The sequence below is a fragment of the Sphingobium sp. WTD-1 genome, assembly GCF_030128825.1.
Classification (GTDB): Bacteria; Pseudomonadota; Alphaproteobacteria; order Sphingomonadales; family Sphingomonadaceae; genus Sphingobium.
Window position 1 is genome coordinate 2,504,337 of record NZ_CP119127.1, and the last position, 112,725, is coordinate 2,617,061.

The 112,725-nt window shown below is 65.0% G+C and carries 101 protein-coding genes, 2 tRNA genes, 1 other RNA gene and 2 pseudogenes (1 of these 106 cut by a window edge); 61 read left to right on the forward strand and 45 right to left on the reverse strand.

Annotated elements, in window-relative coordinates; translation table 11 throughout:
* Nucleotides 1-416, reverse strand: partial view of a beta-ketoacyl-[acyl-carrier-protein] synthase family protein gene (locus tag N6H05_RS12495; RefSeq protein WP_284114107.1) — the 5' portion only. It extends 781 nt beyond the left edge of the window; the window shows 416 of its 1,197 coding nt (coding positions 1-416); its start codon is at nt 414-416; its stop codon lies off the left edge, out of view.
* On the reverse strand, nt 416-721 hold the full coding sequence (locus N6H05_RS12500; RefSeq protein ID WP_284114108.1) for an acyl carrier protein: 306 nt from the start codon (nt 719-721) through the stop codon (nt 416-418). Before N6H05_RS12500 ends, N6H05_RS12495 begins: the two co-directional genes overlap by 1 nt.
* A gap of 118 nt (nt 722-839) precedes the next feature.
* Here N6H05_RS12500 and N6H05_RS12505 point away from each other — a divergent pair.
* Together N6H05_RS12505 and N6H05_RS12510 are read left to right on the forward strand one after the other, a co-directional pair.
* A pseudogene (locus N6H05_RS12505) lies at nt 840-1,299 on the forward strand (IS3 family transposase); the annotation flags it as partial.
* A 194-nt stretch (nt 1,300-1,493) separates the two neighbouring features.
* A complete protein-coding gene (locus N6H05_RS12510; RefSeq protein ID WP_349666221.1) occupies nt 1,494-2,090 on the forward strand; it encodes a 3'-5' exonuclease in 597 nt (198 codons plus the stop codon).
* A 111-nt stretch (nt 2,091-2,201) separates the two neighbouring features.
* On the opposite strand, the gene N6H05_RS12515 is transcribed toward N6H05_RS12510, so the two are convergent.
* The 7 genes from N6H05_RS12515 to N6H05_RS12545 form a co-directional block, all read right to left on the reverse strand.
* On the reverse strand, nt 2,202-3,026 hold the full coding sequence (locus N6H05_RS12515) for an ImmA/IrrE family metallo-endopeptidase (protein ID WP_284114109.1): 825 nt from the start codon (nt 3,024-3,026) through the stop codon (nt 2,202-2,204).
* A 68-nt stretch (nt 3,027-3,094) separates the two neighbouring features.
* A complete protein-coding gene (locus N6H05_RS12520; protein WP_284114110.1) occupies nt 3,095-3,220 on the reverse strand; it encodes a hypothetical protein in 126 nt (41 codons plus the stop codon).
* Nucleotides 3,221-3,237: 17 nt separating this feature from the next.
* A complete protein-coding gene (locus N6H05_RS12525) occupies nt 3,238-3,588 on the reverse strand; it encodes a hypothetical protein (RefSeq protein WP_284114111.1) in 351 nt (116 codons plus the stop codon).
* 445 nt (nt 3,589-4,033) lie between these two features.
* A complete protein-coding gene (locus tag N6H05_RS12530) occupies nt 4,034-5,371 on the reverse strand; it encodes an aminotransferase-like domain-containing protein (protein ID WP_284114112.1) in 1,338 nt (445 codons plus the stop codon).
* Nucleotides 5,372-5,471: 100 nt separating this feature from the next.
* Complete coding sequence (locus N6H05_RS12535) at nt 5,472-5,810, reverse strand: hypothetical protein (protein ID WP_284114114.1); 339 nt, start codon at nt 5,808-5,810, stop codon at nt 5,472-5,474.
* Entirely contained in the window at nt 5,807-6,238 is a 432-nt protein-coding gene (locus tag N6H05_RS12540; RefSeq protein WP_284114226.1) for a DUF983 domain-containing protein, read from the reverse strand. Before N6H05_RS12540 ends, N6H05_RS12535 begins: the two co-directional genes overlap by 4 nt.
* A gap of 138 nt (nt 6,239-6,376) precedes the next feature.
* Nucleotides 6,377-7,312: a LysR substrate-binding domain-containing protein gene (locus N6H05_RS12545; RefSeq protein ID WP_284114115.1), complete on the reverse strand. Its 936-nt coding sequence runs from the start codon at nt 7,310-7,312 to the stop codon at nt 6,377-6,379.
* An 88-nt stretch (nt 7,313-7,400) separates the two neighbouring features.
* On the opposite strand from N6H05_RS12545, the gene N6H05_RS12550 reads away from it, so the two are divergent.
* The 5 genes from N6H05_RS12550 (at nt 7,401) to N6H05_RS12570 (ending at nt 13,046) form a co-directional block, all read left to right on the forward strand.
* Nucleotides 7,401-8,435: an aldo/keto reductase gene (locus N6H05_RS12550; RefSeq protein WP_284114227.1), complete on the forward strand. Its 1,035-nt coding sequence runs from the start codon at nt 7,401-7,403 to the stop codon at nt 8,433-8,435.
* Between the two features lie 13 nt (nt 8,436-8,448).
* Nucleotides 8,449-9,630 (forward strand): MFS transporter, encoded by a 1,182-nt coding sequence (locus tag N6H05_RS12555; RefSeq protein ID WP_284114116.1) that lies wholly within the window; start codon nt 8,449-8,451, stop codon nt 9,628-9,630.
* Nucleotides 9,631-9,942: 312 nt separating this feature from the next.
* Nucleotides 9,943-10,917 carry an ABC transporter substrate-binding protein gene (locus tag N6H05_RS12560; RefSeq protein WP_284114117.1) on the forward strand — a complete coding sequence of 325 codons (975 nt, stop codon included), beginning with the start codon at nt 9,943-9,945 and terminating at the stop codon, nt 10,915-10,917.
* 4 nt (nt 10,918-10,921) lie between these two features.
* Nucleotides 10,922-12,097 (forward strand): acyl-CoA dehydrogenase family protein, encoded by a 1,176-nt coding sequence (locus N6H05_RS12565; protein ID WP_284114118.1) that lies wholly within the window; start codon nt 10,922-10,924, stop codon nt 12,095-12,097.
* A gap of 4 nt (nt 12,098-12,101) precedes the next feature.
* Nucleotides 12,102-13,046, forward strand: a complete 945-nt coding sequence (locus N6H05_RS12570) for an NAD(P)-dependent oxidoreductase (RefSeq protein ID WP_284114119.1) — start codon at nt 12,102-12,104, stop codon at nt 13,044-13,046.
* Nucleotides 13,047-13,187: 141 nt separating this feature from the next.
* On the opposite strand, the gene N6H05_RS12575 is transcribed toward N6H05_RS12570, so the two are convergent.
* Complete coding sequence (locus N6H05_RS12575; RefSeq protein WP_284114120.1) at nt 13,188-14,024, reverse strand: LysR substrate-binding domain-containing protein; 837 nt, start codon at nt 14,022-14,024, stop codon at nt 13,188-13,190.
* Between the two features lie 267 nt (nt 14,025-14,291).
* Between N6H05_RS12575 and N6H05_RS12580 the strand changes: the two genes are divergently transcribed.
* The 8 genes from N6H05_RS12580 to N6H05_RS12615 all read left to right on the forward strand — a co-directional run bounded on the left by N6H05_RS12580 (nt 14,292) and on the right by N6H05_RS12615 (nt 21,396).
* Entirely contained in the window at nt 14,292-15,110 is an 819-nt protein-coding gene (locus tag N6H05_RS12580; protein WP_284114122.1) for an ABC transporter permease, read from the forward strand.
* 2 nt (nt 15,111-15,112) lie between these two features.
* Nucleotides 15,113-15,904 carry an ABC transporter ATP-binding protein gene (locus N6H05_RS12585; protein WP_284114123.1) on the forward strand — a complete coding sequence of 264 codons (792 nt, stop codon included), beginning with the start codon at nt 15,113-15,115 and terminating at the stop codon, nt 15,902-15,904.
* Entirely contained in the window at nt 15,901-16,515 is a 615-nt protein-coding gene (locus N6H05_RS12590; protein WP_284114124.1) for a cysteine dioxygenase family protein, read from the forward strand. The genes N6H05_RS12585 and N6H05_RS12590 overlap by 4 nt, the downstream gene beginning before the upstream one ends.
* The gene (locus N6H05_RS12595) at nt 16,512-17,774 is read left to right on the forward strand and encodes a rhodanese-like domain-containing protein (protein ID WP_284114125.1); all 1,263 of its coding nucleotides are present in this window, start codon (nt 16,512-16,514) and stop codon (nt 17,772-17,774) included. The genes N6H05_RS12590 and N6H05_RS12595 overlap by 4 nt, the downstream gene beginning before the upstream one ends.
* A 21-nt stretch (nt 17,775-17,795) precedes the next feature.
* Nucleotides 17,796-18,884 carry an LLM class flavin-dependent oxidoreductase gene (locus tag N6H05_RS12600; protein WP_284114126.1) on the forward strand — a complete coding sequence of 363 codons (1,089 nt, stop codon included), beginning with the start codon at nt 17,796-17,798 and terminating at the stop codon, nt 18,882-18,884.
* 3 nt (nt 18,885-18,887) lie between these two features.
* Nucleotides 18,888-19,841, forward strand: coding sequence for an ABC transporter substrate-binding protein (locus N6H05_RS12605; protein ID WP_284114127.1), 954 nt, complete (start codon nt 18,888-18,890; stop codon nt 19,839-19,841).
* A gap of 17 nt (nt 19,842-19,858) precedes the next feature.
* Nucleotides 19,859-20,650, forward strand: a complete 792-nt coding sequence (locus N6H05_RS12610) for a class II aldolase/adducin family protein (RefSeq protein ID WP_284114128.1) — start codon at nt 19,859-19,861, stop codon at nt 20,648-20,650.
* A 95-nt stretch (nt 20,651-20,745) separates the two neighbouring features.
* Entirely contained in the window at nt 20,746-21,396 is a 651-nt protein-coding gene (locus tag N6H05_RS12615; protein ID WP_284114129.1) for a peroxiredoxin-like family protein, read from the forward strand.
* 67 nt (nt 21,397-21,463) lie between these two features.
* On the opposite strand, the gene N6H05_RS12620 is transcribed toward N6H05_RS12615, so the two are convergent.
* Nucleotides 21,464-22,801: an LLM class flavin-dependent oxidoreductase gene (locus N6H05_RS12620; protein ID WP_284114130.1), complete on the reverse strand. Its 1,338-nt coding sequence runs from the start codon at nt 22,799-22,801 to the stop codon at nt 21,464-21,466.
* Nucleotides 22,802-22,915: 114 nt separating this feature from the next.
* The gene (locus N6H05_RS12625) at nt 22,916-25,063 is read right to left on the reverse strand and encodes a TonB-dependent receptor (RefSeq protein WP_284114131.1); all 2,148 of its coding nucleotides are present in this window, start codon (nt 25,061-25,063) and stop codon (nt 22,916-22,918) included.
* A gap of 262 nt (nt 25,064-25,325) precedes the next feature.
* On the opposite strand from N6H05_RS12625, the gene N6H05_RS12630 reads away from it, so the two are divergent.
* From N6H05_RS12630 to cobA, 10 genes are all read left to right on the forward strand, one after another.
* Nucleotides 25,326-27,695, forward strand: a complete 2,370-nt coding sequence (locus N6H05_RS12630; protein ID WP_284114132.1) for a TonB-dependent receptor plug domain-containing protein — start codon at nt 25,326-25,328, stop codon at nt 27,693-27,695.
* A gap of 17 nt (nt 27,696-27,712) precedes the next feature.
* Nucleotides 27,713-28,975, forward strand: a complete 1,263-nt coding sequence (locus N6H05_RS12635) for an aminotransferase class V-fold PLP-dependent enzyme (RefSeq protein ID WP_284114133.1) — start codon at nt 27,713-27,715, stop codon at nt 28,973-28,975.
* A gap of 122 nt (nt 28,976-29,097) precedes the next feature.
* On the forward strand, nt 29,098-29,679 hold the full coding sequence (locus N6H05_RS12640; protein ID WP_284114134.1) for an ANTAR domain-containing response regulator: 582 nt from the start codon (nt 29,098-29,100) through the stop codon (nt 29,677-29,679).
* Entirely contained in the window at nt 29,676-30,890 is a 1,215-nt protein-coding gene (locus N6H05_RS12645) for a CmpA/NrtA family ABC transporter substrate-binding protein (protein WP_284114136.1), read from the forward strand. The genes N6H05_RS12640 and N6H05_RS12645 overlap by 4 nt, the downstream gene beginning before the upstream one ends.
* Before the next feature lie 220 nt (nt 30,891-31,110).
* Nucleotides 31,111-32,355, forward strand: a complete 1,245-nt coding sequence (locus N6H05_RS12650) for a nitrate/nitrite transporter (RefSeq protein WP_284114137.1) — start codon at nt 31,111-31,113, stop codon at nt 32,353-32,355.
* Nucleotides 32,356-32,436: 81 nt separating this feature from the next.
* Nucleotides 32,437-33,642: a hypothetical protein gene (locus N6H05_RS12655; protein WP_284114138.1), complete on the forward strand. Its 1,206-nt coding sequence runs from the start codon at nt 32,437-32,439 to the stop codon at nt 33,640-33,642.
* A gap of 211 nt (nt 33,643-33,853) precedes the next feature.
* Nucleotides 33,854-36,367 (forward strand): nitrite reductase large subunit NirB, encoded by a 2,514-nt coding sequence (nirB, locus tag N6H05_RS12660; protein ID WP_284114139.1) that lies wholly within the window; start codon nt 33,854-33,856, stop codon nt 36,365-36,367.
* Nucleotides 36,364-36,732 (forward strand): nitrite reductase small subunit NirD, encoded by a 369-nt coding sequence (nirD, locus tag N6H05_RS12665; protein WP_136187204.1) that lies wholly within the window; start codon nt 36,364-36,366, stop codon nt 36,730-36,732. The genes nirB and nirD overlap by 4 nt, the downstream gene beginning before the upstream one ends.
* A complete protein-coding gene (locus tag N6H05_RS12670; RefSeq protein ID WP_284109854.1) occupies nt 36,732-39,341 on the forward strand; it encodes a nitrate reductase in 2,610 nt (869 codons plus the stop codon). Before nirD ends, N6H05_RS12670 begins: the two co-directional genes overlap by 1 nt.
* Nucleotides 39,328-40,131 carry a uroporphyrinogen-III C-methyltransferase gene (gene cobA, locus N6H05_RS12675; protein WP_284109855.1) on the forward strand — a complete coding sequence of 268 codons (804 nt, stop codon included), beginning with the start codon at nt 39,328-39,330 and terminating at the stop codon, nt 40,129-40,131. The genes N6H05_RS12670 and cobA overlap by 14 nt, the downstream gene beginning before the upstream one ends.
* Here the strand turns inward: cobA and N6H05_RS12680 are convergent.
* The 8 genes from N6H05_RS12680 to cyoA form a co-directional block, all read right to left on the reverse strand.
* Nucleotides 40,120-40,193, reverse strand: a tRNA-Gly gene (locus N6H05_RS12680). The two genes, cobA and N6H05_RS12680, sit on opposite strands and share 12 nt — an antisense overlap.
* A 64-nt stretch (nt 40,194-40,257) precedes the next feature.
* Nucleotides 40,258-40,791 (reverse strand): response regulator transcription factor, encoded by a 534-nt coding sequence (locus tag N6H05_RS12685; protein WP_017499774.1) that lies wholly within the window; start codon nt 40,789-40,791, stop codon nt 40,258-40,260.
* The gene (locus N6H05_RS12690) at nt 40,781-42,115 is read right to left on the reverse strand and encodes an ATP-binding protein (RefSeq protein WP_004207845.1); all 1,335 of its coding nucleotides are present in this window, start codon (nt 42,113-42,115) and stop codon (nt 40,781-40,783) included. The genes N6H05_RS12685 and N6H05_RS12690 overlap by 11 nt, the downstream gene beginning before the upstream one ends.
* A complete protein-coding gene (locus tag N6H05_RS12695; RefSeq protein ID WP_284109856.1) occupies nt 42,112-42,837 on the reverse strand; it encodes an SURF1 family protein in 726 nt (241 codons plus the stop codon). Before N6H05_RS12695 ends, N6H05_RS12690 begins: the two co-directional genes overlap by 4 nt.
* A complete protein-coding gene (cyoD, locus tag N6H05_RS12700) occupies nt 42,834-43,259 on the reverse strand; it encodes a cytochrome o ubiquinol oxidase subunit IV (protein WP_284109857.1) in 426 nt (141 codons plus the stop codon). The genes N6H05_RS12695 and cyoD overlap by 4 nt, the downstream gene beginning before the upstream one ends.
* Nucleotides 43,256-43,879, reverse strand: a complete 624-nt coding sequence (gene cyoC / locus N6H05_RS12705; RefSeq protein WP_188080732.1) for a cytochrome o ubiquinol oxidase subunit III — start codon at nt 43,877-43,879, stop codon at nt 43,256-43,258. Before cyoC ends, cyoD begins: the two co-directional genes overlap by 4 nt.
* Nucleotides 43,880-43,884: 5 nt before the next feature.
* Nucleotides 43,885-45,885 (reverse strand): cytochrome o ubiquinol oxidase subunit I, encoded by a 2,001-nt coding sequence (gene cyoB, locus N6H05_RS12710; RefSeq protein WP_188080733.1) that lies wholly within the window; start codon nt 45,883-45,885, stop codon nt 43,885-43,887.
* Between the two features lie 5 nt (nt 45,886-45,890).
* Nucleotides 45,891-47,012, reverse strand: a complete 1,122-nt coding sequence (cyoA, locus tag N6H05_RS12715; protein WP_188080734.1) for a ubiquinol oxidase subunit II — start codon at nt 47,010-47,012, stop codon at nt 45,891-45,893.
* 187 nt (nt 47,013-47,199) lie between these two features.
* On the opposite strand from cyoA, the gene N6H05_RS12720 reads away from it, so the two are divergent.
* Entirely contained in the window at nt 47,200-48,531 is a 1,332-nt protein-coding gene (locus N6H05_RS12720) for an MFS transporter (protein ID WP_284109858.1), read from the forward strand.
* A 49-nt stretch (nt 48,532-48,580) separates the two neighbouring features.
* Here N6H05_RS12720 and N6H05_RS12725 read toward each other — a convergent pair whose 3' ends face one another.
* The 4 genes from N6H05_RS12725 to N6H05_RS12740 all read right to left on the reverse strand — a co-directional run bounded on the left by N6H05_RS12725 (nt 48,581) and on the right by N6H05_RS12740 (nt 52,285).
* Nucleotides 48,581-49,444 (reverse strand): glycosyltransferase family 2 protein, encoded by an 864-nt coding sequence (locus N6H05_RS12725; protein ID WP_284109859.1) that lies wholly within the window; start codon nt 49,442-49,444, stop codon nt 48,581-48,583.
* A 7-nt stretch (nt 49,445-49,451) separates the two neighbouring features.
* Nucleotides 49,452-50,723, reverse strand: a complete 1,272-nt coding sequence (locus N6H05_RS12730; protein ID WP_284109860.1) for an ammonium transporter — start codon at nt 50,721-50,723, stop codon at nt 49,452-49,454.
* A 105-nt stretch (nt 50,724-50,828) separates the two neighbouring features.
* On the reverse strand, nt 50,829-51,560 hold the full coding sequence (locus tag N6H05_RS12735; RefSeq protein WP_284109861.1) for a GIN domain-containing protein: 732 nt from the start codon (nt 51,558-51,560) through the stop codon (nt 50,829-50,831).
* Nucleotides 51,512-52,285, reverse strand: a complete 774-nt coding sequence (locus N6H05_RS12740; RefSeq protein ID WP_502958935.1) for a head GIN domain-containing protein — start codon at nt 52,283-52,285, stop codon at nt 51,512-51,514. The genes N6H05_RS12735 and N6H05_RS12740 overlap by 49 nt, the downstream gene beginning before the upstream one ends.
* Nucleotides 52,286-52,402: 117 nt before the next feature.
* On the opposite strand from N6H05_RS12740, the gene N6H05_RS12745 reads away from it, so the two are divergent.
* Both N6H05_RS12745 and N6H05_RS12750 read left to right on the forward strand, forming a co-directional pair.
* Nucleotides 52,403-54,001 (forward strand): M28 family metallopeptidase, encoded by a 1,599-nt coding sequence (locus tag N6H05_RS12745; protein WP_284109863.1) that lies wholly within the window; start codon nt 52,403-52,405, stop codon nt 53,999-54,001.
* Between the two features lie 43 nt (nt 54,002-54,044).
* On the forward strand, nt 54,045-54,356 hold the full coding sequence (locus tag N6H05_RS12750) for a hypothetical protein (RefSeq protein ID WP_284109864.1): 312 nt from the start codon (nt 54,045-54,047) through the stop codon (nt 54,354-54,356).
* Between the two features lie 70 nt (nt 54,357-54,426).
* Here the strand turns inward: N6H05_RS12750 and N6H05_RS12755 are convergent, their stop codons facing one another.
* From N6H05_RS12755 to N6H05_RS12765, 3 genes and pseudogenes are all read right to left on the reverse strand, one after another.
* Nucleotides 54,427-54,996 carry a hypothetical protein gene (locus N6H05_RS12755; RefSeq protein WP_284109865.1) on the reverse strand — a complete coding sequence of 190 codons (570 nt, stop codon included), beginning with the start codon at nt 54,994-54,996 and terminating at the stop codon, nt 54,427-54,429.
* A pseudogene (locus tag N6H05_RS12760) lies at nt 54,993-55,184 on the reverse strand (IS30 family transposase); the annotation flags it as partial. The gene N6H05_RS12755 and the pseudogene N6H05_RS12760, both read right to left, overlap by 4 nt.
* A 730-nt stretch (nt 55,185-55,914) precedes the next feature.
* Nucleotides 55,915-57,588, reverse strand: coding sequence for a M28 family peptidase (locus N6H05_RS12765; protein ID WP_284109866.1), 1,674 nt, complete (start codon nt 57,586-57,588; stop codon nt 55,915-55,917).
* A gap of 133 nt (nt 57,589-57,721) precedes the next feature.
* On the opposite strand from N6H05_RS12765, the gene N6H05_RS12770 reads away from it, so the two are divergent.
* Nucleotides 57,722-59,701 carry an alpha/beta hydrolase family protein gene (locus N6H05_RS12770; protein ID WP_284109867.1) on the forward strand — a complete coding sequence of 660 codons (1,980 nt, stop codon included), beginning with the start codon at nt 57,722-57,724 and terminating at the stop codon, nt 59,699-59,701.
* Nucleotides 59,702-59,819: 118 nt separating this feature from the next.
* Here the strand turns inward: N6H05_RS12770 and rpsD are convergent, their stop codons facing one another.
* Nucleotides 59,820-60,434, reverse strand: coding sequence for a 30S ribosomal protein S4 (gene rpsD, locus N6H05_RS12775; RefSeq protein ID WP_004211980.1), 615 nt, complete (start codon nt 60,432-60,434; stop codon nt 59,820-59,822).
* A gap of 244 nt (nt 60,435-60,678) precedes the next feature.
* On the opposite strand from rpsD, the gene N6H05_RS12780 reads away from it, so the two are divergent.
* Nucleotides 60,679-60,975, forward strand: a complete 297-nt coding sequence (locus N6H05_RS12780) for a chorismate mutase (RefSeq protein ID WP_284109869.1) — start codon at nt 60,679-60,681, stop codon at nt 60,973-60,975.
* On the opposite strand, the gene N6H05_RS12785 is transcribed toward N6H05_RS12780, so the two are convergent.
* The 4 genes from N6H05_RS12785 to rpiB form a co-directional block, all read right to left on the reverse strand.
* Entirely contained in the window at nt 60,972-62,057 is a 1,086-nt protein-coding gene (locus N6H05_RS12785; RefSeq protein WP_284109870.1) for a TrmJ/YjtD family RNA methyltransferase, read from the reverse strand. The two genes, N6H05_RS12780 and N6H05_RS12785, sit on opposite strands and share 4 nt — an antisense overlap.
* 81 nt (nt 62,058-62,138) lie before the next feature.
* Complete coding sequence (gene nrdR / locus N6H05_RS12790) at nt 62,139-62,600, reverse strand: transcriptional regulator NrdR (RefSeq protein WP_010337343.1); 462 nt, start codon at nt 62,598-62,600, stop codon at nt 62,139-62,141.
* 6 nt (nt 62,601-62,606) lie between these two features.
* Nucleotides 62,607-63,926, reverse strand: a complete 1,320-nt coding sequence (gene glyA / locus N6H05_RS12795) for a serine hydroxymethyltransferase (protein ID WP_284109871.1) — start codon at nt 63,924-63,926, stop codon at nt 62,607-62,609.
* A gap of 11 nt (nt 63,927-63,937) precedes the next feature.
* Nucleotides 63,938-64,375 (reverse strand): ribose 5-phosphate isomerase B, encoded by a 438-nt coding sequence (rpiB, locus tag N6H05_RS12800; protein WP_284109872.1) that lies wholly within the window; start codon nt 64,373-64,375, stop codon nt 63,938-63,940.
* A gap of 102 nt (nt 64,376-64,477) precedes the next feature.
* Here rpiB and N6H05_RS12805 point away from each other — a divergent pair, with 102 nt between their 5' ends.
* Complete coding sequence (locus tag N6H05_RS12805; protein ID WP_026109318.1) at nt 64,478-64,663, forward strand: hypothetical protein; 186 nt, start codon at nt 64,478-64,480, stop codon at nt 64,661-64,663.
* A 64-nt stretch (nt 64,664-64,727) separates the two neighbouring features.
* On the opposite strand, the gene N6H05_RS12810 is transcribed toward N6H05_RS12805, so the two are convergent.
* Entirely contained in the window at nt 64,728-65,195 is a 468-nt protein-coding gene (locus N6H05_RS12810) for an Hsp20 family protein (RefSeq protein ID WP_284109873.1), read from the reverse strand.
* A gap of 618 nt (nt 65,196-65,813) precedes the next feature.
* Between N6H05_RS12810 and N6H05_RS12815 the strand changes: the two genes are divergently transcribed.
* Together N6H05_RS12815 and N6H05_RS12820 are read left to right on the forward strand one after the other, a co-directional pair.
* The gene (locus tag N6H05_RS12815; protein ID WP_072893277.1) at nt 65,814-67,064 is read left to right on the forward strand and encodes a lipoprotein-releasing ABC transporter permease subunit; all 1,251 of its coding nucleotides are present in this window, start codon (nt 65,814-65,816) and stop codon (nt 67,062-67,064) included.
* Complete coding sequence (locus N6H05_RS12820; RefSeq protein ID WP_004211993.1) at nt 67,057-67,743, forward strand: ABC transporter ATP-binding protein; 687 nt, start codon at nt 67,057-67,059, stop codon at nt 67,741-67,743. The genes N6H05_RS12815 and N6H05_RS12820 overlap by 8 nt, the downstream gene beginning before the upstream one ends.
* Here N6H05_RS12820 and N6H05_RS12825 read toward each other — a convergent pair.
* Entirely contained in the window at nt 67,732-69,537 is a 1,806-nt protein-coding gene (locus N6H05_RS12825) for a diguanylate cyclase (RefSeq protein WP_284109874.1), read from the reverse strand. The two genes, N6H05_RS12820 and N6H05_RS12825, sit on opposite strands and share 12 nt — an antisense overlap.
* Nucleotides 69,538-69,601: 64 nt before the next feature.
* Nucleotides 69,602-70,774 (reverse strand): Yip1 family protein, encoded by a 1,173-nt coding sequence (locus N6H05_RS12830; RefSeq protein ID WP_284109875.1) that lies wholly within the window; start codon nt 70,772-70,774, stop codon nt 69,602-69,604.
* Nucleotides 70,775-70,933: 159 nt separating this feature from the next.
* Here N6H05_RS12830 and dnaE point away from each other — a divergent pair, with 159 nt between their 5' ends.
* The 5 genes from dnaE (at nt 70,934) to N6H05_RS12855 (ending at nt 76,830) form a co-directional block, all read left to right on the forward strand.
* The gene (dnaE, locus tag N6H05_RS12835; RefSeq protein WP_284109876.1) at nt 70,934-74,476 is read left to right on the forward strand and encodes a DNA polymerase III subunit alpha; all 3,543 of its coding nucleotides are present in this window, start codon (nt 70,934-70,936) and stop codon (nt 74,474-74,476) included.
* Nucleotides 74,477-74,508: 32 nt separating this feature from the next.
* The gene (locus N6H05_RS12840; RefSeq protein ID WP_284109877.1) at nt 74,509-74,919 is read left to right on the forward strand and encodes a ketosteroid isomerase-related protein; all 411 of its coding nucleotides are present in this window, start codon (nt 74,509-74,511) and stop codon (nt 74,917-74,919) included.
* Between the two features lie 41 nt (nt 74,920-74,960).
* Nucleotides 74,961-75,935 carry a carbon-nitrogen hydrolase family protein gene (locus N6H05_RS12845; RefSeq protein WP_284109878.1) on the forward strand — a complete coding sequence of 325 codons (975 nt, stop codon included), beginning with the start codon at nt 74,961-74,963 and terminating at the stop codon, nt 75,933-75,935.
* Complete coding sequence (locus N6H05_RS12850; protein ID WP_284109879.1) at nt 75,932-76,522, forward strand: GNAT family N-acetyltransferase; 591 nt, start codon at nt 75,932-75,934, stop codon at nt 76,520-76,522. Before N6H05_RS12845 ends, N6H05_RS12850 begins: the two co-directional genes overlap by 4 nt.
* Nucleotides 76,523-76,677: 155 nt before the next feature.
* Nucleotides 76,678-76,830, forward strand: a complete 153-nt coding sequence (locus N6H05_RS12855; protein WP_284109880.1) for a hypothetical protein — start codon at nt 76,678-76,680, stop codon at nt 76,828-76,830.
* Nucleotides 76,831-77,030: 200 nt separating this feature from the next.
* Here the strand turns inward: N6H05_RS12855 and N6H05_RS12860 are convergent, their stop codons facing one another.
* A complete protein-coding gene (locus N6H05_RS12860; RefSeq protein WP_004207708.1) occupies nt 77,031-77,687 on the reverse strand; it encodes an alpha/beta hydrolase in 657 nt (218 codons plus the stop codon).
* Between the two features lie 152 nt (nt 77,688-77,839).
* Here N6H05_RS12860 and N6H05_RS12865 point away from each other — a divergent pair, with 152 nt between their 5' ends.
* The 11 genes from N6H05_RS12865 (at nt 77,840) to N6H05_RS12915 (ending at nt 87,439) form a co-directional block, all read left to right on the forward strand.
* Nucleotides 77,840-78,874, forward strand: coding sequence for a cysteine desulfurase family protein (locus N6H05_RS12865; protein ID WP_284109881.1), 1,035 nt, complete (start codon nt 77,840-77,842; stop codon nt 78,872-78,874).
* A complete protein-coding gene (locus N6H05_RS12870) occupies nt 78,841-79,959 on the forward strand; it encodes a cysteine desulfurase family protein (RefSeq protein WP_284109882.1) in 1,119 nt (372 codons plus the stop codon). Before N6H05_RS12865 ends, N6H05_RS12870 begins: the two co-directional genes overlap by 34 nt.
* Nucleotides 79,960-79,978: 19 nt before the next feature.
* Nucleotides 79,979-80,314, forward strand: coding sequence for a 2Fe-2S iron-sulfur cluster-binding protein (locus tag N6H05_RS12875; protein WP_284109883.1), 336 nt, complete (start codon nt 79,979-79,981; stop codon nt 80,312-80,314).
* 3 nt (nt 80,315-80,317) lie between these two features.
* Nucleotides 80,318-81,298 (forward strand): SGM family class A beta-lactamase, encoded by a 981-nt coding sequence (gene blaSGM, locus N6H05_RS12880; protein ID WP_284109884.1) that lies wholly within the window; start codon nt 80,318-80,320, stop codon nt 81,296-81,298.
* Nucleotides 81,299-81,361: 63 nt separating this feature from the next.
* An RNA gene (gene ffs, locus N6H05_RS12885) (signal recognition particle sRNA small type) lies at nt 81,362-81,459 on the forward strand.
* 73 nt (nt 81,460-81,532) lie between these two features.
* On the forward strand, nt 81,533-83,158 hold the full coding sequence (locus N6H05_RS12890; protein WP_284109885.1) for a DNA polymerase III subunit gamma/tau: 1,626 nt from the start codon (nt 81,533-81,535) through the stop codon (nt 83,156-83,158).
* On the forward strand, nt 83,155-83,478 hold the full coding sequence (locus tag N6H05_RS12895) for a YbaB/EbfC family nucleoid-associated protein (protein ID WP_004207701.1): 324 nt from the start codon (nt 83,155-83,157) through the stop codon (nt 83,476-83,478). The genes N6H05_RS12890 and N6H05_RS12895 overlap by 4 nt, the downstream gene beginning before the upstream one ends.
* Nucleotides 83,479-83,633: 155 nt before the next feature.
* Nucleotides 83,634-86,033, forward strand: a complete 2,400-nt coding sequence (lon, locus tag N6H05_RS12900; protein WP_284109886.1) for an endopeptidase La — start codon at nt 83,634-83,636, stop codon at nt 86,031-86,033.
* 161 nt (nt 86,034-86,194) lie between these two features.
* Nucleotides 86,195-86,467 (forward strand): HU family DNA-binding protein, encoded by a 273-nt coding sequence (locus tag N6H05_RS12905; protein WP_004207699.1) that lies wholly within the window; start codon nt 86,195-86,197, stop codon nt 86,465-86,467.
* A 240-nt stretch (nt 86,468-86,707) separates the two neighbouring features.
* On the forward strand, nt 86,708-87,280 hold the full coding sequence (locus tag N6H05_RS12910) for a septal ring lytic transglycosylase RlpA family protein (protein ID WP_284109887.1): 573 nt from the start codon (nt 86,708-86,710) through the stop codon (nt 87,278-87,280).
* 82 nt (nt 87,281-87,362) lie between these two features.
* Nucleotides 87,363-87,439 (forward strand) — tRNA-His (locus N6H05_RS12915).
* A gap of 254 nt (nt 87,440-87,693) precedes the next feature.
* Here N6H05_RS12915 and N6H05_RS12920 read toward each other — a convergent pair.
* Nucleotides 87,694-89,970, reverse strand: coding sequence for a TonB-dependent receptor (locus N6H05_RS12920; protein ID WP_284109888.1), 2,277 nt, complete (start codon nt 89,968-89,970; stop codon nt 87,694-87,696).
* 240 nt (nt 89,971-90,210) lie between these two features.
* Here N6H05_RS12920 and hisI point away from each other — a divergent pair, with 240 nt between their 5' ends.
* Both hisI and N6H05_RS12930 read left to right on the forward strand, forming a co-directional pair.
* Nucleotides 90,211-90,597 (forward strand): phosphoribosyl-AMP cyclohydrolase, encoded by a 387-nt coding sequence (gene hisI, locus N6H05_RS12925; RefSeq protein ID WP_284109889.1) that lies wholly within the window; start codon nt 90,211-90,213, stop codon nt 90,595-90,597.
* Nucleotides 90,584-91,117, forward strand: coding sequence for a hypothetical protein (locus N6H05_RS12930; protein ID WP_284109890.1), 534 nt, complete (start codon nt 90,584-90,586; stop codon nt 91,115-91,117). Before hisI ends, N6H05_RS12930 begins: the two co-directional genes overlap by 14 nt.
* 50 nt (nt 91,118-91,167) lie before the next feature.
* On the opposite strand, the gene N6H05_RS12935 is transcribed toward N6H05_RS12930, so the two are convergent.
* The 4 genes from N6H05_RS12935 to N6H05_RS12950 form a co-directional block, all read right to left on the reverse strand.
* Nucleotides 91,168-92,472, reverse strand: a complete 1,305-nt coding sequence (locus N6H05_RS12935; RefSeq protein ID WP_284109891.1) for a M20/M25/M40 family metallo-hydrolase — start codon at nt 92,470-92,472, stop codon at nt 91,168-91,170.
* A gap of 72 nt (nt 92,473-92,544) precedes the next feature.
* Nucleotides 92,545-93,204 carry a YitT family protein gene (locus N6H05_RS12940; RefSeq protein ID WP_279729653.1) on the reverse strand — a complete coding sequence of 220 codons (660 nt, stop codon included), beginning with the start codon at nt 93,202-93,204 and terminating at the stop codon, nt 92,545-92,547.
* Between the two features lie 95 nt (nt 93,205-93,299).
* Nucleotides 93,300-94,436, reverse strand: coding sequence for an aspartyl/asparaginyl beta-hydroxylase domain-containing protein (locus tag N6H05_RS12945; RefSeq protein WP_284109892.1), 1,137 nt, complete (start codon nt 94,434-94,436; stop codon nt 93,300-93,302).
* Nucleotides 94,437-94,476: 40 nt separating this feature from the next.
* Complete coding sequence (locus tag N6H05_RS12950; protein ID WP_284109893.1) at nt 94,477-95,673, reverse strand: MFS transporter; 1,197 nt, start codon at nt 95,671-95,673, stop codon at nt 94,477-94,479.
* A 184-nt stretch (nt 95,674-95,857) separates the two neighbouring features.
* On the opposite strand from N6H05_RS12950, the gene N6H05_RS12955 reads away from it, so the two are divergent.
* Complete coding sequence (locus N6H05_RS12955) at nt 95,858-96,730, forward strand: EamA family transporter (RefSeq protein WP_284109894.1); 873 nt, start codon at nt 95,858-95,860, stop codon at nt 96,728-96,730.
* Between the two features lie 133 nt (nt 96,731-96,863).
* Here N6H05_RS12955 and N6H05_RS12960 read toward each other — a convergent pair whose 3' ends face one another.
* From N6H05_RS12960 to N6H05_RS12970, 3 genes are read right to left on the reverse strand one after another with little or no spacing between them, the layout of a single operon-like run.
* Complete coding sequence (locus tag N6H05_RS12960) at nt 96,864-97,544, reverse strand: L,D-transpeptidase family protein (RefSeq protein ID WP_284109895.1); 681 nt, start codon at nt 97,542-97,544, stop codon at nt 96,864-96,866.
* A gap of 60 nt (nt 97,545-97,604) precedes the next feature.
* A complete protein-coding gene (locus N6H05_RS12965; protein ID WP_284109896.1) occupies nt 97,605-99,872 on the reverse strand; it encodes an NADP-dependent malic enzyme in 2,268 nt (755 codons plus the stop codon).
* 27 nt (nt 99,873-99,899) lie between these two features.
* Nucleotides 99,900-100,817: a LysR family transcriptional regulator gene (locus N6H05_RS12970; protein WP_284109897.1), complete on the reverse strand. Its 918-nt coding sequence runs from the start codon at nt 100,815-100,817 to the stop codon at nt 99,900-99,902.
* Between the two features lie 96 nt (nt 100,818-100,913).
* Between N6H05_RS12970 and N6H05_RS12975 the strand changes: the two genes are divergently transcribed.
* From N6H05_RS12975 to N6H05_RS13015, 9 genes are all read left to right on the forward strand, one after another.
* Nucleotides 100,914-103,028 carry a malate synthase G gene (locus N6H05_RS12975; protein WP_284109898.1) on the forward strand — a complete coding sequence of 705 codons (2,115 nt, stop codon included), beginning with the start codon at nt 100,914-100,916 and terminating at the stop codon, nt 103,026-103,028.
* A 65-nt stretch (nt 103,029-103,093) separates the two neighbouring features.
* Nucleotides 103,094-103,720: a glutathione S-transferase family protein gene (locus tag N6H05_RS12980; RefSeq protein ID WP_284109899.1), complete on the forward strand. Its 627-nt coding sequence runs from the start codon at nt 103,094-103,096 to the stop codon at nt 103,718-103,720.
* Complete coding sequence (locus tag N6H05_RS12985) at nt 103,707-104,966, forward strand: M24 family metallopeptidase (RefSeq protein WP_284109900.1); 1,260 nt, start codon at nt 103,707-103,709, stop codon at nt 104,964-104,966. The genes N6H05_RS12980 and N6H05_RS12985 overlap by 14 nt, the downstream gene beginning before the upstream one ends.
* Nucleotides 104,967-104,976: 10 nt before the next feature.
* Complete coding sequence (locus N6H05_RS12990; protein ID WP_284109901.1) at nt 104,977-105,261, forward strand: barstar family protein; 285 nt, start codon at nt 104,977-104,979, stop codon at nt 105,259-105,261.
* 68 nt (nt 105,262-105,329) lie between these two features.
* Complete coding sequence (gene alaS, locus N6H05_RS12995; RefSeq protein WP_284109902.1) at nt 105,330-107,984, forward strand: alanine--tRNA ligase; 2,655 nt, start codon at nt 105,330-105,332, stop codon at nt 107,982-107,984.
* A 40-nt stretch (nt 107,985-108,024) separates the two neighbouring features.
* Nucleotides 108,025-108,582 (forward strand): nucleoside 2-deoxyribosyltransferase domain-containing protein, encoded by a 558-nt coding sequence (locus tag N6H05_RS13000; RefSeq protein ID WP_284109903.1) that lies wholly within the window; start codon nt 108,025-108,027, stop codon nt 108,580-108,582.
* A 127-nt stretch (nt 108,583-108,709) separates the two neighbouring features.
* The gene (locus N6H05_RS13005) at nt 108,710-109,117 is read left to right on the forward strand and encodes a hypothetical protein (protein WP_284109904.1); all 408 of its coding nucleotides are present in this window, start codon (nt 108,710-108,712) and stop codon (nt 109,115-109,117) included.
* Nucleotides 109,118-109,159: 42 nt separating this feature from the next.
* Nucleotides 109,160-109,666 (forward strand): DUF2306 domain-containing protein, encoded by a 507-nt coding sequence (locus tag N6H05_RS13010; protein ID WP_284109905.1) that lies wholly within the window; start codon nt 109,160-109,162, stop codon nt 109,664-109,666.
* A gap of 153 nt (nt 109,667-109,819) precedes the next feature.
* Nucleotides 109,820-110,761, forward strand: a complete 942-nt coding sequence (locus N6H05_RS13015; protein WP_284109906.1) for a glutaminase — start codon at nt 109,820-109,822, stop codon at nt 110,759-110,761.
* A 17-nt stretch (nt 110,762-110,778) separates the two neighbouring features.
* Here N6H05_RS13015 and N6H05_RS13020 read toward each other — a convergent pair whose 3' ends face one another.
* Nucleotides 110,779-112,563: a cation:proton antiporter domain-containing protein gene (locus N6H05_RS13020; RefSeq protein WP_284109907.1), complete on the reverse strand. Its 1,785-nt coding sequence runs from the start codon at nt 112,561-112,563 to the stop codon at nt 110,779-110,781.
* Nucleotides 112,564-112,725: the final 162 nt, after the last annotated feature.

Sequence of the window (112,725 nt, forward strand, 5' to 3'; positions counted from 1 at the left end):
GACGCTGGGGCGGAGATCATCGAGGATGGGATGGTCTGGGGATGAACCTTTGACTGATGGGCATAGAGGCGCTCATATGCCTCGTCGATCGTCGCGTTGCCGCCGCTGCCACAGCCCAGCAGGATGGCCGTTCGGTCCTCCAGCACGGAATGGCCTTCAAGGCCTGCCTGTGCCACGGCTTCCGTTGCGGCAACCAATGCAAATAGAGACAGTGGATCGAGCCGTCCGAAACGGCGCCAGACTGCTGGATCTGGTTTGTCCTGTGTCGCAATCCAAGCAGCTACGCCGGTAATTCCATTCCGTTCGATCGGTCGGATCGCGCTCTCTCCGGCGAGCGTTCGCGACCAGTTTCTCGCCACTCCGACACCCAGGCCGCTGATACAGCCCATGCCGGTGAGGACGACAGCTTCTCCCATCAGGCCGAACGCAGAAGCTGGATCTGCTCGATCAGCGCGCCGACGGTCATGTCGGGCTTGAGATCGTCCGTTCTTATCTCGACCCCCAATTTATCTTCGACTTCGAAGGCAATGCTGACAAGGTCGAGCGAGGCAATGTCGAGTTCTGCCAAGGTCGCTTCAGGGCGGAGTTTGTCGCGAGGGAGGCCGGTCTCGGTCTCGAAGATGTCGAGGATGGCATCTGGGCTGATCGACATTGTGTTGCTCTCCGCCGGATCGACACCCCCGCCGCATTGCAACTTGCGGATGGAAAGTCGGAACGTCAAGCGTCTCTCATGCTTTGACGAGGTCGCTTCCAGGCACCTTGAATAGCCCCTAATTTTCTAGACGCCTTGAGCCATCAAAGCCTGCTGTCGCTTGACCGAGTGACCATCATTGGCTCCCTATATCCGCACGATCGAAGGCTTTGCCTATCTGGCGGTCGTGCTCAACCTGTATTCCCGCCACGTGGTGGGATGGTCGATGCAAAGCCGTCACACAACCGATGTGGTTTTGCCGGCCTGCACATGGCAGTTTGGCGGCGCAAGCCCAAAAACCGTGTGCTCATCCATCCGGACCAGGGCTCGCGGTTCACCAGTATCGACTGGGTGGCCTTCACCAGGGCTCACAATCTGGAACACTCCATGAGCCGCCGGGAAAACTGCCACGATAATGCTGCTGCGGAGAGCTTCTTCAATCTGCTCAAGCGAGAGCGCATCCGGTAGCGCACTTACAAATCACGCGACGAGGCCTGGCTGGGCGTGTCGATTTTATCGAGATGTTCCACAATCCGGTCCGTAAGCATGTCAGGAACGGGATGCTGTCGCCCATCGAGTTCATCGTCACGCTGAAAGCGGTTACGTAATCGGATGGCAAATCGCAGATTGCATGGTAAGATTAGGTGGCCAGCATATCACTGGAACAGCGCAGGGTTTTGCGGCTATGCTCCTACCGGGCGATACTGGTCCTTGCCCTTGATCTCTCCATCTTTCGCAAGACGGTTTGAATCATAAATGGCTGCTATTTCTCAGTAACTTCAGGGTTCTGCTTTCAAGGATAATGCTTATCACGCCGTCGATCGTTTCTTCTCCGATGTTCGTCTTCTTGGACTTCGAGGCATCGTCGCTCGCCAAGCTCAGCTATCCGATCGAGGTCGCCTGGGTTTTCGAGGACGGCAGGAGCGAGGCATATCTGATCCGTCCCGCGTCGCAGTGGACGGACTGGGATGTGGAGGCTGAGGCGATCCACGGTATTTCCCGCGAGATGCTGGAGCGCGACGGCTCGCCGCACGATGTCGTGGCACGGCGCATGGTCGACCAACTTTCGGGCCATAGCCTCTTCGCCAGCTCGCCATCCTGGGACGGGAAGTGGCTGAGCGCGCTGCTGCGTGCGGCCAAGCTTCCGCGTCACGCCTTGCGCCTCCGTGATACGGAAGAGGCTCGTGTGGAAGCCGCCAGGAGACACCTCGCTCCGGTCGTTCCGTCCGAGCGCCTGCACATCGAGATTGACGACCTGCTGACCCTGGTCGACGTCAGGCGGGAAGAGGGGGAACCGGTACATCGTGCGCTTGCAGATGCGCAGGACGAGCATCGTCATTGGCTGGATGTCGTGTCCCAGGCTGAAGCCATCGCTCGAAAAGCGGGGCGTGACGGATAAGCGCCAGCGGTGCGAGACGGGTGGCTGGCAAGCGCCGGTCTCAGCAAAAGCTTTGGTCGTGATTGCGATGGGGGCAGGACGAAGTCGCCCATCTGTCCCCTATCACTTTATCTAACGACGATCCGCCCCGCGCCCGAAGCTGGGCCGTTCAGTCGCATATTTCTCATCTTCCTCGTCCGCCCGCCTTTCTGCTGCTGCATTGATGGAGAGCATGACGAGGTGCAGGCCATTTTTCTTTGCGATCAGCTGCATTGAAACTTTGGGGCTTCGAACATCCCGCGAAAGGATCAGCCAGTCACGCGCCTCGACGGCGATCCAGGCTGTGGGCTGGTCGATCTTGTCGCTCAGCACCGAAGGCGGGGCGGGGTCACCCCGATGAATCGCCATCGCCGGGAAGGCCCGCGAGGCGCGGGCATAATGGACGACGCTATTCTTGATGAACAGGATCGCACATGCTGAGGGTGTGACGTCGACGTAGCGACTGGCTGCCGCCTCGATCGTGACGCCATAATGGGCGGCGAGCTGGGCCACATGGGCAATGGCGGGCTTGCCGAGGCTGTCGAGTGACGCGGCCATCAGCGGCTTTGGCATCAACAGTCCGGCGGCAAAGCGATTGGCTTGCGCTTCCTGCTTGCGATGGGGCGTGTCGCGCCGGTTCTCGCTGAGGTCACGGGCAGTACAAGGCCCGTCGTCGCGCTCGGTTTTAAGCAGAAAATGTCCCAGTTGATGCGCGATGGCAAAGCGTCGACGCGGGGCGGACAGCGCCGCTGAGCAAGAGATGATACCTGTGGCATTCGCGCCATCGACCAGGAGGCCACTGATGGCGCCTTCCTCCGTCATGTCGCGAATGTCCGTGATGCCGACGCGCCGCGCGATGTCCTCGACAAGGACGGGGGTATCGATATCCGGAAGATGCTTCAGAATTGCCGCAAGCAATGACTCTGCGGAGCCGCAGCTTGCCAGTTCCGTTAGAAGTAGGTCTCTTGCCATGGCGGCGTCCTAGCTCAGGGAACTGGGATAAGCGAGGTTTCACTGTCATCCGCCAATTCGGGGAACAATGCTTCGACCGCCGCCTTGAGATCGTTGGTTTCGGGCAGCAGTTCGAAATGCGCAAGCATCCGCTTGATCAACTGTACGCGATAGGGACCTATGGCAGGCAATGTCTCCAAACCGGGGAGATCCGGGTCTGCCAATCGCCGTTCAATATCTCCAACGTATGAAAGCCGACGGCATTCAAGCGTTTTCGCAGGTCAGGAGGCAAGATGGACTGGCCAACGGGCAGGTCGCGCACCGTCGCATCCGGGATATTCCTGAGCAGCCTGGTTTGCGCCGCTTTCGACCGTTTGAGGGTGCGTCGGATCAGGGCGATCTGGCTGATGGTGAGGCCAAGCTTTTGCCGGATCTGGACATAGGAATGACCGGTCATGCGGAGGTGGCGCGCCTCTTCGAGATTGAGTGTTGCCTGTTCGGGCCTGCTCAACATGGAACGGACAGTCATGATCCAACGATCGTTAAGGATCGGGATGGACTGCCGCAAGCGTAATGCCTGATCGTGCTTCGTCAGCGCGACGCGATCGGCGAATAAGGGCTACTGGTTGGCAACGGGATATCGGTCGTTTAATTCGAGTCATCAGCAGGTTGCTCGGTGGGCGCTTCCGTCCTGCTGGCTTCGTTTTTCTTCTGTTGGGCTCGGTCGTGGTGCGACTTTATGGCGAAGAACATGCATGAGCCGAACACGACCAGCTTGAACGTAACAAAAACTATCGGAACCCAATCCATCACTCTTACCTAACATTGACTATCATGAGGTAGGGCACCTCAAGGCGTTGCTTCAGATTGAAATATGCAAGCTGGCGGACTTGGACCCACGCCTGTTTCTGCAATGGCCTTGCTCCGATCGTTACCCGCGCAGCATCGCGCCATCCATGTTGGCTGATGATGGACTAGATCAGGCTCTGCTTCCGGGATGCCTGCGGGCTGTTGAGCGCGGCAAGCAGGGTAAGGCCGCGTTGCAGCCGTTCCCTAGAGAGCGATCCGCCGATCGAGACACGCATCGCGCCGGTCGGCGCGATGCGATCCGCCGAGAAGGCGTCGCTGGATATCACCGACATGCCATGGGCGCGCAAGGCGTCGGCGATAGCCGCGACGCTCGCCCCCACCCCGAGCGCAACCCAGAGATGATAGCCGTCCTCATGGGACTGGAACGTCCCCGCAGGGAGGCATTCGCGGGCTATCTGCTGTCGCGCGCGCGCCTCTTCCCGCACCTCACGCACTAGCGGAGCAAACATGCCGCTCCGAACCCAATCTCCCACCACCGCAGCATTCAGCGGCGGCGCCATGACCGCCGTTTCGTGCATATCGGCAGCCAGTCGCCAGGCTTTGCCGACGTCTGGCGCGCGTAGCCATGCCATTCTGAGCCCGGGCGTTAGGACTTTGGAGACGCTCGCAATATACCATGATTGCTCGGGCACCATGGTCGCGATCGGCGGCAAGGGCTCTTCAGGCAGGAAGCCGTAGGCATCATCCTCGATCAGCATGAGCCCATGCCGTTCAATCACAACAGATATCGACCTGCGGCGCTCGATATCCATCGTGACCGTTGTTGGATTGTCGTTGGTGGGCACCAGATAGACCCCCCGGATGGGCGCGAGCGCGCAGGCCGCGTCGAGAGCATCAGGAGACATGCCATTATGGTCGGACTCTATGACACGCAGTTCGACACCATATCGGCGCGCCAGTGACAAGAGTCCGGGATATATAAATTGGCATACTGCAAGGATGTCACCGGTCTGCAATTCTGCGCTGAAAATGGCATGGAGGGCGTGCTGGCCACCGGCCGCAATCAAAACCGTGTCTTCCTCGCAGGCGATACCGCGCGCGTTGAGCAATTCGGCGCCGACCTGCCGGACGGCGGGACTGCCGCCGCTCCGTTGATACTGAAACGGCGCGGGGGTGAAGGAAGACGTAAGCAGCGCCTCTGTAGAACGGCAAAAGGCCGCCGCAAGACTGCCGCCAAATGCGTCTGGCGGGGCGTTCATGCCCAGATCGCCCGGATCGCTGGTGGCGATGCTTGGCGCCTTGTTCTCCTGAGGAAGGACGAAGCTGCCGCGACGGCCATTTCCTTCGATTAATCCAAGCCTCTGAGCTTCGCTATAAGCACGGGTAACCGTCGTGAGATCCAGGCCAAGCGCGTCGGCGAGCGCGCGTTGTGGCGGCAGCCGATCACCGGCAACAAGTAGCCCCGAAGCCACGTCGCGCGCGAGTGCATTGGCGATCGCCAAATATTTTGGCCCTTGTGTCGCACGGATATTCGGAACCCAACTTTGCATGGCAACCTTTGAAAGCAGAACGGATACAAAAAGTCGTCGGAGGGGACGATCATCAGTCGCGATGAAAGAAGGCGGTCCGGCCGGCAAGCACGTTGCGGGCCATAATGCCCTGATCATGGGCGGCAAGGGCACCACCGGGCAGGCTGTCGTCCCAAAAACCAGGATCGGCGTATTGCGACAGCGCATCTTCATAGCGTTCGATGCGCGCGTCATATCCGCACAGGGCCATGGCCGCCACCTTCAACTCCGGAAAGTCTTCGGCGTGGCCGTTGCGGATCATGTCGGACAGATCGGGACGGTTCATGGCTTCGTAAAGGTCCGAGACCAGACGCACGGCCAGGTCGACGCCTGTCGATTTCCTGCGGCTCGGCGATAAACGCAAGATCGTCATTGCTGGCGCCTCTCTTCTGCAGCGCGGGCATGCAGTTCCGCCCAAAGCTTCCCTGTTCCAGCTTCCTGGGCCTTGTTGACATATTGAGATGCGACCAGCCAGCCCTTGATCCACTGTAGCGGAAGGACGCAACCAATGACCAGGACGGGGAAGGATGTCAGCAGATGCACCCAGATGGGCGGCGAAAATGTCACCTGCAACCAGACAACGAAAAAGGTTAGTGGGAACGCGACGATGCACAGGGAAAAGAAGGCTGGGCCGTCATCCGGCGCAGCGAAATTATAGTTCAGTCCGCAATCCGGGCAGCTATCCTGCAATTTGAGCCATTTCCTGAACATCGCGCCAGTACCGCATCGCGGGCAGAGTCCCTTCAGTCCACAATGAAAGATCCATTGCGCCCTACCGGTTGCCGTCGCTTCGTCGTGCATTTCTGGACCTGCAGATTGTTCGAGTCTGCGGCTGGTATACATGGATTAATGTATCCATACAATATGCAGGCAAATTGGATAGCGGCCTCTGTCGAGATCGCCATGCCGCATGCGCCATGGCGATCGGGATTGCTGCAATTACAGCGTGTCGCGCGCCGTCAGCCCGACATTGGCCAGCTTCTCTGCCAGAAAATCCACGAACACGCGCACTCGCGCGGGCACGTTCACGCCGCCCAGGAACACGGCGTGGATCGTCTCTATGTCGCCCGGATTATAATCCTCCAGCAGCGCCACCAACTGGCCCGACGCCAGTTCGGGCTGCACGCTGAAGCGGCCCACGCGGGTGATGCCGACACCATCGGCTGCTAACTGTCCCAGCGTCTCGCCATTATTCGCCTCGATCGTACCGCGCACGCTCAGCGCATAGTCGCGGCCGTCCTTGCGGAACGGCCATACCGGTTCGGCCCGGCGGAAATTGAAGTTCAGGCAGATATGATCGTGCAGATCCTCCGGCACGACCGGTGTGCCATGCCGGGCGAGATAGGCGGGGGAGGCGACGATGACGCGGCCATTCTCGCCCATCTTGCGGGCGGTCAGTGGGCTGTCGGCCAGCGGGCCGAAGCGGATCGCGACATCGGCCTGGCCGCCGGCAATGTCGACCAGCCGGTCGCTCAGGCTGATGTCGACCAATATGTGCGGATAGAGCTGCGCAAATTCGCCGAGCAGCGGCACGATGCACAGCCGGCCATGGGAATGGGCGGCGCTGACCCGCAGCCGCCCGCGCGGCGCGCCGCGATCGGCGATCGCCTGTTCGGCCTCGTCCAGATCGGCCAGAATGCGGCGCGCGCTGCTCAGATAAGCCTGGCCCTCCGCCGTCAGCGTCAGCGCGCGGGTGGAGCGCAGCAGCAGCCGGACGCCGAGCCGATCCTCGATCCGGTCGACCGCGCGGCTGACGGCGGAGGGGGTGAGGCCCAGCAATCGCCCGGCGGCCGAAAAACTGCCTTCGGCCACCACCGTCGCAAAGGTTTCCAGCGCCCGCGCCCTATCGGCATGAAAGGGTATCTTTTCATCCATTGCAAAGATCCTTCGCCTTGCGGCCCTCTAAACGCGGGGAGTCCTGCCTTCCATTTATGCGTCCATCACGGAATGGAAAGGGATGATGATGGAATATCGGCAATTGGGGGCGTCAGGCCTGCGCGTGCCGGCGCTCAGTTTCGGCACCGGCACCTTCGGCGGCTCCGGCCCCTTGTTCGGTGCATGGGGCCATAGCGACGCGCAGGAGGCCCGCCGTCTGCTCGACATCTGCCTCGACGCCGGCATCACCCTGTTCGACACCGCCGACGTCTATTCGAACGGCGCGTCCGAAGAGGTGCTGGGCGCGGCGATCAAGGGGCGGCGCGATCAGCTGTTGATCTCGACCAAGCTTGGCCTGCCGACCGGCGATGGTCCCAATGACTGGGGCGTGTCGCGCGACCGGCTGATCGGCGGCGTGGAAGCCGCTCTCCGGCGCCTTGGCACCGATCATATCGACCTGCTGCAACTTCACGCCTTCGACGCCTCGACCCCGGTCGAGGAATTGCTGGCGACGCTCGACCATCTGGTCCGCGCCGGCAAGCTGCGCCATGTCGGCGTGTCCAACTATCCCGGCTGGCAGCTGATGAAGGCGCTGGACGCGGCGGATCGCCATGGCTGGCCGCGCTTCGTCGCGCACCAGGTCTATTATTCGCTGATCGGCCGCGCCTATGAGGCCGACCTGATGCCGCTCGCCGCCGACCAGGGCGTGGGCGCGCTGGTGTGGAGTCCGCTCGGCTGGGGCCGCCTGACCGGCAAGATAAGGCGCAGCAGCCCGATCCCCGACGGCAGCCGCCTGCACCAGACCGCCGCCTTCGCGCCGCCTGCGGAGGAGGAGCATCTCTATCGCGTGGTCGATGCGTTGGACGAGATTGCGGCGGAAACCGGCAAGACGGTGCCGCAGGTCGCGCTCAACTGGCTGTTGCAGCGGCCGACCGTGTCGTCGGTCATCATTGGCGCCCGCAACGAGGAACAGTTGCGCCAGAATCTGGGTGCGGTCGGCTGGTCGCTGACCGCCGATCAGGTCGCCCGGCTCGACCGGGCCAGCTACCAGATGCCGGCCTATCCCCACGCCCCCTATCACCAACAGGCCGGTTTCGCCCGGCTGAACCCGCCGCTTGTCTGACGGGAGGAGCATCATGAAGATCAATCCACCGCTGCTCGCGCTGGCGGCCGGTGCCTTCGGCATCGGCGTCACCGAATTTGCGCCGATGGGCCTGTTGCCCGTCATCGCCACCGACCTTGGCGTCTCCATCCCTGCCGCCGGCCTGCTCATCAGCGCCTATGCGATCGGCGTGATGCTGGGCGCGCCGTTGATGACGCTGACCACCGGGCGCTTGCCGCGCCGCACCCTGCTGATCGGCCTCGCTGCCATTTTCACGGTCGGCAATCTGATCGCGGCGCTCTCCGGCAGCTATGCGATGCTGTTGTTCGCGCGCATCATCACCTCGCTCAACCATGGCGCCTTCTTCGGCGTCGGGTCGATCGTCGCCGCCAGCCTGGTCCCGCCCCAGCGGCAGGCGGGCGCGGTCGCCGCCATGTTCATGGGGCTGACCATCGCCAATGTCGTCGGCGTGCCGCTGGCGACCTGGGCGGGTGAAGTCATGGGCTGGCGTGCGGCCTTCTGGGGCATTGCGGCGCTGGGCGTGCTCACCATCGCCGCATTGCGCCTGACCCTGCCCGACATGCCGGCACCGACCGAGGGCGATGCACGCTCCGAACTGCGCGTGCTGATGCGCGGACCGGTGCTCGCCGCGCTCGGCCTTACCGTGGTCGGCGCCAGCGCGATGTTCGCCGTCTTCACCTATATCACGCCGATCCTGCGCGATCAGACCCATGGCTCGATCACCTTCGTGACCGCGATGCTGGTCCTCTATGGCATGGGCCTCACCATCGGCAACTGGCTGGGCGGGCGCTTTGCCGACCGGTCGGTGGACAGGACGCTGATCGTGACGCTCGCTGCGCTGACGGCGATCCTGATCGCCTTCGCCTTTGCCATGCCCTTTGCCGGGCCGACGGCGGTGCTGATCTTCCTGTGGGGCATTGCCAGCTTCGCGCTGGTGCCGCCGCTGCAGGTGCGGGTGATGAGCGCTGCGGCCGATGCGCCCAATCTGGCGTCCTCGATGAACATCGGCGCCTTCAACCTCGGCAATGCGATCGGCGCGGCGCTGGGCGGCGCCGTGATTGCCGCCGGCCTCAGCCTGCCGTTCGTCGCGATCGCCGGGGCGGTCGCCTCCAGCCTCGGGCTGATCGCCATTTGGATCAGCCGACAAAAGGGGACGCCTGCGATTGCGGGCGCGCCATGCCCGGACGGGGCCTGAAGCCCCCGCCTGTAGCATATTCTCGAAGGGCATCCGGCATGGTCGGTCCGCGCGACCGACCATGCCGGATCAAGCATTTCTTATGATTCCCCCAGCATTGCTTGACAGACATATCTCTACTTTGTTTATAGATAAACAGCCTCCTACTCTTGGAGGTTGCAGAACATATGGCATGGACGCAGCGGTGGACGGATCGATTGGCGCGCCTGCGTCGTGCAGTCCAGCGGGAATTGCTGCGCGATTCCACGGTGATTCTGTTCGAACGCGACGATAACGGGTCGCGCGGACGGGAAGTGGCCGGCGGTCGCTGACATGTTTTCCAGACGCAATTTGATCGGCGCGGCGGCGGCTAGTCTGCTGCTCTCCGCCTGCGGCACTGCCGGCAAGGGCCGTCCCAAGCTGCGGGTGTCGATCACTGGCAAAGGCGATGGTGACACGCGGCTGCTGTTCAAGGCGGCGGGCATCCAGCCCAAGGGCTTCGACCTTGTCTACAGCGAGTTTCAGTCCGGCCATCTGGTGGTCGAGGCGCTCAATGGCGGGTCGCTCGATTATGGCGGGATGAGCGAGATCCCGCCGATCTTCGCTGCCGCTTCGACCATCCAGAGCTTCCGCCAGATCGCGGTCGCCCATGGCGACGTCAATAATCAGGTGGTGCTGGTTCCGAAGGGATCGAAGGCGCGCTCCATCGCCGACCTCAAGGGCAAGCGCGTCGGCTATGTCCGCGCTACTACCGCCCAATATTTCCTGATCCGGATGCTGGAGGAAGTCGGCCTGACCTGGGATGACATCATCCCGGTCGCGATGGGCGTGTCCGATGGTGCGGCGGCCTTCTCGCAAGGGGCGCTTGATGCCTGGGCGATCTATGGCTTTCCGATCCAGCGCGCGATCGCGACCGAGGGCGCGCGGATATTGCGCACGGCCGATGGCATCCTCTCGGGCAATTATCTCGTCTCCGTCCATGTCGATGCGTTGGCTGATCCCGACAAGGCGGCGATCATCCGCGAATATCTGGCGCTGGTGCAGCAGGGCTTCGGCTGGGCGGCGGCACATCAGGACGAGTGGGCCGGCATTGTCGCCCAGGATATCGGCGTGCCGCGCGACTATGTGCTCGACCAGTTCCGCCGCAAGAGCGCGACCTATGAGCTGCGCCCGGTCACGCCCGAGGCGATCGGATCGCAACAGCAGGTCGCCAATGTCTTCTTCAAGGCCGGGCTGGTGCCCAAGCGGGTGGACGTCCGCCCGCTATGGGACGACCGCTTCAACGACGCCATTCCCAAGAGAGGCTGATATCATGGCGACCCAGGCAATTTCCGTGCAGTCGCAGGCGCCCGAAGGGCCGGTGCCCGCCGACCAGCTCGACCGACTGACCCGGTTGCTGGCCGCCAATGCGGAACAATATGACCGCAGCGCCGAATTTCCCCGCGCCAATTTCGACATATTGGCGCAACAGGGCCTGATCGCGCTGACCGTGCCGCGCGCGCATGGCGGGCGGGGCGCGTCGGTTTCCGAAGCGCTGCGGGTGCTGGCGGCGGTGGCGAAGGGCGATCCCTCGACCGCGCTGATCCTGTTCATGACCTATCATTATCATGCCACGCCCAACCGGGCGCGCGGCTGGCCGGCGGACATCTATGAGCAATTGGCGCGCGATGCGGTGGCGGGCCGGGGGCTGATCGGCGGGCTGCGGGTCGAACCGGAACTGGGCACGCCGGTACGCGGCGGCCTGCCTGCCACGATCGCGCGGCGCACGGCCCATGGCTGGGCGATCAGCGGCACGAAGATTTACTCGACCGGATCGACCGGGCTGGACTGGTATTCGGTCTGGGCCAAGACCGACGAGGATGCTCCACGCGTCGGCAATTTCCTGGTTCGCGCCGGCAGTCCGGGGGTGGATATCGAACCGGCCTGGGATCATCTGGGCATGCGCGCCACCGTCAGCCATGCCGTCCATTTCACCGATACGCCGACGCCGACCGACCATGCGGTCGACATTCGCCGGCCGGAGGAGTGGGGCGCGCCCGATCCGGTCCAGACGCTGTGGAATGCGCTGTCCATCTCGGTCATCTATGACGGGGTGGCGCGCGCCGCGCGTGACTGGCTCCGGGCCTATCTCAACGATCGGGTGCCAAGCAACCTTGGCGCATCGCTCGCCACCCTGCCGCGCGTGCAGGAGAAGTTCGGCGAGATCGAGGCGCTGTTGCAGGTCAACCGCACGCTGGTGCGCGACGCCGCCGCACGGATTGACGCGGGCGATCCGCCGCCGGCGGTCGAGGCCAATGCGATCAAATATGTCGCCACCGCCAACGCCATCCGCGCGGTCGAGATCGGGCTGGAACTGACCGGCAATCCTGGCATCAGCCGCCATAATCCGCTGGAACGCCATTATCGCGACGTGCTGTGCAGCCGCATCCATTCGCCGCAGACCGACACCATCCTGATTGCCGCCGGTCGCGCGGCGCTGGGGAATTGAGTCCATGTCCCTGATCATCGCCAGCCAGATGGAGCCGGATTTCAACCGGAGCCTCTCCCGCCACCCGTCCGCCCCCGTGCTGATCGATGTTGCCGAGGACGCGCCCTGGAGCGCCGCCGACGAGGCCGACATATTACTGATCCGCCCGTCGCCGGCCTGGCGCGCGCCGGAGGTGCGTCGTCCCGCGCCTTGGCCAGGGCGCCTCAAATGGGTCTACAGCGCTTCGGTCGGGGTCGATTTCTATCCCGACTGGCTGCTCGATGCGCCGCTCGTCACCTGTGGCCGGGGTGTCGCGTCGGAGGAGATCGCCGATTATGCGATCGCCGCCATCTATGCCCATGCCAAGAATCTGGATGCCGTCGCCGTCCGTTCGCGGGCACAATGGGGACCGGCACAGCTTGGCCGGGTGTCGGGAACGACCATCGGCATCATCGGCATGGGCGCGATCGGCGCGGCGGTCGCGCGGCGCGGCCTGGCGCTCGGCGCGCAGGTGATCGGTGTGCGGCGATCCGGCGCGCAGCCCAGCGTGCCGGGCGTGCAACTGGTCGGCGATGTCGGCACTTTGGTGGAGGAGGCGGATCATATCCTGCTCGCCGTGCCCGCCACTGCCCAGACCCGCCATCTGGTCGATGATGCGCTGCTGGCGCGGGTGCGGCCGGGCGCACATCTGATCAACGTCGCGCGTGGATCGGTGGTCGATCAGGCGGCTCTGGTGCGGGCGCTGGATGATGGCCGGCTGGGTTTTGCGACGCTGGACGTTACCGATCCCGAACCGCTGCCTGAGGGCCATGTCCTCTACACCCATCCCAGGGTGCGGCTGACCCCGCATATTTCCAGCAATTACCAGCTGGTGCGCCATCGCCTGCTGGAAAAGATCCAGGACGATCTGACCCGCTTCGTCCGGGGCGAGGCGCCGTCCGACATCGTCGATCCGGCGCGCGGTTACTGAGGTCTGGAAGACGGCCCTAAAAGAGCGATGACTTGCCCTTGAATCGTCATTGCGAACGCAGCGAAGCAATCCATCCGAGGGATGTTGGATTGCTTCGCTGCGCTCGCAATGACGCAGTGGATCAGTCTACATCATTCCGATCTAAAGCCCGGTCACCGTTTCGCGCGCCAGTTCCGCCAGCCGATGCGCGGCGCGGTCCAGCTTGTCGCTGGTGCGCAGGATCGCGGCGACGCGGGGCAGGGTGGGCAGCCGCTCATGCTCCAGCACCGTCATGTCATCCTGGAACAAATGGGTGCGCGCGGTGACGCCCAGCCCTGCGGCCACTGCCGCGCGCAGCGTGGCGAGGTTGGGCGTCTCGACCGCGATCCGCCATTGCAGGCCATTATCCTCCAGCGCGCGGATCGCCGCCTCGCGGAAACGGCACGGCTCCTCCAGCACCGCCAGCGGGATGGTGTCGCGCTCGACCAGTTCAGCCGTGCCATACCAGCTCATCGGCGCCACCGTGACCGCGCTGCCGTCATTGGGGGCGGCAAAGCCCAGCAATATGTCCAGTTCGCGCCGGTCGAGCAGCGCCTGCAATTCGGCCGTGCCCGCGACCCGCGCATAGATTTGCGCGTCCGGGTGCAACTCGGCAAAGCGGGAGAGCAGGCCCGAGAGCAGGCTGTCGGCGAAGTCCTGGACCATGCCGATCCGCGCCGGGCCGGCAAAGCGGCCGGCACTGACCGCCGCCACCGCCTCGTCATGCAGGCTCAGCACCCGGCGCGCATAGTCGAGCAGCACCTCGCCCGCCGCGGTCAGGTGCAGGCGGCGGCCTTCACGCAGGAACAGCGACTGCTGGACCAGCTCCTCCAGTCGCTTGATCTGCAGGCTGAGGGCGGACTGGGTCACGAACACCTGTTCCGACGCATTGAGCATCGACCCGGTGTCGACGATCGCGACGAAGCTGCGCAGGAGATTGGTCGGCAGATTGACCGGCACGGCATATCCTTCTGATGATGAAAAGGGGGCCGATCCGATGCCGGGCACGGGCCTATGCTTATGATCCATGGCAATATATCAATCAAAATAGTAGAGTTTGTCCGGGGGCAGGAAAAGCTATCCCGCCCATCGCGCGCCGAAACGCCCGGAAACAGGGGGGAATGACGACCTATGATTTTCCCTCATAGGCCCGTCGGATAAAACTCAATTGAATGAGTAGAGAATTGATGTTGGATGAAGGCGACTTCACCAGCATGACGGATGGACATGACCGCATTGGCAATAAGGGGCGAAGCGCCGCCGCAGCGCGCCAGACGCCGCTTCTCCCTCGCCCGCTTCGGCGGCCGATGGCTGTCACCTTTGCTGTTACTTTTGCTGTGGGAACTGGGCTCGCGCACGGGCCTTATCCCCGAACGCACGCTGGCCGCGCCCTCCGCCGTGATCGGCACGCTGATCCAGATGGTGCTGAGCGGCGAACTGCCCTCCAACCTGCTCGTCTCCTTCGCCCGCGTCGCGGTCGGCCTGCTGATCGGCGTCGGCCTCGGGCTGGGGCTGGGGCTGGCAGCGGGCTTGTCGCGCGGCGCGGAACTGGCGATCGACCCGCTGATGCAGATCAAGCGGACCATTCCCGCACTGGCGCTGACGCCGCTGTTCATCGTCTGGTTCGGCATTGGCGAGACGCCCAAGATCGCGCTGATCGCATTCGGCACCATCTTCCCGGTCTATCTCAACCTCTATGCCGGCATTCGCGGCGTCGATCCGCGCCTGCTCGATGCCGCCAAGAGCTTCGGCCTCAGCCGCTGGGAACAGGTCTGGCATGTCGTGCTGCCCGCGGCCTTGCCCTCGCTGCTGGTCGGGCTGCGCTATGCGCTCTCCATCTCGATCCTGGTGCTGGTGGTGGCGGAACAGATCAACGCCTCGGCCGGGCTTGGCTATCTCATCAACAATGCCCGCGACTTCATGCGCACCGACATCATCGTCGTCTGCCTCATGGTCTACGCCATTCTCGGCCTCGGTGCCGACTGGCTGGTCCGGTCCCTCGAAGCCCGCGCCCTCGTCTGGCGCCCCAGCATAGTGGAGAATTGATCATGGACGCGCGCCTCGGCTTTTCCAGCATCGACAGCGCGGCCCACCAGCCGCATCCCGAACCGGTCGTTCGCCTGCAGCACTTCACCCGCAGCTTTGGCGCCAACCGCATCATCGACGGGCTGGACCTGGAAATCGCGCCGGGCGAGTTCATTGCTCTGCTGGGCCGGTCGGGATCGGGCAAGACCACCTTGCTGCGCACCCTCGCCGGGCTGGACGATGCCGGCGCGCAGGATGTCGAAGTCCCCGACAGCCGTGCCGTCGTGTTCCAGGATGCCCGACTGCTGCCGTGGAAGCCGGTCTGGAAGAATGTCGCGCTGGGCCTGAAAGGCGGCGCCATCCGCGACCGTGCGCAAGCCGCGCTGAAGGAGGTCGGCCTTGGCCATCGGCTCGATGCCTGGCCGCTCACCCTGTCCGGTGGCGAGGCGCAGCGCGCCGCGCTGGCCCGCGCACTGGTGCGCGAACCCCAATTGCTGCTGCTTGACGAGCCCTTTGCCGCGCTCGATGCGCTGACCCGCTATCGCATGCACGACCTCGTCCTCTCGCTCTGGCGGACACACAAGCCTGCCGTGCTGATCGTCACCCATGATGTCGAGGAAGCGATTGCACTGGCCGACCGGGTGCTGGTGCTCGACAAGGGGCGGATCGTCGCGGAGGAGCGCATTCACGCCCTGCGCGGCGAGCGGGCGGGGCTCGCCGGCCGGCTGCGCGAACAGCTTCTGTCCCATCTGGGCGGTGACCATCATGGTGAGGGTGTGGTGCCGTTCGCCCGCCAGGCGGAGGCGGTGGAATGAACGCCGTCACCACCATTGAGCGGCCGGTCGACACCAGCCGGCTGCGCGGTTTCGTCACGGCATTGGCTGACCTGATTGCCTGCACCCGCGACGAACAGGCGCTGCTGGAAAGCGGCCGCACCCTGCTCGCCCGGCTGATTGCTCGCGACGACTGGCTGCCGCCCGAATATGCCCGGCCCGATCCCGATCGCTATCAGCAATATCTGCTTCACTGCGACAGTCGCGAGCGGTTCAGCATCGTCAGCTTCGTCTGGGGGCCGGGTCAGTCGACGCCGATCCACGACCATGGTGTCTGGGGGCTGGTCGGCGTGCTGCGCGGCAGCGAGCAGGTCGAGCGTTTTAGTCGATTGCCCGGCGGCGGACTGGTCGCGCAGGGCACGGATATATTGCGCGAGGGCGAGGTCGATGCCGTCTCGCCCCGGATCGGCGACATCCACCGCGTTTCCAACGGCCGGGCCGACGCCCCGTCGGTCAGCATCCATGTCTATGGCGGCAATATCGGCGCGGTCGAGCGCGCGACCTTCACGCCCGACGGCACGCCCAAAAGCTTCATTTCCGGATACGCCAACCGCGTCATCCCCAACCTCTGGGACAGATCGAGAAACGCATGACCATCGACATATTGGACCGTACTGAGGTCGCCACTCCGGCCGATATCCGCACCGCGCTGATCGCCCGCGACGAGATCGCCCTGATCGACGTGCGCGAGGAGCATGAGTTTGCGCAGGGTCATCCGCTCTTCGCCGCCCAGATCCCGCTGCGCCGCATCGATGAGGAAGCGCGCTGGCGCATCCCCCGGCTCGACACTCCGATCATCGTCTATGATGCGGGCGAGGGGCTGGCGCGTCGCGCCGCCGTGCGGCTGCAGGGGCTTGGTTACACCGATGTGCGCGAACTGGAGGGCGGGCTCAGCGCCTGGCGCGACGCCGGCTATGAATTGTTCGAGGATGTGAACAGTTACTCCAAGGCGTTCGGCGAACTGGTCGAGCATCGCCGCCATACGCCCAGCCTGGCGGCGGAGGATGTGCAGGCGCTGATCGACGAAAAGGCCGACATCGCGATCCTCGATGCGCGTCGTTATGACGAATATCATACGATGAGCATCCCGACCGGGACCAGCGTGCCGGGCGCCGAATTGGTGCTGCGCGCTGGCACGATCGCGCCCGATCCCGACACGACCATCATCGTCAATTGCGCCGGCCGTACCCGGTCGATCATCGGCACCCAGTCGCTGGTCAATGCCGGCCTGCCGAACAAGGTCTATGCGCTGCGCAACGGCACGATCGGCTGGACGCTGGCCGGGCAGGGACTTGAAACCGGCCAGGTTCGCGCCGCGCCGGAGGTTGATGGCAAGGCTATCGAGGCGGCCCGTGCCCATGCCCGCGACGTCGCCTATCGCGCCGGGGTCAAGTGGATCGGCTGGGACGATCTGGAGCATCTGAAGGCCGATACCGCCCGCACCCTCTATCTCTATGATGTGCGCCAGCCGCGCGAATATGAGGCGGGGCATCTGCCCGGCTTCCGCAATGCGCAGGGCGGCCAGCTGGTGCAGGAAACCGACCATAATGCCCCGGTGCGCGGCGCCCGCATCGTTGTCACCGACGATCTTGGCCCGCGTGCCGACATGAGCGCCTCCTGGCTCGCCCAGCTGGGCTGGGAAGTCTATGTCCTGTCGGTCGACTGGTCGGCGGTGGTGCTGGAACGCGGCAGCGACGGCGCGCCAGCCCCGCGCGGACCCGAGGGCCGCTACAAGCGCCCCTATGAGGGCACCGACAACAAGGCCGAGAAGATGCAGGCCTATCTCGACTGGGAATATGGCCTTGTCGCCCAGCTCGAAAAAGACGGCACCCACGGCTTCTACGTCATCTGAACTTCGGGAAGGAATGACCCCATGAGCGTCAAGTTCATCGGCTATATCGGCTTCAACAATGGCTCGGAAACCCAGGCCGCGGTGCGCAGCTGCGTGCTCGACAAGGCGTATGTCGAGGCGGCGGCCAAGGCACAGGAGGAGGGCGGCTTCGACCGGGTTCTCATCCCCTTCGGCTCGAACAGTCCGGAAAGCCAGATCGTCGCGGCCCATGCCGCCGCGTTGACGAGCAGGCTCGGTTTCCTCGTCGCCCATCGGCCCGGTTTCACCCAGCCGACCGTGGCGGCGCGCCAGCTGGCCACGCTTGACCAGCTGTCAGGGGGGCGGGTCGCGGTGCATATCATCACCGGTGGCGCCGACGAGGAAATGGCGCGTGACGGCGACACCGGCACGGTCAAGGCCCAGCGCTATCAGCGCACCGACGAATATCTGACCATCCTGCGCCAGGAATGGACGGCGGCCCAGCCTTTCGACCATCAGGGCGACTTTTACGACATTCGCCAGGCCTACAGCGCGATCAAGCCGGACAATCTGCCGGTCTTCTTCGGTGGTTCCTCGGCCGAGGCAATCGATGTCGCCGGCCGCCATGCCGATGTCTATGCACTCTGGGGCGAAACGCTCGAAGCGGTGCAGGATACGGTGCGTCAGGTGCGCCGTGCCGCCGCCCGGCATGGCCGCAATCCCGGCTTCTCTCTGTCGCTGCGCCCGGTGATCGCCGACACGGAGGAAGCGGCCTGGAAGCGGGCGGCCGAGATCGAGGAGCAGGTGCGCGCCAATCGCGTCGCTGCCGGCCTGCCGTTGACCGGCCATCGCCCGCCCAATGTCGGATCGCTGCGCCTGCTGGAGGCGGCGAGGGCCAATCGGCAGGACAAGCGGCTGTGGACCGGCGTCGCTGCGCTCACCGGCGCGGCCGGCAATTCCACCGGCCTGGTCGGCACGCCCGAACAGGTGGCCGATGCGATGCTCGATTATTATGACATCGGCATCGATCATTTCCTGATCCGCGGCTTCGATCCGCTAGGCGATTCCATCCTCTATGGCCGCGAACTGCTGCCGGTCGTCCGCCGCAAGGTGGCCGAGCGGGAGAAGGTCGACGTCGCGCTCGCGGGCTGATCCATGTCGAAGACAAAGCTGATCCTGATCGCCGGCGTGCTGATCGCCTCTGCCGGTGTCGCCTTCACTGTCACCCAATATCGCGCCGAACAGGTGCCAGTGCTGCGCGTCGCCAACCAGAAGGGGCAGGTCAAGGCGATGATGCTTGCCTCCGGCGCGCTCGATGGCGCCTCCTACAAGGTCGAATGGTCGGAATTTCCCGCCGCCCAGCCTCTGCTGGAAGCGGTGGGTGGTGGCGCGGCCGATCTGGGCCTTGCCGCCGACGCGCCCTTCATCTTCGCCTATCAGAGCGGCAGTCCAGTGAAGGCGATCGCGGTGCAGGCGCCCGCCAATCAGGCGCCTGAGGCGTTGGCGATCCTGGTGAAAAATGGCTCACCGATCCGATCGGCCCAGGATCTGGTCGGCAAGACGATCGCCACCACGCGCGGATCGATCGGCCATCATCTGCTGCTTCAGGCGCTGGAGCGGGCGCATATCCCGGCCGACAAGGTCAAGGTCACCTTCCTGCCGCCGGGCGATGCGAAGGCTGCGTTCGACAGCGGATCGATCGACGCCTGGTCGACCTGGACCCCCTATACCAATGTCGCGGTCAAGGAAGGGGCGCGGGCGGTTGCCGATGCCAGGGATTATGGCCTGCCGCTCTATATCGACATCGCCCATGATGCCTCGATCGCGCCCAAGCGTGCGCTGCTGGCCGACTTCCTCCAGCGCGAGGCGAAGGCGGTCGCCTGGGCCCGCGCCCATCCCGACCAGTTCGCCGCCGTGCTGGCCAAGGAAACCGGCCTGCCGCTGGACATTGCCCGCGCCAGTTTCGAACGCAGCAACCGCATTTCGCAGCCCGTCGATGCCAAGGTGATCGCGCATGAACAGGCGATCGTAGACCGCTATCGCCGCGCCGGCCTGATCGATCCCAAACGGGACGTGGCGCAGGCCTTCGACACCAGTTTCGGATCCTGACGCAAGGAGCTTTCCCCATGGCCACCATCCTCAAGGATGACCGTTTTTCCCGCACCGGCATCAGCGAAGCCGAATGGAAGGTGCGGGTCGATCTCGCCGCCTTCTATCGCCTTTCGGCGCTCTATGGCTGGGACGATTTCATCTACACCCATATTTCCGCCCGCGTGCCGGGCCCGGACCATCATTTCCTGATCAATCCGTTCGGCCTGATGTTCGACGAGATCACCGCATCCAGCCTGGTCAAGGTCGACCTCGACGGCAATGTCATCGGGGAGAGCGACTATGGCATCAACTATGCGGGCTATGTCATCCATTCGGCGATCCACGGCGCGCGCGACGACGCCCATTATATCGCCCATTTTCACAGCGCCGACGGCATGGCGGTGTCGGCGCATGCCGAAGGGCTGCTGCCCTTGAACCAGCGCGCGCTGGCCCTGATCCCGCGCCTGTCCTATCATGATTATGAAGGCGTGGCGCTGAACCTGGACGAGCGCGAGCGGCTGGTGGCCGATCTGGGCGATACCAAGGTCATGCTGCTGCGCAACCATGGCACGCTGGCGCTCGGCGCAAACCCCGGTGAGGCGTGGAGCGGCATCTATCAGCTGGAATCCGCCTGCACCGCACAGGTTCGTTCGCTCAGCGTCGGGCGCGACAATGTGCTCATCGCGCCAGAGGAGGCGCAGGCGGAAGTGAAGCGCCAGATGTCGCGCGAGCGCCAGCCGGTCGAGGGACGGCGCACTCACTATGATCTGGTCTGGGAAGCGGCGCTGCGCAAGGCATCGCGCCAGGCAGCGGGCTATGACGCCTGATCTATAAGGATTAATCGGCGGCTTTCCGCCAAGTCTCATTGGCGTCGCATCACACGCGGCGCCATTTTCCTATCTCCAGCAAAGGAGACAGGCAGATGGCGACGATCGTCGGCGACAATTTGAGGGCGCGCTATGCCGCGCTTCAGGCAGAACGGGAACGGGACTGGCCGCCCGCCCAACTGGAGCGCAACGCGGCGCAGCGGCAGCAGTTGGTGGCACGCTTCGATGCGGCGACGGTGGCGCAGCCCGGCGATGTCCTGCCCGACCTGGGGTTCGATGATGTCGATGGCGGCACCCTGACGCTCGGCGCGCTGACGGCGCAGGGATCGGCCTTGCTGATATTCTTCCGCTTCGCGGGTTGCCCGGCCTGCAACATCGCCTTGCCCTATTATGCCGAGACGCTCTGCCCGGTGCTGCGCGCGCGCGGCATCCCGTTGGTCGCGCTCAGCCCGCAACAGCCCGATCGGCTGGTGGAGATCAAGCGCCGTCATGATCTGCCCTTCGCCGTCGCAACCGACCGCGACAATCAGCTTGCCCGCCTGCTTGGCATCGCCTTCGTCCCCGATGATCGCCCGTCGCCGCCGCCTGCCGGCTGGATCGGCGAGGTAACCGGCACGGGCAGCTGGGAATTGCCGCAGCCCGCCGTGCTGCTGCTGGGGCCGGGCCGCGTGGTGCAGCGGCTGCAGGTCAGCCCCGACTGGCTCGACCGACCGGAGGCGGACGACATCCTCGCCTGGCTGCGCTGACCGTCAAAGACAGAAAAGAAGGCGCCCGGCAATCGATGTGCCGGGCGCCTTCTTTTGTTCTACTGGATCAGGCGGCTGACCGGGCGTCCCGTGCTGCGCTATATCGATTGTCGGGCACGGTGAGGCCCAGATGCTCGCGGAAGGTCGTGCCTTCATAGTCGGTGCGGAAAAGGCCGCGTCGCTGCAGGATCGGGATCACCTTGTCGACGAACAGGGCCAGTTGTCCCGGCAGCGGCTCGAACAGGACGAAGCCGTCGGCCGCGCCACTTTCGAACCAGCGCTGCAACTGGTCGGCCACCGTCTCGGCCGAGCCCACGAAAGCGCCGCGCGGCGTCGCCAGCCGTTCTGCCACCTGGCGCAAGGTCAGCCCCTCCGCTTCGACTTCGGCCAGGATGCGCAGCGTCCCGCTCTGCTGGCTGTTGAGGCCCAGATGCGCGACATCGGGGAAGGGGGCGTCCAGATCATATTGGCGGAAATCATGGTCGTTGAAGGTGCGCGACAGGAAGCCAAGGCCGGTGTCGATCGACTCCAGCGCGGCGAGTTCGCGGTAGCGCGCCTCGGCCTCCTCATCGCTGTCACCGACGATCGCGGCGATGCCCGGCAGGATGAACAACTGGTCGGCATCGCGGCCAAAGCCCTTCGCCCGCGCCTTTACGTCGGCGTAATAGGCCTGGCCCGCCTCGATCGTCTCGGCATGGGTGAAGATCACCTCGGCCCGTCGTGCGGCGAAGTTGCGGCCATCGTCCGATGCGCCGGCCTGGAAGATTACCGGCTGCCCCTGCGGCGTGCGCTTGATGTTGAGCGGGCCGCGCACCTGGAAGAACTCGCCCTTGTGATCGAGCGCATGCAGCCGATCGGGATCGACGAACTGGCCGCTTTCCTTGTCGGCGACATGGGCGCCATCTTCCCAACTGTCCCACAGGCCTTGGACCACATCGAGATATTCGGCGGCGATGCGATAGCGCACGGCATGGGCGGGATGTTCGCTCTTGCTGAAATTGGCGGCGGTGTCACCCAGCCAGGACGTCACGACATTCCAGCCGGCCCGCCCGCCGCTGAGGTGATCGAGCGAGGCGAATTGGCGGGCGACGTTGAAGGGTTCCGAGTAGCTGACCGTCAGCGTGCCAACCAGGCCGATCCGGCTGGTAGTCGCTGCCAGCGCGGACAGGATGGTGATCGGCTCGAACCGGTTGAGATAATGGGGGCTGGATCGCTGCGTGATCGACAGGCTGTCAGCGACGAACAGGAAATCGAACTTGCCACGTTCGGCGGTTGCCGCCTGTTCCTTATAGCGGGCAAGGCTGGTGCTGGCATTCACGTCACGATCGGGATGGCGCCAGTCATGCCAGGTGCGGCCGACGCCATGCAGGATGAAGCCGAGCTTGATATGCGGAGAACGGGCCATGGCTTTGTCCTTCTGCTGGAGGGGAGGGTGAGCCCATTCCATCTATGCCGGGATGCCGCACGCGACCAACGCGGTCTCCTCAAGCCCATATGAAATGGACCAATAGGGCGGGCGTCAGTAGGAGAAGCGGGCGCTCAGCAGCACCGTCGCGGGATCGGCGTAGTTTTTATAATAGACCCCGGTCGAGGGGATGTAGGTCGAACTGACCGGCTTGTTCGCGCCCAGGATATTCTTGCCCTGAATGGCGAACTGGAAACGGTCGTCCGGCAATATCCAGGTGATCGAGCCGTTGACGAAAGTCTGCCCTGGCACTTCGTCCTGCGGCCGGGCAAGGGCGTTCTGATAGAAGCTGCTCTGATATTGGGCGTTGGCCGACAGGCGCAATGTGCTGCCCGACGCGCCCAGCGGCAGCGCATAATTGGCGCCGCCCGACAGGGACCATTTGGGCGCGTTCAGCAGCGGATTGCCATCGGCATCCACGCCATTGCCGCCCGCGCCCTTGTAATCGTCATAAATGGCCTTGAGATAACCGGCCGATGCCTGAAGCGAGAAGCGATCCGACAGGCGCAGGTCATTCTCCAGCTCCACGCCCCAGCTATGCGCCTTGCCGGCATTGCCCCGGCGCGATCCGACATAGGCGGGGTCGTAGAAGGAGACCTGCAGATCCTTGTAGTCATTGTAGAAGATGGCGAGATTGCTGCGCAGCGCGCCACCGAACAAGGTGGCCTTGAGGCCCCCTTCATAGGTCGAGACCTTTTCCGGATCGAAGGGCAGGGTGGCGAGATCCAGCCGGGTGGCGCGATTGTCGAACCCACCGGATTTGAACCCGCGCGAATAGGTGAGGTAATTGAGCAGATTGGGCGTCCATTGCGCCTGCACCGACAATTTCGGTGTCAGTGCCTTCCAGGTCTTTTCCGCCTCGCCGGCGATCGACTGGGCCACGACATTGCGATCATTGTCGATCACCTTGTTGTCGAAGACGAAGCGCTTCTTCTCGATGGTGCCGCGCAGGCCGGCGGTCAGGCTCAATATATCGTTCGCCTTCCAGGTGCCCTCGCCGAACATAGCATAGGCATCGGTGTAGGTGATGTTGTGGGCGCGCAGCCGGTTGATGGGCGCGGTCGCGGCGGTGCCGGTACGGCTGAAGCCGTCGCGCTCCACGAAGAAACGTTCATGCAGGTAGAACAGGCCGCTGGTGAAGCTGAGGTCGCCAAAGTCGCCGTTCAGCTGCACCTCCTGGCTGAAGGCCCGGTCATTATAATGGATCAGGTTCTTCTGGATCAGCGCGGCCTCGCCGTCATTCTCGTAATTGACGGGGTTGAGGTTGAAGCCGGTATAGGCGCTGATCGACTTGATCGACAGGCTGGGCGACAGATCATAGACCAGCCGCAGCGACGCGCTGCGCGAATTGAGATGCTGGTCCGGCTCGACCTCCGAATAGGACCGGCGGCGGCTGAAGCTAACGGGCTGGCGGACCGGGATATAGGACCGCGTATCGCTGCGATCGCGCAGGATATTGACGGTCAGCAGCGCGTCGAGATTGGCGATGCCGGTATAGCGCAGCTTGCCGCGCCAGGCGTCGAGGTCGATCCGGTTGACGTCATGGCCCAGCGTCGGGTCATAGGTGACGCCGTCGCGGCTGCGATGAATCCAGGCGATGCTGCCCGACAGGTCGCCCGCGATCTTGCCGCTGACCAGCGCCCGGCCCTGTACGTCATTATAGCTGCCATAGCCCAGTTCGGCGGTGACATGCGTGTTCTCATCGGGCGCGCGGGTAATGATGCGCAGCGCACCGGCCGACGAGTTGCGGCCATAGAGCGTCCCCTGCGGCCCGCGCAGCAACTCGATCCGTTCCAGATCGACAAATTCGCTCATCGACGCGATCTGGCGTGGGATGTAGACATCGTCGACATAGATGGCGAGCACCGGCTCCTGGATCGGGTCGGATTCGCCTACGCCGCGCAGCGAGAAGGTCTGGGTGGTGTGGCTGATCGACGTCCGCGCCACGAACAGGTTGGGCACCTGGCCGGCCAGGTCGCGAACATTGGTGATGTTGCGCTGCTCAAGCGTCTCGGGCGTGAAGGCGGAAATCGCGATCGCCGTCTTCTGAAGGTCCGTGGCGCGCCGCTCGGCGGTGACGATGATGCCGCCGCCGGCGTCGCCATCCTCGGCCGGTGCGGGCGCCTGTGCCCAGGCTGATCCTGCCATTGCCGCGGCCATGAGCGCACTGCCACCAGCGACCAGGAAATTCCCTTTGTTCATTGTTCCCCACTCAATCTTGATCAGCCGCAGCCAGGCGCGCAGCGTTAACTGTCAACTAAAGTTGTAGACAATTTGCGCAAATGAGTTCGGGCAATCTGGCGGGAGAATGGCTCATAGATTTGCGCGGATGCCGTTACGGCAAAGAGCGTGGATGATCGGGGTGCGCATCATCCATATTTTTTCGCAAATTACACATAAGCGTCATGTCGCGTCCCTATCGGCTCCCGCAGCACAAAAATCTGTCGCATCCGTGGGGACAATCATGAAGTTTATGACCGCCAGCGCGCTCGTCGCGCTGCAATTTGCTGCGTGCTCTTTCGCTATGGCACAGGATGCCGCACCGGCCGCCGACGCTGCCGGTGACGCAATCATCGTGACCGGTACGCGCGATGCGAAGCGCACCAAGTTCGATGCGCTGGCGCCGATCGACGTCCTTTCGTCGAAGGCGATCGACGGCAGTGTGTCCAACGATCTGTCCGATACGCTGGCCCAGTTGCTACCGTCCTTCAACGTGCAGCGCCTGCCGGCGGCTGACGGCCAGGCTTTCGTCCGGCCCGCCACGCTGCGCGGCCTGTCCGCCGACCAGACGCTGGTGCTGGTCAACGGCAAGCGCTACCATCGCTCGGCCTTGCTCGGCACTCGCGGCGCGCAGTCGGCCGACCTTGCCACCATCCCCAATCTGGCGATCAAGCGGATCGAAGTGCTGCGCGATGGCGCGTCGGCACAATATGGGTCGGATGCGATTGCCGGCGTGGTCAACATCATCCTCGACGACCAGCCGGGCATGGAAGCCTATGGCCAGTTCTCGCAATATTATAAGGGCGATGGCACGACCTACCAAAGCGGCGCGCAGGGCGGCCTAGCGCTGGGCGATCGCGGCAGCATCGTCTTCACCGGCGAATTTTCCAAGTCCGACGCCACCTCGCGCACGCGCCAGCGGCCCGATGCCGCGGCGTTCCAGGCGGCCAATCCCGATCTGGACGTGCCCGATCCGGTGCAGCGCTGGGGCCAGCCCGACCTGCGGTCGGTGCGCGCGGGCGTGAACGCCCATTATGATTTTTCCGATGCCGTCACCCTCTATGCCTTTGGCACGGCGGGCAATGGCGAGGGCGTGACCGACTTCAACTGGCGCAACCCGGCCAGCACGGCGAATGTCTATGGCAATAGTTCGGCTTTCCCCGGCTTCAACTTCGCCAGCCTCTATCCGGCGGGGTTCACGCCGCGCTTCGGCACGAAATATGATGATTATCAGGCCGATGCGGGCCTGCGCGGGGCGATCAGCGAGCGCCTGACCTATGATATCAGCGCCTCGTCCGGACGCAGCCGCATCAACTACAACATGCATGAATCGCTCAATGCGTCGATGGGGCCGGACAGCCCGACCAGCTTCTATCTGGGCCGCTTGCGCCAGAGCGAATTCAACCTCAATGCCGACTTCGTCTATCGCCTGCCGCTGGGACTGGTAGAGCCGGCGAACATCGCCTTCGGCGCCGAACGCCGCAAGGAAACTTACGGCATCCGTCCGGGCGACCCGGCCTCCTATGCGATCGGCGCGGGTGCGGCGACCGGCCTTGCTCCCAACAGCAACGGCTTCCCCGGTTTCAGCCCGCTCAACGCCGGCGAATGGTCGCAGACCAGCTATGCCGGCTATGTCGATGTGGAGGTGCGGCCGATCGAGGCGGTGACGCTGGGTGCGGCTGGCCGCTACGAGGATTTCTCGGCCTTTGGCGATACCTTCAACTATAAGCTCTCGGCCCGGTTCGAGCCGGTGAAGGGCATCGCCCTGCGCGGCACCTATTCGACCGGCTTCCGCGCGCCGACCCCGGCCCAGCTCAATGCGGTCAACACCAGCCAGGGGCTGGACACGACCACGATGCAGATTTTCAACACCGGCCGCCTGTCGCCCAGCGATCCGATCGCGATCGCCCTGGGCGCCAAGCCGCTGACCCCGGAAAAGTCGCGCACCATTACGGCCGGCCTAACCTTCCAGTCCAGCTTCGGCCTGACCGGCAGCGTCGATCTCTATCAGATCAAGCTGCGCGATCGCTTCGGCCAGTCGCGCACCTTCGCGGTGCCGGCCAGCCTGCCCAATCCGCAGCGCTTCACGTCCGTCACTTATTTCACCAATGATTTCGACACCCGCACCCGTGGCATCGATGTCGTGCTGGCCTACACCAAGCCGGTGGGGCCGGGCACCGCCGACATCAGCCTGGCCTACAACTACAACCAGACCAAGGTGACGAGCGGCACGTCGGCGGCGATCGCCAACGAAAGCCAGCGCATCATCTTCGAGGAACGACTGCCCAAGCATAATGGCACCGCCTCGCTCGGCTATACGCTGGGCAAGGTCGGCCTCCAGGGCCGGGCGCGCTATTATGGCGCCTGGACCGACGTCAGCGGCAATGCGACGGGCGACCTCTACCAGCGCTTCGGATCGATGGTGCTGTTCGACCTGTCGGCCAGCGTCCAGGTCACGCCCAACATCTCGATCCGGGCCGGGGCGGAGAATATCTTCAACGCCTATCCCGACGAGGCGACCAACCAGGCGGTGCGCGGCCTCATTTACTCGCGCAATGCGCCCTATGACACGGACGGCGGACAATATTATGTCCGCTTGGGCCTGACCTTCTGATCGGCTAGGCACGCGACATGGAAATCAGCCGCAGGCAGATGATGATCGGGGCGGCCGCAGTGCAGGTTGCAGGGCGTGCCGCCGCCCTGCCAACCGGTTCGGCCCGGCCCGATGATGAAGCATATTGGGCCGGGATCGCGGCCCAATATGATGTCACCCGCGACGTCATCCAGCTGGAAAATGGCAATTGGGGGATGATGGCCCGGCCGATACTGGACCGCTATGAGGCGGCCGTGCGCCGGGTCAACCGCGAGACCAGCTATTATGCCAGGCGCGGCCTGACCCCCGACCTGATCGCCGTGCGCGATCGGGTGGCGGCGAAGATGGGCGTCGCCCCGCAGGAAATCGCCTTTACCCGCAATGCGACGGAGGCGCTGAAGGCGCTGATCGGCGGCTATAACCGGCTGCGGCCAGGTGATGCCGTGCTTCAGGCCGATCTCGACTATGACAGCATGCAGGCCTGTTTCGACACGCTCAAGCGCAGCCGGGGCGTGGATGTGGTGCGGATCGCGCTGCCCGAACCGGCCACGTATCAGGGGCTGATCGACAGCTATGAAGCGGCGCTGAAAGCCAATCCGAAGATCCGCCTGATCCTGCTCACCCATCTCAGCCATCGCACCGGCCTGGTCATTCCGGTTAAGGAGATTGTGGCGATGGCACGGGCGCGCGGCGTGGATGCGATCGTCGATGCGGCGCATAGCTGGGGCCAGCTGGATTTCCAGCCGGCCGATCTCGATGCGGATTTCATCGGCTTCAACCTGCACAAATGGTGGGGTGCGCCGCTGGGTGTGGGCGTGATTTACATCCGCCAGTCCAGGCTTGACCTGATCGATCCGGACAGTGCCAACAGCCCGCCCTTCGCCGCCAGCACCTATTCGCGCGTGCATACCGGCACGGTGGATTTCGCGGCGCAACTGACGGTGCCGGCCGCGCTCGATTTCCAGGATGCGATCGGCGACAGCGCGCGGGCGGCGCGGCTGCGCCATCTGCGCGACCTGTGGGCGGAAGAACTGCGCGGCGCGAAGGGGCTGGAGATATTGACGCCGGCCGATCTGCGGTTGCACGGCGGCATCACATCGTTCCGGCTGGCGGGGCGGACGAGCGTGCAGGACAATATGGCGCTCGCCAAGCGCCTGCTGGACGAACATCGGATTTTCACGGTGCATCGCGATGGGCCTGTAAGCGGCGCCTGTGTCCGCGTTACGCCTGCCTTGTTCAACAGCGCGGCGGATGTTGGCGCATTGGTGAAGGCGATCCGGTCGCTCCTGACGTTGCGCTAGCGTCCACCGGATCAATCGCGCGGTACAGCACATGACGTCGGACGACATCGCCAGTCCCATGGTTGACGTCCTGCTGCGCCTTCGCCATGCGCCATCGCTCCTGGCACTGTGGACGGAGCCTCATGCGAATCGTCATCATCGACGACAGCGGATTGCGAGCGACGGTCCTGGAAGAAGGGCTGCGCGAAGCGGGCTATGACGATATCCATATCGTCCCGCCCCGTGGCGCCTTCGTTGCCCGGCTCGAACGCATGGCGCCCGATGTCGTCCTCATGGACCTTGGCAGCCCCAGCCGCGACACGCTGGAGGAGATGCTGACGGTCAGCCGCGCGCTCGCCCGGCCGATCGCGATGTTCGTCGACCAGTCGGACGATGCGATGATCGGCGCCGCGATTGATGCTGGCGTATCCGCCTATGTCGTCGATGGCCTGCGCAAGGAGCGGGTGAAGCCGGTGCTGGAACTGGCGGTGCGGCGCTTCAATGCCTTTGCCCGGATGCAGTCGGAGCTGGACGAGGCGCGCACTGCGCTGGCCGACCGCAAGATCATCGACCGGGCAAAATCGATCTTGATGAACCAGCGCAACCTGTCCGAGCAGGACGCCTATGCCCTGCTGCGGTCGAGTGCGATGAACCAGGGCAAGAAGATCGTGGATGTGGCGCAGGCGCTGATTACCGCCAGCGACCTGCTGGGAGGGGGCATATGAGCGAGTTGCTGCGGATAGCCTTTCTGCCGCTGACGGACGTGGCCGTGCTGGCGGTCGCGCGCGAACGGGGCTTTGCCGAGGAAGAGGGGATTACGCTCGATCTGGTGCGCACCACCAGTTGGGCGACGCTGCGCGACCGGCTGGTCTATGGCCAGGTGCAGGGCGCGCAGATGCTGGCGCCGCTGGCCGTGGCGGTCACGCTGGGCCTCAGCCAACAACCCGCCGCGCTGGCTGCGCCCTACAAGCTCAACGTCAACGGCAATATGCTGGTGATGGCGCCCGATTTCGCCAAGGCGCTGGAGCCGGACATCGCCCGGCGGCTCGTCGATCCGCTCGGCACCGCCCATGATTTTGCCGCCGCGATCGGGCTATGGCGGCGCAAGCCGGTGATCGGCGTGGTCCATCGCTTTTCCAGCCATGCGATCATGCTGCGCTACTGGCTGGCGAGCGCGGGGATCGATCCCGATCGCGACATAGTGCTGCGCGTGTTGCCGCCCTCGCTGACGGTCGAGGCGATGCGGGCGGGGGAAATTGACGGCTTCATCGCCGGTGAACCCTGGGGCAGCGCGGCGATCGAGGCGGGACTGGCCGAAACGGTCGCGATCGGCGAACGCATCTGGCAGCGCGGGGTCGAGAAGGTTCTGGCCTTCCGCCAGGACTGGCTGGAGGCCAACCCCGAAACGGTCGATCGCCTGCTGCGGTCATTAGCGCGTGCGGCTGCCTGGTGCGACGATCCGGCTCATCATGAAGCGCTGGCCGATCTCCTGTCCGATCCGCGCTATGTCGATCAGCCGGCCGAACTGATCCGGAGTGCCTTGTCCGGACGGATCGGTGCGCGGCTGGGTGAAGCGCCGGTCGCCAATCCCGATTTCATCCTGTTCGCGCGGGAGGCAACTGCCTTCCCCTGGCGCAGCCAGGCGCTGTGGATCTATTCGCAACTGGTGCGCTGGGGCATGGTTGCCCATGATGCCGAAACTGCGGCACGCGCCGCAGCCGTTTTCCGGCCGGACATCTTCCGCCGGGCGCTGGCCGACAGTGGCCTGCCGATGCCCGGCGCCAGTATGAAACTGGAAGGAGCGGTCAGTGCCCCGATGCCGGTCGGTGCCCATCGCGGCGACCTGACGCTTGGCCCGGATCGCTTCTTTGACGGGCGAATCTTCGACCCTGAACGGATCGAGGATTTCCTGCGGGATTTTGCGCCGCAGCGTTGAAATGCGGGGCAAATTTGTGCCTTGCAACATAATGCGTTCTGCGGGATAAGATGAAGGATCGCGCGACGAGGCGCGTCCAGACGAATGTGCCGTCCCAAGGATGGGGCCGCCATTCCATCCATTTTTTCGCAGCAAAGCCGCTGACCGGACCACGCAATAAGTGCGCGCGTCCGGCCTGCGGCTTTTTTCGTTTCCAATTCCAATGATTGGGGGACGCATCATGGCTACTGCTTATTGGGACCGCGAAGGGGAGGCCGCATCGGCCACCGCCACGACAAGCTTCTGGAAGGCCGGCCACGCGCCGACCCTGATTGCCGCCTTTCTCTATTTCGATCTCGCCTTCATGGTCTGGGTCTTGCTAGGGCCGCTGGCGCCGATGATCGCCAAGACGCTGGCGCTGACGCCCGCGGAAAAGGGGCTGATGGTGGCGACACCGACGCTCGCCGGCGCGCTGCTGCGCGTGGTCAACGGCCTGCTGGTCGATCGCATCGGACCGAAGCGGTCGGGCGCGATCAGCCAGATCATCGTCATCGCCGGGCTGTTCCTGGCCTGGCTGATGGGCGTCAACAGCTTCGGCGGCACGCTGGTGCTGGGCGTCATTCTGGGCTTTGCCGGGGCGAGCTTTGCAATTGCGCTGCCGCTCGCCAGTCGCTGGTATCCGCCCGAACATCAGGGCAAGGCGATGGGCCTTGCCGGCATGGGCAATTCAGGCACGGTTCTGGCCTCGCTGTTTGCGCCGATGCTGGCCAAGGCATTTGGTTGGAACGCGGTGCTGGGCCTTGCCTGCATCCCGCTGTCGATCGTTTTCGTCGCCTATATGATCATGGCCAAGGATGCGCCCAACGCGCCGCCAGCCAAGCGGCTGGTCGATTATTTCGAGCCGCTCAAGACCGCGGATGCCTGGTGGCTGATGGCCTTCTACGCCGTGACCTTCGGTGGCTTCGTCGGACTGGCGGCATCGCTGCCCATCTACTTCACCGACCAGTTCGGGCTGACCCCGATCATCGCGGGCTATTGCACCGCTGCCTGCGTCTTCGCCGGGTCGCTGGTGCGGCCGATGGGCGGCGCGCTGGCGGATCGGATCGGCGGCGTGAAGGCGCTGATGATCGTCTATATCGTGGCGGCGCTGGCGCTCGCCGGCGTGTCGCAGGCGACGACGCTGGCCAGTGCGCTGGCCCTCTTCGTCCTCGCCATGCTGGCGCTGGGCACCGGCAACGGCTCGGTTTTTCAGCTGGTGCCGCAGCGTTTCCAGGCGGAAATCGGCGTGATGACCGGCCTTGTCGGCATGGCCGGCGGCATTGGCGGCTTCTACCTCGCCAGCTCTTTGGGTCTTGCCAAGCAACTGACCGGTAGCTTCGCACCCGGCTTTCTGATCTTCGCCGGTCTTGCCGTGCTGGCCCTGCTGGGCGTGGCGCTGGTCAAGGCGAAGTGGCGCGCCAACTGGACCAGCGGCGCCCGCATCTGAGTTGGAGAGGAGGGCGGCGGCCTCTTTTGAGGACTGCCGCCCCGAGCCACGCTCTTTCCGTCCGAGGGGGGACGATCATCCATGAAATATCTTCTCGCAACGACGGCCGCGCTGGCCGTCGCCGGGCCGGCTTGTGCCCAGCAGATCGACCTGAAACCCGTCGCCGAGGCGCGGCTGCGCTACGAACATGTCGACCAGCATGGCCTGGCGCAGCAGGCCGACGCGCTCACCGTCCGGGCCCGCGCCGGCCTGACGGCCAGCAGCGGCGCGCTGTCGGCGACGCTGGTGGGGCAGGGGACATTGGCGGTGATCGACCGTTATTTCGACGGCTTCGATAATGCAGCGACCAGGCCGCTGGTGGCCGATCCGCAGAATGTCGCCCTCTATATCGCCCAGTTGCAATATCGGACCAGGGCGCTGACCCTGACCGGCGGGCGGCAGAAGATCGTGCTGGATGACGAGCGCTTCGTCGGCAATGTCGCCTTTCGCGACAATGGCCAGACTTTCGACGCGGTGCGCGCCGAGCTGACCCCGGCCAGGGGACTGAAACTGGACGTCTCCTATGCCTGGAGCGTGCGGACCATCTGGGGCTTTCAGCGCAAGGGCGCGCGCCAGCAGGCGGTCAGCGGCGACAATATCCTCGCCAATCTTTCCTATGCCACGCCCGTCGGCACGCTCAGCGGTTTTGCCTATCTGGTCGATCAGGATGAGGCGGCAGTGCAGGCCTATCGCCTGTCGAGCCAGACCTACGGCGTGCGCCTGGCGGGCAACCAGCCGCTCTCCAAGTCTGCCAAGGTCGCCTATCAGCTCAGCTATGCCCGCCAGTCGGACTATCACCGCAATCCCAATGACTATGCCGCCGATTACTGGCTGGCGGATGCGACGCTCGACCTGCATGGCTGGAAGCTCAATGCCGGCTATGAGGTGCTGGGCGCCAGTCATGGCACGGCGCTCACCAGCTTCCAGACGCCGCTCGGCACCAATTTCAAGTTCCAGGGCTGGGCCGACAAGTTCCTGACCACGCCCGCCAACGGCATGCGCGACCTCTATGTCGGCACCGGCTATGGCTGGAAGCAGATAGGGCCGCTGTCGGGCGTCGCACTGGCCGCGACCTGGCACCGGTTCGAGAGCGACCGCCTCGACCAGCATTATGGCAATGAGTGGGACCTCATCGCATCCGCGAAGCTGCGCAGGACCGCCCTGTCGGTGCGCTACGCCCATTATGATGCGCGGGCGATGGCGACCGATACCGACAAATTATGGCTTCAGGCCGACTGGAGCATCTGATTGAAATGACGGGATAGGAATCGCTTGAGCGTTCGGGCGATTCCCCATATGCTGCACTGCAAGGGACAAGGATGTCCCGCTTCACATCGCTGCGACGGTTCAGGGTAGGATCGGCAAGGCACTAGATGATGGCAAAGCCGCCATCCAGACTCTCGGGTTTCAAACCCCGAGGGTCTGGATGGCGGCTTTTTTCTTTTCTGGAGTAACGGGGATGGACTTTCAGGACGGGATCGACCCGGTCACGCAGGATGAGGACAATGTCCTGCCGCCCTTGGGGCAAGCACGCGAGCATCTGGTCGTCATTGGCAACGGCATGGCCGGCTGCCGCACGGTCGAGGAATTGCTGGCCCGCGATGCAGGACGCTATCGCGTCACCATCTTCGGCGCCGAACCCTATGTGAACTATAATCGCATCATGCTTTCGCCGGTACTGGCGGGAGAAAAGACGTTCGAGCAGATCGTCATCAACGATGCCGCCTGGTATGCCGACAATGGCATCGAACTGATCGCCGGCGATCCGGTGACGGCGATCGACCGCGCCACGAAGACCGTTTCCAGCCAGTCGGGCTGCACCATCGGCTATGACAAGCTGCTGATCGCGACCGGCTCCGATCCGTTCATCATTCCGGTGCCCGGCAAGGATCTGCCCGGCGTCATCAGCTTCCGCGACATGAAGGATGTCGACACCATGCTCGCCGCTGCCGCGGATGGCGGCAGCGCGGTGGTGATCGGCGGTGGCCTGCTTGGCCTCGAAGCCGCCCATGGCCTGACCCTGCGCGGCATGAAGGTGACCGTCATCCACCTGATGGACACGCTGATGGAGCGGCAGCTGGACGAGGCGGCCGGCTGGCTGCTCAAGACCGCGCTCGAAGGGCGCGGCCAGACCATCCTGACCGGCGCCAATACCGAAGCCATTTATGGCGACGGCAAGGTCGAGGGTGTGCGGCTGAAGGACGGCCGGGAAATTCCCGCCAGCCTGGTGGTGATGGCAGTGGGCATCCGCCCCGCGACCGCGCTGGCCCGCGACGCCGGCCTGGCCGTCAATCGCGGCATCCAGGTCGACGATCATATGGTCACCAGCGATCCCGATGTGCTGGCGGTCGGCGAATGCGTCGAACATGACGGCAATGTCTATGGCCTGGTCGCGCCGCTGTGGGACATGTGTCGCAGTCTCGCCGATGGCCTGACCGACCAGCATTCGGGCTATAAGGGCTCGGTCACCTCGACCAAGCTCAAGGTCGCGGGGCTGGATGTCTTCTCTGCCGGGGACTTTTCCGGCGGTGAGGGGTGCGAGGATATCGTCCTGCGCGACGCCTCGCGCGGCGTCTACAAGCGGGTCATCGTCAAGGACGACAAGCTGATCGGTGCGGTGCTCTATGGCGATACCGTCGATGGCGGCTGGTATTTCGACCTCCTCAAGCGCGAGGAAAATGTCGCCGACATGCGCGACATGCTGATCTTCGGCCAGGCCTTCGCCTCGGGAGGGGGCGCACTGGACCCTAAGGCGGCCGTTGCGGCGCTCTCGGACGAAGCCGAGATTTGCGGCTGCAACGGCGTCAGCAAGGGCCAGGTCGTCTCCTGCATCGCCAAGGGCGCGCATAGCCTGGATGCGGTCCGCGCCACCTGTAAGGCGTCGGCCAGCTGCGGCAGTTGCACCGGCCTGGTCGAAACCCTGCTCGCGCTGACGCTGGGCGACGATGTCCAGTCGGGGCCGAAGACGATGTGCAAATGCACCAGCTTCACCCATGACGATGTCCGTCGCGAAATCGTGGCGCAGGATATGCGCTCGATTCCCGAAGTCATGCAGAAATTGAACTGGTCGACGCCGGAGGGCTGCTCCTCCTGCCGTCCGGCGCTCAACTATTATCTGCTCTGCGCGCTGCCGGGCAACTATCAGGACGACCAGCGCAGCCGTTTCGTCAACGAACGGATGCACGCCAACATCCAGAAGGATGGCACCTACTCGGTCGTGCCGCGCATGTGGGGTGGGCTCACCAACCCCAAGGAACTGCGCGCGATCGCCGATGTGGTCGAAAAATATAACGCCCCGATGGTCAAGGTGACCGGCGGCCAGCGCCTGGATATCTTCGGCATCAGGAAAGAAGACCTGCCCGCCGTCTGGGCCGATCTCAATGCGGCCGGCATGGTGTCGGGCCATGCCTATGGCAAGTCGCTGCGCACGGTGAAGACCTGTGTGGGGTCCGAATGGTGCCGTTTCGGCACCCAGGATTCGACCGGCCTTGGCGTCAAGATCGAGCATATGACCTGGGGCTCGTGGATGCCTCATAAATTCAAGATCGCGGCGTCGGGCTGCCCCCGCAATTGCGCGGAGGCGACGATCAAGGATTTCGGCGTGGTCTGCGTCGACAGTGGCTACGAACTGCATGTCGGCGGCAATGGCGGCATCCATGTCCGCGCCACCGATCTGCTGTGCAAGGTCGCGACCGAGCAGGAGGCGCTCGATTATTGCGCCGCCTTCATCCAGCTCTATCGTGAGGAAGCCCGCTATCTGGAGCGCACCGCGCCCTGGATCGAGCGCGTCGGCGTCGATTATGTGAAGAGCCGCATCGTCGCCGATGATGTCGGCCGCGAAGCGCTGCGCGCCCGCTTCCTCTTCTCGCAGCAGTTCATGCAGGACGATCCCTGGGCGCGCCGCGCCGCCGGCGAGGACGCCGAACTGCATCAGCATCTGGCCGAAGTGCGCCCCATGGAGACCGTCGCATGATCCCGAACACCCAAGTCGGAACCTGGCTGGACATCGGCCCCGTCGATCAGATCTCGCCCGGCAATGCCCGCACCCTGCCGGTGCGCGGCGGCGAGGAAATCGCCATCTTCCACACGCAGGACAATCAGTTCTACGCGCTGGTCAACAAATGCCCGCACAAGCAGGGACCGCTGAGCCAGGGCATCGTCCATGGATCGGTCGTCGCCTGCCCGCTGCACAATTGGAACATCTCGCTCAAGACCGGCAAGGCGCTGGGCAGCGATGAAGGCTGCGTGCCCACCATCCCGCTCAAGGTGGAGGCGGGCCGCATCTTCCTGCTGCGCGAGGCGGTCATTCCCGTGCCCGCCGCGGCAAAGGCGGCCTGATGGCACAGGCGATCCGCACCACCTGCGCCTATTGCGGCGTCGGCTGCGGCATCGCCGCCACGCCGACCGGGCCGCGCTCGGTGATCATCAAGGGGGACGAGGCGCATCCGGCCAATGGCGGGCGCCTCTGTTCCAAGGGCACCCATCTGGGCGAGACGGTGGCGCTGACTGGCCGCCTGCTCCACCCGATGATCGGCAAGCGCCGCGCCGGCTGGGACAAGGCGCTGGATCTGGTCGCGAAGAAATTTCGCGAGACGATCGAGCGCCATGGCCCGGACAGCGTGGCCTTCTATGTCTCGGGCCAGTTGCTGACCGAGGATTATTATGTCGCCAACAAGCTGATGAAGGGCTTCATCGGCTCGGCGAATATCGACACCAACAGCCGCCTGTGCATGTCGAGCGCGGTTGCCGGCCATAATCGAGCCTTTGGCGAGGATATGGTGCCGGCCAGCTATGATGATCTGGAGCAGGCCGACCTCATCCTCCTCGTCGGCTCCAACACCGCCTGGTGTCACCCGATCGTCTATCAGCGCATCCAGGCCGCCCGCGCCGCGAGGGGCACGAAGCTGGTCGTGATCGACCCCCGCCGCACCGAAACCTGTGAGGGCGCGGACCTTCATCTGCCGATCCGGCCTGGCAGCGACGTCGCGCTGATGACCGGGCTGCTCGCCTGGTGCGATGCGCAGGGCGTGACCGATCCGGCCTATCTGGCCGATCATGTGAACGCGCCCGACGGATTCTGGGATCATGTCCGCACCGGCCATGACCTGTGGACGACGGCCCAGGCCTGCGACATCGACCCGGCGCTACTGAAGGCTTTTTTCGAGCTGTTCGCTGCGACCCCGCGGACCGTCACCCTGTTCAGCCAGGGCATCAACCAGTCGATCCGCGGCACCGATCAGGTCAATGCGATCATCAATGTCCACCTCGCCACGGGGCGCATCGGCAAGCCCGGCGCGGCGCCCTTTTCGATCACCGGCCAGCCCAACGCTATGGGCGGGCGCGAAGTTGGTGGCCTCGCCTCGACGCTTGCCGCGCATATGGACTTCGCGCCGGAAAATGTCGCCCGCGTCGGCCGCTTCTGGGCCGCGCCGCACATGGCGACCAAGCCGGGACTGAAGGCAGTAGACCTGTTTCGCGCGATCAATGAGGGGCGGATCAAGGCCCTCTGGATCATGGCGACCAACCCCGCCGTCTCGCTGCCCGATGCCGGCCGGGTGCGCGACGCGCTGGAGGCGATCCCCTTCCTCGTCGTGTCGGATATTATCGCCGACACCGACAGCAGCGTCCATGCCCATGTCCGCCTGCCGGCCGCCGGCTGGGGGGAAAAGGACGGCACGGTCACCAATTCGGACCGCACCATCAGCCGCCAGCGCCCGTTCATGGCGCTGCCCGGCCAGGCCCGGCCCGACTGGTGGATCATCACCCAGGTCGCCCGTCGCATGGGCTGGAAAAACGCCTTCGCCTATGATCGGCCGGCTGACATCTGGCGCGAACATGCGCGCCTGACCGCCTATCAGAATGACGGGCAGCGGCTGCTCAACCTGCGGGCACAGGCGGCGATCGGTAACGACGCCTATGACGCGATGGACAGTTTCCGCTGGGGCGGGGCGCCCTTTGCCGATGGGCATTTTCCGACCCCGGACGGCAAGGCGCGACTGGTGCTGACGAAGCAGATGGATTTGCAGGGGCCGCTGCGCGACTGGCCGCTGACGCTCAACACCGGTCGCTATCGCGATCAATGGCATACGATGACCCGCACGGGTCTGGCACCCAAGCTGGCCCGCCATCGCGAGGAGCCATTGGTCGAGATCTATCCGCAGGATGCCGATGCGCTGGGCCTGGCCGATCGCGACCTGGCGCGGGTGTCGACCGCGCAGGGCAACAGCCTCTTCCGCGTCAGCATCAGCGACGGGCAGCGGCCGGGCGAAATCTTCACCCCGATCCACTGGACCGATCAGATATCGAGCGGCGGGCGTACCGGCTTGCTGCCGCGTCCGCTGGTCGATCCGCATTCGGGCCAGCCCGGCTTCAAGTCGACCCCTGCGGCTGTCGAGAAGGTTTGGACCCAATGGCAGGGCTTCCTGATCCTGCGCGGGCAGGAACCGTTGAAGCTGCCTTGCCTCTGGGCAACGCGGGTCTCGGTGCCGGGCGGCGCGCTCTATGAACTGGCCGGCAATGGCGATGCCGCCCGACTGGAAGCCTGCCTGCCCAAGGGCGAGCGGGTCGAGGCGATCGATCATGTGCGCGGTAGCCGGCGGGTCGCGATCATCCAGGACGGCCGGCTGGCCGGCGTGCTGTTCGTCACCCGCACCGGCCTGTTGCCCTCGCGCGACTGGCTGATCGGCCAGTTGGCGGCCGACGATGTCGGCGCCACCGTTCTGGCCGCCCGCGGGCCGGGCAGCCAACCGGACAAGGGCGCCACCATCTGCGTCTGTTTCGATATCGGCCTCAACCAGATCGTCGCCGCGATCCGCCACCAGAAGCTGGTCGACGTGCCTGCCATCGGCAAGGCGCTGGGCGCGGGCACCAATTGCGGTTCCTGCCGCCCCGCCATCGCCAATATCCTGGCCCAGACCTCGCAGGAGACATTGCATGCAGCCGAATGACCTCATCGCGCCGGGCGACGTCTGGCTGGTCGGTGCCGGGCCGGGCGATCCCGACCTGCTGACCCGTAAGGCCGAAAGGCTGATCCGCGCGGCCGACATCATCTTTTACGACGCGCTCGTCGGGCCGGGCATATTGGACCTCATTCCCGATCATGCGGAACGGGTCAGCGTCGGCAAGCGGTCGGGCCGCCATTCGAAGGATCAGCAGACGATCGACGAGATGCTGGTGGAGGCGGCGCTGGCGGGCAAGCGGGTGGTTCGGCTGAAGGGCGGCGACCCGGCGATGTTCGCCCGTTCGACCGAGGAAATGACGGCGCTGGGCGCGGTCGGCGTGCGCGTTCGGATCTGCCCCGGCATCACGGCGGCCAGCGCCGTCGCGGCGTCGGCGGGTATTTCCCTGTCGCTGCGCGGCATTGCGCGCCGGGTCCAGTTCGTGACGGCGCACAGCCGCCGGGGGCAGGCGCTGGATCTGGATTGGGATGCCCTGGCCGATCCGGCCTGTACTCTGGCCGTCTATATGGGGCGAGAGGCTGCTCCGGAACTCAGCCGCGCGCTGATCGCTGCGGGCTTGCCGGGCGCAACCCCGGCGCTCATCACCTGCGATGCTTCGCTGCCGCAGGAACAGCAGTTGCGCACGCGCCTCGACCTCCTGCCGCTGGTGACGCAGGCTTTTGCCGATGATCGCCCGACGCTGATCCTGATCGGCGAGGCTGTGGCCCAGGCCGACATGCCCCCACCCGTCGATGCGGTAAGATGCGTATATGATGGAGAGGGAGGCTGGAGCGGGTGAGGGGAATCGAACCCCCGTCGTCAGCTTGGGAAGCTGCTGCTCTACCATTGAGCTACACCCGCGTCTGGACCGGCCATGGCATGGCCATGGGGCGCGGTCAACGGGGCTTGACGGGCAGGCGCGAAATTAGCCGACCTGGCGTTTCGCCAGCTTGCGGGCGAGGGTGCGGCGATGCATCCCCAGGCGCCGGGCGGTTTCGGAGATGTTGAAGTCGCAATCCTTCAGCACCTCATGGATATGTTCCCATTCCAGCGTCTTGATCGATGTCGGGCGCGGTGCCAGCGGTGCGGCGGGGTCGCCGCCCGAGCGGGCGAAGGCGGCTTCGATATCGTCGGTGTTGGATGGTTTTGCCAGATAGTTGGTCGCGCCGAGCTTGATCGCCTCGACTGCGGTGGCAATGCTGGCAAAGCCGGTCAGCACCACGATCAGCATGTCGGGATCATGGGCGTGCAGCGTCTGGACGCAGACCAGGCCCGATTCCGGGCCGAGCTTCAGGTCGACCACGGCATAGCCGGGGCGGTTGCCCTTGAGCACCTCCTCCAGCGCGCCATGGCTGGCGGCGGTCAGCACGTCATAGCCGCGCCGCTCGAACGAACGTTTGAGGGTCTTTGCAAAGGCCTCGTCATCCTCGACGATCACCAGCAGCCGTTCAGCCGTCATCTTCGCTGTCACTTTCCTCTTCCAGTGCGACCGTATCGAGCGGCAGGCGCAGCAGGATCAGCGCGCCGCCATCGGCGCCATTGCTGGCCGATACGCTGCCGCCCAGCTTGCGCACGACATTGACCACAAGGAAGAGGCCGAGGCCATGGCCTTCCTTGCCCTTGCTGGAGCGATAGGGCTTGCCGAAATCCTCCAGCATCGCCTGCGAAAAGCCGCTGCCATTGTCGCGCACGGCGATGTTGAGCGAGGCGCTGTCGCGTCCGACCAGCAGGTCGATATAGGTGGCGCCGGCCTCGCGCGCATTGTCGAGCAGATTGCCGACCGCCTGGCGGATCACCGGATCGGCGATGATGCGCGGATAGTCATGCGGGCCGAAGTCGCAGCGCAGCGGCATGCCCGGATTGGCGCGGCGCCATTCGGCGGCAATCCCCTCGATGAAGTCGCGCACATTGGTGACGGCCGGTGCCTCGCCGCGCGCCTCGCCCGAGGAGAGGAGAATACCGGTGACGATCGCCTTGCAGCGCAGGACTGCGCTCTGCATCTCGCCCACTTCCTCGACCAGAGCGGGATGCTCGGTGATTTCGGGCATGCGGCGCCAGTCGCCCAGCACCACGGCGAGCTGGGCGAGGGGGGTGCCCAGCTCATGCGCCGCGCCCGAAGCGAGCAGGCCCATGCGGACGATATGTTCCTCCTCCGCCGCATGCTGGCGCATGCTGGCCAGATAGGCTTCGCGCGCCTGGAGGTTGCGGTTGATCCGGGTGATGAACAGCACCAGCAGCACCGCGATCATGGTGAAGCAGATCCAGGTGCCGATGATGTGCAGGTCGAACAGCCGGCCCGCCAGCCGGTCACTCAGGTCGAGCGGGCGATAGTCCAGCGCCAGCAGACCCGCGCACAGCGCCGACACGGCGGTGATGCCCCAGGCGCTCGCCCGGTCGAGCAGCAGCACGCCAAGCGCGACCTGAAGCAGATAGAGCGAGACGAAGGGATTGGTCGCGCCGCCCGACAGATAGAGCTGGGCGGTCAGCAGCAGCACGTCGAACAGCAGCGATACCGAAAGTTCGGCGCGGGTGATGTCGGTCCGGGGCCGCAGCGCCGCAAAGCTGGCGGCGTTGACCAGAACGGCGACGGCCGCGACCAGCAGCATCGGGGCGAGGGGCAGGCGAACCCCCATCAGGAACTGGACGATCAGGATCGTCACCAGCTGCCCGGCTATCGCGATCCAACGCAGTTGGATCAGCAGTGCCATATTCTTGCGACCGGCGGCATCGGCGGGCCACTGGCTGGGCAGCCAGCGGCGCCTGACGGCTTGGGTCTCGCTCATTCCGCGCTGTCTTCTGGATCCCGACGCATGAGGAAGATGTAGGCGCCTGCGACCATCGCCGCCAGTATGAACCAGGTGATGGCATACTGGAGATGGTTGTTGGGGAAGCGGACGACGGTCAGGCCGCCGACCGGCGCGGTGTCGGGTGCGCAATTGGCGTCGGCATCGACGAAATAGTCCGCGACCGGCGGGGCGACATGCTGCGCGGCGGCGATCGCGGCGACATCGCGCGAATACCAGCGGCCGGCCGCGGGATCATTGCTGCGCAGGAAACCGCCCTTGGGTTCGGTCAGGCGCAGCAGGCCGACGATCTGGACCGTGCCTTCGGGCCGGCTGTAACGGGTGCGATTGTCCTGCGGCACGAAGCCGCGATTGACCATCAGGGTGAAGCCGGCATCGGTCACCAGCGGCGTCATTACCCAGAAACCGGGGCCGCGCACGGTGACGGCCTGGGTCAGCACCGCCTTGTCATGCAGGAAATGGCCCGATGCGGCGACGCGGCGATATCCGTCGTCGCTTGTGGCATTGCGGGGGGCGGGGACGGGCGCGGCATGGATGCGGGCGTCGACCCGTGCGATCAGGTCGCGCTTCCAGGCGAGGCGATAGACTTGCCAGCTGCCGAGCGCAAAAAGACCGGAGAAAAGGATGAGGGCGATCAGCGTCAGGCCGATCGTAAAGCCCGGGGAGCGCCGGCGGCGCCCCCCGATCTTTTGGGATGTCACGGCATTTCGCTCATATTCTGCATGGCGCTCATGTCGTGCGTGGCGCTCATGTTCATATCGCCGTGCGGCATCATGTTGTTGTTCATATGATACATGACCCACATCGAGCCCGAGAGGACGATGACGACCAGAACGATCGTCAGCATCATCGCCATGAACGACCAGCCGCTTTCGATGCGGGTGTTCATGTGCAGGAAGTAGATCATGTGGACGACCACCTGCACCGCCGCGAAGGCCATGATGATGACGCCGGTCAGCTGGGGATTGCCCAGCACGTTCGACATCACCAGCCAGAAGGGGATGGCCGTCAGGATCACCGACAGGCCGAAGCCGATCATGTAGCTGCCGAAGCTGCCATGCGATCCTTCTTCATGATGGTCATCGTGATGATCGTGACCGTGGGGATGGACAGCATCGCTCACCGCAGGACTCCCATCAGATAGACAAAGGTGAAGACGCCGATCCAGATGACGTCGAGGAAGTGCCAGAACATGCTGAGGCACATCAGGCGACGCTTGTTGGCCGGGATCAGACCCTTCTTGGCGACCTGAACCATCAGCGTGATCAGCCAGATCGAACCGAAGGTGACGTGCAGGCCATGGGTGCCTACCAGGGTGAAGAAGGCCGACAGGAAGGCCGAACGCCACGGACCTGCGCCCTCATGGATGAGGTGCGAGAATTCGTAGAGTTCGATGAACAGGAACGCGCCGCCGAAGAGGAGCGTGATGAACAGCCAGCCCTGGGTGGCGCTGACCTTGTTCTTTTCCATCGCCAGCATGGCGAAGCCATAGGTGATCGACGAGAAGAGCAGCATCGCGGTGTTGAGCGCGATGAGCGGCAGGTCGAACAGATCCTTGGGGCCGGGGCCGCCGGCGAAATTGCCGCCGAGCACGGCATAGGTGGCGAACAGGATGGCGAAGATGAGGCAATCGCTCATCAGGTACATCCAGAAGCCCAGCATGGTGCTGTGGCCTTCGTGGAGGTGGGGTTCCTCGGGCAAATGATATGCCCGAGGTTCCAGGGTCGCAGTTGTGCTGCTCATGTGGGTCAGACTCCCGCCGCGAGGATGCGTGTCCGCTCTTCCTCGGTGCGCGTGACGACATCCTGCGGGATGTAGAAGTCGCGCTTGTAGTTGAAGGTGTGGAAGATGGCGAAGCCGATCATGCCGACGAAGCTGAGGGCTGCCAGCCACCACATGTACCAGATCAGGGCGAAGCCACAGACCGTAGCCAGACCCGCGAGGATCACACCGGTGCCGGTGCTGCTGGGCATGTGGATCGGCTGATAGCCGGTCAGCGGACGCTGATAGCCATTCTTCTTCATGTCGGCCCAGCTGTCGGCGTCGTAGACGACCGGGGTGAAGGCGAAGTTATACTCCGGCGGGGGCGAGCTGGTCGCCCATTCCAGGGTACGGCCATCCCAGGGATCGCCTTCCACCTTCAGTTCGTCGCGCTTCCAGATCGACACTGCGAACTGGACCAGCATGGCGCCGATGCCGGCCGCAACGATGGCGGCGCCGACGGCGGCGATGATGAACCAGATGTGCAGGCTGGGATCGTCGAACACGCGCATGCGGCGAGTCACGCCCATGAAGCCCAGGATGTAGAGCGGGGTGAAGGCGAGCCAGAAGCCGACCTGCCAGCACCAGAAGCTGACCTTGCCCCAGAACACGTTCAGCTTGAAGCCGAAGGCCTTGGGCCACCAGTAGTTGATCGCGGCGAACAGGCCGAACAGCACGCCGCCGATGATCACGTTATGGAAGTGCGCGATCAGGAACAGCGAGTTGTGCAGCACGAAGTCGGCCGGCGGAACGGCCAGCATGACGCCGGTCATGCCACCGATGGTGAAGGTCAGCATGAAGGCGACGGTCCACATCATCGGCAGCTCGAAACGGATCTTGCCGCGATACATGGTGAAGAGCCAGTTGAAGAGCTTCGCACCCGTCGGGATCGAGATGATCATCGTCGTGATGCCGAAGAAGCTGTTGACGCTGGCGCCCGAGCCCATGGTGAAGAAGTGGTGCAGCCACACGAGGTACGACAGCACCATGATGCAGCAGGTCGCGTAGACCATCGAGGTGTAGCCGAACAGGCGCTTGCCCGAAAAGGTCGAGGTGACTTCCGAGAAGACGCCGAACAGCGGTAGGATGAGGATGTAGACTTCCGGGTGACCCCAGATCCAGATCAGGTTCACGTACATCATCGGGTTGCCGCCGAAGTCGTTCGTGAAGAAGTTGGTGCCGATATAGCGGTCGAGCGAGAGCAGGACCAGGGTGGCGGTCAGGATCGGGAAGGATGCGACGATCAGGATGTTCGCGCAGAGCGAGGTCCAGGTGAACACCGGCATCTTCATGAGCGACATGCCCGGTGCGCGCATCTTGACGATGGTCGCGATCAGGTTGATGCCCGACAATGTCGTGCCGACACCGGCCACCTGTAGTGCCCAGATATAATAGTCGACACCCGTGGCCGGGCTATAGTCGATCCCCGAGAGCGGCGGATAGGCGAGCCAGCCGGTCTGGGCGAATTCGCCCAGGAACAGCGAGGCCATCACCAGCACCGCGCCGCCCGTCGTCATCCAGAACGAGAAATTGTTCAGGAACGGGAAGCTGACGTCGCGGGCGCCGATCTGCAGCGGGACGATATAGTTCATCAGACCGGTGATGAACGGCATCGCCACGAAGAAGATCATGATCACGCCATGGGCGGTGAACACCTGGTCATAATGGTGGGCGTTGAGGTAACCCTCGGACCCGTTGAAGGCCAAAGCCTGTTGCAGGCGCATCATGACGGCGTCGGCAAAGCCGCGCAGGAACATGACGAGGCCCAGCACCATATACATGATGCCGATCTTCTTGTGATCGACGCTGGTGAACCATTCTTTCCAGAGATAGCCCCAGAGCTTGAAATAGGTCAGCCCGGCGACGAGCGCCGCGCCGCCCAGCATCACCGCGCAGAAGGTCGCGACGACGATGGGTTCATGCCATGGGAAGCTGTCCCATGTCAGACGACCAAAGATCATCTGTGCTGTTGTGAGTGTGCCAGTCATGGGCCTTACCGATGCTGCGCGTGCGCGTCAGCGCCGCTGTGAGAGGAGTGATCGGCCGCAGGTGCAGCCGCACCGGCGCCCGGCGCGTCGGGGGCGGTTTCCTGCCCCTTGTTGCGGTCTTCCTGGTCGATCACATGGCTGTTGGGGAAATCATATTGGAGGCCTTCGGTCTCCTTGGCCGATTCCTTGCCCGCGCCGCCCATCTGGTTGATGTGCATCAGCTCGCTCATGCAACGCTGACCGGGCTTGGGGCAGAGGTTGACGATCGCGTCGAACAGCTTGGGCTCGCTGGTGGCGAAATAGGCGACGGGCGCCTTCTCGCTCGGCTTGGCCAGGGTCTGGTAGACGGTGCGGTCAAGCGCCGCGCCGCTGCCCTTCACCTTGGCGACCCAGGCGTCGAAGCCGGCCTGGTCGAAGGCATGATAGCCAAAGCGCATATGGGTAAAGCCCGCGCCCGAATAGTTGGCCGAGAAGCCGATCCCGGTGACGGGCTTGTTGGCGACGGCGTGAAGCTGCGTCTGCATGCCGGGCATCGCATAGATCTGGCCGGCCAGTTCGGGGACGTAGAAGCTGTTCATCACGGTCGAGGCGGTGATGTCGAAGCGGACCGGGACATTGGTCGGCAGCGCCAGTTCATTGACGGTGGCGATGCCAAGGTCCGGATAGATGAAGAGCCACTTCCAGTCGAGCGCGACGACCTGGACGGTCAACGGCTTGACCTTGGGATCGATCGCGGTGGTCGCGTTGATCCGGTCGAGCGGACGATAGGGGTCCAGCTTGTGCGTGCTCACCCAGGTCAGCGCGCCGAGGCAGATGATGATCAGGAGCGGGGCCGACCAGATCAGCAGCTCCAGCTTGGTGGAATGATCCCAGTCGGGGTCATATTCCTTCTCGGCGGCCTCGTTCGTCGCGCGGTAGCGCCAGGCGAAATAGACGACCAGTGCCATGACGGGCACGACAATGAGGAGCATCAGCGCGACCGAGATCAGGATCAGATCGCGCTGCTGCACCGCAATATCGCCCGACGGGTTCATCACGACCCAGTTGCAGCCCGCCAAGGGCGCCGCAAGGATCGGAGCGGACCAGCGCAGGAGGCGGGTCCAGAGGGGGGAGGGTGGCTGTGACATGGCGCGCGCCTACCGGTTCCGCAGGGAGTCGGATAGAGGGCAATTTGTCCAATGTTGTGCGCACGCAAAAAATGTTTTGGATGTGGGATACTGCTTAGACTCTGCGGGTTTTCTGTTATGTTGCCATCCTCTGGCCGTCGGGAGACCCAAAATAGGCACCGTCGGCCCAGCCAGGGAGCGGATGCCTATGAGTTCACAGGCCATTGCCTTCACCTCGAGCCAGCTTGAGGATGATGCGCGCAAAATCAATGCACGCGACCACAGTATTGCACCGGGGGATATCTCCATTGGTGTGATCATTGGCCGCACCTCCGAATTTTTCGACTTCTTCGTTTACGCCATTGCCTCGGTGATCGTTTTCCCGAGCCTGGTATTTCCCTATGTCGACCCGCTCACGGGGACGCTCTATTCCTTCGCGATCTTTTCCGTCGCCTTTATCACGCGCCCGATCGGGTCGTTGATCTTCATGGCGATCGACCGGCATTATGGCCGCGGCACCAAATTGACGGCCGCCCTGTTCTTGCTGGGCGGATCGACCGCGGCGATCGCCTTTATGCCCGGTTATGCGACGATTGGCCACTATGCTGCCGTCGTGCTGGTCGTTTTGCGGGCGGCACAGGGCATTGCGCTGGGTGGTACATGGGATGGCCTCGCTTCGCTGCTGTCGCTGAATGCCCCCCAGCACCAGCGTGGCTGGTATGCGATGGTGCCGCAGCTCGGCGCGCCGCTGGCGCTGTTGGTGGCGAGCGGGCTGTTCGCCTTCTTCCTGCTGACCTTGTCGGAAGGGGATTTCCTTGACTGGGGCTGGCGCTATCCCTTCTTCGTCGCCTTCGCGATCAACGTCGTGGCGCTGTTCGCCCGGCTGCGCATCGTCGTGACGCATGAGTTCGAGCGGCTGTTTGAGCAGAAGGATCTGGTGCCGTCCGAAGTGCTGCCGACCGTCAAGGCGGAAGGGCGCAACATCATCATCGGTGCCTTCGCACCGCTGGCGAGCTTCGCCCTGTTCCACATGGTCACCGTGTTTCCGCTCAGTTGGGTGGTGCTGTTCACCGACCAGCCGATCGAACGCTTCCTGGTGATCGAGATGATCGGTGCGTCGGTCGGTCTGCTGGCGATCGTGGTGTCGGGCTTCATCGCCGACCAGATCGGCCGTCGCTCGCTGCTCGGCTGGTCGGCCCTGGGCATCGCGATCTTCGCGGTGGTGGCGCCGCTGCTGCTCAATGGCGGGGATCTGGGCGAGGTCGCCTTCATGATCCTGGGCTTCATGCTGCTGGGCCTGGCGTTCGGCCAGTCGTCGGGCGTGGTGGCGTCCAACTTCGCGACCGAGGCGCGCTATACCAGTTCGGCGCTGACGTCGGATCTGGCCTGGCTGGTCGGTGCCGGCTTCGCGCCGCTGCTGGCGCTGCTGCTGTCGGTGAAGTTCGGTCTAGCCGCGTCGGGCATCTACCTGCTGTCGGGCGCGATTGCGACGATGGTGGCGCTCTACGTCAACAAGGAACTGGCGGCGCGGGATCGCTGATCCCGGCCGACGGCCTTGCCAAAATGAGAAGCGTGATCGGCCCGGCCGGTCACGCTTTTTTTGTGGCGGCGACCCTTGCTTTCATCCGGGCGAGGCCCTTGCGGTCGAACCAGCCGGTCGGGCCGGGGCGCGGGCGCCAGCGCGGGAGCCAATCGGGATAGAGGCTGACGAGTTCGCGCGGCAGGCCGGCGGGGCCGACCCGGCTCATGATGTCAGAGACGATGCGGTTCTGATAATAGCGGACCGAATAGTTGATCAGCCGCTTGTAATGCATCCGCCAAGTCAGCGGCCGGGCGAGGCCGACCGGTTCGCAGGCAAAGCCCGCGCCCTCGCAGGCCAGCACCCGCTCCAATTGCCAGTCGGCATCGCTTGCCAGATCGGTATGCGCCCAGGAGGCGACCAGCCCGTCGTCGCCGATCAGGTCGTCGGGCAGGCGCAGGCCGCTTGTCCGGATGGCGGCGACGAAGCGGCCGGACAGGGCATAGAGATCGCCGAAGATGCCGCGCTCGATTCGCAGGTTGCGGCGATAGGTTTCCACTTCGCGGCCATTGACCGGCATGCCGGCGGCGGCGTTGGCCTGGGGGTGGGCGGCAAGGTCTGCCACCAGCGCGTCGATCGATCCAGGCGCGATCTGGGCATCGCCGTCGAGGAAGATGACGGCATCCTCCGTGCCGGTGAGCAGGTGGTGGACGACATGGTTCCAGGTGCGCGACTTGCCGCCGGCGGCGATGTCATGGACGATCACATGGGCGCGGCCGGCGGCGGCTGCGCGAGCACGCTCCACGGTACGGTCGGTGGTGCCGTTCACCAGCACATGGAAGATGGTGAACGGGCGGTCGAGCGGCAGCGAGGCGAGGCAGCCGGCGATCCGGCGTTCCTCCTGGTGGGCGAAGATGGCAACCGCGACGACCATGGCGGGATCAGCGGAAGTCCCAGCCCTGCTGGCCATGCTCGACGGCGTCGGGGCCATCGGTTTCGGCCTGGGGCGTGGCGCGCAGCGGGACCAGGATCGAGACGATCAGCGCGGTGATGGCGGTGCCGACCAGCGCCCAGAGAGCGATCACGACCAGGCCGATCGCCTGGGCGAGCAGGCTGGCGGTGGCGCTGATGCCGGCGTCGAACCCGACCCCGCCGAGCAGCGGCAGGACGAACGGTGGCAGCAACAGCGCGCCGGTCGCGCCGCCCAGGCCATGGACGGCGAAGACATGGACGGGATCGTCGATCCAGGCGCTGACGAAACCGGCGCCGATACGGGCGATGATCGCGGCGGCGAGGCCGATCAGCATCGCCCCGCCGGTGCCGACCAGTGCGGCCGAGGCGGAAATGGCGGCGAGGCCGGCAATGGCGCCGGACAGCAGGCCGGTGGCGCTGGCATGGGCGCCGAGCAGCCGGTCGACCAGCGCCCAGCCGAGGCTGGCGGCACAGGCGGCGAAGAAGAGATTGAGGATGGCGGTGGCGGCATCGTCGGTGGCGCCCAGCGCCCAGCCGCCGACCGCACCGGCATAGCCGACCCAGAAGAGCGCGCCGCCGGCGATGGCGAGGATATGGGCATGGCCGCCACCCTGGGCATCGCGGGGGCGCCCGGCGACGAGGGCCAGGGCAAGGGCGGAAAAGCCGGCCAGGACATGGACGACCAGGCCGCCGGCAAAGTCCATCGCGCCAAGCTGTGCCAGCCAGCCGCCGCCCCACATCCAGTGGACGATCGGGGCGAAGACCAGCAGCAGCCAGAGCGGCGCGAAGGCGGCGACCCAGCCAAGGCGGGCGCGGCCGGCGATCGCACCGACGGATATCGCCCCAGCCAGCACGGCAAAGCCCATCTGGAACAGGACGAAGGCGGATTCGGGCACGGTGAGGCCGTCGCGCAGCGGCGCGAGATTGGCGAGTAGCAGATTGCTGCCGCCGCCCAGCCATTCGCTGCCCGGCGCATAGGCAAGGCTGTAGCCGGCAAGACCCCAGCCGAGCAGGATCGTCGCGCCGGCGACCAGCGTCTGGGCCATCGCGGCGAGCCCGTGGCGGACATTGGCAAGCCCCGCATGACGCAGCATCAGGCCCGGCAGCGCGGCGAGTAGCAGCAACAGGGCGCAGGCGATCATCCAGCCGGTGTCGCCGCTGTCGGGCGCCGCCACCTGGGCCGCGGCCGGCTGGGCCAGCAACAGGGCGGCAAGAACGGGCAGGGCAAGGGCTGGGCGCATGGAGGAAGGTCCGGTTGGGGTCAGGTCGCCCTGACTAGCGCGGGCAGGGTAAAGACTTCCATAAGCATGGCAAAGTTCCGGCGGGGTGATGCGCCGCCGCGCCGTTCAGAAGCCCTCGGCGCCGCACTGGATGCGGCCGGTGCCTTCATTCTCGACGGTGCAGATCGGCTTGCCGGCGACGCTGACATCGCCCGATCCGGTCGAGCGGATGCTGACCGGGCCGTTGGCGGTGAGGGCGACATTGCCCGAGCCGTCGCTGAGGATCGCGGCCTGGCGCGCGACCAGATGGTCGGCGACGATCGCGCCGGGGCCGCTGATGCGCAGATTGGCGACGCCAGCGGTGCCGGCGAGCGTGGTGCGGCCGCCGCCGGCGAGCGTGACCTGGAGATTGTCGAGCTGGAGCGACGCGACGCTGACATCGCCATTGCCGCCCTGCACGATCTCGCCATTGAGGCCCTTCATCGCGCTGACCGCGACGGCGCCGCCGCCGGTCAGGACGATGCGGTTCACTTCGCCGGTGGAAAGGCGGATGGTGGCGGGGCCAAGACCCTTTTCACCCGGTTCGGGCCGCTCCATCGAGATGATGGCGAGCCGGCCCGAAACATCGACGCGCAGCCGGTCGAGCGCGCGCTGGTCCCCCTCTGCCCGTGCCGAGACGCCGGTGCCGGTGGTGATGATGACCGTGACCGGGGCGTCGACGCGGATCTGGTCGAAGCTGGTGATGGTATAGCCGCGGGTGGCGGCGCCGGCGGGCGAAGCCCCGGCCAGTGCCGCCGCCGCTGCCAGCATCAGGGGCCGCAATGCGCCTCGCCCGGTCCCATCGTGTTCGTCGTGCATTGCGCCTTGCCCTTCACCTTGACGTCGCCGGTGCCCATGATCTTGATAGCGACCGGACCGTCGGAGGCAAAGTCCATGTCGCCGGTGCCCATGATATCGGCTTCGGCGCGGCCGAGCTTTAGTCCGGCGGCGTCGATGTCGCCGGTGCCGGTGATTGACAATTCGCCCTGATCGGCCGTGCCGGCCAGGGTGATGCTGCCCGATCCGGTGATTTCCGCCTTGAGGCTACCGAGTTTCACCTGGCCGATGTCGAGATCGCCCGATCCGGTGAGCGAGAGGGCCAGGTCGCCGCCTTCCGCCTTGTTGAGGGTGAAGTCGCCCGAGCCGGTGACATCGATCGCGCTGATCGCGGGCAGGGTGACATGGATGGTCGCGCCCTTGCCGCCGTCGACCTTGTTCCACAGGCCATCGGACTTGCGGCCGATCTGGAGCGTGTCGGCCTTCACCCGGATGTCGAGCAGGGCGACCGACTTGGGATCGCCATCGGCGGTGACCGAGAATTTGGGGCCGATAGTGACGACGACATTGTCAGGTCCGGTCACGTCGATGCGGCGGAAATCCTTGAGCGCAGCCCAGTCCTGCGGGGTGCTGGCGGCGGCCGGGGATTCGCCGTTGCCGCCGCCGGACTGATGGTCGTTGCCGCGCGAGCAGGCGCTGGTGGCAAGGCCGATGGCGAGCAGGGTGGCGAGGGTCAGGTGATGGGACAGGGGCAGGCGTGGCATCATTATCTCCATGCTGTATTATATTCACAATACACTCTTGCCGTGGCGGTTCCAAGCCCCCTTGTTCGTCGGGCAGGATAAGGCATGATATCTGCAGGATAAAAGAAGGGTATTCCACCGATGCGCAAGCTGTTTTCCGCCCTGCCGCTGGTCGCGATGATGGGAGCAGCGGCCAGCGCCGCGCCGGCTGAGGATGATCTGGCGGCACGTGGCGCGACATGGTGGCGCCATGTCCAGATATTGGCGGCGGACGACATGCAGGGGCGCGGCACCGGCACGCCGGGCTATGACAAGGCGGCCGACTATGTGATCGGCCAGTTTCAGGCATTGGGGCTGAAACCGGCCGGGGTCGAGGGCTACAAGCAGCCGATCGCCTTCGTCGAGCAGACGGTGCTGTCGGGCGAAAGCAGGGCCAGCCTGGTCGGCGCGAGTGGCGAGACGGCGCTGGCTGTGCCGGGCGACATCATCTTTTCCGGCAGCGGCGGCCCGGTGCCCGGCGCGATCGACGCGCCGATGGTGTTTGCCGGCTATGGCCTGCATCTGCCGGAAGTGGGCCATGACGATTTTGCCGGGCTGGACCTGAAAGGCAAGATCGTGGTGGTCGTTTCGGGCGGGCCGGCGGAGATCAGCGGCGCGCTCAAATCCCATGCCCGATCGGAACGGGGCCATTGGCTGGCGGCGCAGGGGGCGGTCGGCACGATCAGCCTGGTAACGCCGGGGCAAGTCGAGATTCCCTGGGACCGGCGCAAGGCGCTGGCGAGCGCGCCGGCGGTCTATTATGAGGATGTGGCGATGCGCGACACGCAGACGCCCTTCCTCAATGCCCAGTTCGACCCGGCCCGGTCGGCCGACCTGTTCGCCGGCAGCGGCCAGGATTTCGCGGCGATCGCGGCCGCGGCCGATGCGTCGAAGCCGGTCGCCAGCTTCCCGCTGACGCTGCGGCTGAAGGCGGCGGTCGCGGCCAAACGGGTGGCGCTGTCGTCGCCCAATCTGGTGGCGGTGATGCCGGGCAGCGACCCCAAGCTGGCCAAGGACTATGTCGTGCTGTCGGCGCATCTGGACGGCTATGGCGTCGGCACGCCGATCAAGGGCGACGCCATCTATAATGGCGCGCTGGACAACGCGTCGGGCGTCGCCAGCCTGATCGAGATCGCCAAGGCGTTGAAGACTGGCAAGGTTAAGCCGAAACGGTCCATCCTGTTCATCATCGTCACCGGCGAGGAAAAGGGCCTGCTGGGATCGCGCTATTTCGCGCGGCGGCCGACCGTGCCGAGCAAGAGCATCGTTGCCGACCTCAATTTCGACATGGCGCTGCCGATCTTCAAGCTGACCAGCGTGACCCCGGTCGGCTATGACCAGAGCAGCCTGGGCCAGGATGCGGCGGCGGTGAGCGACGCGATGGGCCTGCCGATCACGCCCGATCCCTTCCCCGACCGCAACGTCTTCATCCGGTCCGACCAATATGCCTTCATCCGCGAGGGGATACCGGCGCTGTTCTTCAAATATGGCTTCAAGGCCGGGACGCCGGAAGCGACTGTGGAGAAGGCGTGGCGCGCGAACATCTATCATTCGCCCTTCGACGACGCGAACCAGCCGGTGATGCCGGCTGAGACGGCAAAGCTGAACGATTATGTGACCGCGGTGACGCTGCGGGTCGCCAATGCGGACACGCGGCCGAGCTGGAACAGCGACAGCTTCTTCAAGCGGTTCGTGAAATAGGCGGTTCGTGAAATAGGGCGCAGGGCGAGCGGCGGAGACGATCATGAACCAGGCGAGGCGCATGCTGACCGGATGCGGGCTGGTGCTGGGGGCCGCGGGCTTTTTCCTGCTGGGCCTAGGGGTGTCGCAGCGCGCGGCGTATCGGCAGGAGGCGCCGCCTTCTGCCGTATCGTCAGCGGGGCCGGCATCGCCGCCATCGGGCAGACGGATATTCTCTCCCTCGATCGCGGGAGACCCCTATGTCCTGCAGCAATGGAAGGAGGCCATCGAGAAGATGGAGCGGCGCTGCCGGGAGGCGAAGGAATTTTGTGCCGAGGCCAAGGCAGCTCGGGAACAGATGGACGAAATCCGATAATCGATTGGTTATGAATGTGACTTGATCGATGGGATTGGGCGCATGACCAGTTGCCCCTGGCGCGGTTGCATCATGGTTGCGGTCGGGGCGGTTGACCGCGGAGCCAGCGCTGGGGCCTGCAATTGCCGACGCGGGTGCCGGTGATCGACATGAGAAATTCTGCGTCGCCGCCCATGGGGCTGCCCAGATCGCGGGTGGGCGTGCTATTGACCTCGAACAGGCGGATGTTGCGCTTTATCTCGACACTGCGCGGGCCGATTTCGCCTTCCAGCTTGCCCTGCATCCACCCCCCCGGACCGATCCAGCAACGCTGATTGCCGTGAATGGCGGCGCCGTCGCCGTCCAGTTTGCATTGCCGGCAATAGCTGGACGTGCCGGGGCCGGCGAAACTGTCGTCCAGCATGGTTTCGATCGTCGCGTCGATCGTGCCGTCGGGGATGCACAGATTCCAGGTGCGGATCGGCAGGGTGCGGGTGCTGAAATCGCGGATCACGGTCTGGTGCTGGCTGAACGCCCATTGGCCGGCAAGGATCGGATTTGCACGGCCGGTGACGACGATCGGCGGCCCTTTTGGCGGGGCGGGCGTATGGCTAGGCCGCACGGAGATATGCGGATGGTCTGCTTCTGCTGGTAGGTTCATCGGGTGGGCGTCATATAGGCTTTGAAATGCTCTGCGGGCGTTCGATGTTCGAGCGCTTTTCTTGGCCGTTCGTTGCGTTGCCTGGCAACGGCACTCCTCTTGGCCTGACCGTATAGCGACAGATCGCTTCCTTTAGGAAAATGCTGTCGCAGCAGGCGATTGGTGTTTTCGTTGGAGCCGCGCTGCCAGCGATCCCATATCTCCGCTCGCTGACCGGGCGTATAATAGATTCAACGACGCTGCGTCGTTGCGACACTCCATCCTCCTCGAAAGATTAAAGTGTTGCCGCCACCCGTTGAACCCACCGCATAACTCCCTCACCCCAGCCTTCGCCGGAGTGAGGGAAAGAGAAACCGATTGTCTTCCATGGATCGTTCGAGAGCTAAGCTCGCTTCCCGCCCGGCTGGCTGCGCTGGGCTTGGGTCAGGCTCTGCAGGGCGCGGCCTTGCATGTTGATTTCGCGCTGCTCTGAATAGCTGAGGCCATCGCGGGCGCTGCGATCGGACTGGGCGTCGGCGCGGTCGGCCTCGCGGCGGAGCGCGCGGCCCTGTTTCCTGCTGAGCCTGCCGCTCTTGCGTCCGTCGCGTATGTCCTCGCGCGCCCGGTCCAGTTCATAATCGACCGAAGGCTGAGGCTCGATCCGGACATTGACCGGGCGGGGCGGTTGGCTCTGTCTTGGGCACGATCTGCGCGGGGAGCGCGGTCGGCAGGGCGAGGGCGATCAGAAACAGGCGGGGCAGGGCAAGGGGGATGCGCATGGCGGTGCTCCTGCAGGACGGGGAAGGTGCGTCCCAAGCGCTGAACCTTGCGCCATGGGATGAGGCCGGCGACAGCGTTCCCGCGCTGCCGCCGGTATTTTTGCAAGCTGCAGTGATGCTTGCGCATCAGCAGCTTGGAACGCTCAGGCGCCGCGCGGCCTTATTTGCCGGCACGGCTCTTGTCGCGGATGGCGCGGAATTCGTCGCCATCGACCCAGTTGGGCCAATCGGTCGTGTTCGCGAGCGCCCGGCCGACATCATAATAGAGCTTCAGGTCGGCGGCGACGCCGGTCCAGTCCCAGTTGGGATCATATTCATCCTTGGGGCCGTGATAGCGATGCTCGGTATAATCCTCGGCCGCGGCCATGCCGGCGGCGGTGCCACCCTTCACCAGATCCTCGCCGCCCTCGAAATAGAGCATCGGCAGGCCATGCTTGGCGAAGCTGAAATGGTCGGAACGGTAATAATAGCCCTTTTCCGGGGTCGGTTCGAGCGTGGCGACACGGCCCTGCGCGCCCAGTGCCCGTTCGAGATAGGCGTCGAGCTGCGACTTGCCCTTGCCGATGACGACGACATTTTTGGCGAGGCCCGCGACGCTCAAGGCATCCATGTTGACCCCGCCGACGGTCTTGCTGAACGGGAAGACCGGGTTGTTGCCATAATAGGCCGAACCCAGCAGGCCCGATTCCTCGCCGGTGACGGCCAGGAACACCTGGCTGCGGTCGGACGGGCCGGCCTTCACGTTCGCCTGGGCCAGGGCGACCAGCGCGGCGGTGCCGGTGGCATTGTCGACCGCGCCGTTGCAGATATCGTCGCCGTCAGGCGCCGCCTGGCAATGGCCCAGATGGTCCCAATGCGCGCTGCAGAGCACATATTCGTCGGGGCGCGTCTTGCCCGGCAGCAGGGCGACGACATTTTTCGACGCATGCTTGCGCAGGTCATTGTCGAACGAGACATTGGCCTTGATCGCGCCCAGCGGCACGGCCTTGAAGCCCTTCTGTTTGGCAGCGGCCATCTGCTGGTCGAGGTTGAGGCCCGCGTCGGCGAACAGGGCGGCGGCCTTGTCCTTCTGGATCCAGCCGATCGCTGCCGACTGGTCGGCATTGCCGCCCGGATTGTCGGCGACATGCTGCGACCCGGTCCAGCTCGACTGGACGACGTTCCAGCCATAGGCGGCCGGTTCGGTGTCGTGGATGATGATCGCGGCGGCGGCGCCCTGACGCGCGGCTTCCTCGAACTTGTAGGTCCAGCGGCCATAATAGGTCATGGCGCGGCCGTTGAACGGACCGGTGAGGCCCGGCGTCTGATAATCCGGGTCATTGACCAGGATCAGCACCGTCTTGCCCTTCACGTCCAGGCCGGCATAGTCGTTCCAGCCCTTTTCCGGGGCGTTGATGCCATAGCCCACGAACACGACCGGGCTGTCCTTGACCTCGATCTTTGGCTGGGTGGTGCGATAGGTGCCGATCACCATCTCGGGGCCATAGGCGGCGGTGATCGGGGCCTTGCCACCGGTGAAGCTCAAGGGCGAGACATTCTTGGCGGTGATCTCGACCAGCGGCACGTCCTGGAACCAGCTGCCCTTGTTGCCGGGCTTGAGGCCCAGTTTCTCGAACTCGGCGGTCAGCAGCGCCAGCGTCTTTTCCTCGCCCACGGTGCCGGGTGCGCGGCCCTCATAGGCGTCGGACGAAAGCTCCTTCACCAGCCGCTTCATCGTGTCGATCGAGGGGGCGGCGTCGCTCTTGGCGGCGGGCGCGGCCAGCGCGACGGTGGGCGTCAGGGCAGGAGCGGAAAGGGCGAGAACGGCGGCGATCGCCGCGACGGAGCTGCGCATGGAAGGAACCCTTGTCTTTATGGAATGCGCCTGATGCCACCGCCACGGGCGGAGGGCAAGAAATGCCGATTGTCACAATTGTCGCACTTGGTTAGCAATCGGGTCGGGGAATTTGGGGGAGTGTTTTTCCAGAATGAATTATGCTGCAAACACGGTGCGCCTTGGCGCGCTGATGGGTTTCTGTTCGCTGTCGGCTATCGCCCATGCTGAGCCGGATGCGCTGGCCAAGGCCTTTGGCGCGCGCGAGACGGTGATTTCCGCCAGCCTGTCGCCCGATGGGCAGAAGATCGCGCTGGTCGCGGCGGGGAGTGGGCGAACGACCCGAACCTACGTGATCAACGCGCAGGAGGGGGCCGAACCCAAGGTCGTTGCCGGCGCCAGCGGCCAGCCGGAATATCTCCATAATTGTGATTGGGTTTCCAACGATCGGCTGGCTTGCAGGATTGGCGGGCAAAGCCGGGTCGGTGACGATGTCTATGGCTTCAGCAGTCTGTTCGCCGTCGATGCCGCTGGCGGCAATATCCGATCGCTCAGCAAGCGTCATGGCGAGAATGCGCTTGGCTTCGATCTGCGCGGCGGTTCGATCATCGACCTGACGGCAGGCGAGGATGGGGCGGTGTTGATGACCCGATCCTATGTGCCCGAGGCCAAGATCGGTAGCCTGATCGACCAGAAATTGCAGGGTCTGGGCGTTGACCGCGTCGATACGCGCAGTGGTGCTGCCAAGCGGATCGAGCAGCCGCAAGCCATGGCGGTCGAATATATATCGGACGGCCGAGGCACGGTGCGCGTCATGGGGCTGCAGGAGAATAAGGGGTCAGGCTATGCCAAGGGCACGATCCGTTATCTCTATCGCCCCATGGGGAAGAATGGCTGGAGCGATCTAGGCATCTATGACACGCGAAACCATAGCGGTTTCAACCCCTATGCCGTCGATGTCGAGAAGAATATCGTCTATGGTTTCGAGCAGGTCGAAGGGCGTTCGGCTTTGGTCAGCATCGCGCTGGATGCGGGCCTTCAGAAGACCGTTGTCTATTCTCATCCCAAGGTCGACGTGAACCGGTTGATTCAAGTGGGGCGCGAACGGCGTGTCGTGGGGGTCGGCTATAGCGAGGACTATAGCGAGGTCGTCTATTTCGACGAGCAAGTGAAGGCGCTGGTCGCGTCGCTTAGCAAGGCGCTGGGCGGCAAGGCCGTCTATATTGGCGACATGAGCCAGGATCGGCAGCGCGTTCTGGTCTGGGCCGGCAGCGATACCGATCCGGGCCAATATTATCTGTTCGATCGCGCCGCCAAGAAATTGTCGCCGATGATGCCCGATCGCCCGGAACTGGCAGGGCAGACGCTCGCTAAAATGCAGTCGATTTCTTACAAGGCCTCGGATGGTACGGTCATCCCCGCCTATCTGACCCTGCCGCCGGGCAAGGATAGCGCGAAAGGGCTGCCGGCGATCGTGATGCCGCATGGCGGGCCGGAATCGCGCGACGAATGGGGCTTCGACTGGCTCTCGCAATATTATGCCGCGCGGGGCTTTGCCGTGATCCAGCCGCAGTTTCGCGGGTCGGCTGGTTTCGGCGAGCAATGGCTGATGCAAAACGGCTATCGTTCCTGGCGGACGGCGATCGGCGATATCGTCGATGCGGGGCGTTGGCTGGTGGCGGAGGGGGGCACCGATCCCGCGAAGCTGACCATCGCGGGCTGGTCTTATGGCGGCTATGCGGCGCTTCAGGCGCAGGCGATCGATCCCCAATTGTTCAAGGCGGTGGTGGCGATCGCACCGGTGACCGACTTTGCCGATCGTATCCGCCGGTCGCAATATAATGCTGATTATCTGTTGCAGCAGCAGCGCATGGGTACCGGCAACGACGCGGCAGATGCATCGCCGGTCAACCATGCCGCCGAATTCCGTGCGCCGGTGCTGATGTTCCACGGGACCGATGACGGCAATGTTGACATCAGCCAGGCGCGTGCGATGCAGTCCAAGCTTGAAGGTGCGGGCAAGCGCAGCCGGCTGGTCGTCTATGACGGGCTGGCCCACAGCCTGAACGATAGCGCTGCGCGGGCCGACATGCTCCAGCAGAGTGCAGACTTCCTGCTGCAGGCAGGAAAATAGGAAAAGGAAAGGGGGAGGCAGCGGCCTCCCCCTTTTTTGACCTTCCGTCATGAGGCCAAAGAAAAAGGGCGGTCCCTTACGGGGCCGCCCTTCTCCATATTCTGTCCGGAAGGACCGATTAGCGCGAATAGAATTCGACGACCAGATTCGGTTCCATCTTCACCGGGTAGGGCACTTCGTCCAGCGTCGGAACGCGGACATAGGTGACCTTGGTGGCGCCGTCGGGGGCGACATAGTCGGGGATGTCACGCTCGGGCAGGCTCTGCGCTTCGAGAACCAGCGCCATTTCCTGCGCCTTCTTTCCCAGGGTGATTTCGTCGCCCGGCTTCACCAGACGCGAGGCGATGTTGCACTTCACGCCGTTCACATAGATGTGGCCGTGCGAAACGATCTGGCGCGCCGAGAAGATGGTCGGCGCGAACTTGGCGCGGTACACAACGGCGTCCAGGCGGCGCTCCAGCAGACCGATCAGGTTCTGGCCGGTGTCGCCCTTCATGCGGCTGGCTTCGAAATAGTTCTTCTTGAACTGCTTCTCGGTGATGTCGCCGTAATAGCCCTTCAGCTTCTGCTTGGCGCGCAGCTGGATGCCGTAGTCCGACATCTTGCCCTTGCGGCGCTGGCCGTGCTGACCAGGGCCATATTCGCGCTTGTTGACCGGGCTCTTCGGGCGACCCCAGATGTTCTCGCCCATGCGACGGTCGAGCTTGTACTTGGCGCTAGAGCGCTTCGACATACCTAATTCCTTACAACTGCATACTACGTTATCCGCCCTCCGGATCCGATGAACCGAGGTCCGCAGCAAGCGGAGGACGAAGGCTTCCCGGTCATCGCCTGTTTCCATATTTCAGGGACAGGGCCGCCGCTTCACCGGGATGCGGGGCCAATCGCGAAGGCGCGCCTATGGAGAAGGTCGGTTCTTATGTCAAGCGCAGACTCTGGCCTCGACAGCCGGCGGAGCGCGGCCTAATCCGGCGGCCATGAAGCCCGAAGACTATACCAGCATGACCGAGGTGCGCGCCGGTGTCGACGCCCTCGACCGCCAGCTCGTCGCCCTGCTTGAGCAGCGTTTCGCCCATATGCGCGCCGCCGCCCGCATCAAGCCGGATCGTAGCGCCGTCCGCGACGAGGCGCGCAAGCGCCAGGTGATCGACAATGCCCGCGCGGAGGCCGAGCGGCTGGGCGCGCCCGGCGACCTGATCGCGGACCTGTGGGAGCAGCTGGTCGAAGCCTCGATCGCCTATGAAATGGCCGAGTATGACCGCACGCGGGGTTAACGCTCGCGCGGCCGGTTGAGGTGTGACAGCACGCCGCGGAGCGTGCGCACCTCCAGATGGTTCCAGCCCGGCTTGGTCAGCAGGTTGCGCAGCGTCAGCTTGGTCGCGGGCGCGCGGTCGGGCGGGAAGAAATAGCCGACCTTTTCCAGCAGCGTGTTGAGCTGCAGGATCATGCCTTCCAATTCCTCCTGCGGTGCAGGCTCGCCCAGCTCGGTGACAGTCGGCTGCGCTAGATTGGCCTGCTTGGACCATTCATAGGCGCACAGGATCACCGCCTGGGCGAGGTTCAGCGAGCCGAATTCCGGATTGATCGGCACGGTCAGGATCTTGCGGGCGAGCGCGACATCCTCGGTCTCCAGCCCCGAGCGTTCCGGCCCGAACACATAGGCGCAGCGGCCCTGTGCGGCATGGATTTCCTGTGCCGCCTCCTCCGGCGTGACGACCGGCTTGGTGACGCCGCGCTTGCGCACGGTGGTGGCATAGACATGGGCGCAGTCGGCGACCGCATCGGCCAGCGTCTCATAGACCTGCGCCTTGTCCAGGATGAAGTCCGCGCCAGCCGCCGCCGGACCGGCATCGGGATTGGGCCAGCCGTCGCGCGGGGAGACAAGCCGCATCTCGGTCAGCCCGAAATTCAGCATCGCCCGCGCCGCCTTGCCGATATTCTCGCCCAATTGCGGGCGGACCAGGACGATGACGGGGGGGAGGGGGGAGATTTCGTTATTCATGGAACCAATTTTCTCGTCGGCCTCCACTTCCGTTCGCCCTGAGCGAAGTCGAAGGGCGTCACTGAGCGAAGGCGAAGTGGGTGAGACGGAAGCTGCCTTGAGCTTCTGCCAGTCTTCCGCGATCAAGGCTTCCTTCTTCTTGCGTGACCAGCCCTTGATCTGCAACTCGCTGGCCAGCGCCTCGGCGCGGGTCGGGAATTCGGCGGACCACATCAGTTCGACCGGCAGCCGTTCCGATGTGTAGCCCTTGATGATGCCCGCTTGATGGGCGGCGAAGCGGGCGTCCAGATCGTCGGTGTGGCCTGTATAATAGGAGCCGTCGGCGCATCGCAGGATATAGCAATAGAACGCCATGCGGTTTCCTCGCCCTCGCTTCGCTCGGTTGGGGCCTTCGACTTCGCTCAGGCCGAACGGAAGATTATAGCGCCTTCCGTCTCACTCACTCCCGACCTCCTTCACGGTGCTCGCGAAATCCTCGAAGTCGCGGGCGTCGGTGAAGTCCTTGTAGACGCTGGCGAAGCGGATATAGGCGACGCTGTCGAGGCGTTTCAGCCCCTCCATCACCATCTCGCCGATCGATCGCGCCGGGATCTCGCTCTCGCCGCTGGTTTCCAGCTGGCGCTGGATGCCCGAAATCAGCTTCTCGATCCGGCTCGGGTCGATCGGCCGCTTGCGGCAGGCGATGCCGATGGAGCGGGCCAGCTTGTCGCGCTCGAACGCTTCCTTGCGGCCTTCGCTCTTCACCACCCAGATGTCGCGCAACTGAATGCGCTCGAAGGTGGTGAAGCGCGCGCCGCAGGCTTCGCACTGCCGGCGACGGCGAATGGCATTGCCATCCTCCGTCGGCCGGCTGTCCTTCACCTGGCTGTCCTCATGGGCGCAGAAAGGGCAGCGCAAGCGGGCTTACCCCTGATAGATGGGGAAGCGGGCGCAGAGCGCGGCGACACGCTCGCGGACGCTGGCTTCGACGGCGGCATCGCCATGTTCGCCATTGTCGCGCAGCCCTTCCAGAACGTCGGCGATCATGTCACCGATATCCTCGAACTCGGCGACGCCGAAGCCGCGGGTGGTGCCGGCCGGCGAGCCGACGCGGATGCCGCTGGTCTTGGTCGGCGGCAGCGGGTCGCCCGGCACGCCATTCTTGTTGCAGGTGATGAAGCTGCGCTCCAGCGCCTCGTCCGCATCCTTGCCCGAAATGCCATAGGGGCGCAGGTCGATGAGGGCGAGGTGGGTGTCGGTGCCGCCCGAGACCACGGCGAGGCCGCGCTGCTCCAGCTTGCCGGCCAGTGCCTTCGCATTGGTGACGATCGCCTGGGCATAGGTCTTGAATTCGGGCTGCAGCGCTTCGCCGAAAGCGACCGCCTTGGCGGCGATAACATGCATCAACGGGCCACCCTGAAGGCCGGGGAAGATCGCCGAATTGATCTTCTTCGCGATCGCCTCGTCATCGGTCATGATCATGCCGCCACGCGGGCCGCGCAGCGTCTTGTGCGTGGTGGTGGTCACGACATGGGCATGGCCGAAGGGCGAGGGATGGGCGCCACCGGCGACCAGGCCGGCGAAATGGGCCATGTCGACCATGAACAGCGCGCCGACCTTGTCCGCGATCGCGCGGAAGCGGGCGAAGTCGATCTGACGCGGATAGGCGCTGCCGCCGGCGATGATCAGCTTGGGCTGGCATTCGATCGCCTGACGCTCGACATCGTCATAGTCGATCAGATGGGTGTCTTCGCGCACGCCATATTGCACGGCGTTGAACCACTTGCCCGACATGCTGGGCTTGGAACCGTGGGTCAGGTGACCACCGGCGTCGAGCGACAGGCCCATGATGGTTTCGCCGGGCTTGACCAGCGCCAGCATCACGCCGCCATTGGCCTGCGCGCCCGAATGGGGCTGGACGTTCGCGAACTGGCAGCCGAACAATTCCTTCGCGCGGTCGATGGCAAGTTGTTCCACCACGTCCGACGGGGCGCAGCCCTGATAATAGCGCTTGCCCGGATAGCCTTCGGCATATTTGTTGGTGAAGACGCTGCCCTGCGCTTCGAGCACGGCCTGCGACACGATATTTTCCGACGCGATCAGCTCGATCTGGGTCTGCTCACGCATCAGTTCCTGGGCAACGCCGGCGAACACGGCCGGATCGGCAGCGGCCAGGCCTGCGGTGAAATAGCCTTCCGAACGAATGTCCGACAGGTTGGGCTGGGTGAGGGTTTCGGTGCTCATCTCAAGTCCTTTCAGAGCGCGGGCTGGGACAGTTTCTCGACGCGGCCGGCATGGCGGCCACCGCCGAACTCGGTGGTGAGGAAGGCGGTGACGCAGGCCTTGGCCATGTCGATGCCGGTCAGGCGGGCACCCATGGCCAGGACGTTGGCGTCATTATGCTCGCGCGACAGCGCTGCCGACAACGGTTCGCCTACCAGGGCGCAGCGGCAGGCCGGGTTGCGATTGACGGCGATCGAGATGCCGATGCCCGAACCGCAGAGCGCGATGCCGCGTTCCGCTTCGCCCGATGCGACGGCGGTCGCGAGCTTGTAACCAAAATCGGGATAATCGACGCGGTCGGCGGTGGCCGGGCCGAGGTCGGCGACCTCATGGCCCTCGTCGCGCAACCATAGCGCAAGTTCGGCCTTCAGGTCGACGGCGGCATGATCGGAAGCGATGGCGATTTTCATGGGTGCGTTCCCCTGCGGCTTGGGGTGATTCGTTTCTGCGCGCCTCATAGGGGCATGGGCCGCCAATTGCCACAGTCCAGCTAGGCGCCTATGGACTGGCCCATGGCGGGCATGATCCTTTCGATATTGATGCTGGCGGGTATCCTGCTGACCGGCGGGGGAATTTACGCGATCGTGAAGCGGGGCGACCGCAAGCGCGGGGTGCTGATGATCGTCGCGGGGCTGGTGATGTTCGGCAATGTCGCGATCAGCGCGATACCGATGCCGCCACCGCAGCAGGCGCGCTGAGCGGCGGGCAGCAAGAAGGGCGCAACCTTGCGGTCGCGCCCTGTGCTTGTTTCGGGTGGCCGGATCAGGCGGCGTCGCGATCCTTGTTGATGTCGACCAGATGGCCGCCATTCACGACGATCTTCTTGGGCTTCATCGCTTCGGGCACTTCGCGCACCAGTTCGATCACCAGCAAGCCGTCGGCCAGGTCCGCCTTTTCGACGCGGACGAAGTCGGCCAGTTCGAAGCGGCGTTCGAAGCTGCGATTGGCGATGCCGACATGCAGGAACTTGGAACGGTCGGCGTTGGTCTCATCCTTGCGGCCGATCACCTGGAGCAGGTTCTGCTGGGCGGTGATGTCGATTTCCTCGGGACGGAAGCCGGCGACGGCCAGGGTCACGCGATAGCGGTCCTCGGCCAGGCGTTCGATGTTGAAGGGCGGGTAATTGTCGCCCTGCGCCAGACGGGCATTATTCTCGATCAGGTCGAACAGACGATCGAAGCCGACGGTCGAGCGGCGATAGGGGGTAAGGTCGAAACCACGCATGCTCATAATCTCCAACAGAGCAAAATGATCCTGCCGGACCCGGTCTTCGGCGTCCGGCCTATGCTTGCGCCCGGCCCCATGTGGCGGCCGGACGGGATTGATATGGTTGGCTCTTTGCGTTGTTCAAGAGGGGGCAGGGGCGAAGCATCGTGCCGTCTGTCCTACAGCGCCCGCGGGCGATAGACTGGCGAGAAGAGGGCGCGGAAAATGGACGGAAGCGTAACAAAATTTCCGTCTTGAATCTGAAAATGCCAAGATGTGCGGGAAATGTGCGAAGTTAAGCGGGAAGGATGCTCAAGAGTCGCCGAACAAAAAAGTGCCCGGACCGCTTTCGCGATCCGGGCACTTAATGGACGATTGCTCGTCTCCCCCTTGGCCTGCCTCTACCGACTTCTCAGCCCCCTAAGCTTGAAGTGGGAAGCAGTATCCCTGAACCACGGCCTTTTGCCTGTGCCTCGGGAGCCTTGCTATGACTGGCGCAGCCTGCTGTCACGGGCAAAATCCGGGCTCTGTGATTTTCTGTATCGGCCTGTGTCCCGCGTGCAACAATTCCGCAATCCTTGCCGTTAAGGCTCAGCCTGCTAGACCGGCCGCATCACTACCAGAAGGGCCATTCGCGCCACCATGATTCTATCCCGCTACGAACGCATGATCGCCAAGCGCTATTTGCTGCCGGGCAAGGGGGAAGGCTTCATCTTCCTCGTCGCCGGCATCAGCCTGGCCGCGGTCATGCTCGGAGTCGCCGCGCTCATCATCGTCATGAGCGTCATGAACGGGTTCCGCGCGGAGCTGTTCGACAAGATTGTCGGCCTCAACGGTCATGCCGTGGTGCAGGGCTATGGCGGGCGCCTGCCCGACTGGCGCGATGTGCTGAAGGAAGCGAAGGCGACGCCGGGCGTCACCAGCGCGACCCCGCTGATCGAGCAACCCCTACTTGGTCTTTATCAGGGGCGGGTCGAGGGCGTGCTGGTGCGTGGCATGACCGTGCCCGACATTCGCAGCAACACGACGCTCAAGGGCAAGGTGGTGGCCGGCGATCTCAATGCGCTGACCGCCAATAGCGAGAAGGTCGGCATTGGTGTCCGCTTGGCGGAAAATCTGGGCATCCAGGTCGGCGACCATATCAGCATCATGAACCCGGCTGGCCGCGCGACCCCGTTCGGCACGATGCCGCGCCAGATATCCTATCAGGTGGCGGCGATCTTCGAGGTTGGCGTCTATGATTATGACAAGGCCTTCGTGGTCATGCCGATCGAGGATGCGCAGACGCTGCTGCTGCTGGGCGATGTCGTCAGCATGATCGAGGTCGAGACCGTCAATGCCGACAAGGTCGGGTCGATCCTGGAGCCGCTGGCGGCCAAGGTCGCCGGTCGCGCCGTGGTGCAGGACTGGCGCCAGATGAACGCCAGCCTGTTCGAGGCGCTGGCGGTCGAGCGTGTGGCGATGTTCGTCGTGCTGTCGATCATCGTGCTGGTCGCGGTGTTCAATATCCTCTCCTCGCTGATCATGCTGGTGCGCGCCAAGACGCGCGACATCGCGATCCTGCGCACCATGGGCGCGAGCCGGAGCGGGCTGGTGAAGATCTTCATGACGGTGGGCGTGACCATCGGCACGCTAGGCATGGTCGCCGGCATGGCGCTGGGCTTCACCTTCCTCTTCTTCCGTCAGAGCGTGGTGAATGTGATCCAGTTCGTGACCGGGCAGAATCTGTGGGATCCCTCGATCCGCTTCCTGACCGAATTGCCGTCCAAGCCCGATCCGGTCGAGATCGTGATCATCTGTCTGATGGCGCTGGTCTTCAGCTTCCTCGCCACCCTCTATCCGGCCTTCAAGGCTGCCAATACCGATCCTGTCCAGGTGCTGCGCTATGAATGATGTCCTCAAGGTCAGCGGCCTGTCCCGCAGCTTCACCCAGGGCGGGGTCACGATCGACGTGCTGCGCGGCGTCGACCTGACGGTCGGGCCGGGCGAGATCGTTGCGCTGCTCGGCCCCTCGGGCTCTGGCAAGTCGACGCTGTTGCAGGCGGTCGGCTTGCTGGAAGGCGGGTTCGACGGATCGATCCGCATCGCTGGCGAGGAAGCGGCGAAGCTGGACAATGACGGGCGAACCCGCCTGCGCCGCGATGCGCTGGGCTTCGTCTATCAATTCCACCACCTGTTGCCCGATTTCAACGCGACCGAGAATGTCGTGCTGCCGCAGGTGATCAAGGACGCGACCATGGACGCGGCGCGGACCCGCGCGGAATCGCTGCTGACGGCGCTGGGGCTGGGCCATCGGCTCGACCATCGGCCGAGCCAGTTGTCGGGCGGCGAGCAGCAGCGCGTCGCGGTCGCCCGCGCGCTGGCCAATCGCCCGGCGCTGGTGCTGGCGGACGAGCCGACCGGCAATCTGGACGAGCGCACCGCCGACGTGGTGCTGGCCGAATTCCTGCGCCTGGTGCGCGGCGAAGGATCGGCGGCTCTGGTCGCCACCCATAATGAGCGGCTGGCGGAAAAGATGGATCGGGTGGTCCGCCTGCACGAAGGGCGGCTGGAAGAGGCGTCAGCCCGGTAACAGCCCCTCGCGCGCGGTCGCGACCTTGATCTGGTCGCGGCCCTCGCCCTTGGCGCGCAGCAGCGCGGCATCGGCGGTGGTGACCAGTCGAACGGCGGCGCCATGGTCGGGCCAGGCGGCGAGGCCAAAGGAGGCGGTGATCGGCCCCAGTTCCTGACCGCGATGCTCGACCCGCAGGTCGCGGATGCGCTGCTGAATCTGGGCGGACCGGGCGAGCGCCTGCTCCAGCGTGAAGCCGGGCATCAGGAGGACAAATTCCTCGCCGCCCAGGCGGAAGGCAAAGCCCTGTTCGCGCAGCGAGTCGCCCAGCACCGCGCCGACCGCGCGCAGCACCGCATCGCCGGCATCATGGCCATAGCTGTCGTTGAACCGCTTGAAATGGTCGATGTCGACCATCAGGCAGGCGAGCGGGGCATGGTTGCGTTCCGCCTCGTCCACCAGCGCCTCGAACATGGCGTCGAAATGGCGGCGGTTGGGCAGGCCGGTCAGCGCATCGGCCATCGCCATTTCGCGCAGCGCGTCGCGCAGGCGCAGATTGGCGAGCGCCAGGCCGATATTCTCCGCCAGCATCTCCAGATATTTTTCGGCCCGGTCGAGATGTTCGGCGTCCATCTCGCGGGTCTGTTCGAAATAGAGCAGACCGATGCTTTCCCCCTGTGCCGCCAGCGGGATGCAGATGGTCGGGACGGCGGTTTCGCCTTCCAGATGCTCGCAGGCAATATCGACCATCCCGCCGCGCGGCTTGTGGACCTGGCCGCGTCGCAGCGCCCAGCAGGCCGAGGCCGGAAAGTCGTTGCGCGACTGCTTGGGGTCGAGCCAGTCGCAGGCCTGCAGCATCATGTTGCGGCGAATGTCGTGGATATAGAGGCGGCCGGGGAAATCGGGCGTGATTTCCGGGGTGAAGCGGCGCACCACCTCGACCAGATCGGCGGTGCTGTCGCAGCCCTGCAGGCGCTGGGTCATCCGCGACAGCAGGTCGCGCATGGTGCGATCGACATCTCGCTCCTGCTCCAGTCGCTGCCGCTCCAGCCCATTTTCACGGAAAATACGGATCGCCTGCGCCATGTCGCCAATCTCGTCCACCTGCGGGAAGTCGGGCGGGATCGCGGCGAAATCCTGCGCGGCAAGGCGGGTGACGACGTCGCTCAGCCGCACGACGGGATGCAGGATGCGCTGTTTCAGCACGAAATAGAGGACGCACAGGAACAGCAGGGCGGTGACGCCCAGCATGATTTCCGACATGGTCCGCCACTGGCGCGCGCTATCGGTCGCGCCCTGCACCGCCGTGTCGGTGCGATGGTCCAGCATATATTGGAAGCGGCCGACCTGCGCTGCCACCCGGTCCAGTTCGCGGCCATATTCGTCGCCGAAGAGGATGGTGCGGGCGGTCTTGTCATCGCCCGCCTGCGCCGCCTTGATCGCGACATCCTGCTCGTCGGAGAGGGCATCGGACCACTGGATCGCCTGCCGCAGCGCGTTCAGCTCATTTTCGTTGGCGCCGGCGTCCTTGAGATGCTGGATGCGATCCTCGACGGAACGCAGCGCTTCCTTCTCGCGCCGATAGACGACCAGATGGCTGGGATCGCCCGAAATCACATAGCCGCGCGCCTGTTCGGTCAGGCGATAGACATCCTCCTCCAGGGTGGAGGTCAGTTGGTCGAAGCTGGCGCGCTGGGCGACGGCGGCGCGCTCGCGCTGTTCCGCGCCGGACGCGAACAGCATCGTCGTGCCCGACGCCAAAGTGAGCAGGACGGTGGCCCCATAGGCCCAGTTGGTGATCGTGGATAAACGCATGGTGGCGCCTAACCTAGGCCCGATAACTTGGCAATTCGTTACGCGGGCGACCTCATGACATTGCCTATTTTGCGGCGAGCGCGCTCAGTCGGTCGAGATCGAGCGCGTTCACCGCGGCCTTGAGCTCCCCGATATCGGCGACGGTGCCCTCCGCCTCGACCATGAAGCGGTCGGCCAGCGTAGTGGCATATTTGCCGTGGCGGCTGTCCTTGTCCCATTCCTCGGTGACGATGCGGCCGTCGATCGTCTGGGTGCGCTCATAGCCGCTGGCGGTCTGGCGGTTCGACTGGACATTGAGCGCCGCGCCGATCCCGGCAAAGGCGCCGGCCACGGCGATGTCGTTTACCTCCAGCTCGATCTCGTCGTCGCCGGCACGGTAGCGGGCGGAGGCATGGGCACCGGCAGACATGCCGCTGCTCTCTATCTCGGTGCGGGTGAAGCGGCCGATCTTCTCGGGCAGCAGCGCCTGCAGCACATCGGGCGCGATCGCGGCGGAACGGCCATTCTTAGTCGCTTCCTCCATCCGCTTGGCGGCCTGTTCCATCTGCTTGCTGGCGGCGTCCATCTTGTCGACGTCGATCTTGCCGATGCCCGGCACGGTGATCTCACCGCCCACCTCATCCGGCCCGGCATGGCCACCCGGCAGGCCGCTGAACGGCATGGCGAGCAGGCTGGCGAGGATGAAGAGCAGCGCGCCCGCGACCATGGTGACGATGGTGTAGGGCAGCGCCTTCTGCTCTGGCACCTTCATCAGGCGCGGCAGGCCGAGATAGAGGAGATAGAGGCTGTAAAGTCCGAGCAGGCCGAGCATGGTGAGGCCGGGTATCAGCGAGAAGATGCCGGCCAGCCAGCCAGCGGTCGCCGAATAGGCAGAAATCTTGAAAGCCTTCAGCTTGTCACGCTGGCCGCCGAAGCTGGGGGCGAGGAAGTTGATGATGATCGCCAGCACGGCCAGGCCGATCAGCGACAGGACATAATGGGCGATGGCCATGCCGATCGCGCCGATCAGCGGCGGGCGCCATGTGATGCCGAACAGGCCATGGCCAAAGACCTGTCCGCCGATCAGGGTCGCGAGCGGCGGGATCGCCGCCAGGATCATGGCATAGCCGGTATAGATGCTGCCGATGCTCGCCGGTTCGGCCTCGATCAGCGGCCATTCGTCCCTGGGGCGCAGGATGATCGCCTTGGCCCGATCGGCGATGCCGGGCGGGGTGGAAACCGGGTTGCTGTCCGACATGACCGTGCTCCCTGTTCTCTGGCCTATCCTCTGGCCCGTTCTTTGGGCGCGATAGGATCAGCAAGCGCGGCCCTTGGCAAGCGACAAGTGGTGATCTTGTCCACAGCTTTTCGCCGGGCGGGACTGGCGCGCGGGCGCGGGCGTCGTTAGATTGCCGCGATGTCTCATTCCGCCTTCGTACCGCTGCGCATCTTTTCGTCCTTCACCATGCTCGAAGGGGCGATCGACCCCAAGAAGATCGCCAAGCAGGCCAAGGTCCTGGGTTTTCCGGCGGCGGCGATCACCGATCGCAACGGCCTTTATGGTTCGATGGCCTTTTCCGATGGCTGCAAGGGCGAGGGCGTGCAGCCGATCGTCGGCGCCATGCTGGGCGTCGTGCGGCCGGGTCGGCCATCCAACGCGCCGGCGGTGCATGACTGGATCGCCCTCTATGCGCAGGATGCGGGCGGCTATGACAATATCTGCGCGCTGGTGTCGATGGCGCATCTCGACCGGCCGCTGGAGGAAGTGCCGCATGTCACGCTCGACATGCTGGAGGGGCGGACCGATGGCGTGATCGCGCTGACCGCCGGCGGGGAGGGGGCGATCGCGCGCCTGTTCGCGGAGGATCAGCCCGACGCCGCGCTTGCCTATGCCGACCGGTTGCAGGCACTGTTCCCCGACCGGCTCTATGTCGAGATTTGCCGCCGGCTCGACCCGGTAGAGGGCAAGGCGGAGCCGCAGCTGCTCGACCTGGCCTATGACCGCAATCTGCCGCTGGTCGCGACCAACCCGACCTGCTTTGCCGAGCCGGAATTTCATGCGGCCCATGACGTGATGCTGTGCATTGCCGACGGCGCCTATGTCGAGACGCCCGACCGTCGCACCAGCTCGCCCGACGCCTGGATGAAGCCGGCGGCGGAGATGAAGCGGCTGTTCGAGGATCTGCCCGAGGCGCTGGCCAACACGCTGGTCGTGGCGCAACGCTGCGCGGTGATGGCGCCCAAGCGCAAGCCGATCCTGCCCAGTCTGGCCGGCGATATCGAGGGCGAGGGCATCATGCTGCGCGATCAGTCGATCGCGGGGCTGGAGGCCCGGCTGGAAAAGGCCGGGATCATCGCGGACGAGGCGCGCCAGCCCTATTTCGAGCGGTTGAAGTTCGAAATGGACATCATCATCCAGATGGGCTTCCCCGGCTACTTCCTGATCGTGGCCGACTTCATCAAATGGGCCAAGGATCATGATATTCCGGTGGGGCCGGGCCGTGGTTCGGGTGCCGGTTCGCTGGTCGCCTGGGCGCTGACCATCACCGATCTCGATCCGTTGCAACTGGGCCTGCTGTTCGAGCGCTTCCTGAACCCGGAACGCGTCTCCATGCCCGACTTCGATATCGACTTCTGCGAAACACGGCGCGGCGAGGTGATCCGCTACGTGCAGCAGAAATATGGCAGCGACCATGTCGCCCAGATCATCACCTTCGGTAAATTGAAGGCCCGCGCCGTGCTGAAGGATACCGGCCGCGTGATGCAGATGAGCTATGGCCAGGTCGATCGCCTTGCCAAGCTGGTGCCCAACCATCCGACCGATCCCTGGACGCTGGAGCGATCGCTGAACGGCGTTGCCGAGTTCAAGGCGGAATATGACAATGACAATCAGGTCAAGCGCCTGATCGACTATGCGATGAAGCTGGAAGGCTTCCCGCGCCACAGCTCCACCCACGCGGCCGGCGTGGTGATCGGCGACCGGCCGCTGAGCCAGCTGGTGCCGCTCTATCGCGATCCGCGATCCGACATGCCGGTGACCCAGTTCGACATGAAGTTCGTCGAGGGTGCGGGCTTGGTGAAGTTCGACTTTCTCGGCCTCAAGACGCTGTCTGTGCTGCAAAAGGCGGTGCAGCTGCTCAAGGGGCGCGGGGTCACGGTCGATCTCGACACGCTCGCCTGGGACGATGCCAAAGTCTATGAACTGCTCCAGCGCGGCGACACGGTTGGCGTGTTCCAGCTGGAATCCGAAGGCATGCGCAAGACGCTGGCCGCCGTGCGTCCGACCAATTTCGGCGACATCATCGCGCTGGTGTCGCTCTATCGTCCCGGCCCGATGGACAATATCCCGATGTTCGGGCGCCGCAAGAACGGCCAGGAAGAGATTGAATATCCGCACATCCTGCTGAAGCCGATCCTCGAAGAAACCTATGGCATCTTCGTCTATCAGGAACAGGTGATGCAGGCCGCGCAGATCCTGGCCGGCTACTCGCTTGGCGACGCCGACCTTCTGCGCCGCGCCATGGGCAAGAAGATCAAGGCGGAAATGGACGCCCAGCGCCTGCGCTTCGTCGAGGGCTGCGCCAAGAGCGACATCAAGCCGGCCAAGGCCAACGAGCTGTTCGACTTGATCGACAAGTTCGCCGGCTATGGCTTCAACAAGTCGCACGCCGCCGCCTATGCGCTGCTCGCCTATCAGACCGCCTGGCTCAAGGCCCATTATCCGGCGGAATTCTATGCCGGGTCGATGGCCTTCGATATTCATCTGACCGAAAAGCTGACCGTCTTCGTCGACGATATGCGGCGCATGGGCATGACCTGCCTGCCGCCCGACCTCAACCAGAGCGAGGCGGATTTTACCGTCGAGGCGGTGCCGTTCGAGGGTGATGATCCGCGCCTGGGCTTCGCCGTGCGCTATGCGCTGGGTGGCCTGAAAGGGGTGGGCGAGAAGGCGATGGAGCAGTTGGTCGCCGAGCGCGCAGCCAGCGGCCCGTTCAAGACTTTGGACGATCTGGCCGACCGGATCGAACCGCGCCTGCTCAACCGGCGCCAGCTCGAAAGCCTGGCGGCGGCCGGTGCGTTCGACACCATCCATGCCGACCGGGCCGGGGTGCATGCGGCGGCCGAAACCCTGCTGAGCGTCGCGGCAAGCGCGGCGCAAGCGCGCGAAAGCGGGCAGGGCGGCCTGTTCGGCGATGTCGAGACGACGCATGAAGACGTCCGTATCCCGCCGCATCAGGCCTGGACCGTGTCGGACCGGATGGCGCAGGAAAAGGAGGCGTTCGGCTTCTATTTCTCGGCCCATCCGGTCGACCGTTTCCGCCATCTGGCCGATGCGCGCGGCGCGAAAAGCTATGGCGAAATCTGTTCCCAGCCAATGGGCATGCCCAATGCCGAAGGGCGGGTGATGGGCATCATGGCGGCGATGGTCGAGGATGTGCGCTGGCGCGAGACGCGGCGGGGCGCGCGCTATGCCAACGCCACCTTCTCGGACCAGAGCGGCCAGTTCCAGGCGAGCTGTTTCGACGAGGACGCCTGCAAGCAGATCGAGGAACTGGCGCGCGAGGGCGATTGCGCGCTGCTGCATGTCGAGCTGGATCGCCTGCCGGGCGAGGAAACGCCGCGTGTCACCGTGCGCCGGATGGAGCCGTTCCGCGAGATCGCCAACGTGTCGCGCATGGAACTGGTGCTGGACATCGAGATGGTCGAGGCCGTGGCCAAGCTGGCCGCGATCCTGTCCGGCAGCCGGGGCGGACGGTGCGAGGTGTTCGTGCGGGCGCCGATCGGCAATGGCAAGGCGGCCCGCGTCTTCCTGGGCGACGACTTCACGCTGGGCGCCGATCAGGTCGACGCAATCAGTGGCATTGCCGGGCTGACCGTCCATAATCTGGCGCGGATGGAGGCGAAGTCGGACGGCTATCGCACCCGCCATCGCCGATCGGCCATGCGGCTGGTCGGCTGACCCTGCCTGTTTTTCAGTCCGAGGAGAAATCCGTGTCCGAAGCGACCCTGGCCCTGGTCCATGCCTATTATGATGCCTTCAACCGACAGGATGCCGAGGGGATGCTGGCGCTGCTGGCCGACGATGTCCGGCACGAGCCGAGCCAGGGCGCTGCCCGCATCGGCAAGGCGGCCTTCGCCGATTTCCTGGCCCATATGAACATTTGCTATGCCGAGACGGTGATCGACCCGATCGTGCTGGCCAATGCCCAAGGGACGCGGGCTGCGGCCGAGTTCATGCTGGAAGGGCGCTATCTGGTGACTGACGAAGGGCTGCCGTCGGCCGCTGGCCAGACCTATCATCTGCGCGTCGGCGCCTTCTTCGACATCGTCGAGGGGCGCATCGCCCGCATTTCCAACCATTATAATCTGGCCGACTGGATCACGCAGGTCGAAAGGCGGTAAAGTTGCCGCCTGTCCTGTCGCCATCCCATCCTGAGGTATCCTTGACCCACATCCGCGTTGCTGCCGCCCAATATCCGATCGAGCAGGTGCAGAGCTTTGCCGCCTGGCAGGAAAAGCTGACCCGCTGGGTGGAGGAAGCCGCTGCGCTGGGCGCGACGCTGGCGATCTTCCCCGAATATGCGGCGATGGAGCTGGCCGGGATCGATCCCGAGCGGGCGGCCGACCTGACCGCCTCGCTCGACCTGGTGATGCAGTTTGGCGAAGCCTATGACCGCATCCATGCCGAGCTTGCAGTGCGGCTCGACATCATGATCCTGGCGGGCAGCCGGCCGGTGCGGGAAAGCGACGGCCGGATCGTCAACCGCGCCCGGCTCTTCTGCCCGGACGGCACCACCGGCCATCAGGACAAGATCATGATGACCCGGTTCGAACGCGAGCGCTGGGGCATCAGCGGCGGCGACAGCATCAACCTCATCCACACGCCGATCGGGCCGGTCGGCATCTCCATCTGCTATGACGTCGAATTTCCGATGATCGCGCGGGCGCAGGCGGAGGCCGGCGCCAAGCTGATCCTGACGCCATCGGCCACCGACACGATGCAGGGCTATTGGCGGGTGCGGATCGGCGCGCAGGCGCGGGCGATGGAAAATCAATGCTTCGTCGTCCAGTCGCCGAGCGTCGGCATGGCCCCCTGGCTGCCCTGCATGGACGAGAATTTCGGCGCGGCAGGGGCTTTTGGACCACCCGACGGCACAATGCCCGACGATGGCGTGATCGCGCTGGGGCAGGCGAACGGCCCGGCCTGGGTGGTGGCGGACATCGACCTGGCCATGGTCGACCAGTTGCGTGCGGATGGCACGGTGCTGCCCTTCCGCCACTGGCCCGAACAGCATGTGCCCTTCCACATCATCCAGAATGGCGCGGGATCGGACGTGATCGCGCAGATGGCCAGCGATGCCGCGCGCGACGATGCGCCGGCCACGCCGCAAATCGAAGATCAGGAGATTGCAGAATGACCGAGCCGGCGATCATCGTCGACCGCGTGACCAGTGATGCGCAGGGACTTGAGGTGCTGGCGACGCTGCGCATCCGCATCTTCCGCGAGTGGCCCTATCTTTATGAGGGCGATGCCGTGCATGAGGAGGAATATCTGCGCGCTTTCCTGGCGAGCGACAATGCGACGCTGGTGCGGGCGCGGATCGGCGAGGAGCCGGTCGGCATCGCCACCGCATCGCCGCTGGCTGGCCAGCCCGACAGTCTGGTCGCGCCGCTGGCGGCGGCCGGCGTCGATGTCGCGCGCAGCTTCTATTTCGGCGAATCCGTGCTGCTGCCGGCCTATCATGGCCGTGGCATCGGCCATCTCTTCTTCGACGCGCGCGAAGCGGCGGCACTGGACGCCGGCGCCGATTTTGCGATCTTCTGCGGCGTGGTGCGCCAAGAGGACGATCCGCGCCGCCCGGCCGATGCCCGCGACCTTGCCCCCTTCTGGCGCAAGCGCGGCTATGCGCCGATCGAGGGCGCGCTGTGCGACATGAGCTGGAAGGAAATTGGCGGCAGCGAAAAGATCAGCCACCCGATGCAATTCTGGATGCGGGCGCTGTAAGCCGCAAGGCATCATGCCATATCTGGCTCCGTCATCCTTCGCCGGGATGGGGCGTTGCGGGCTAGGCAGAGCGGCGCCGCTTGCCGGTCAGCAAAAAGGGCCGCCCCGGCGGGACGGCCCTTTCTCATGCTATGGGTCGCATGAAAGGATCAGCGTTGCTCGCGGCCCTGATCGTCGCGGCGCTCCTGCTGGCCGCCGCCCTGCTGGCGACGCTGTTCGTCCTGCTGGTTCTGCTGGTCTGGCTTGCCGGGCTGGCCACCCTGCTGACCGGGATTCTGGTTCTGATTAGCCATGTCATTCTCTCCTAGCGGGCACTGTAACCCGCCTGCGCTCAACCTGAGGCGGCGCTGCGATGTTCCGAAAAATCATGCTGATCGAAATCAAGTCGCCCACAAGTGACGGATAAGGTTCGGCATATTTCCTGATCTGGCCGGCAGGCATATCGTGCGGGCAAAGAAAAAGGGGCCGCCCTGCGGCAGCCCCTCCATGATCCCGATCGGGCCGGTCCTCAGCGGATCGGCGAATCCGGCGACAGGCGCATGTCGAGATAATTGTCGACCGACTTCATCAGCTGGTCCAGCTCATGCTCGAAGAAGTGGTTGGCTCCCTTGATCTCGTCATGATGGATGGTGATGCCCTTTTGGGTGCGCAGCTTGTCGACCAGCTTCTGCACCGCGCTGGCGGTCACCACTTCGTCCGCAGTGCCCTGGACGATGATGCCCGACGAGGGGCAGGGCGCCAGGAACGAGAAATCATACATATTGGCCGGCGGCGCGACCGAGATGAAGCCGCGGATTTCCGGGCGGCGCATCAGCAGCTGCATACCGATCCAGGCACCGAAGGAGAAGCCGGCGATCCAGGTGGTCTGCGCTTCGGGGTGGAAGCTCTGCACCCAGTCGAGCGCCGCTGCCGCATCGCTGAGTTCACCAATGCCATTGTCGAACGTGCCCTGGCTGCGGCCGACGCCGCGGAAGTTGAAGCGCAGCACGGCAAAGCCGCGCTTCACGAAGGTCTTGTAGAGTGCCTGGGTGATGCGGTCGTTCATCGTACCGCCGCCCTGCGGATGCGGGTGCAGGATCATGGCAACCGGCGCGCGCGGGCGGGGCGGGGGGCTGAAGCGGCCTTCGAGGCGACCTTCGGGTCCGGGGAAAATGACGTCGGGCATGGCACCTGTTATGGTCTGGGCTGCCATGGGGCAGCGGGGAAAGGGTCCGTGCGCGCGCCGGGGCTTGGCCATATGGCCTTCACGCTGGCGCCGCGCGGCAATCCGCCTATATAGATGCCGCCGCCATTTCCGCAATCAATGAGTAGTTCCGCTTGGCCGCCGACCGCCTTTATCTCGATCATGCCGCGACCACCCCGATGCTGCCGCAGGCGCAAGCCGCAATGGTCGCCGCGATGGCCGGCTGGGCCAATCCCTCCAGCCCGCACAGCGACGGGCGCGCGGCGCGGGCCATGCTGGAGGAAGCGCGGCGGCGCATCGCGGCGACGCTCGGATGGGATGGCCATGTCCTCTTCACTTCCGGCGCGAGCGAGGCGATCGCCATCGCGCTGACCCGCGCCAAGGCGGCGCGAATCGTCACCTCGCCGGTCGAGCATGATGCGGTGCTGCGCGTAACCAGGGCGGCGGAACGGCTGGCGGTGGACGGCGATGGCCGGGTGCTGCTGCCGGAACTGGCGCCGGGCAGTCTGGTCGCGATCCAGCATGTAAACAATGAGACGGGCGTGATCCAGCCGCTGGCGGACTTCCGGCGCGACGGGCTGCTGCTGTTTGCCGATTGTGCCCAGAGCGCGGGCAAGCTGGCGCTGCCCGACGCCGACATGATCGCGATCAGCGCGCACAAGTTTGGCGGACCGCCGGGGATCGGCGCGCTGCTGATTCGCGACCTGGCGCTGGTCGAACCGAGCGGCGGGCAGGAACAGGGCTATCGCGCCGGCACCGAAAATCTGCCGGCGATCATGGCGATGGCGGCGGCGCTGGAAGGGCGGGGCGACTGGATGCCGGTGGCGGCCGCGCTGCGGGCGCGACTGGACGCCGGGATCGAGGCGGCGGGCGGCCAGATCGTCGCGCGCGATGCGCCGCGCTTGGCGGCGATCGCCAGTTATCGCATGCCCGGCCTGTCGGCGCGGGCGCAGCTGATCCAATTCGACCTGGCTGGTATTTCCGTGTCGGCGGGCAGCGCCTGTTCGTCCGGATCGCTCAAGACCAGCCATGTGCTGGGCGCGATGGGCTGGGACGCGGCGGCGGCGGGCGAAGTGGTGCGGGTGAGTTTCGGCCCGCAGACCAGCGCGGGCGATGTCGATCGCTTCCTTGCCACATGGACCGCCATGGCGGAGCGGGCGGGCCGGTGATCTATCTCGACTATCAGGCGACGACGCCGCTGGCGCCCGAAGCCTTTGAGGCGATGGTGCCGCTGCTGCGCGACCAGTTCGCCAATCCGCACAGCGCGCATCGCGCCGGCCGCATGGTCGCGGCGCAGGTGGAACTGGCGCGCGATGCCATCGGTCAGTTGCTGCCCGGTGGCGGCAGGCTGCTCTTTACCTCCGGCGCGACCGAGGCGCTCAACATCGCGATCCAGGGCGCGCCGGCCGGCGGCATCGTCACCATCGCGACCGAACATGCCGCCGTGCTGGATACGGTGGCGGCGATGCGGCGGACGGGCCGGGCGGTGACGGTCCTGCCGGTGGATTGCGACGGGCTGGTCGATCTGGAGGCGGCGGTGCGGGCGATCGTGCCGGGGGTGGCGCTGGTCGTCGCGATGCTGGTCAATAACGAGATTGGCGTGATCCAGCCGGTCGGCGCGCTGGCGGAACTGGCCCATGGCGCGGGCGCGCTGTTCCTGTGCGACGCGGTGCAGGGCTATGGCCGGGTGCCGATCCCTGATCCGTGCGACATGGTGGCGATCAGCGCGCACAAGATCCACGGGCCCAAGGGGATCGGTGCGTTGTGGCTGCGCGATGGCGTGAAGATCGACCCGCTGATCCATGGCGGCGGGCAGGAAGGCGGGCTGCGGTCGGGCACTTTGTCGCCCGCTTTGTGCGCCGGATTTGGCGTGGCGGTGCGCCTGATGCGGGAGCAGGCGGAGGCCGACCGCGCACATGTGGCGGCGCTGTCTGCCCAGACGCGCGCGCTGTTCGCCGACTGGACGTTGAACGGCAGCGCGGATGCGCGTTATCCCGGCAATCTCAACATTCGTCGCGCCGGGATCGACGGCGCGCGATTGTTGTCCGATTGCCGCAATATCTCTTTTTCGCTCGGCAGCGCTTGCGCGAGCGGGTCCGGGCGGCCTAGCCATGTGCTGCGCGCTTTGGGTCTTTCAGACAGTCAGGCGCGCGGATCGGTGCGGATCGGCTTTGGCCGATACACGACACCGGCCGAACTGGAGGAGGCTGCGAAGGTGATTAACGGGGCGGCGACCGCACAAGCGGCGCCGTGAGCAGGGAGCGTCGCATAGCATGACCATGGTCACCTTCATCAGCGCCGACGGCGAAAATCGACAGCAAGTCGATGCGCCTGCCGGGTCCGTCCTGCTGGAGGTTGCACAGGCGGCGGGCCAGCCGCTGGAAGGAACATGCGAAGGGCAGATGGCCTGTTCGACCTGTCATGTCATCGTCGATGTCGCCGATTTCGACCGTCTGCCGCGCGCGAGCGAGGATGAGGAGGATATGCTGGACCTGGCCGCTGCGGCGACCCGCACCAGTCGCCTGGCCTGCCAGATCATCCTGTCCGAACAACTGGACGCGCTGACCGTCCGTATCCCCGGTGAATTCTATAATATGCAAGGTATGTGAGCCATGGTGCTGCGCAAATCCCTCTCGTTGGCAGCGCTGACCGCCTGTCTGGTCGTGACCATGCCGCTGTCGGCCGCGCCCAAGAAGAAGGCGCCGGCCAAGAAGGTTGAAGAGGCGCCGACCTTGCCGACGCTGCTGCCGCCCGCGCCACGCTATCTGGTGCCGCAATCGGCACTGACCTCCGTCCGCAATCCCAAGGAGATCGAGGAGGAAACCGGCGGGCGTATGGGGATCGCGCTGGTCGATCGCGATGGGGCGCTGATCCTGGGTTTCAACCGCGACGATCGCTTTGCCATGTGCTCGACCTTCAAGGCGCCACTGGCCGCCGCCGTGTTGATCGGCGCGCAGGGCGGCAAGTTCGGGCTGGAGGGGGAGATACCTTTCACCAAGGACGATATTCTCGATTACGCGCCCGTCGTGAAGAAGAACAGGAAGCGCGGCCGCATGTCGATGGCCGAACTGGCCGAGGCGGCGGTCGAGGTGAGCGACAACAGCGCCGCCAACCTGTTGCTGCCGATGCTGGGCGGGCCAGAGGGGCTGACCTCCTTCATCCGCGCCCATGGCGACAAGATCACGCGGCTCGACCGTATCGAGCCCGAGCTGAACGAGAATGTCGCCGGCGATCCGCGCGACACGACCAGTCCGGCGGCAATGGCCGGCCTGATGGGGCGGCTGCTGTTCCGCGATATGCAGGCGGCCGATGCCGACAGGCTGCGCGGCTGGCTGAATGCCAGCACCACCGGCGATAAAAGAATCAAGGCGGGCCTGCCCGAAGGCTGGACCTCAGGCAGCAAGACAGGCAGCTGTGGCACCGCCTATAATGATGTCGCGCTGGTGAAGTCGCCGGCGGGCGAGGAATATATACTCGCCATCTATCTCGACCGGCCGACGGTGGACGACAAGAAGGCCGAGGCGGCGATCGCCGAAGCGGCTCATTCGGCGCTGGAATTCGTCAGCAAGGCGCAGAGGAGCGGGCTGAACTAGGCTTATGGCATGGCAAGGGCATGGAAGCCCTTGCCTTCCCGTCATGAGTTCGCCATATGCCCGGCCGGGAGTCGGGCGGACGTAGTCGTCGCCAACCTGGTCAGGTCCTGACGGAAGCAGCCACAACGATTTTTCTGCGGGTCGTTCCGGCTCCCACCTTTCCGCACAGCATCATCTCTTCGTAAGGTCCGAACGGGCTTCGACAAGCCGCATCTGAACGGTTAGGAAACAGGCATGTCCGATTCCCCTCAGCCCTATCGCGTGCTTGCGCGCAAATATCGTCCGCGCAACTTTCGCGAACTGATCGGGCAGGACGCCATGGTCCAGACGCTGGGCAATGCGATCCGGCGCGGGCGCCTCGCCCATGCCTTTCTGATGACCGGCGTGCGCGGGGTCGGCAAGACGTCGACCGCGCGGCTGATCGCCAAGGCGCTGAACTGCATCGGCCCGGATGGGCAGGGCGGGCCGACGATCGACCCCTGCGGCGTGTGCGAACCCTGCATGGCGATCGCCGAGGGGCGGCATATCGACGTGGTCGAGATGGACGCCGCCAGCCATACCGGCGTCGACGACGTGCGCGAGATCATCGAGGCGGTGCGCTATGCCGCCGTGTCGGCGCGCTACAAGATCTACATCATCGACGAAGTCCATATGCTTTCGAAGAACGCGTTCAACGCGCTTCTGAAGACTTTGGAGGAGCCGCCGGCCCATGTGAAATTCCTGTTCGCCACGACCGAGGTGAACAAGGTGCCGGTGACGGTGCTGTCGCGGTGCCAGCGGTTCGACCTGCGCCGCATCCCGGCCGAGATGCTGGCCGGCCATTTCGCCCATGTGGTCGAGGCCGAACAGGTCGCGGCCGAGCCGGATGCGCTATCGCTGATCGCGCAGGCGGCCGAAGGCTCCGCGCGTGACGGCCTGTCGATCCTGGACCAGGCGATCGCCCATGCCGAAATGGGCGAGGGCGAGCCGATGGTCACGGCCGCGCAGGTGCGCGAGATGCTGGGCCTGTCGGATCGCGGCTCGACGCGCCGGCTGCTCGGCCTGCTGCTGGAGGGCGATACCGCCGCGCTGCTGGGCGGGGTGCGCGATCAATATGCGCTGGGGGTCGAGCCGCTGTCGCTGATGCGCGGCCTGCTGGAGCTGGTGCATGCCGTCACGCTGGTGAAGGCCGGGCGCGACATTGCAACGCCGGGCCAGTCCGACGAGGAACGCGGCGCGCTGGCCGACTGGGCGTCGCAGATCGGCTTTGGCCCGCTGCATCGGCTGTGGCAGCTGATGCTCAAGGGTCATGACGAGGTGGCGACCGCCGCCTTGCCGATCGAGGCGTGCGAGATGGCGCTGCTGCGCGTGATGCATGCCGCGACCATGCCGGACCCCAGCGACCTTGCCCGGATGTTGCAAGGCGGGGTGCCGATGGCCGTGTCGGCGATGTCGGGCCAGGCGCCGGCCGCCGCCGCGCCCGCGCCGGAACCCGCGTCCAGCCTGCCCGCCACCTTCGAGGATCTGATCGAGGCCTTCTGGCAGAAGAGCAAGGGGCATCTGGCGCAGGAAATGCATGATTGCGTGGGGATCATCCGCTATGATCCGCCGATGCTGGAGTATCGCGGTACGGCCAGCCTGTCGCCCGACTTCGCCACCCGGATCATTCCGGCGCTGCGCGAGGTGACAGGCGTCGCCTGGACGGTGACGCAGGGCGAGGGGGAGGCCAAGCCGACCCTGCTGGCCAATGAACAGCGCCAGCTGGCCGACAGCCGCGCCGCAATTTTGGAAACCCCGGTGGTCAAGGCGGCAATGGACGCCTTCCCCGATGCCGAGCTGGTCCATTCGGACGAGCCGGAACAATGGAGTGCCGAAGCATGAAGGATCTGAACGAAATATTGGGGATGGCCAGCCGCGTGCAGGAAGAGCTGCAGCGCGCGCAGGACAATCTGGACAAGCTGGAAGTCGAGGGCGCGGCCGGTGGCGGCCTGGTCAAGGTGAAGGCGTCGGCCAAGGGCCGTATCCTGGGCGTGTCGATCGACGACAGCCTGCTGGCACCGTCGGAAAAGCAGATGCTGGAAGATCTTATCACCGCCGCGTTCAACGATGCGCGCAAGAAGGCGGATGAGGTCAGCAACACCGAAATGGGCAAGATGACCGCCGGTCTGCCGCTGCCGCCGGGCTTCAAGCTGCCGTTCTGAGCCGGCGTCCACCGCCGTTCCGGGGCTGCCGCTGGCGGATAAGCCCTTGTTCATCGTTGCAGCAATATGGTGATCGCTGATTGATTGACGCGACGGGCATCCCCATAAAGGCGATGAACCGCATGACGGGCCGCAAGTCCGGCCCTGGAGAGTGAATGACTACGCAATATCCCCTTCTGCCGCTGCGCGACATCGTCGTCTTCCCGCAGATGATCGTCCCGCTCTTTGTCGGTCGCGACAAGAGCGTCGCCGCGCTGGAAGCGGCGATGGAGGGCAATAAGGAAATCTTCCTGGTGTCCCAGCTCGACCCGGCCGAGGATGATCCGGGCAAGGACGCGCTGTATGACACCGGCGTGGTGTCGGTGGTGCTGCAACTGCTCAAGCTGCCCGACGGCACGGTGCGCGTGCTGGTCGAGGGCAAGCATCGTGCCCAGCTGGCCGATCTGGCGCCGGCCGAGGCGGGCTATCTGGTCGCCGAGGTCGCGCCGGTCGAGGAGATCGTCGCCGAAGGTCCGGAGGCCGCTGCGCTGATGCGCTCGGTCGCCGAGCAGTTCGAGAATTACGCCAAGCTCAACAAGAAGCTGCCGGCCGAAACGCCAGTGCAGCTGCGCGAGATAGAGGACGCCGGTCGTCTGGCCGATTCCGTCGCCGCCAACATCAACGTCAAGGTGGCCGACAAGCAGTCGCTGCTGGTCGAGCCCGATCCGGTCAAGCGGCTGGAGATGGTCTTCGCCTTCATGGAAGGCGAACTGGGCGTGCTGCAGGTCGAGAAGAAGATCCGTGGCCGCGTGAAGCGCCAGATGGAAAAGACCCAGCGCGAATATTATCTGAACGAGCAGCTCAAGGCGATCCAGCGCGAGCTGGGCAATGGCGAGGGCGAGGAAGGCGACGAACTCGCCGAACTGGCCGACAAGATCGCCAAGGCGAAGCTGAGCAAGGAAGCACGCGCCAAGGCGACGGCCGAGCTCAAGAAGCTCAAGGGCATGCAACCCATGTCGGCCGAAGCGACGGTGGTGCGCAACTATCTCGACGTGCTGCTGGGCCTGCCGTGGGGCAAGAAGGGCAAGGTCAAGACCGATCTCAAGAAAGCGCAGGCGATCCTGGATGAGGATCATTTCGCGCTGGAGAAGGTCAAGGACCGGATCATCGAATATCTGGCCGTGCAGGCGCGCACCAACAAGCTGAAGGGGCCCATCCTGTGCCTGGTCGGCCCGCCGGGTGTCGGCAAGACCTCGCTGGGCCGCTCGATCGCCAAGGCGACGGGGCGCGAGTTCGTGCGCCAGTCGCTGGGCGGCGTGCGCGACGAAGCCGAAATCCGCGGCCATCGCCGCACCTATATCGGCTCGCTGCCGGGCAAGGTCGTGTCGAACCTGAAGAAGGCGGGCACCATGAACCCGCTGTTCCTGCTCGACGAGATCGACAAGCTGGGTCAGGATTTCCGGGGCGATCCGGCGTCGGCGCTGCTCGAAGTGCTAGACCCCGAACAGAACAGCAAGTTCCAGGACCATTATCTGGAGATCGACGTCGACCTGTCCGACGTGATGTTCGTGACGACGGCCAACTCGCTGAACCTGCCGCAGCCGCTGCTCGATCGCATGGAGATCATCCGGCTCGAAGGCTATACCGAGGACGAGAAGGTCGAGATTGCCCAGCGCCATCTGGTGCCCAAGCAGATCGACGCCCATGGCCTGAAAAATGGCGAGTTCGAGGTGACCGAGGCCGCGGTGCGCGACCTGATCCGTTACTATACCCGTGAAGCCGGCGTCCGCACGCTGGAGCGGGAAGTGGCGCGTCTGGCCCGCAAGGCGCTGCGCAAGATCCTGGAAGGCGCGTTCGACAAGGTCGAGATCACGCCCGAAAACCTGGCCGACTATGCCGGTGTGCGGAAGTTCCGCCACGGCGTTGGCGAGGAAGAGAATCAGATCGGCGCGGTCACGGGGCTGGCCTGGACCGAGGTCGGCGGCGAACTGCTGACGATCGAGGCGGTGACCGTGCCCGGCAAGGGCCTCATCAAGACGACCGGCAAGCTGGGCGAAGTGATGAACGAATCGGTGCAGGCCGCCTTCTCCTATGTGAAGGCGCGGTCGCCCGGCTATGGCATCAAGCCGAGCCTGTTCAACCGCAAGGACATCCATATCCACCTGCCCGAGGGCGCGGTGCCCAAGGATGGTCCGTCGGCCGGTATCGGCATGGTCACGACCATCGTATCGACCCTGACCGGCATTCCCGTCCACAAGGATGTGGCGATGACCGGCGAAGTCACGCTGCGTGGTCGCGTGCTACCGATCGGCGGGCTCAAGGAGAAGCTTCTGGCGGCGCTGCGTGGCGGCATCAAGACGGTGCTGATCCCGCAGGAAAACGAGAAAGACCTAGCGGAAATTCCGGCCAATATCCGCGAGGGGCTGGAGATCGTTCCGGTCAGTCATGTCGACGAGGTGCTGGCGCGCGCGCTGGTGTCCAAGCCCGAGGCGATCACCTGGACCGAAGAGGATGATCTGGCCGCGCAGCCTACGCATGGGCAGGGGCGTGACGGTGACGCGGCCATCCGTCACTAAGGCCCTGTTTTCGGCGCGTTTGAGCCTGTGAAGGCAAAAACGCGCCGGAGCCACCGCATTTATCGCTTTCCCTTTGACACCGCTTGAAAGCTGGGCCTTATTGCCCCGCCTACGCCGCGATTCCTTGACGATCAAACAGCTAAAAAGGGGGTTCCTAAGGCATGAACAAGCAGGATCTTATCAGCGCCGTCGCTGAAAGCAGCGGTCTCAGCAAGAGCGACGCCAGCAAGGCGGTCGAGGGCGTGTTCGACGCCATCACCGGCGCGCTGAAGAAGGGCGACGAAGTGCGCCTGGTTGGTTTTGGCACTTTCTCCGTGTCGCAGCGCAAGGCTTCGACCGGCCGCAACCCGCGCACCGGCGAGACGATGACGATCAAGGCGTCGTCGCAGCCTAAGTTCAAGGCCGGCAAGGGCCTGAAGGATTCGGTCAACTAAGGATGCAGGCGCGCCCGCTCGGGCGCGTTATCATTCGATTATTTTGCCGGCGTCGCGGTCGGGATAGAATGAGGGAGAGTGGCGCTGCGGCAGGGGAAGCCCGCCCGGCGCATGCATGTCGAAAGGAAGGGGTAGGGGCCGGGAGCCTCTGCCCCTTTTTTCATGGCCTTGTGCGCCGGATCGCGGCGATGATCGGTCCGCTGCCCTCGACCTGATCGGTTGGCGGGGTTAGGAAGGGGCATGAGAGCGAGCGGACGGGGTATCTGGAGTTTGGCGCTGCTGGGCGCTTTGTCGGCCTGTGGCGGGGGCAATTTCCGTCCGGTGAGCGATATGCCGGTGCGGATCGGCAAGCCCTATACGGTGCGGGGCACCACCTATGTGCCGGCCGACCAGCCGGGCTATGATCTGGTCGGCTATGCCAGCTGGTATGGCTCGGAATCGGGCAATCGCACCGCCAATGGCGAGCGCTTCCGGCCGGGCTGGATCACGGCAGCCCATACCAGCCTGCCCTTGCCCGCCTATGTCGAGGTGACGGCGCTGGATACCGGGCGCACGATCCTGGTTCGGATCAACGACCGTGGTCCCTTTTCGCGCGGCCGGATCATTGACCTGTCGCGCGGCGCGGCGGAGGAACTGGGGATTCGCGGTCAGGGCCATGCGGCGGTCCGGGTTCGTGCCGTCGATCCCTCGGAAAAGGATCGCAAGAAGCTGCGCAAGGGCAAGCCGGCGGAAGGGCGGCCGCGCGTCGGGGCGGACGAACTGGCCGTGCTGCGCGCCCGTCTGGCGGCGTCCGGCAACGATGCTGGACGATAATTTTCATCCTTTGACATAAGCTGCTTGACGGGGGAGGGGCGGCCGCATATGTGGCCCTTCTCGCGGGGCAACAGCCCCTGTGGCGATCGTAGCTCAGTTGGTTAGAGCGCCGGTTTGTGGTACCGGAGGTCGCGGGTTCGGATCCCGTCGATCGCCCCATTTCCTTCGGGAATGCGCGAAATGAAACCCCGTCCTGCCTTGGCAGGATGGGGTTTTCGCGTTTCTGGCTTCGGTGATTTTCCTGGCGCGTGGCGGCGGCTTTCCGCTGCCCTGGGCGCAACAAGAAAGGGCGCCCCTTGCGGGACGCCCTTCCTCTGCCGACTAACGCCTATGGGGCGTTTAGACTTCGGTTTAGAGCCTGATTCACGCTATCGGTGGAAGCGCGAACCGCTCCCACCTCAAGCGATCAGGCTCTAGAAGCTCGCCTTGATCATGCCGCCGATGATGCGCGGTTCGTTGATCATGCCGGTCAGGTTGTTGAAGTCGATCGCGCTGACGGCGCGGATCTGGTTGGTGATGTTGCGGGCGAAGGCCGCGATCTCATAACCATGGTTCGACTTGTAACCGACCTTGAGGCCACCCTCCAGCGACGAACGGCCGCGGAATTCGGCCGCCGAGTAGAGGAAGTAGTTGATTTTGCTACGATAGGCCCAATCGGTATAGGCGAAGACTTCGCCCGCGTCGCCGACCGGGATGCCATAGCGCAGGGTCGCATTGGCGATGTAGCGCGGCGCCTGGGGCAGGTCATTGCCGTCCAGATAGCTGTAGGTGGTGCCGCCATCGACGAAGGTGTTGCCGGTGGGCGTACACATGCCCGAGCCGCAGACTGCCACGAAGGCGTTCTTGTCGCGGATTTCGGTGAAGTTGTAGCTGCCGCCCATGGTCAGGTTCAGGTGATCGAGCGGCTGCGCCTCCAGATTGCCTTCCAGACCATAGCCGACCGCCTTGTTCACGTTGATCAGGCGGGCCGAGTTGCCGACGCCGCCGACAGCCGTCAGCTGCAGATCGTCGGTGTTCCAATAATAGGCCGACAGGTCGAAGCGGACCATATTGGCGATCGCGCCCTTGATGCCGCCTTCATAGGAGATGGTGGTCTGCTTCTTGGCGACCGAGGGGGTGCTGAAGAAGGTCACGCGGTCCTGGATCGCCGGACCCTGATAGCCGGTGGCGACGCGGCCATAGAGGTTGACGTCGGGGCTGAGCGCGTAGGTGGCGCTGACATCCCAGGACAGGTTGCTACCCTGCGCCGTGTTGCTGAGCGGCAGGTCGACGGCGATCAACTGCGACGAGATGCTGCTGGCGGCGAGCGCCGGATCGAGCGTGATCGTGTCGCGCTTGTCGTCGTGCGAATAACGCACGCCGGCACGCAACGTCAGGGCTGACGTCACCTTGGCTTCGCCCGAGGCGAACAGGCCGATATTCTCGTTGGTGTTGTTGTGCAGGATCGCACTCACCCGGTTGCCCGCGAGATCATAGGCATATTCGTTATATTTCAGGCGCTGATGGAAGAAATAGGTGCCCGCCTGCAGGCGGATGCCGTTCATGTCGTCCGTCGCGAAGCGGAATTCCTGGCTGAATTCCTCCGGCTTGGTCACGCCGCCGGTGTTGGAGTCGAACGAGCCGCCGCCAAGCTGGCCGGCGGTGCAGCCGGTATAGGGGTAGCAGCCGCCGCCATCGATGTCGCCGGTGCTTTCGACGCTGGCCTTCTCATAGCCGGTGGTCGAGAAGAAGGTGCCCAGGCCATCAACATGGAGCTGCATGCGCAGATTGCCGCCGCCCTGCTTCATCGACTGGCTGGTATAGCCGTCCAGGTTCACATGATCCTTGTCGAAGCCGTCGACGAAATGGTTGCTGCCCTGCTTGAAGATGTTGGCGCGGAACACGCGCGGGCTGCCGTCGAGGTCGCGATAATGACCGCTCAGCACCGCCTTGAAGTCGCCGGCTTCATAGGCCAGCTGCACGCGGCCGGCCATGTCGCGATAGCCTTCCAGCTCGCTGGCGGCGTTGCCGCCTTCATTGTCGTTCTTGACCCAGTCGTCGCGACGCTGGAGCAGGCCCGACACGCGGAAGCTGAGGCCGTCGGCGATCGGGCCGCCGATCGCGGCTTCGGCATTGACGGTGTTGTAGGTCGCCCAGGAGGCGCTGGCATAGCCGGTGAAATGATCGGTCGGCGCGGCCGAGGTCATCTTGACGACGCCCGCCGGGGTATTGCGGCCGAACAGCGTGCCCTGCGGGCCGCGCAGCACTTCAACGCTGGCAAGGTCGAACACCGGGAAGCTCTTGAGCATCGGATTTTCGAGCGCGACATCGTCGAGCACGACCGAGACCGGCTGGGCGGCGTTGGGATCGAAATCGGTGTTGCCAAGGCCGCGGATGTAGAAGCGCGGGAAGGTGCGGCCGAACGAGCTTTCGACCTGAAGGCTGGGCGTGCGCGCGGCCAGGAAGCGAATGTCGAGGCCGCTGCTGTTGAGGGCGTCGAGCTTTTCGCCGCCGATGGCGGTCACGGCGACCGGCACGTCCTTGGCATTTTCAGCCCGGCGCGAGGCGGTGACGACGATTTCACCCAGGCCTTCGCCCGATGCGGCGGGCGCTTCGGTCTGGGCATGGGCGGCGCCGATCGGCGCCAGTGCGGTGAGTGCGACGGCGAGCGCGCCGCGCGAAATGCTGGTGAAGATATGCGAAGATGTCATATTTGGCCCCCTTGATTGGCCTAGCATCCGTTTCCCTGCTTGTGTCCACTGTTGCGGATCGCGCGCGACGCTATGCGCGCGCGGGCCTTGGGGCAAGCAAGACTGTCGCCATTCTGTAGCATCCGTGCAACAGATTTGCCAAAATGCGACAGTCCGACCCCATGGCGCTGTCAGGCCGTGCCCCAATGCAAAGCGTCGAAGGGACTTCGCACGGGCCGCATTGGCGATTATAGCGCGCGAATGGATGACGCACGCGACCGGGGGCTGACCCTTAACCCCAAATATGATGACCATGGCCTTATCACCGCGGTGGTGACCCATGTCACCTCGGGGGAAGTGCTGATGGTGGCGCATATGAATGCGCAGGCGCTGGCGCTGACGGTCGAGACGGGCCTGGCCCATTTCTGGTCGCGCAGCCGCCAATCACTGTGGAAGAAGGGCGAAAGCTCCGGCCATATGCTTGTCGTGCGCGACATCCGGATCGACTGTGACCAGGATGCCGTCTGGGTGCTGGCCGAGCCGGCGGGACCGACCTGCCACACCGGTGCGCGGTCCTGCTTCTTCCGCCGGATCGGACCCGATGGGCTGAGCGCGGTCGATGAACCGGGCGTCGATGCGGCGCACTAGCCTTTTCCTTGCATGTCTTCTGGGCGGGTGTCAGCAAGCCGCGACGCCGGGCGCAGCTGCGCCCGATCGCGCCGGGGCTGCGGCTTCGGGGCTGGAGCGCGCGGCGATCGAGACGGGGGCGATTACGGACGCGTCGAAGGTCGCGCCGGTCGGGCTGTTCCAGCGCCGGCATGAGGCGGGGCGGGATTCGCTCTGCGTCCTTCCCGCCAAGTCGGGCGACTATCGTTTCGGGCTGGAGGCGATCTTCGGCACCGAGCAGAGCTGCCATGGCGCGGGCACGGCGCGGCGGGCCGGCGACAAGCTGATCCTGAGCTTTTCCGGGGGCAGGAAGTGCATCATCGTCGCCCAATATGATGGCGACCAGGTGGCGCTGCCCGGCGTGGTCGACATGGCCTGTGACCGGCTGTGCGACGGGCGCGGCAATCTGGAAGGGGTGACCTTCCCGCGCATCGCCAATGATGCGGGCGCGGCATTGCGCGCGCGCGATCGCGAGGGTGAACCGCTGTGCGAGGCGGACTGAACGGGACGGACTGAACGGGGCTGGCATGTCTGCCAGCCCCATCAGGTTGATCAGCGATAGCCGGCTGCGGCGAGCAGGGCGACCAGGTCCATCCGCTTGACCTTGAGCGATTCCGACGCCGACACGTCGATCCATTCGTCGGGCGAGTGACCTCGGCCGCCGGTCGCCGCGCGCGGGATGGTGATGGCCGGGATGCCCAGGCTCATCGGCACATTGGCGTCGGTCGAACTGAAGCTCATGCGCGCGGTGACGCCTTCGGCGGCATAGGCGGCGGCGGTCTGGCGGACCAGCGCCGTGTCGGCGGCGGTGCTGCCGGCCGGACGATCGCCCACGACCTTCTTGTCGACGCGGATCGGCCCTTCCTTGATCGAGCGGGCGCCATTTTCGGTCTCGACCGCCTTGTCCACCGTGGCCAGGAACGCCTGTTCCAGCTTGGCCAGTTCAGCCGCGCTTTCCGATCGCATGTCGACCTGCAGCCAGACCTCCTGCGGGATGGCGTTGACCGAGGAGCCGCCGCCCACGACGCTGGCGCTGTAGGTCGTCTTGGGCGACTGGGGCACCGGGATCTTGTAGAGGTCGACGATCGCCTGGCTCATCGCCGTCATCGGATTGACCAGGCCGAAGGCGCCGAAGCTGTGGCCACCGGGGCCGGTGAAGGTCAGACGATAGCGCTTCGATCCGACGCCGCCATTGATCAGGCCATCGACCGAGCCATCGTCGATCGAGAAGAAGCTGGCGATGCGGTCCTTATATTTGCCCTTGTGGAACAGTTGCTTCATGCCGCGCAGGTCGCCCAGGCCTTCCTCGCCGACATCGCCGACGAACAATATGTCCATCGGCGCGCTGATATTGGCGCCGACGATCGCCTTGATGAGGCTCAATTGGGTGGCGAGGCCGGCGACATCGTCCCCGACGCCGGGTGCGTGGAGCTTGTTGCCCTCGCGCCGGACCGTGACCGGCGTGCCTTCGGGAAAGACGGTGTCAAGATGGGCGGACACGACGATCAGCTTGCCGCCCGGCTTGCCGCTGCCACGGCGCAGGCCCAGCACATTGCCGCCCTCGTCAATTTCCACATCGGTAAGGCCGGCGGCGCGGAACATGTCGGCATAGGCCTTGGCCCGCGCCTCTTCCTTGAAGGGGGGCGCCGGAATCTGGGTCAGGGTGACGATGTTCTCGACCCACTGATCATGTTCGGCCTCCAGCGCGGCGAAGGCGGCCTTGACCGCCGGGCGCGCGCGGATCGCGGCAATGGCGCGGGCATCGGCCGGTGCGGTCGCGCTGGCGGGCGTCGCGGCACGGACCGGAACCGACAGGGCCGTGCTGGCCAATATTATACAGAGCGCGAACCGCTTCATTCTGGACCCCTTTTATGATGAGCGCACCGGCGTGGGCGCCGGGGTCCGTCTAGCCGGGGAGGCCGGCGCGCATCAATGGCCGATATAGCGGCCGGGGCGGTGGTTGACGAACAGCACGGCATTGATCGCGGCGGCCGACAGGACGGACAGGCCAAAACGCTCGGCATTGAGGATCGGCAGCGAGGCGAGCAGGATCAGCACGTCGCAGGCCATCTGGGTGCGGCCGGCATTCCAGCCGCGCGATTTCTGCAGGATCAGCGCGACCACGCCGACACCGCCCACGCCCGCGCCATGGCGCGCGATGGCCAGGATGCCGAAGCCGATGATCGAGCCGCCGAACAGCGCGGCGAAGAAGGGGCTGATCCGGGCGATTTCCATCGCATAGGGCATGGCAAGGCCGACGCCCATGATCGCGATATTGGCGAACAGGGTCTTGAGGCCAAAGGCCATGCCCATCGCCCGCCCGGCGAACAGGAAGAAGGGGATGTTGATCAGCAGGAACAGCGTCGCGGGCGACAGATGGATCAGATAGGACAGCAGCAGCGCGATGCCGGCCATGCCGCCGGTCACCAGCTTTGCCTGTTTCAGCAGCATCAGCCCCATGGCGATGAAGGCGCAGCCGATGGCGATCGCATAGAAATCCTCGGCAGGACTATGCGGCCGCGCGACATGGGCGGGCGGAACGGGCAGGGCAGGAGGCGGCGCCGGGGGCGTCGGGTCGATTGAGGTCATGGCATGTCCGAAAAGCGTGAGCGCCCCGTGCCATCCTCTCTTGTCGTCTTTGTCCGCGCCCATAGTCGCAGATGGGCGTTCTGAAAAGAGGCGGGTTAGCCGGCATCCACCTGTTTCGGGCCGAAGCGGTCGATCGCCTCGAACAGGCGTGTGAGCGCGATCCGCTCCTCCGCATGGATTTCCGGGCGCCAGACTTCGAACAGCAGGACGACGCGGGTGTCATTGCCCCGGTTCCAAGCCTCATGTTCGATGCTGTCGTCGAAGATCAGCATTTCGCCCGGCGCCCAGGCGCGTGTCTCTGCGCCGACCCGCAGCGCGCAATTATCGGCCACGATCAGCGGCAGGTGACAGATCAGGCGAGTATTGAGCAGGCCATGATGGGGCTGGATATGGGTGCCGGGCTTGAGCAGCGACCAGAGCGCCATCGGAGAGCGGCCGGCGATCATCGGGCGATCGGCATGGTCGAGCGCGGCCATGACGGCGGGGCAGCGGGCGGCATGGTCCGCCACGATCTCGCCCTGTTGCCAGAAATAATAGGCGCCCCAAGAGGGATCATCGCGCAGCGGGTTGTTGGGCGCCGGGCGATCGGTGGGCGTCTGGACATAGGGCGCGAAATCGGGCGCGCCGGCACGGACGTCGTTCAGCTCGGCGATGATGGCGTCGGTTGCTGCCTCGACCGCCGGCACCCAGGCAAATTCGTCGCGCTCGTAAAAGGCACGCTGCGGCAGGCCGGGGAAATAGAACATGCTGGGTTGCTGGAGGTAGAGTTCGCTCTTGCCCAGCAACAGGCCGGTCGCCTGGGCAATGCGCGGCAGCGGGGGGAGGCCGGCCATCGCCGCGTCGAGATGATCCTCGAAATCTCGGCTGGCGCCGGCGATCGCCTCCTGCGCCCGTTGCAGCAACGGTTGCAGCGCGGGCGGGGCGCCATGGGCGGCGGCCTGTGCCAGGGCGCTGCGGAACCAGGATGTCGCGCCGCGCAGATCGCCGCGCCGTTGGAAATTCTGCCCCATGGCGAGCAACGCGGGCAGGTTGCGTATATCCTGTTGCAGGACGCGGTTGAGTGCCGCCTGTTCGCCGTCCAAATCGCCCAGCCGATTGCATGCCTGGGCCAGCAGCATGGCCGGCGGATCGGCCATTTCATAGAGGGTAGCGCGCGCCGCCGCCGCGTCGCCGCGGCGCAATGCGGCGATCGCCGCGTCCTGCAAAGTCTGTTCGCGTGCCCGATCCGTCATCCGTCCGCCTTAACCAGCGGAACGGATGGAAGGAAGCGGCTTATTCGCAGGGGACCAGTGCGGGCTGGGCGCTACGCCGTGCGGTGGCGATGGCGACCAGATAGATGGCCAGGCCGCCCAGCGACAAGGCGCAGCCGATCCAGCCGGTCGACACCAGGCCATAGCCCGCCGCGATCGATAGCCCGCCAAGCCAGGGGCCGAGCGCATTGGCGATGTTGAACGCGCTGTGGTGCAGCGCGGCGGCCAGCGTCTGGGCGTCGCCCGCGACATCCATCAGTCGCGCCTGCAACGGCGTGCCCATGCCGCCGCCAATGCCGATGAGGAAGACGATGAGGCTGAGGCTCCAGATATTGCCGGCCATGAAGGGGAAGAGGGCCAGCGCAACCGCGCTCCAAACGAGGATGCCGATGACGGTGCGGTTGAGCGCGCGGTCGGCGAGCCAGGCGACGGCGAGATTGCCGACCGTCATGCCCAGGCCAAAGACGATCAGGATCAGCGGCACCAGGGTTTCGGACACATGGGTCACTTCGATCATGGTCGAGGCGACATAGGTGTAGACCGCGAACAGGCCGCCAAAGCCGATCGCGCCGGTCAGCAGGGTCAGCCAGACCTGCGACTTGCCGAGCGCGCTCAGTTCGCGCATCGGGCTGGCCTTCGGGTCGCCGGCGTCGCGGGGGGCGTAGAGGGCGACCAGGCTCATGGTCAGCACGGCGAGCGCGCAGACTACGAAGAAGCCCGAGCGCCAGCCCAGTATCTGGCCCATCCAGTTGGCGACCGGCACGCCTAATACCGTGGCGATGGTGAGGCCCGACATCACCTTGGCGATCGCCAGCGTGCGCTTCTCGATCGGCACCAGGCTGGCCGCGACCAGCGCCGCGACGCCGAAATAGGCGCCATGGGGCAGGCCCGAAAGGAAGCGGAACAGCAGCATCCAGTGATAGGTCGGCGACAGCGCCGACAAGCCGTTGCCGATCGCGAACATCGCCATCAGCGCGATCAGCAGCGTGCGGCGCGGCAGGCGCGCGGCAAAGGCAGCGATCAGCGGCGCGCCGAACACCACGCCCAGCGCATAGGCGCTGATCGCATGGCCGGCGGTCGGCAGGTCGATGTGGAGGTCGCGCGCGAAGAAGGGCAGCAGGCTCATGGAGGCGAATTCGGTCGTGCCGATCGCAAAGGCGCCCACGGACAGTGCGAAAAGGACGAGCGCGGGGTGCGCCTTGTGGGACTGGCTGCCCATGACAAGCTCCATGCTGCAATGCAAAATGACGGAAGTCCGCCAGATGGGCCGAGTGACAGCGATGGTCAAGGCTGCATATGTATGAGATTCTTGCAACTGGCGATGCATCTGGTGCAACGCGGCATCGAATGACGCTTTTTCATTTTATCGTATATGGTATTCGTCGCGCATGGGCAGGAATGAGATGAACGGGCAGGGGGCGGTGCTGGCGGGGGCGGGTGCCGTGCTGGCGTCGCTGCTGTCGATGAATATGGGCGCGGCCTTTGCCAAGACGCTGTTCCCGATCGTTGGCGCCTATGGCATTGCGGCGCTGCGCATCTTCCTGGCGGCGATCCTGCTGATGCTGTTCCGGCGGCCATGGCGCCGCCCGATCCCGGCCGATGTGCGCTGGCCGCTGCTGATCTATGGCGCGACCCTCGCGCTGATGAACCTGCTCATCTATCAGGCCTTCGCCCGCATCCCGCTGGGCATCGCCATGGCTATCGAGGTGACGGGGCCGCTGGCGATCGTGCTGTTCGGGTCGCGCCGGCCGCGCGATTTCCTGTGGCTGGGGGCGGCGGTGATCGGCCTGCTATTGCTCTTGCCGCTGCGCAGCGACGCCGTGCTTGATCCTTTGGGTGTCCTCTTCGCTGTCGGGGCGGCGGCCTGCTGGGCGCTTTATATCCTGACCGGCAAACGGGTGTCGGGCGCGTTGCGCGGCGATGCTGTCGCCTGGGGCATGCTGGCGGCGGCGATCCTGGTGCTGCCGGTCGGGTTGACCCATGCCGGCGCGTCGCTCTTTTCGCCCTGGGTGCTGATGGTCGGGCTGGCGATCGCCCTGCTGTCGAGCGCCTTGCCCTATTCGCTGGAGATCGAGGCGATGCGGCGCCTGCCCGCGCCGGTGTTCGGCCTGTTGCTGAGCGCGGCGCCGGCGATCGGCGCACTGGCCGGCTTCGTCGTGCTGGGCGAGCGGTTGACGGCGCTGCAGGGCGTGGCGATATTCTGCATCATCGCGGCGTCAGGCGGCAGCGCGCTGACGGTGCGTCATGCGCCCGCGATCGAGGAGGCGCCGCAATAGAGCGCGCTGCGTTAAATCCGACGCAGGTCGCGCGCTCTAAGTTTTTGTTGTCGCATCGTTTTAAGCGCAAAACCCGAGCCGGAGGCGCGCGACTCCGGCTCGCCCGCTTTTGCGCACGATGCTCCAGGGCCGGTCAGCCGCTGACGACGGCCTTGCTGGTATCCAGCATCTTGCCGTTGGTGATGATGACCATGTCGCCGACCTTGGTGACGCCGAACAGCTTCTGCGCAAATTCCTTGGGCACGCCGATGCAGCCATGGGTGGCATAGCCCCATTTGACGTCGCTGCCATGGATGGCGACGCCGTCGCTGGTCAGCCGCTGCATATAGGGCATGGGCGCGTTGTTGTAGGTGCTGGAATAATGGTCGGCGTCCTTCTGCATGATCGGGAAGGCGCCCAAGGGGCTCTGCTTGTCGGTCGCGCCATAGAGGATGACGGCGGCGCCGATTTCATAGCCGTCGCGGAAGACGGATAGGGTCTGGGCTTTCAGGTCGACGGTGATGATGATCGGCCCCTTGGCCGGGGCGCCTTCCTCGTCCCAGGCATAGTCGCCATGCTCGAAAGGCCCCTCGATCTTGAGCACGCGCTTGACCGCCAGCGCATGGGGGTCGACCTTCATGCCCTGGTCGCTGCGCCGTTCCACCAGCGGCAGCGGCTTGGGCGCGGCGGCGGCCTCGGCCGGTTTGGCCTGGGTCGCGGTGCCGGCGTTGCGGTCGATCTTTTCGGTCAGCAGCAGCGCGCCGCCGCCCAGGACGGCGCCGATCAGCAGTTTCGGGCCAAGGCTGCGAGCCAATGTGCCGATGACGCCTGCCATGATCTTCCTCGCTTCATCCTTTGCCGGTCAAGCTAACAGCCTAACCGGCAAAGGTTAAGGTCAGCCTTCGCGTGCCACTTCGGCGGCGGCGATGGCGGTCAGGTTGAGGATGCCGCGCGCGGTGACGCCGGGCGTCAGCACATGGATCGGCCGGGCAGTGCCGATCAGCATCGGCCCGACCGTGGGCGAGCTGGACGAAGCGCCGAGCGCCGTCAGCGTGATATTGGCGGCGTCGAGGTTCGGCATCACCAGCAGGTTGGCCGGCCCCTCGAACCGGGAGTCGGGGATCAGCCGTTCGCGCAGCGCCTGGCTGAGCGCGGCGTCGGCGTGCATCTCGCCATCGACCGCGAGGTCCGGTGCGGCCTGGCGCACCAGGTCGAGCGCGGCGCGCATCTTGCGGGCGCTGGGGCTGTTCGAGGCACCGAAATTCGAGTGGGACAGCAGCGCCACGCGCGGCTTCAGCCCGAAATGCTGCAACTCGGTCGACGCCAGCAGCGTCATTTCCGCGATCTGGTCGGGCGTCGGGTCCGGCACCATATGGGTATCGGTGATGAACAGTGCGCCCGCGTCCAGGATCAGGCCCGACAGCGCATAGATGCGGCTGTGGTTCGGTGCGCGATCGATGATGCGCAGCACATGTTCGACCTGGCCCCAATATTCGGAGCGGCCACCGACGAGCGCGGCGTCGACCCGGCCGGTGCGCAGCAGCATGGCGGCGGTGACGGTCGGGCGGCGATAGACATGGCGCAGGATTTCGTCTGGCGGCACGCCCTTGCGCGCGGCGATGGCGCGATAGGCCTCGACCAGTTCACGCATGATGTCATGATCCGTCTCGGGATCGATCACCTCGACATCGCGGTCGAGCTGGAAGCTGAGGCCCATGTCGGCCAGCTTCTGTTCCAGCAGGCGGCGGCGCGCGACGATGGTTGGCTTGACGATGCCTTCGTCCAGACCGTCCTGGATCGCGCGCAGCACGCGCTCATCCTCGCCCTCGCCATAGACAATGCGGCACTGGCTGCCGCGCGCGGCATGGAAGACCGGCAGCATCAGCTGACCCGAACGGGTGTTCTGGTGCGACAGGGCGCGCTTATATTCTTCCAGGTCCAGCGTCTTGGTTGCGACGCCACTGTCCATCGCCGCCTTGGCCACGGCGCCGGCAATCTCGCCGATCAGGCGCGGGTCGAACGGGGTCGGGATGATGTAATCGGCGCCGAACACCAGTTTGCGACCGCCATAGGCCTGCGCCACGCTGTCATGCGCAGGCATGCGGGCCAGGGCGGCGATCGCGTCGGCCGCCGCGACCTTCATCGCCTCGTTGATCTGCGTCGCGCCGCAATCCAGCGCGCCGCGGAAGATATAGGGGAAGCACAAGACGTTGTTGACCTGGTTCGGATAGTCCGAACGGCCGGTGGCGATGATCGCGTCCGGGCGCACTTCGCGCGCGGCTTCCGGGCGGATTTCCGGTTCCGGATTGGCGAGCGCGAAGATCAGCGGATTGGGCGCCATCAGCGGCAGCCATTCCGGCTTCAGCACGCCCGGCGCTGAAAGCCCCAGGAACAGGTTAGCGCCTGGCAGCACGTCGGGCAGGGTGCGTGCGTTGGTGTCGCGGGCATAGCGCGCCATGTTGGGCAGCATACCTTCGCGGCCCGAATGAATGACGCCGTCCTTGTCGGTCATCGTCACATTGTCGATCGGCAGGCCCATCGAAACGAGCAGGTCGACGCAGGCGAGCGCAGCGGCGCCGGCACCCGAGGTGACCAGCTTTGCGTCGGCCAGTGTCTTGCCCTGCAGCACCAGCGCGTTGCGCACGGCCGCGGCGACGACGATGGCGGTGCCATGCTGATCGTCATGGAAGACCGGAATGTTCATCCGTTCTTTCAGGCGCCGTTCGATCTCGAAACATTCGGGCGCCTTGATGTCTTCCAGATTGATGCCACCAAAGGTCGGCTCCAGCAGGGCGACGGCTTCGACAAACTTGTCCGTGTCGGTGGTGTCGACTTCGATGTCGAACACGTCGATGTCGGCGAATTTCTTGAAGAGGACGGCCTTGCCCTCCATCACCGGCTTCGAGGCCAGCGCGCCGATCGCGCCGAGGCCGAGGACGGCGGTGCCGTTGGAGATGACCGCGACCAGATTGCCGCGTGCGGTATAGTCCAGCGCCTTGGCGGGATCGGCAGCGATCTCCTCGCAGGGGGCGGCCACCCCCGGCGAATAGGCCAGCGCCAGATCGCGCTGGTTCACCATGCGCTTGGTCGGCTCGATCGCGAGCTTACCGGGCTGGGGAAGGCGGTGATAGTCTAGGGCGGCGCGGCGGGTGTTATCGTCCATGCGATGCGCCTTAGAGACTGTGTTCCGCTAGGGCAAGCCAGTGCGGTCCGTCCGCGACTCCCACGGCGGCGCAAGGGCATATTGCGCAGCAAGAAAGTCGACGAAGGCGGTGATGGCCAGCGGCGGATTGGCCTGTGGCAGTTGCACGGCATAGAGGGCGACGTCGCTCGACCCTTCATGATCGGGCAGGATCTGGCGCACATCGCCCTGCGCCAGCGCGTCACTGATGTCCCACAGCGAACGCAGCGCGATGCCGCTGCCCGACAGCGCCAGTTCGCGCACGACTTCGCTGCTGTTGGTGCGGATATGGCTGTGGCCATCGATCGCGACCGGCCCCTTGGGGCCGATCAGCCGCCAGGGTAGCTGGCCGTCGGCGGCGAGCAGGCGGTGATGCTTGAGGTCGGCGATGCGGCGCGGCGTGCCGAAGCGCTCAAGATAGGCGGGCGCGGCGCACAGGATGCGGCGATTGGGCGCCAGCCGTCGGGCGGTGAGGCCGGCGCCCGGATCGGCGGCGATGCGGATGGCCAGGTCCGCCCGGCTTTCGATCAGGTCTACATAGTCGTCCGACAGGTCGAGCCGCAGGTCGATACGGGGATGGTCGTCCAGGAAAGGCTGGAGATAGGGCGCGAGATGCATGCGGCCAAAGGAGGTCGGGGCGGTGATTCGCAGCGGGCCGGATGCGATCGCCGACACGCCCGATACGCGACGTTCGGCTTCGTCGAGGGAGGCGAGGATCGCGCGCAGGTCGCCATGGAGCCGCTCGCCCGCCGGGGTCAGCGCCAGCCGGCGGGTGGTGCGGTGGATCAGCCGGGCGCCCAGCCGGTCTTCCAGCCGGGCCAGCCGCTTGGACATCATCGCCGGCGATATATGGAGCCGCCGTCCGGCGGCCGCCAGCCCGCCTTCATCGACGATGCTCACGAACAATTCATGGTCCGGGTCCATCATATTCGTTCACCACAGGAAAGTCTCTATTCGAATAATAGCGTCTACACGGCATAATTGGAAAGGCGTAAAAGGACGGCATAGCAAGGAGTGGATTGCATGACCGACCGTATGACCGACCGCGCCGGCCTGAAGGTCGCCGCAACGCTGGCCGACTTCATCGAGCAGCGCGCGCTGCCGGGCACGGGCATTGATGCCGGCGCCTTCTGGGCGGGCACCGCCGACATATTGGCGCGCTTCACCCCCGACAATGCGGCGCTGCTGCGCACGCGCGACGACCTGCAGACGCAGATCGATGCCTGGCATCAGGTGCGCCGGGGACAGGCGCACAACGCCGCCGCCTATCAGGCCTTCCTGCGCGAGATCGGCTATCTGGTCGAGGAACCGGCGCCGTTCGCGATCGGCAGCGGGAATGTCGATGCCGAAGTCGCCCGTATGGCCGGGCCGCAACTGGTCGTCCCGATCCTCAACGCCCGTTTCCTGCTCAACGCCGCCAATGCCCGCTGGGGCAGCCTCTATGATGCGCTCTATGGCACCGATGCCATTGCGGGCGCGGCTTCGGGCAAGGGCTATGATGCGGCGCGCGGGGCGCAGGTCATCGCCTGGGCCAAGGCGTTTCTGGACGATGCGGTTCCGCTGGCAACGGGACGCTGGGCCGATCTGGCGGGCGGAGAAATCGTCCTGGCCGATCCGGCGCAGTTTGTCGGCACCAGCGCGAAGGGCAGGCTGTTCCGCCATAATGGCCTGCATATCGAGGTCGTCTTCGATTCCGCGCATCCGATCGGCGCGACCGATCCCGCGGGCATATCCGACGTCATCCTGGAATCCGCGCTGACCACCATCTGCGACCTGGAGGATTCGGTCGCGGCGGTCGATGCGGCGGACAAGGTTACCGCCTATGCCAACTGGCTGGGGCTGATGCAGGGCGACCTGACCGAGACGTTCGAGAAGGGCGGGAAGCCGATGACCCGCGCGCTCAATCCCGATCGTGCCTATAGCGCGCCCGATGGCAGCAGCTTCACGCTGCCGGGCCGCAGCCTGTTGTTCGTCCGCAATGTCGGTCATCTGATGACCACGCCGGCGATCGCGCTGCCCGATGGGCAGGACGCGCCCGAGGGGATCGTCGACGGCATCGTCACCAGCCTGATCGCGCTGCATGATCTGGCCAAGGCGGATGGCAACAGCCGCGCGGGCAGCGTCTATATCGTCAAGCCCAAGATGCACGGGCCGCAGGAAGCGGCCTTCACCAACCGCCTGTTCGACGCGATCGAGGATATGCTGGGCATAGCGCGCCACACGATCAAGGTTGGCGTCATGGATGAGGAGCGGCGCACATCGGCCAATCTGGCAGCCTGCATCCATGCCGTCCGCGACCGGATCGTCTTCATCAATACCGGCTTCCTCGACCGCACCGGGGACGAGATGCACACGTCGATGCAGGCCGGGCCGATGATCCGCAAGGGCGAGATGAAGGCGAGCGACTGGATCACGGCCTATGAGGATCGCAACGTCCAGATCGGCCTCGCCTGCGGCCTGTCGGGGCGGGCGCAGATCGGCAAGGGCATGTGGGCGGCGCCCGATCGCATGGCTGACATGCTGGAGCAGAAGATCGGCCATCCCCGGAGCGGCGCCAACACCGCCTGGGTGCCGTCCCCGACGGCGGCGACGCTGCACGCAACCCATTATCATCGCGTCGACGTCTTCGCCCGTCAGGAAGAACGCAAGGCCGAGGGCATCGCCTCGCTCGACAAACTGCTGGCCATTCCGGTCGCGGTCGGCCGCAATTTCTCCGAAGAAGAGATCGCGCAGGAACTGGACAATAATGCGCAGGGCATATTGGGCTATGTCGTCCGCTGGATCGACCAGGGCATCGGCTGTTCCAAGGTGCCAGATATCCATGATGTCGGCCTGATGGAGGATCGCGCGACCTTGCGCATTTCCTCGCAGCATATGGCCAACTGGCTGTTGCACGGCGTCTGCACGGGGAACCAAGTCGATGCTGCGCTGGTCCGCATGGCGGCTAAGGTCGATGCGCAGAATGAAGGCGATCCGCTCTATCAGCCGATGAGCGGGCGCGAGGGCGAGAGTCTGGCCTTCCAGGCGGCGCGCGCCCTGGTGTTCGAGGGTGTCGCGCAGCCCAATGGCTATACCGAGCCGCTGCTGCACGCCTATCGCGCCCGCGCCAAGGCGGAGGAAGTCCTCGAGATAGCGTAAACTTCGCTGTCACTCTTTCCCATGCTGCGTTAGCCCTGATCGGGTCGCAGCATGGGAGAGGCGCCATGACCATCATCGTCCATCATTTGAACAATAGTCGTTCGCAGCGCATCCTGTGGCTGCTGGAGGAACTGGGCGAGGCTTATGACGTGCGCCGCTATGAGCGGGACCGCAAGACGATGCGGGCGCCCGCCGCCCTGCGCGCCATCCATCCGCTCGGCCGGTCGCCGGTGGTGGAGGTGGATGGCCATCGGCTGATCGAGACCGGAGCGATCATGGAATATCTGGTCGCGCGGGCCGATGGTCGCTTCGGCGCGCCGGCCGATGCGGAGGGCGCGATCCGCTGGCGCCAGTTTCTCCATTATGCCGAAGGATCGATGATGCCGCCGCTGCTGGCCCTGCTGGTGGTCGGCAAGCTGGGCCTGCTCGGCCGACCGGCACGGCCGACGGTGCAGGGGATGCTGGACGATCATCTCGACTGGCTGGAAAGCGAACTGGCAAGCCGCCCCTATTTTGCCGGACCGGACTTCTCCGCCGCCGACATGATGATGAGCTTCCCGATCGAGGCGTCGCGGGCGCGCGGCGGGCTTGACGAATCGCGTCCGCATCTGATCGGGTGGCTGGAGAGAATACAGGCGCGGCCCGCCTATCAGGCCGCGCTGCGCACCGGGGGACATTATGCTTACGCCTGATCGCCGCACCTTGCTTCGCTATGCCGCCGCCGGGGTCGCCACCGCGCTGGTCAGTCCGCGCCTGTTCGCGCAGGAAAAAGCGGTCGAGGCGCTTCAGTCGATCACGCGCGACGTCACCCCGATCGGCAAGGCCGAGCGCGCCGACCGGCTGGCGCGGGCGCAGAAGATGATGCAGGCGCAGGGCATCGACGCGCTGCTGGTCGAGCCGGGCGCGAGCCTCATCTATTATAGCGGCATCCGCTGGTGGCGCTCCGAGCGGCTGACCGCGCTGGTCATTCCGGCCAGCGGCACGCCTCTGGTCGTCTGTCCCTTTTTCGAGAAGCCCTCGATCGACGAATCGCTCGCCATTCCGGCGGAGGTCCGCGTCTGGCAGGAGCATGAAAGCCCCTATGCGCCGATCGCCGATTATCTGAAGGCACAGGGCCTGGACAAGGGGCGGATCGGCATCGAGGAGACGGTCCGCTATTTCGCGGTCGATGGGCTGAAGGCCGCGTTGCCCGCCGCGACTTTGGTGAAAGACCCCGTCACCCGCGCGATCCGCATACGCAAGACGGCGGCCGAGATCGCGCTAATGCAGAAGGCGGCGGATGTCACCATGGGCGCCTATCGTTGGACCTATCCGCAGGTGAAGGCGGGCATGACCCCGGCCGATATCGGCGCGCTGATGACGGCCGCGACCAGCGCGCTGGGCGGCAAGGGCGAGTTCAACCTGATCCTGCTGGGCGAAGCGGCCGCCTATCCGCATGGCTCGGGCAAGCCGCAGTCGGTGCGGGCGGGCGAGGTGGTGCTGATGGATTGCGGCTGCACGGTCGAGGATTATCAGTCCGACATCAGTCGCACCTTCGTCTACGGCGCCGCGCCCACCGCGCAGCAGCGCAAGGTGTGGGACGAGGTGGCGCAGGGGCAGCAGGTCGCGATCCGGGCGGCGAAGCTGGGCGTGGCGGCCGGCACGGTCGACGATGCGGTCCGCGCTTATTATGAGAAACTGGGCTATGGCCCCGGCTACAAGCTGCCCGGCCTGTCCCACCGCACCGGTCACGGCATCGGCATGGAGGGGCATGAGCCGGTCAACCTCGTCCATGGTGAGACGACCAAGCTGGATGTCGGCATGTGCTTCTCCAACGAACCGGGCCTCTACCTGCCCGGCACGATGGGCGTGCGCATGGAGGATTGCTTCCACATGACCGCGCAGGGGCCGCAATGGTTCTCCAGGCCGCCGATGTCGATCGAGGAGCCGATGGGATAAGCGACTGGCCATGCAACTGATTGAAATTGATGCTTCCGGCTGGACAAAGCCATTAGACCTCTATCTCGCGCTGTTGCCGCGACTGGGCGCGCCTGAATGGCATGGTCTTAATCTGGATGCTCTATATGACAGTTTGTTGGGCGACATTAACGCCGTTGAGCCGCCCTTCACTGTGACGATAGCAAATATCGACAACCTGCCGGCCGAGATGGCCGACTTCATGGCGCGGGTAGCAACTGTGTTCGCCGATGCCCGGCGTGACTATGGCGTGGAGGTCGCGCTGCAATTGATCTGAACAGGGTTGTTACATCGCGACCAAATCCCCCGCTTGTGCGGCGGGCCGCTTCCCACTAAATCGCGCGCATGACCTCGACCAACGACATTCGCCGCAGCTTCCTCGATTATTTCGGGGCCAATGGCCACACCATCGTTCCGTCCGCGCCGCTGGTGCCGCACAACGACCCGACGCTGATGTTCGTGAACGCCGGCATGGTGCCGTTCAAGAATGTCTTCACCGGTCTGGAAACGCGTCCCTACAAGACCGCGACGTCGAGCCAGAAGTCGGTCCGCGCCGGCGGCAAGCACAACGATCTGGACAATGTCGGCTATACCGCGCGCCACCACACCTTCTTTGAAATGCTGGGCAATTTCAGCTTCGGCGACTATTTCAAGGAACAGGCGATCCATCATGCCTGGACCCTCCTCACCAAGGAATGGGGCCTGCCCGCGGAAAAGTTGACGACGACCGTCTATCACACGGACGACGAGGCGTTCGACCTGTGGAAGAAGATTGCGGGCCTGCCCGATCACAAGATCATCCGCATCCCGACCAAGGATAATTTCTGGGCGATGGGCGACAGCGGCCCGTGCGGTCCCTGCTCGGAAATCTTCTACGACCATGGCGACCATATCTGGGGCGGCCCTCCCGGATCGCCGGAAGAGGATGGCGACCGCTTCGTCGAGATCTGGAACCTCGTGTTCATGCAATATGAGCAGGAAGCCAACGAGATCGTTTCGGAACTGCCCAAGCCCTCGATCGACACCGGCATGGGGCTGGAGCGCATCGCCGCGGTGATGCAGGGCGTCCATAACAATTATGATATCGACACGTTCAAGGCGCTGATCGCCGAGAGCGGGGCGCTGACCCGCACCGCGACCGACGGCGAGTTCCAGGCCAGCCACCGCGTCATCGCCGACCATCTGCGCTCGACCAGCTTCCTGATCGCCGACGGCGTGCTGCCGGCGAACGAGGGCCGTGGCTATGTGCTGCGCCGGATCATGCGCCGCGCCATGCGCCATGCGCACATCATCGGTGCCAAGGATCCGCTGATGTATCGCCTGGTGTCGAGCCTGGTGTCGGAAATGGGCGGTGCCTATCCCGAGCTGGTTCGCGCCCAGCCGCTGATCGAGGAAACTTTGCTGCGCGAGGAAACGCGCTTCCGCAAGACGCTGGAAAACGGCCTCAAGCTGCTGGACGAGGCGACCGCCGATCTGGCCGAGGGCGCGACCCTGCCGGGCGAGACCGCGTTCAAGCTCTATGACACCTATGGCTTCCCCTATGACCTGACCGAGGATGCGCTGCGCACCCAGGGCCTGTCTGTCGACCGGGCCGGCTTCGACGCCGCCATGGCCGAGCAGAAGGCCGCCGCGCGCGCCGCCTGGAAGGGATCGGGCGAGAAGGCGTCGGACGAGATCTGGTACGACATCGCCGAAACGCTCGGCAGCACCGAGTTCATCGGCTATGCCTCGACCAAGGGCGAGGGCGAAGTGCTCGCCCTCCTCAAGGATGGCGCGCGGGTCGATGCGGCGTCGACCGGCGACAAGGTGACGATCATCACCAACCAGACGCCCTTCTATGGCGAGAGCGGCGGCCAGAATGGCGACGCCGGGACGATCACCACGCTGGGCGGCCTGGTGGCCGAGGTTGCCGACACGTCCAAGCCGCTCGGCCGCCTGCATGCGCATCAGGCGACGATCAGCGCGGGCAGCGTCAAGATCGGCGACACCGTCAACCTGACGGTGGATGTCGAGCGTCGCGATCGCATTCGCGCCAATCACAGCGCCACCCACCTGCTCCATGCCGCGCTGCGCAAGGAACTGGGCGGCCATGTCACCCAGAAGGGCAGCATGGTCGCGGCCGACCGCCTGCGCTTCGACTTCTCGCATCCCGAGGCACTGACCCAGGCCCAGATCGCCAAGGTCGAAGCCGATGTGAATGCGCAGATCCGTCATAATGACGAGGTCATGACCCGCCTGATGACCCCGGACGATGCGATCGCCGCCGGCGCGATGGCGCTGTTCGGCGAGAAATATGGCGATGAAGTCCGCGTCCTTTCCATGGGTAAGGGCGACGACCATAGCTATTCGGTCGAACTGTGCGGCGGCACCCATGTCCGCGCGCTGGGCGACATCGCCTTGTTCAAGATCGTGTCGGAAAGCGCCGTGTCCTCGGGCGTGCGCCGGATCGAGGCGCTGACCGGCGAGGCTGCGCGCCTGTGGCTGGTCGAGCGCGACGAGAAGCTGCGCCAGACGGCGGCTGCGCTCAAGACCACGCCGGAAGAGGTGCCCGCGCGCATCGCCGCGCTGGTCGAGCAGAGCCGCAAGCTGGAGCGTGAACTGGCCGAGGCCAAGAAGGCACTCGCGCTGGGCGGTGGCGGTTCGGCCAAGCCGGCCGGTCCCGAGAAGGTCGGCAGCGTCGACTTCCTGGGCCAGGTGATCGACGGCCTCGACCCCAAGGAACTGCGCGGCATTGTCGACGGCAACAAGAAGGCGCTCGGCAGCGGCGTGTCGGCGGTGCTGGCCGTGGTCGATGGCCGCGCGACCATTGCCGTGGGCGTGACCGACGACCTGACCGGCAGCTTCAGCGCCGTCGATCTGGTCCGTGCGGGCGTCGAGGCGCTGGGCGGCAAGGGCGGCGGTGGCCGTGCCGACATGGCCCAGGGCGGCGGCCCCGATGGCGACAAGGCGCAGGCTGCGATCGACGCGGTCAAGGCCGCACTCGCCAGCGTTCCGGCCTGACAAGATGAGAAGGCGCGCCGCCGGTGCGCCTCCCGTCCCTATGTTGCGCCTGATCCTTGCATCCTGTCTGCTCGCCCTGCCGATGACGGCGCGGGCGGGTGAGGCGGTGACCATCACCTCGCCCGAGCCGTTGCCGGCCGCGCATGATCGCGCGCGCCTGTTCCTGGGCGGCAGCATCGACATGGGCAAGGCGACCGACTGGCAGCGCGATATGATCGCGGCGCTGGCCGACGAGAAGGTGACGATCCTGAACCCGCGCCGGGCCGACTGGAACCCGGCCTGGAAGCCCGAAGCCAGCGACCCCCATTTCCGCCAGCAGGTGGAATGGGAACTGGCGGCGCTCGACAGCGCCGACATCATCATCCTCTATCTGGCGCCGGGCACGCAGAGCCCGGTTAGCCTGCTTGAAATGGGCCTGCATGCGCGCGGCGGAAAGCTGGTCGTGCTGTGTCCCGAGGGCTTCTGGCGCAAGGGCAATGTCGACATCACCGCCGCCCGCTATGGCCTGGAACAGGTGTCGACGATCGAGGAACTGACCAGCGTCGTGCGCCGGCGCATCGCGGACGCCAACAAGGCACTGGGCGGATTGGGCCGCTAACGTAACATTGTCTTAAACGCCATCGCCTAGCCTCTCTCCATCGTTTGGGGAGAATGTCATGCCGTTGATCGCCCTGTTGCTTGCGACCGTTCCGTAGTCTGCCGCGCCACCGCTAGCTGCGATACGGGTGCCGCCGCCGATCTTCGTCTCTCCCGCCATCAGCGAGACCGATCGGATGCCGCCGGTGCCGGTCAGGGTCAGCGTCTATCTTGGCCGCGAGACATTGTGGACGGGCACCTTGTCGGTTGGCGGTGCGGCAGCGCGCCTGTCGATCAACGAAGCGGCGAGCGTGCAGAGCGATTGCGAGTTGCCCAATTATCGGGCGAACAGCCGGACCATCGAAGTGACGCTGGGCCGCCAGATGTCCCGCAACAAGGATAGTTTCAATCTGACCGCACGCTATAGCCGACCGGCGCAGGACGGACTGTGCCCGACCGGATCGCGTCAGGTTTCGGTGGAGCAGTTGCTGACCTTGCCGTCAGGGAGCGTGACGGTCGAGGGGGATGGCGGCTTTCGGGTCGTGCTGCAGCGTTGACCCCGCCCTGCACGGCTGACAGGGTGCGGTTCAGGGGGATATATGGCCAGCATTGCCGTTCCATCGTCGCAGCCCAAGGGTATCGCACCAGATCGTTTCGAGCGGTTTCTGGCGGTCGCCGCGATCATCCTGCTCGCCGTGGTGCTGACCGCGATCGGGCGGGGGCATGGGCAGTGGGGGCAGGTGCCGAACCTCGTCTGGTTCCATCTGCTGACGATCCTGGTTGCGCTGGCCCTGACGCCGGTGATGCTGTTGCGGCGGCGCGGCGATAGGCGGCATCGCTGGATGGGGTGGGTGTGGAGCGGTGCGCTATTCCTGACCGCGCTCGACAGTTTCCTACTGCACGGGCCGGGCAGCCGGTTCAGCATCATCCATATTCTGTCGATCTTCACCCTGATCCAGGTGCCGATCATCGTGCTGTCTGCGCGGCGCCATGACCTCAAGCGCCATCGTCGGTCGGTGCGCGGCATGGTGACGGGAGCGCTGCTGATCGCCGGCTTCTTCACTTTCCCGTTCGACCGGATGCTGGGCCACTGGCTGTTTGGCTGAATTTCCGTTTGAGAAAGCCGGTACCAGCCCGCGCCCCCGCCCAACCACCCGACAGGATGACACTGGATCGGGTTCTTGGGCGGCGGCTCGGGCTGGCACCGCACTGAAAAATCGTCCTTTCGCCATTTTTCAAACAGGCTCTAAGAGGCTGCCATGGACCTGACAGCTTTGATCGACGATATCGTGGCCGCCATGGCCAGGGAGACGGAGCGGGGCACCGTCGCCAGCTATATACCCGAATTGGCGAAGGTGGATGCCGGCCAGTTCGGGATCGCCATCGCCACCGCTGACGGGCGGCTGCTGACCGGCGGCGACGTTGACAGCGGCTTTTCGATCCAGTCCATTTCCAAGGTGTTCGCGCTGACGCTGGCGCTGGGCAAGGTGGGCGATCAGCTCTGGGACCGGGTCGGACGCGAGCCGTCCGGCAATGCCTTCAACTCCATCGTCCAGCTGGAGCAGGAACATGGCATCCCGCGCAATCCCTTCATCAATGCCGGGGCAATCGTGGTGGCCGACGTCAATCTGGGTGGGCATCAGCCGCGCGTGGCGATCGGCGAGATGCTGCGCTTCGTCCGCTATCTGGCCGGCGACGACGCGATCCGCATCAATGAGGAAGTCGCCGCGTCGGAAACGGCGACCGGCTATCGCAACATGGCGCTCGCCAAGTATATGCGCGCCTTCAACAATGTCCGCCATCCGGTCGATCTGGTGCTGGGCAGCTATTTCCATCAATGCGCGATCGAGATGAGCTGCCAGCAGTTGGCGCTGGCCGGGCGCTATCTTATGCTCGACGGGCGCCATCTCGAGGGTGGCCGGGTCGTGTCGCCCAGCCGGGCGCGGCGCATCAACGCGCTGATGCTGACCTGCGGCCATTATGATGCGTCGGGCGATTTCGCCTTTCGCGTCGGCATCCCCGGCAAGTCGGGCGTGGGCGGCGGCATATTGGCGATCGTGCCCGGCCGCGCGGCGATCGCGGTCTGGTCGCCCGGTCTCAATGCCAGCGGCAACAGTGCGCTGGGCACAAAAGCGCTGGAGATGCTGGCGCGGCGGACCGGCTGGTCGGTGTTCAGCCCGCCCGAAGTGCATCAGGGCTGACGCGATAGGTCAGGCGGTCATGGCACCTCGTCCTGGCGCAGGCGGCGCAGGCGGGGGGCGGACTGGAGCTGGGCGGCTTCCTTGATGCCGACGCGCAGATCCTCGCGGGCCTGATGGATCGAGGCGATCACCGGCCCCATGGCGACGCCCAGATCGACCAGCGCGGTTTCGGCCAGTTGCAGTGAGCTTTCGAGCGTTTCGGGCACGGCATCGCTGGCCCCGGCCTTGTAGAGCTGGGCGGCATGATCGGCGTCGCGGGCGCGGGCGATGATCGGCAGGTCCGGCACCCAGCCGCGCACCCGCTTGGTGACCCGCACCGAAAGGACCGGATCGTCCATCGTCAGGATAAGTGCGCGGGCATGGCCGAGGCGCAGGCGGTCGAGCATTTCCGCCCGCGCGACGTCGCCGAAGAGGATGGGATAGCCCAGGCGGCGGGCTTCGGCGACGACATCGGGATCGGATTCTACGACGATGAAGCGCTGGCCATGGGTCTTGAGCAGGTCGCAGACCATCTGGCCGACACGGCCGAAACCGATGACGACGGCCGCAGCCTCGGTCTGGTCCGGTTCGGTCTCGACCCGTTCCTCGCCAATGGCATTTTCCAGCCGCTGGGCGATGTCATGGCCAAAGCGGGCGAGCAAAGGCGTGATGGTGAGGCCGATGGCGGTGACGATCTGCCAGAAGGCGGCGGTGGAGGGGAGGATCAGCTTGGCGGCGGCCGCCGCCGACAGCACGATCAGCGTGGTTTCCGACGGGCTGGACATCAGCACGCCGACTTCCAGCGCGACGCCCTTGCGCACGCCCGAGAAATAGAGAAGCAGGCCGGTGACCACCGTCTTGGCGACGACGACGCCGAGCACCGCAAGCAACAGGCTGGGCCAGTTGGCGAGGATGACGCGCAAGTCCAGGCTCATGCCCACGGTGATGAGGAAGACGCCGAGCGCCAGCCCCTTGAACGGGGCGGTCATCACCTCGACCTCGCCATGATAGTCGGTTTCGGCGATCAGGATACCCGCGAGCAGGGCACCGACGATCGGCGAGAGGCCGGCGATGGAGGTGGCGAGACTGGAGAGGATGACGACCAGCAGGCTGGCGGCGAGAAAGACTTCCGGGCTTTTGGTGCGCGCCGCCTGGCGGAAGATATGGGGCAGGAAGATGCGGCCGAAAACCAGCATCACGGCGATGGTGATGCCGCCCTTCAAGAGGGTGGTGGCCAGTTCGTTCCAGGCCGCGTCCGGGCTGGTTGCGACCGAAGGGGCGAGGGCGCCGAGCATGAAGATGATCGGCACCAGCGCCAGATCCTCGAACAGCAGCATCGAGAAGGCGGAGCGGCCGACCGCGCTCTGGGTGCCGACCATCGGCAGCACCACGGCGGTGGAGGAAAGGGCAAGGGCGAGGCCGAGGCCGATCGCGCCGGCCGTGGGCTGGCCGAGCAGATAGAGGCCCATGGCGATCAGCGCGGCGCTGCCCAGCAATTCGGTCGCGCCGACGCCGAACACCTGCGCGCGCATGCTCCACAATCGCCGGAAGCTCAGTTCCAGCCCGATGGAGAAGAGCAATAATATGACGCCCAGTTCGGCAAATGGCTCAATCGCCGCCCGGTTGGAGATGGTGACATGATAGAGCCAGGGATATTGGTCGACCAGCGAGCCAAGTCCTGCCGGGCCGACGGCAAGTCCCACCAGGATGAAACCGATGACGGGACTGATGCGGAAGCGGGCAAAGCCGGGAATGACCAATCCCGCTGCCCCCAGGATGACGAGGGAGTCGCTGAAGCTCTGGGGATTGATTGCATCGGTCATAAGTCATCATTGCGGCTGACGCGGTGAATTGCCACCCTTTCGCCAAAAGAAATCCCATCAGGCATGTCGGAAACTGCGTCGCGCGGCGTGTGGCATTTGCGTTACCGGCCTGTAATTTTCCGGACATCCGGGGGCAAAATCCGCTGCGCTAGATAGGCGGCT

What these genes read in the sequence shown, in the direction of transcription:
- N6H05_RS12960 (WP_284109895.1), bottom strand. Translation starts at nt 97,544, where the DNA reads ATGGCAGGCGTCATCGGCACATTGGCTCGCAGCCTTGGCCCGAAACTG.
- N6H05_RS12685 (WP_017499774.1), bottom strand. Translation starts at nt 40,791, where the DNA reads ATGACGGCTGAACGGCTGCTGGTGATCGTCGAGGATGACGAGGCCTTT.
- N6H05_RS12785 (WP_284109870.1), bottom strand. Translation starts at nt 62,057, where the DNA reads ATGGCGTTCTATTGCTATATCCTGCGATGCGCCGACGGCTCCTATTAT.
- N6H05_RS12600 (WP_284114126.1), top strand. Translation starts at nt 17,796, where the DNA reads ATGAGCGTCAAGTTCATCGGCTATATCGGCTTCAACAATGGCTCGGAA.
- N6H05_RS12640 (WP_284114134.1), top strand. Translation starts at nt 29,098, where the DNA reads ATGCGAATCGTCATCATCGACGACAGCGGATTGCGAGCGACGGTCCTG.
- N6H05_RS12605 (WP_284114127.1), top strand. Translation starts at nt 18,888, where the DNA reads ATGTCGAAGACAAAGCTGATCCTGATCGCCGGCGTGCTGATCGCCTCT.
- alaS (WP_284109902.1), top strand. Translation starts at nt 105,330, where the DNA reads ATGACCTCGACCAACGACATTCGCCGCAGCTTCCTCGATTATTTCGGG.
- N6H05_RS12910 (WP_284109887.1), top strand. Translation starts at nt 86,708, where the DNA reads ATGAGAGCGAGCGGACGGGGTATCTGGAGTTTGGCGCTGCTGGGCGCT.
- cyoC (WP_188080732.1), bottom strand. Translation starts at nt 43,879, where the DNA reads ATGAGCAGCACAACTGCGACCCTGGAACCTCGGGCATATCATTTGCCC.
- cobA (WP_284109855.1), top strand. Translation starts at nt 39,328, where the DNA reads ATGCAGCCGAATGACCTCATCGCGCCGGGCGACGTCTGGCTGGTCGGT.
- N6H05_RS12595 (WP_284114125.1), top strand. Translation starts at nt 16,512, where the DNA reads ATGACCATCGACATATTGGACCGTACTGAGGTCGCCACTCCGGCCGAT.
- N6H05_RS12670 (WP_284109854.1), top strand. Translation starts at nt 36,732, where the DNA reads ATGGCACAGGCGATCCGCACCACCTGCGCCTATTGCGGCGTCGGCTGC.
- N6H05_RS12550 (WP_284114227.1), top strand. Translation starts at nt 7,401, where the DNA reads ATGGAATATCGGCAATTGGGGGCGTCAGGCCTGCGCGTGCCGGCGCTC.
- N6H05_RS12965 (WP_284109896.1), bottom strand. Translation starts at nt 99,872, where the DNA reads ATGGACGATAACACCCGCCGCGCCGCCCTAGACTATCACCGCCTTCCC.
- N6H05_RS12580 (WP_284114122.1), top strand. Translation starts at nt 14,292, where the DNA reads ATGACCGCATTGGCAATAAGGGGCGAAGCGCCGCCGCAGCGCGCCAGA.
- N6H05_RS13010 (WP_284109905.1), top strand. Translation starts at nt 109,160, where the DNA reads ATGGCCAGCATTGCCGTTCCATCGTCGCAGCCCAAGGGTATCGCACCA.
- N6H05_RS12860 (WP_004207708.1), bottom strand. Translation starts at nt 77,687, where the DNA reads ATGCCCGACGTCATTTTCCCCGGACCCGAAGGTCGCCTCGAAGGCCGC.
- N6H05_RS12565 (WP_284114118.1), top strand. Translation starts at nt 10,922, where the DNA reads ATGGCGACCCAGGCAATTTCCGTGCAGTCGCAGGCGCCCGAAGGGCCG.
- N6H05_RS12540 (WP_284114226.1), bottom strand. Translation starts at nt 6,238, where the DNA reads ATGCACGACGAAGCGACGGCAACCGGTAGGGCGCAATGGATCTTTCAT.
- cyoA (WP_188080734.1), bottom strand. Translation starts at nt 47,012, where the DNA reads ATGTCACAGCCACCCTCCCCCCTCTGGACCCGCCTCCTGCGCTGGTCC.
- N6H05_RS12510 (WP_349666221.1), top strand. Translation starts at nt 1,494, where the DNA reads ATGCTTATCACGCCGTCGATCGTTTCTTCTCCGATGTTCGTCTTCTTG.
- N6H05_RS13020 (WP_284109907.1), bottom strand. Translation starts at nt 112,563, where the DNA reads ATGACCGATGCAATCAATCCCCAGAGCTTCAGCGACTCCCTCGTCATC.
- N6H05_RS12525 (WP_284114111.1), bottom strand. Translation starts at nt 3,588, where the DNA reads ATGACTGTCCGTTCCATGTTGAGCAGGCCCGAACAGGCAACACTCAAT.
- N6H05_RS12590 (WP_284114124.1), top strand. Translation starts at nt 15,901, where the DNA reads ATGAACGCCGTCACCACCATTGAGCGGCCGGTCGACACCAGCCGGCTG.
- N6H05_RS12935 (WP_284109891.1), bottom strand. Translation starts at nt 92,472, where the DNA reads ATGAAGCGGTTCGCGCTCTGTATAATATTGGCCAGCACGGCCCTGTCG.
- N6H05_RS12975 (WP_284109898.1), top strand. Translation starts at nt 100,914, where the DNA reads ATGACCGACCGTATGACCGACCGCGCCGGCCTGAAGGTCGCCGCAACG.
- N6H05_RS12740 (WP_502958935.1), bottom strand. Translation starts at nt 52,285, where the DNA reads ATGATGCCACGCCTGCCCCTGTCCCATCACCTGACCCTCGCCACCCTG.
- N6H05_RS12905 (WP_004207699.1), top strand. Translation starts at nt 86,195, where the DNA reads ATGAACAAGCAGGATCTTATCAGCGCCGTCGCTGAAAGCAGCGGTCTC.
- N6H05_RS12890 (WP_284109885.1), top strand. Translation starts at nt 81,533, where the DNA reads ATGTCCGATTCCCCTCAGCCCTATCGCGTGCTTGCGCGCAAATATCGT.
- N6H05_RS12735 (WP_284109861.1), bottom strand. Translation starts at nt 51,560, where the DNA reads ATGCACGACGAACACGATGGGACCGGGCGAGGCGCATTGCGGCCCCTG.
- glyA (WP_284109871.1), bottom strand. Translation starts at nt 63,926, where the DNA reads ATGAGCACCGAAACCCTCACCCAGCCCAACCTGTCGGACATTCGTTCG.
- N6H05_RS12620 (WP_284114130.1), bottom strand. Translation starts at nt 22,801, where the DNA reads ATGGCCCGTTCTCCGCATATCAAGCTCGGCTTCATCCTGCATGGCGTC.
- N6H05_RS12755 (WP_284109865.1), bottom strand. Translation starts at nt 54,996, where the DNA reads ATGAACCTACCAGCAGAAGCAGACCATCCGCATATCTCCGTGCGGCCT.
- N6H05_RS12720 (WP_284109858.1), top strand. Translation starts at nt 47,200, where the DNA reads ATGAGTTCACAGGCCATTGCCTTCACCTCGAGCCAGCTTGAGGATGAT.
- N6H05_RS12555 (WP_284114116.1), top strand. Translation starts at nt 8,449, where the DNA reads ATGAAGATCAATCCACCGCTGCTCGCGCTGGCGGCCGGTGCCTTCGGC.
- nirB (WP_284114139.1), top strand. Translation starts at nt 33,854, where the DNA reads ATGGACTTTCAGGACGGGATCGACCCGGTCACGCAGGATGAGGACAAT.
- rpsD (WP_004211980.1), bottom strand. Translation starts at nt 60,434, where the DNA reads ATGTCGAAGCGCTCTAGCGCCAAGTACAAGCTCGACCGTCGCATGGGC.
- lon (WP_284109886.1), top strand. Translation starts at nt 83,634, where the DNA reads ATGACTACGCAATATCCCCTTCTGCCGCTGCGCGACATCGTCGTCTTC.
- N6H05_RS12895 (WP_004207701.1), top strand. Translation starts at nt 83,155, where the DNA reads ATGAAGGATCTGAACGAAATATTGGGGATGGCCAGCCGCGTGCAGGAA.
- N6H05_RS12980 (WP_284109899.1), top strand. Translation starts at nt 103,094, where the DNA reads ATGACCATCATCGTCCATCATTTGAACAATAGTCGTTCGCAGCGCATC.
- N6H05_RS12940 (WP_279729653.1), bottom strand. Translation starts at nt 93,204, where the DNA reads ATGACCTCAATCGACCCGACGCCCCCGGCGCCGCCTCCTGCCCTGCCC.
- N6H05_RS12780 (WP_284109869.1), top strand. Translation starts at nt 60,679, where the DNA reads ATGAAGCCCGAAGACTATACCAGCATGACCGAGGTGCGCGCCGGTGTC.
- N6H05_RS12725 (WP_284109859.1), bottom strand. Translation starts at nt 49,444, where the DNA reads ATGGTCGTCGCGGTTGCCATCTTCGCCCACCAGGAGGAACGCCGGATC.
- N6H05_RS12610 (WP_284114128.1), top strand. Translation starts at nt 19,859, where the DNA reads ATGGCCACCATCCTCAAGGATGACCGTTTTTCCCGCACCGGCATCAGC.
- N6H05_RS12630 (WP_284114132.1), top strand. Translation starts at nt 25,326, where the DNA reads ATGAAGTTTATGACCGCCAGCGCGCTCGTCGCGCTGCAATTTGCTGCG.
- cyoB (WP_188080733.1), bottom strand. Translation starts at nt 45,885, where the DNA reads ATGACTGGCACACTCACAACAGCACAGATGATCTTTGGTCGTCTGACA.
- N6H05_RS12955 (WP_284109894.1), top strand. Translation starts at nt 95,858, where the DNA reads ATGAACGGGCAGGGGGCGGTGCTGGCGGGGGCGGGTGCCGTGCTGGCG.
- N6H05_RS12945 (WP_284109892.1), bottom strand. Translation starts at nt 94,436, where the DNA reads ATGACGGATCGGGCACGCGAACAGACTTTGCAGGACGCGGCGATCGCC.
- N6H05_RS12655 (WP_284114138.1), top strand. Translation starts at nt 32,437, where the DNA reads ATGAAATATCTTCTCGCAACGACGGCCGCGCTGGCCGTCGCCGGGCCG.
- blaSGM (WP_284109884.1), top strand. Translation starts at nt 80,318, where the DNA reads ATGGTGCTGCGCAAATCCCTCTCGTTGGCAGCGCTGACCGCCTGTCTG.
- N6H05_RS13000 (WP_284109903.1), top strand. Translation starts at nt 108,025, where the DNA reads ATGTTGCGCCTGATCCTTGCATCCTGTCTGCTCGCCCTGCCGATGACG.
- N6H05_RS12535 (WP_284114114.1), bottom strand. Translation starts at nt 5,810, where the DNA reads ATGACGATCTTGCGTTTATCGCCGAGCCGCAGGAAATCGACAGGCGTC.
- N6H05_RS12690 (WP_004207845.1), bottom strand. Translation starts at nt 42,115, where the DNA reads ATGAGCGAGACCCAAGCCGTCAGGCGCCGCTGGCTGCCCAGCCAGTGG.
- N6H05_RS12985 (WP_284109900.1), top strand. Translation starts at nt 103,707, where the DNA reads ATGCTTACGCCTGATCGCCGCACCTTGCTTCGCTATGCCGCCGCCGGG.
- N6H05_RS12765 (WP_284109866.1), bottom strand. Translation starts at nt 57,588, where the DNA reads ATGCGCAGCTCCGTCGCGGCGATCGCCGCCGTTCTCGCCCTTTCCGCT.
- N6H05_RS12950 (WP_284109893.1), bottom strand. Translation starts at nt 95,673, where the DNA reads ATGGGCAGCCAGTCCCACAAGGCGCACCCCGCGCTCGTCCTTTTCGCA.
- N6H05_RS12825 (WP_284109874.1), bottom strand. Translation starts at nt 69,537, where the DNA reads ATGCGTTTATCCACGATCACCAACTGGGCCTATGGGGCCACCGTCCTG.
- nirD (WP_136187204.1), top strand. Translation starts at nt 36,364, where the DNA reads ATGATCCCGAACACCCAAGTCGGAACCTGGCTGGACATCGGCCCCGTC.
- N6H05_RS12810 (WP_284109873.1), bottom strand. Translation starts at nt 65,195, where the DNA reads ATGAGCATGCGTGGTTTCGACCTTACCCCCTATCGCCGCTCGACCGTC.
- N6H05_RS12770 (WP_284109867.1), top strand. Translation starts at nt 57,722, where the DNA reads ATGAATTATGCTGCAAACACGGTGCGCCTTGGCGCGCTGATGGGTTTC.
- N6H05_RS12830 (WP_284109875.1), bottom strand. Translation starts at nt 70,774, where the DNA reads ATGTCGGACAGCAACCCGGTTTCCACCCCGCCCGGCATCGCCGATCGG.
- N6H05_RS12635 (WP_284114133.1), top strand. Translation starts at nt 27,713, where the DNA reads ATGGAAATCAGCCGCAGGCAGATGATGATCGGGGCGGCCGCAGTGCAG.
- N6H05_RS12970 (WP_284109897.1), bottom strand. Translation starts at nt 100,817, where the DNA reads ATGATGGACCCGGACCATGAATTGTTCGTGAGCATCGTCGATGAAGGC.
- hisI (WP_284109889.1), top strand. Translation starts at nt 90,211, where the DNA reads ATGGATGACGCACGCGACCGGGGGCTGACCCTTAACCCCAAATATGAT.
- N6H05_RS12750 (WP_284109864.1), top strand. Translation starts at nt 54,045, where the DNA reads ATGAACCAGGCGAGGCGCATGCTGACCGGATGCGGGCTGGTGCTGGGG.
- N6H05_RS12875 (WP_284109883.1), top strand. Translation starts at nt 79,979, where the DNA reads ATGACCATGGTCACCTTCATCAGCGCCGACGGCGAAAATCGACAGCAA.
- N6H05_RS12645 (WP_284114136.1), top strand. Translation starts at nt 29,676, where the DNA reads ATGAGCGAGTTGCTGCGGATAGCCTTTCTGCCGCTGACGGACGTGGCC.
- N6H05_RS12820 (WP_004211993.1), top strand. Translation starts at nt 67,057, where the DNA reads ATGAATGATGTCCTCAAGGTCAGCGGCCTGTCCCGCAGCTTCACCCAG.
- N6H05_RS12570 (WP_284114119.1), top strand. Translation starts at nt 12,102, where the DNA reads ATGTCCCTGATCATCGCCAGCCAGATGGAGCCGGATTTCAACCGGAGC.
- N6H05_RS12920 (WP_284109888.1), bottom strand. Translation starts at nt 89,970, where the DNA reads ATGACATCTTCGCATATCTTCACCAGCATTTCGCGCGGCGCGCTCGCC.
- N6H05_RS12615 (WP_284114129.1), top strand. Translation starts at nt 20,746, where the DNA reads ATGGCGACGATCGTCGGCGACAATTTGAGGGCGCGCTATGCCGCGCTT.
- N6H05_RS12930 (WP_284109890.1), top strand. Translation starts at nt 90,584, where the DNA reads ATGCGGCGCACTAGCCTTTTCCTTGCATGTCTTCTGGGCGGGTGTCAG.
- N6H05_RS13015 (WP_284109906.1), top strand. Translation starts at nt 109,820, where the DNA reads ATGGACCTGACAGCTTTGATCGACGATATCGTGGCCGCCATGGCCAGG.
- N6H05_RS12585 (WP_284114123.1), top strand. Translation starts at nt 15,113, where the DNA reads ATGGACGCGCGCCTCGGCTTTTCCAGCATCGACAGCGCGGCCCACCAG.
- N6H05_RS12805 (WP_026109318.1), top strand. Translation starts at nt 64,478, where the DNA reads ATGGCGGGCATGATCCTTTCGATATTGATGCTGGCGGGTATCCTGCTG.
- N6H05_RS12815 (WP_072893277.1), top strand. Translation starts at nt 65,814, where the DNA reads ATGATTCTATCCCGCTACGAACGCATGATCGCCAAGCGCTATTTGCTG.
- dnaE (WP_284109876.1), top strand. Translation starts at nt 70,934, where the DNA reads ATGTCTCATTCCGCCTTCGTACCGCTGCGCATCTTTTCGTCCTTCACC.
- N6H05_RS12870 (WP_284109882.1), top strand. Translation starts at nt 78,841, where the DNA reads ATGGACCGCCATGGCGGAGCGGGCGGGCCGGTGATCTATCTCGACTAT.
- N6H05_RS12625 (WP_284114131.1), bottom strand. Translation starts at nt 25,063, where the DNA reads ATGAACAAAGGGAATTTCCTGGTCGCTGGTGGCAGTGCGCTCATGGCC.
- N6H05_RS12990 (WP_284109901.1), top strand. Translation starts at nt 104,977, where the DNA reads ATGCAACTGATTGAAATTGATGCTTCCGGCTGGACAAAGCCATTAGAC.
- N6H05_RS12650 (WP_284114137.1), top strand. Translation starts at nt 31,111, where the DNA reads ATGGCTACTGCTTATTGGGACCGCGAAGGGGAGGCCGCATCGGCCACC.
- N6H05_RS12850 (WP_284109879.1), top strand. Translation starts at nt 75,932, where the DNA reads ATGACCGAGCCGGCGATCATCGTCGACCGCGTGACCAGTGATGCGCAG.
- N6H05_RS12730 (WP_284109860.1), bottom strand. Translation starts at nt 50,723, where the DNA reads ATGCGCCCAGCCCTTGCCCTGCCCGTTCTTGCCGCCCTGTTGCTGGCC.
- N6H05_RS12745 (WP_284109863.1), top strand. Translation starts at nt 52,403, where the DNA reads ATGCGCAAGCTGTTTTCCGCCCTGCCGCTGGTCGCGATGATGGGAGCA.
- N6H05_RS12545 (WP_284114115.1), bottom strand. Translation starts at nt 7,312, where the DNA reads ATGGATGAAAAGATACCCTTTCATGCCGATAGGGCGCGGGCGCTGGAA.
- N6H05_RS12560 (WP_284114117.1), top strand. Translation starts at nt 9,943, where the DNA reads ATGTTTTCCAGACGCAATTTGATCGGCGCGGCGGCGGCTAGTCTGCTG.
- rpiB (WP_284109872.1), bottom strand. Translation starts at nt 64,375, where the DNA reads ATGAAAATCGCCATCGCTTCCGATCATGCCGCCGTCGACCTGAAGGCC.